123 protein-coding genes, 1 tRNA gene, 1 other RNA gene and 1 riboswitch (2 of these 126 only partly in view) are annotated in these 110,323 nt (G+C 55.6%); of the genes, 52 read left to right on the top strand and 73 right to left on the bottom strand.

The genetic code is table 11. From position 1 onward, the window contains the following. From dppA to F3I21_RS18990, 6 genes are all read right to left on the bottom strand, one after another. On the bottom strand, positions 1–573 hold the 5' portion of the coding sequence (gene dppA / locus F3I21_RS18965; protein ID WP_150059531.1) for a dipeptide ABC transporter periplasmic-binding protein DppA. Its footprint begins 1,038 nt before the window's first position; 573 of the gene's 1,611 nt are visible here — the first part of the coding sequence; its start codon is at positions 571–573; its stop codon lies beyond the left edge, outside the window. 937 nt (positions 574–1,510) lie between these two features. Next, positions 1,511–1,640, bottom strand: a non-coding RNA gene (locus F3I21_RS18970) — RtT sRNA. A gap of 35 nt (positions 1,641–1,675) precedes the next feature. Next, a tRNA-Pro gene (locus F3I21_RS18975) sits at positions 1,676–1,752 on the bottom strand. A 124-nt stretch (positions 1,753–1,876) separates the two neighbouring features. Beyond that, positions 1,877–3,571 carry a kdo(2)-lipid A phosphoethanolamine 7''-transferase gene (gene eptB, locus F3I21_RS18980; RefSeq protein WP_150059532.1) on the bottom strand — a complete coding sequence of 565 codons (1,695 nt, stop codon included), beginning with the start codon at positions 3,569–3,571 and terminating at the stop codon, positions 1,877–1,879. Positions 3,572–3,841: 270 nt separating this feature from the next. Further along, the gene (locus tag F3I21_RS18985; protein ID WP_021507024.1) at positions 3,842–4,270 is read right to left on the bottom strand and encodes an organic hydroperoxide resistance protein; all 429 of its coding nucleotides are present in this window, start codon (positions 4,268–4,270) and stop codon (positions 3,842–3,844) included. Positions 4,271–4,366: 96 nt separating this feature from the next. Continuing rightward, positions 4,367–4,831, bottom strand: coding sequence for a MarR family winged helix-turn-helix transcriptional regulator (locus F3I21_RS18990; protein ID WP_058758075.1), 465 nt, complete (start codon positions 4,829–4,831; stop codon positions 4,367–4,369). Between the two features lie 60 nt (positions 4,832–4,891). Here F3I21_RS18990 and F3I21_RS18995 point away from each other — a divergent pair, with 60 nt between their 5' ends. Continuing rightward, positions 4,892–5,485, top strand: coding sequence for an HD domain-containing protein (locus F3I21_RS18995; protein ID WP_021507025.1), 594 nt, complete (start codon positions 4,892–4,894; stop codon positions 5,483–5,485). A 46-nt stretch (positions 5,486–5,531) separates the two neighbouring features. On the opposite strand, the gene F3I21_RS19000 is transcribed toward F3I21_RS18995, so the two are convergent. The 7 genes from F3I21_RS19000 to F3I21_RS19030 form a co-directional block, all read right to left on the bottom strand. Further along, on the bottom strand, positions 5,532–5,828 hold the full coding sequence (locus tag F3I21_RS19000) for an HTH-type transcriptional regulator (protein WP_021507026.1): 297 nt from the start codon (positions 5,826–5,828) through the stop codon (positions 5,532–5,534). Positions 5,829–6,093: 265 nt separating this feature from the next. After that, on the bottom strand, positions 6,094–9,693 hold the full coding sequence (uca, locus tag F3I21_RS19005; protein ID WP_150059533.1) for an urea carboxylase: 3,600 nt from the start codon (positions 9,691–9,693) through the stop codon (positions 6,094–6,096). 80 nt (positions 9,694–9,773) lie between these two features. Further along, positions 9,774–10,409, bottom strand: coding sequence for an urea amidolyase associated protein UAAP2 (locus tag F3I21_RS19010; RefSeq protein WP_021507029.1), 636 nt, complete (start codon positions 10,407–10,409; stop codon positions 9,774–9,776). Beyond that, on the bottom strand, positions 10,409–11,116 hold the full coding sequence (locus F3I21_RS19015; RefSeq protein ID WP_150059534.1) for an urea amidolyase associated protein UAAP1: 708 nt from the start codon (positions 11,114–11,116) through the stop codon (positions 10,409–10,411). The genes F3I21_RS19010 and F3I21_RS19015 overlap by 1 nt, the downstream gene beginning before the upstream one ends. Positions 11,117–11,127: 11 nt before the next feature. Next, positions 11,128–11,889, bottom strand: coding sequence for an ABC transporter ATP-binding protein (locus tag F3I21_RS19020; protein ID WP_058758072.1), 762 nt, complete (start codon positions 11,887–11,889; stop codon positions 11,128–11,130). 10 nt (positions 11,890–11,899) lie between these two features. Beyond that, positions 11,900–12,712: an ABC transporter permease gene (locus F3I21_RS19025; RefSeq protein ID WP_150059535.1), complete on the bottom strand. Its 813-nt coding sequence runs from the start codon at positions 12,710–12,712 to the stop codon at positions 11,900–11,902. A 14-nt stretch (positions 12,713–12,726) separates the two neighbouring features. Further along, the gene (locus F3I21_RS19030) at positions 12,727–13,785 is read right to left on the bottom strand and encodes a putative urea ABC transporter substrate-binding protein (RefSeq protein ID WP_150059536.1); all 1,059 of its coding nucleotides are present in this window, start codon (positions 13,783–13,785) and stop codon (positions 12,727–12,729) included. Positions 13,786–13,848: 63 nt separating this feature from the next. Beyond that, a riboswitch (guanidine-I (ykkC/yxkD leader) is annotated at positions 13,849–13,943 on the bottom strand. 270 nt (positions 13,944–14,213) lie between these two features. Between F3I21_RS19030 and F3I21_RS19035 the strand changes: the two genes are divergently transcribed. The 5 genes from F3I21_RS19035 (at position 14,214) to rraA (ending at position 19,800) form a co-directional block, all read left to right on the top strand. Then, positions 14,214–14,930 (top strand): DUF3053 domain-containing protein, encoded by a 717-nt coding sequence (locus tag F3I21_RS19035; RefSeq protein ID WP_010616539.1) that lies wholly within the window; start codon positions 14,214–14,216, stop codon positions 14,928–14,930. Positions 14,931–15,362: 432 nt separating this feature from the next. After that, positions 15,363–17,297, top strand: a complete 1,935-nt coding sequence (locus F3I21_RS19040) for a PTS mannitol transporter subunit IICBA (protein ID WP_058771034.1) — start codon at positions 15,363–15,365, stop codon at positions 17,295–17,297. 94 nt (positions 17,298–17,391) lie between these two features. Next, the gene (mtlD, locus tag F3I21_RS19045; RefSeq protein WP_058758068.1) at positions 17,392–18,540 is read left to right on the top strand and encodes a mannitol-1-phosphate 5-dehydrogenase; all 1,149 of its coding nucleotides are present in this window, start codon (positions 17,392–17,394) and stop codon (positions 18,538–18,540) included. Positions 18,541–18,600: 60 nt separating this feature from the next. Further along, entirely contained in the window at positions 18,601–19,149 is a 549-nt protein-coding gene (mtlR, locus tag F3I21_RS19050) for a mannitol operon repressor MtlR (RefSeq protein WP_193717991.1), read from the top strand. Positions 19,150–19,314: 165 nt separating this feature from the next. Then, positions 19,315–19,800 carry a ribonuclease E activity regulator RraA gene (rraA, locus tag F3I21_RS19055; RefSeq protein ID WP_021507037.1) on the top strand — a complete coding sequence of 162 codons (486 nt, stop codon included), beginning with the start codon at positions 19,315–19,317 and terminating at the stop codon, positions 19,798–19,800. A gap of 51 nt (positions 19,801–19,851) precedes the next feature. On the opposite strand, the gene zapB is transcribed toward rraA, so the two are convergent. After that, the gene (zapB, locus tag F3I21_RS19060; protein ID WP_021507038.1) at positions 19,852–20,091 is read right to left on the bottom strand and encodes a cell division protein ZapB; all 240 of its coding nucleotides are present in this window, start codon (positions 20,089–20,091) and stop codon (positions 19,852–19,854) included. A gap of 416 nt (positions 20,092–20,507) precedes the next feature. On the opposite strand from zapB, the gene F3I21_RS19065 reads away from it, so the two are divergent. The 3 genes from F3I21_RS19065 (at position 20,508) to glpX (ending at position 24,003) form a co-directional block, all read left to right on the top strand. After that, entirely contained in the window at positions 20,508–21,356 is an 849-nt protein-coding gene (locus tag F3I21_RS19065; protein ID WP_021507039.1) for an MIP/aquaporin family protein, read from the top strand. 29 nt (positions 21,357–21,385) lie between these two features. After that, positions 21,386–22,897 carry a glycerol kinase GlpK gene (gene glpK, locus F3I21_RS19070; protein WP_021507040.1) on the top strand — a complete coding sequence of 504 codons (1,512 nt, stop codon included), beginning with the start codon at positions 21,386–21,388 and terminating at the stop codon, positions 22,895–22,897. A 95-nt stretch (positions 22,898–22,992) separates the two neighbouring features. Then, positions 22,993–24,003, top strand: a complete 1,011-nt coding sequence (gene glpX, locus F3I21_RS19075; RefSeq protein ID WP_150059537.1) for a class II fructose-bisphosphatase — start codon at positions 22,993–22,995, stop codon at positions 24,001–24,003. On the opposite strand, the gene emrD is transcribed toward glpX, so the two are convergent. Further along, positions 23,993–25,186: a multidrug efflux MFS transporter EmrD gene (emrD, locus tag F3I21_RS19080; RefSeq protein WP_304622892.1), complete on the bottom strand. Its 1,194-nt coding sequence runs from the start codon at positions 25,184–25,186 to the stop codon at positions 23,993–23,995. The two genes, glpX and emrD, sit on opposite strands and share 11 nt — an antisense overlap. A gap of 291 nt (positions 25,187–25,477) precedes the next feature. Here emrD and fpr point away from each other — a divergent pair, with 291 nt between their 5' ends. The 3 genes from fpr (at position 25,478) to tpiA (ending at position 27,809) form a co-directional block, all read left to right on the top strand. Continuing rightward, positions 25,478–26,224, top strand: a complete 747-nt coding sequence (gene fpr, locus F3I21_RS19085) for a ferredoxin--NADP(+) reductase (protein ID WP_150059539.1) — start codon at positions 25,478–25,480, stop codon at positions 26,222–26,224. A 105-nt stretch (positions 26,225–26,329) separates the two neighbouring features. Beyond that, positions 26,330–26,920, top strand: a complete 591-nt coding sequence (locus tag F3I21_RS19090; RefSeq protein ID WP_058775487.1) for a YiiQ family protein — start codon at positions 26,330–26,332, stop codon at positions 26,918–26,920. A gap of 121 nt (positions 26,921–27,041) precedes the next feature. Beyond that, entirely contained in the window at positions 27,042–27,809 is a 768-nt protein-coding gene (gene tpiA, locus F3I21_RS19095) for a triose-phosphate isomerase (RefSeq protein ID WP_031279624.1), read from the top strand. Between the two features lie 67 nt (positions 27,810–27,876). Here the strand turns inward: tpiA and F3I21_RS19100 are convergent, their stop codons facing one another. The 7 genes from F3I21_RS19100 to F3I21_RS19130 all read right to left on the bottom strand — a co-directional run bounded on the left by F3I21_RS19100 (position 27,877) and on the right by F3I21_RS19130 (position 34,059). Beyond that, positions 27,877–28,632, bottom strand: a complete 756-nt coding sequence (locus F3I21_RS19100; RefSeq protein WP_021507045.1) for a CDP-diacylglycerol diphosphatase — start codon at positions 28,630–28,632, stop codon at positions 27,877–27,879. Positions 28,633–28,759: 127 nt separating this feature from the next. After that, a complete protein-coding gene (locus F3I21_RS19105; RefSeq protein WP_021507046.1) occupies positions 28,760–29,749 on the bottom strand; it encodes a sulfate ABC transporter substrate-binding protein in 990 nt (329 codons plus the stop codon). A 147-nt stretch (positions 29,750–29,896) separates the two neighbouring features. Beyond that, positions 29,897–30,859, bottom strand: a complete 963-nt coding sequence (gene pfkA / locus F3I21_RS19110; RefSeq protein WP_021507047.1) for a 6-phosphofructokinase — start codon at positions 30,857–30,859, stop codon at positions 29,897–29,899. A gap of 207 nt (positions 30,860–31,066) precedes the next feature. Beyond that, positions 31,067–31,969, bottom strand: a complete 903-nt coding sequence (fieF, locus tag F3I21_RS19115) for a CDF family cation-efflux transporter FieF (RefSeq protein ID WP_058775485.1) — start codon at positions 31,967–31,969, stop codon at positions 31,067–31,069. A 277-nt stretch (positions 31,970–32,246) separates the two neighbouring features. Then, the gene (locus F3I21_RS19120) at positions 32,247–32,549 is read right to left on the bottom strand and encodes a TM2 domain-containing protein (protein WP_150059540.1); all 303 of its coding nucleotides are present in this window, start codon (positions 32,547–32,549) and stop codon (positions 32,247–32,249) included. Between the two features lie 101 nt (positions 32,550–32,650). Then, positions 32,651–32,893: an ogr/Delta-like zinc finger family protein gene (locus F3I21_RS19125; RefSeq protein ID WP_150059541.1), complete on the bottom strand. Its 243-nt coding sequence runs from the start codon at positions 32,891–32,893 to the stop codon at positions 32,651–32,653. A 59-nt stretch (positions 32,894–32,952) separates the two neighbouring features. After that, positions 32,953–34,059 (bottom strand): phage late control D family protein, encoded by a 1,107-nt coding sequence (locus F3I21_RS19130; protein WP_150059542.1) that lies wholly within the window; start codon positions 34,057–34,059, stop codon positions 32,953–32,955. Positions 34,060–34,205: 146 nt separating this feature from the next. Between F3I21_RS19130 and F3I21_RS19135 the strand changes: the two genes are divergently transcribed. The 6 genes from F3I21_RS19135 to F3I21_RS19160 all read left to right on the top strand — a co-directional run bounded on the left by F3I21_RS19135 (position 34,206) and on the right by F3I21_RS19160 (position 39,948). After that, the gene (locus F3I21_RS19135) at positions 34,206–35,396 is read left to right on the top strand and encodes a phage tail sheath subtilisin-like domain-containing protein (RefSeq protein ID WP_150059543.1); all 1,191 of its coding nucleotides are present in this window, start codon (positions 34,206–34,208) and stop codon (positions 35,394–35,396) included. A gap of 11 nt (positions 35,397–35,407) precedes the next feature. Further along, on the top strand, positions 35,408–35,920 hold the full coding sequence (locus tag F3I21_RS19140; protein ID WP_058758060.1) for a phage major tail tube protein: 513 nt from the start codon (positions 35,408–35,410) through the stop codon (positions 35,918–35,920). 59 nt (positions 35,921–35,979) lie between these two features. Next, positions 35,980–36,279 (top strand): phage tail assembly protein, encoded by a 300-nt coding sequence (locus F3I21_RS19145; RefSeq protein WP_150059544.1) that lies wholly within the window; start codon positions 35,980–35,982, stop codon positions 36,277–36,279. Positions 36,280–36,362: 83 nt separating this feature from the next. Next, positions 36,363–36,428, top strand: coding sequence for a GpE family phage tail protein (locus tag F3I21_RS23635; RefSeq protein WP_370515561.1), 66 nt, complete (start codon positions 36,363–36,365; stop codon positions 36,426–36,428). Between the two features lie 362 nt (positions 36,429–36,790). Further along, on the top strand, positions 36,791–39,502 hold the full coding sequence (locus F3I21_RS19155; protein ID WP_223815721.1) for a phage tail tape measure protein: 2,712 nt from the start codon (positions 36,791–36,793) through the stop codon (positions 39,500–39,502). An 8-nt stretch (positions 39,503–39,510) separates the two neighbouring features. Next, positions 39,511–39,948: a phage tail protein gene (locus tag F3I21_RS19160; RefSeq protein ID WP_150059546.1), complete on the top strand. Its 438-nt coding sequence runs from the start codon at positions 39,511–39,513 to the stop codon at positions 39,946–39,948. 111 nt (positions 39,949–40,059) lie between these two features. Here F3I21_RS19160 and F3I21_RS19165 read toward each other — a convergent pair whose 3' ends face one another. The 19 genes from F3I21_RS19165 to F3I21_RS19250 all read right to left on the bottom strand — a co-directional run bounded on the left by F3I21_RS19165 (position 40,060) and on the right by F3I21_RS19250 (position 51,449). Then, on the bottom strand, positions 40,060–40,374 hold the full coding sequence (locus F3I21_RS19165; RefSeq protein WP_150059547.1) for a DUF1493 family protein: 315 nt from the start codon (positions 40,372–40,374) through the stop codon (positions 40,060–40,062). A gap of 13 nt (positions 40,375–40,387) precedes the next feature. After that, the gene (locus tag F3I21_RS19170) at positions 40,388–40,825 is read right to left on the bottom strand and encodes an STM2901 family protein (RefSeq protein WP_150059548.1); all 438 of its coding nucleotides are present in this window, start codon (positions 40,823–40,825) and stop codon (positions 40,388–40,390) included. 237 nt (positions 40,826–41,062) lie between these two features. Then, on the bottom strand, positions 41,063–41,455 hold the full coding sequence (locus F3I21_RS19175) for a tail fiber assembly protein (RefSeq protein WP_150059549.1): 393 nt from the start codon (positions 41,453–41,455) through the stop codon (positions 41,063–41,065). Next, positions 41,455–42,687: a phage tail protein gene (locus F3I21_RS19180; protein WP_150059550.1), complete on the bottom strand. Its 1,233-nt coding sequence runs from the start codon at positions 42,685–42,687 to the stop codon at positions 41,455–41,457. The genes F3I21_RS19175 and F3I21_RS19180 overlap by 1 nt, the downstream gene beginning before the upstream one ends. Next, positions 42,684–43,298, bottom strand: coding sequence for a phage tail protein I (locus F3I21_RS19185; protein WP_150059551.1), 615 nt, complete (start codon positions 43,296–43,298; stop codon positions 42,684–42,686). The genes F3I21_RS19180 and F3I21_RS19185 overlap by 4 nt, the downstream gene beginning before the upstream one ends. Continuing rightward, positions 43,295–44,212, bottom strand: a complete 918-nt coding sequence (locus F3I21_RS19190) for a baseplate J/gp47 family protein (RefSeq protein WP_150059552.1) — start codon at positions 44,210–44,212, stop codon at positions 43,295–43,297. Before F3I21_RS19190 ends, F3I21_RS19185 begins: the two co-directional genes overlap by 4 nt. Then, the gene (locus F3I21_RS19195; RefSeq protein WP_223815722.1) at positions 44,209–44,565 is read right to left on the bottom strand and encodes a GPW/gp25 family protein; all 357 of its coding nucleotides are present in this window, start codon (positions 44,563–44,565) and stop codon (positions 44,209–44,211) included. Before F3I21_RS19195 ends, F3I21_RS19190 begins: the two co-directional genes overlap by 4 nt. After that, positions 44,562–45,125, bottom strand: a complete 564-nt coding sequence (locus F3I21_RS19200) for a phage baseplate assembly protein V (RefSeq protein ID WP_223815723.1) — start codon at positions 45,123–45,125, stop codon at positions 44,562–44,564. The genes F3I21_RS19195 and F3I21_RS19200 overlap by 4 nt, the downstream gene beginning before the upstream one ends. Continuing rightward, the gene (locus F3I21_RS19205; protein ID WP_058759391.1) at positions 45,122–45,763 is read right to left on the bottom strand and encodes a phage virion morphogenesis protein; all 642 of its coding nucleotides are present in this window, start codon (positions 45,761–45,763) and stop codon (positions 45,122–45,124) included. The genes F3I21_RS19200 and F3I21_RS19205 overlap by 4 nt, the downstream gene beginning before the upstream one ends. Further along, a complete protein-coding gene (locus tag F3I21_RS19210) occupies positions 45,756–46,232 on the bottom strand; it encodes a phage tail protein (RefSeq protein WP_058759392.1) in 477 nt (158 codons plus the stop codon). The genes F3I21_RS19205 and F3I21_RS19210 overlap by 8 nt, the downstream gene beginning before the upstream one ends. Next, complete coding sequence (locus F3I21_RS23265) at positions 46,219–46,377, bottom strand: hypothetical protein (RefSeq protein ID WP_190286110.1); 159 nt, start codon at positions 46,375–46,377, stop codon at positions 46,219–46,221. Before F3I21_RS23265 ends, F3I21_RS19210 begins: the two co-directional genes overlap by 14 nt. Beyond that, entirely contained in the window at positions 46,370–46,738 is a 369-nt protein-coding gene (locus F3I21_RS19215; RefSeq protein ID WP_150059553.1) for a hypothetical protein, read from the bottom strand. The genes F3I21_RS23265 and F3I21_RS19215 overlap by 8 nt, the downstream gene beginning before the upstream one ends. 32 nt (positions 46,739–46,770) lie before the next feature. Continuing rightward, positions 46,771–47,322 carry a lysozyme gene (locus tag F3I21_RS19220; protein WP_058759394.1) on the bottom strand — a complete coding sequence of 184 codons (552 nt, stop codon included), beginning with the start codon at positions 47,320–47,322 and terminating at the stop codon, positions 46,771–46,773. Continuing rightward, positions 47,319–47,600 carry an HP1 family phage holin gene (locus F3I21_RS19225; protein ID WP_190286111.1) on the bottom strand — a complete coding sequence of 94 codons (282 nt, stop codon included), beginning with the start codon at positions 47,598–47,600 and terminating at the stop codon, positions 47,319–47,321. Before F3I21_RS19225 ends, F3I21_RS19220 begins: the two co-directional genes overlap by 4 nt. A gap of 2 nt (positions 47,601–47,602) precedes the next feature. Continuing rightward, positions 47,603–47,806 carry a tail protein X gene (locus F3I21_RS19230; protein ID WP_058759396.1) on the bottom strand — a complete coding sequence of 68 codons (204 nt, stop codon included), beginning with the start codon at positions 47,804–47,806 and terminating at the stop codon, positions 47,603–47,605. Continuing rightward, a complete protein-coding gene (locus F3I21_RS19235) occupies positions 47,806–48,300 on the bottom strand; it encodes a head completion/stabilization protein (RefSeq protein ID WP_150059554.1) in 495 nt (164 codons plus the stop codon). The genes F3I21_RS19230 and F3I21_RS19235 overlap by 1 nt, the downstream gene beginning before the upstream one ends. 98 nt (positions 48,301–48,398) lie before the next feature. After that, complete coding sequence (gene gpM, locus F3I21_RS19240; protein ID WP_150059555.1) at positions 48,399–49,472, bottom strand: phage terminase small subunit; 1,074 nt, start codon at positions 49,470–49,472, stop codon at positions 48,399–48,401. Positions 49,473–49,516: 44 nt separating this feature from the next. Then, a complete protein-coding gene (locus F3I21_RS19245; RefSeq protein WP_150059556.1) occupies positions 49,517–50,566 on the bottom strand; it encodes a phage major capsid protein, P2 family in 1,050 nt (349 codons plus the stop codon). 46 nt (positions 50,567–50,612) lie between these two features. After that, positions 50,613–51,449 carry a GPO family capsid scaffolding protein gene (locus tag F3I21_RS19250; RefSeq protein ID WP_150059557.1) on the bottom strand — a complete coding sequence of 279 codons (837 nt, stop codon included), beginning with the start codon at positions 51,447–51,449 and terminating at the stop codon, positions 50,613–50,615. Positions 51,450–51,597: 148 nt separating this feature from the next. Between F3I21_RS19250 and F3I21_RS19255 the strand changes: the two genes are divergently transcribed. Together F3I21_RS19255 and F3I21_RS19260 are read left to right on the top strand one after the other, a co-directional pair. Then, complete coding sequence (locus F3I21_RS19255) at positions 51,598–53,310, top strand: terminase large subunit domain-containing protein (RefSeq protein WP_150059558.1); 1,713 nt, start codon at positions 51,598–51,600, stop codon at positions 53,308–53,310. 2 nt (positions 53,311–53,312) lie between these two features. Beyond that, positions 53,313–54,377: a phage portal protein gene (locus F3I21_RS19260; RefSeq protein WP_150059559.1), complete on the top strand. Its 1,065-nt coding sequence runs from the start codon at positions 53,313–53,315 to the stop codon at positions 54,375–54,377. A gap of 430 nt (positions 54,378–54,807) precedes the next feature. Here the strand turns inward: F3I21_RS19260 and F3I21_RS19265 are convergent, their stop codons facing one another. The 9 genes from F3I21_RS19265 to F3I21_RS19300 form a co-directional block, all read right to left on the bottom strand. Continuing rightward, on the bottom strand, positions 54,808–55,143 hold the full coding sequence (locus tag F3I21_RS19265) for a hypothetical protein (protein WP_150059560.1): 336 nt from the start codon (positions 55,141–55,143) through the stop codon (positions 54,808–54,810). Positions 55,144–55,397: 254 nt separating this feature from the next. Further along, positions 55,398–57,599, bottom strand: a complete 2,202-nt coding sequence (locus F3I21_RS19270) for a S8 family peptidase (protein ID WP_150059561.1) — start codon at positions 57,597–57,599, stop codon at positions 55,398–55,400. Then, complete coding sequence (locus tag F3I21_RS19275) at positions 57,599–58,681, bottom strand: AAA family ATPase (RefSeq protein ID WP_150059562.1); 1,083 nt, start codon at positions 58,679–58,681, stop codon at positions 57,599–57,601. The genes F3I21_RS19270 and F3I21_RS19275 overlap by 1 nt, the downstream gene beginning before the upstream one ends. A gap of 145 nt (positions 58,682–58,826) precedes the next feature. Further along, positions 58,827–61,184 carry a replication endonuclease gene (locus F3I21_RS19280; RefSeq protein ID WP_150059563.1) on the bottom strand — a complete coding sequence of 786 codons (2,358 nt, stop codon included), beginning with the start codon at positions 61,182–61,184 and terminating at the stop codon, positions 58,827–58,829. Further along, positions 61,181–61,354 (bottom strand): hypothetical protein, encoded by a 174-nt coding sequence (locus F3I21_RS23270; protein WP_190286112.1) that lies wholly within the window; start codon positions 61,352–61,354, stop codon positions 61,181–61,183. Before F3I21_RS23270 ends, F3I21_RS19280 begins: the two co-directional genes overlap by 4 nt. Continuing rightward, the gene (locus tag F3I21_RS19285; protein WP_150059564.1) at positions 61,351–62,169 is read right to left on the bottom strand and encodes a Dam family site-specific DNA-(adenine-N6)-methyltransferase; all 819 of its coding nucleotides are present in this window, start codon (positions 62,167–62,169) and stop codon (positions 61,351–61,353) included. The genes F3I21_RS23270 and F3I21_RS19285 overlap by 4 nt, the downstream gene beginning before the upstream one ends. After that, the gene (locus F3I21_RS19290; protein WP_072209993.1) at positions 62,162–62,398 is read right to left on the bottom strand and encodes a TraR/DksA C4-type zinc finger protein; all 237 of its coding nucleotides are present in this window, start codon (positions 62,396–62,398) and stop codon (positions 62,162–62,164) included. The genes F3I21_RS19285 and F3I21_RS19290 overlap by 8 nt, the downstream gene beginning before the upstream one ends. Further along, positions 62,398–62,625 carry a DUF2732 family protein gene (locus F3I21_RS19295; protein WP_150059565.1) on the bottom strand — a complete coding sequence of 76 codons (228 nt, stop codon included), beginning with the start codon at positions 62,623–62,625 and terminating at the stop codon, positions 62,398–62,400. The genes F3I21_RS19290 and F3I21_RS19295 overlap by 1 nt, the downstream gene beginning before the upstream one ends. A gap of 75 nt (positions 62,626–62,700) precedes the next feature. Then, positions 62,701–63,183: a hypothetical protein gene (locus tag F3I21_RS19300; protein ID WP_150059566.1), complete on the bottom strand. Its 483-nt coding sequence runs from the start codon at positions 63,181–63,183 to the stop codon at positions 62,701–62,703. Between the two features lie 161 nt (positions 63,184–63,344). Here F3I21_RS19300 and F3I21_RS19305 point away from each other — a divergent pair, with 161 nt between their 5' ends. Continuing rightward, positions 63,345–63,620: a hypothetical protein gene (locus tag F3I21_RS19305; RefSeq protein ID WP_150059567.1), complete on the top strand. Its 276-nt coding sequence runs from the start codon at positions 63,345–63,347 to the stop codon at positions 63,618–63,620. Between the two features lie 530 nt (positions 63,621–64,150). Here the strand turns inward: F3I21_RS19305 and F3I21_RS19310 are convergent. The 3 genes from F3I21_RS19310 to F3I21_RS19320 all read right to left on the bottom strand — a co-directional run bounded on the left by F3I21_RS19310 (position 64,151) and on the right by F3I21_RS19320 (position 65,086). Further along, on the bottom strand, positions 64,151–64,411 hold the full coding sequence (locus F3I21_RS19310) for a hypothetical protein (protein WP_150059568.1): 261 nt from the start codon (positions 64,409–64,411) through the stop codon (positions 64,151–64,153). 120 nt (positions 64,412–64,531) lie between these two features. Then, entirely contained in the window at positions 64,532–64,807 is a 276-nt protein-coding gene (locus F3I21_RS19315; RefSeq protein ID WP_190286113.1) for a hypothetical protein, read from the bottom strand. Continuing rightward, positions 64,808–65,086 (bottom strand): Cox family DNA-binding protein, encoded by a 279-nt coding sequence (locus F3I21_RS19320; RefSeq protein ID WP_081315799.1) that lies wholly within the window; start codon positions 65,084–65,086, stop codon positions 64,808–64,810. 133 nt (positions 65,087–65,219) lie between these two features. Here F3I21_RS19320 and F3I21_RS19325 point away from each other — a divergent pair, with 133 nt between their 5' ends. The 3 genes from F3I21_RS19325 to F3I21_RS19335 all read left to right on the top strand — a co-directional run bounded on the left by F3I21_RS19325 (position 65,220) and on the right by F3I21_RS19335 (position 67,014). Further along, a complete protein-coding gene (locus tag F3I21_RS19325) occupies positions 65,220–65,519 on the top strand; it encodes a helix-turn-helix transcriptional regulator (RefSeq protein ID WP_058759409.1) in 300 nt (99 codons plus the stop codon). Between the two features lie 27 nt (positions 65,520–65,546). Further along, complete coding sequence (locus tag F3I21_RS19330; protein ID WP_058759410.1) at positions 65,547–65,816, top strand: helix-turn-helix transcriptional regulator; 270 nt, start codon at positions 65,547–65,549, stop codon at positions 65,814–65,816. Between the two features lie 106 nt (positions 65,817–65,922). After that, positions 65,923–67,014 (top strand): tyrosine-type recombinase/integrase, encoded by a 1,092-nt coding sequence (locus F3I21_RS19335; protein ID WP_081315801.1) that lies wholly within the window; start codon positions 65,923–65,925, stop codon positions 67,012–67,014. Between the two features lie 162 nt (positions 67,015–67,176). Here F3I21_RS19335 and cpxP read toward each other — a convergent pair whose 3' ends face one another. Continuing rightward, complete coding sequence (cpxP, locus tag F3I21_RS19340) at positions 67,177–67,689, bottom strand: cell-envelope stress modulator CpxP (protein ID WP_021507049.1); 513 nt, start codon at positions 67,687–67,689, stop codon at positions 67,177–67,179. A gap of 150 nt (positions 67,690–67,839) precedes the next feature. On the opposite strand from cpxP, the gene cpxR reads away from it, so the two are divergent. Genes cpxR through trmL form a run of 3 tightly spaced genes read left to right on the top strand, consistent with a single transcriptional unit; the run spans position 67,840 to position 70,420 of the window. Beyond that, a complete protein-coding gene (gene cpxR, locus F3I21_RS19345; RefSeq protein WP_007885339.1) occupies positions 67,840–68,538 on the top strand; it encodes an envelope stress response regulator transcription factor CpxR in 699 nt (232 codons plus the stop codon). Next, positions 68,535–69,911 (top strand): envelope stress sensor histidine kinase CpxA, encoded by a 1,377-nt coding sequence (cpxA, locus tag F3I21_RS19350; protein ID WP_031279625.1) that lies wholly within the window; start codon positions 68,535–68,537, stop codon positions 69,909–69,911. Before cpxR ends, cpxA begins: the two co-directional genes overlap by 4 nt. Before the next feature lie 35 nt (positions 69,912–69,946). Beyond that, positions 69,947–70,420, top strand: a complete 474-nt coding sequence (gene trmL, locus F3I21_RS19355; protein ID WP_021507051.1) for a tRNA (uridine(34)/cytosine(34)/5-carboxymethylaminomethyluridine(34)-2'-O)-methyltransferase TrmL — start codon at positions 69,947–69,949, stop codon at positions 70,418–70,420. On the opposite strand, the gene cysE is transcribed toward trmL, so the two are convergent. The 5 genes from cysE to F3I21_RS19380 form a co-directional block, all read right to left on the bottom strand. After that, a complete protein-coding gene (gene cysE, locus F3I21_RS19360; protein ID WP_021507052.1) occupies positions 70,417–71,232 on the bottom strand; it encodes a serine O-acetyltransferase in 816 nt (271 codons plus the stop codon). The two genes, trmL and cysE, sit on opposite strands and share 4 nt — an antisense overlap. A 68-nt stretch (positions 71,233–71,300) precedes the next feature. Then, positions 71,301–72,320, bottom strand: coding sequence for an NAD(P)H-dependent glycerol-3-phosphate dehydrogenase (gpsA, locus tag F3I21_RS19365; protein ID WP_059010949.1), 1,020 nt, complete (start codon positions 72,318–72,320; stop codon positions 71,301–71,303). Then, a complete protein-coding gene (secB, locus tag F3I21_RS19370; RefSeq protein WP_021507054.1) occupies positions 72,320–72,784 on the bottom strand; it encodes a protein-export chaperone SecB in 465 nt (154 codons plus the stop codon). Before secB ends, gpsA begins: the two co-directional genes overlap by 1 nt. 40 nt (positions 72,785–72,824) lie before the next feature. Then, positions 72,825–73,079 carry a glutaredoxin 3 gene (gene grxC / locus F3I21_RS19375; RefSeq protein WP_010616518.1) on the bottom strand — a complete coding sequence of 85 codons (255 nt, stop codon included), beginning with the start codon at positions 73,077–73,079 and terminating at the stop codon, positions 72,825–72,827. A gap of 19 nt (positions 73,080–73,098) precedes the next feature. Continuing rightward, entirely contained in the window at positions 73,099–73,530 is a 432-nt protein-coding gene (locus F3I21_RS19380) for a rhodanese-like domain-containing protein (RefSeq protein ID WP_058759412.1), read from the bottom strand. A 249-nt stretch (positions 73,531–73,779) separates the two neighbouring features. Between F3I21_RS19380 and envC the strand changes: the two genes are divergently transcribed. The 4 genes from envC (at position 73,780) to F3I21_RS19400 (ending at position 78,191) form a co-directional block, all read left to right on the top strand. Continuing rightward, positions 73,780–75,081: a murein hydrolase activator EnvC gene (gene envC / locus F3I21_RS19385; protein WP_150059569.1), complete on the top strand. Its 1,302-nt coding sequence runs from the start codon at positions 73,780–73,782 to the stop codon at positions 75,079–75,081. Positions 75,082–75,084: 3 nt separating this feature from the next. Beyond that, positions 75,085–75,990, top strand: coding sequence for a divergent polysaccharide deacetylase family protein (locus tag F3I21_RS19390; protein ID WP_150059599.1), 906 nt, complete (start codon positions 75,085–75,087; stop codon positions 75,988–75,990). Positions 75,991–76,057: 67 nt separating this feature from the next. Further along, the gene (locus F3I21_RS19395) at positions 76,058–77,287 is read left to right on the top strand and encodes a glycosyltransferase (RefSeq protein ID WP_150059570.1); all 1,230 of its coding nucleotides are present in this window, start codon (positions 76,058–76,060) and stop codon (positions 77,285–77,287) included. Then, the gene (locus tag F3I21_RS19400) at positions 77,280–78,191 is read left to right on the top strand and encodes a hypothetical protein (RefSeq protein WP_058775481.1); all 912 of its coding nucleotides are present in this window, start codon (positions 77,280–77,282) and stop codon (positions 78,189–78,191) included. Before F3I21_RS19395 ends, F3I21_RS19400 begins: the two co-directional genes overlap by 8 nt. Positions 78,192–78,221: 30 nt before the next feature. Here the strand turns inward: F3I21_RS19400 and tdh are convergent, their stop codons facing one another. Beyond that, positions 78,222–79,250, bottom strand: coding sequence for an L-threonine 3-dehydrogenase (gene tdh, locus F3I21_RS19405; RefSeq protein WP_150059571.1), 1,029 nt, complete (start codon positions 79,248–79,250; stop codon positions 78,222–78,224). Next, positions 79,247–80,458 (bottom strand): glycine C-acetyltransferase, encoded by a 1,212-nt coding sequence (locus F3I21_RS19410; RefSeq protein ID WP_058771026.1) that lies wholly within the window; start codon positions 80,456–80,458, stop codon positions 79,247–79,249. The genes tdh and F3I21_RS19410 overlap by 4 nt, the downstream gene beginning before the upstream one ends. A gap of 231 nt (positions 80,459–80,689) precedes the next feature. On the opposite strand from F3I21_RS19410, the gene rfaD reads away from it, so the two are divergent. From rfaD to rfaC, 3 genes are read left to right on the top strand one after another with little or no spacing between them, the layout of a single operon-like run. Then, entirely contained in the window at positions 80,690–81,622 is a 933-nt protein-coding gene (gene rfaD, locus F3I21_RS19415; RefSeq protein WP_021507062.1) for an ADP-glyceromanno-heptose 6-epimerase, read from the top strand. 17 nt (positions 81,623–81,639) lie between these two features. Continuing rightward, the gene (gene rfaF, locus F3I21_RS19420) at positions 81,640–82,683 is read left to right on the top strand and encodes an ADP-heptose--LPS heptosyltransferase RfaF (RefSeq protein ID WP_058781669.1); all 1,044 of its coding nucleotides are present in this window, start codon (positions 81,640–81,642) and stop codon (positions 82,681–82,683) included. A gap of 2 nt (positions 82,684–82,685) precedes the next feature. Continuing rightward, a complete protein-coding gene (rfaC, locus tag F3I21_RS19425; RefSeq protein WP_150059572.1) occupies positions 82,686–83,657 on the top strand; it encodes a lipopolysaccharide heptosyltransferase RfaC in 972 nt (323 codons plus the stop codon). 14 nt (positions 83,658–83,671) lie between these two features. Here rfaC and F3I21_RS19430 read toward each other — a convergent pair whose 3' ends face one another. Next, entirely contained in the window at positions 83,672–84,637 is a 966-nt protein-coding gene (locus tag F3I21_RS19430; RefSeq protein ID WP_150059573.1) for a polysaccharide deacetylase family protein, read from the bottom strand. A 314-nt stretch (positions 84,638–84,951) separates the two neighbouring features. Between F3I21_RS19430 and F3I21_RS19435 the strand changes: the two genes are divergently transcribed. The 8 genes from F3I21_RS19435 (at position 84,952) to coaD (ending at position 93,121) form a co-directional block, all read left to right on the top strand. Next, positions 84,952–86,076: a glycosyltransferase gene (locus F3I21_RS19435; RefSeq protein WP_150059600.1), complete on the top strand. Its 1,125-nt coding sequence runs from the start codon at positions 84,952–84,954 to the stop codon at positions 86,074–86,076. 43 nt (positions 86,077–86,119) lie between these two features. Continuing rightward, entirely contained in the window at positions 86,120–87,241 is a 1,122-nt protein-coding gene (locus tag F3I21_RS19440; RefSeq protein ID WP_141497152.1) for a glycosyltransferase family 9 protein, read from the top strand. Continuing rightward, positions 87,222–88,223, top strand: a complete 1,002-nt coding sequence (locus F3I21_RS19445) for a glycosyltransferase (RefSeq protein ID WP_150059574.1) — start codon at positions 87,222–87,224, stop codon at positions 88,221–88,223. Before F3I21_RS19440 ends, F3I21_RS19445 begins: the two co-directional genes overlap by 20 nt. A gap of 73 nt (positions 88,224–88,296) precedes the next feature. Beyond that, positions 88,297–89,373: a putative lipopolysaccharide heptosyltransferase III gene (gene rfaQ / locus F3I21_RS19450; protein WP_150059575.1), complete on the top strand. Its 1,077-nt coding sequence runs from the start codon at positions 88,297–88,299 to the stop codon at positions 89,371–89,373. Continuing rightward, positions 89,366–90,499 carry a glycosyltransferase family 4 protein gene (locus tag F3I21_RS19455; RefSeq protein ID WP_150059576.1) on the top strand — a complete coding sequence of 378 codons (1,134 nt, stop codon included), beginning with the start codon at positions 89,366–89,368 and terminating at the stop codon, positions 90,497–90,499. The genes rfaQ and F3I21_RS19455 overlap by 8 nt, the downstream gene beginning before the upstream one ends. 85 nt (positions 90,500–90,584) lie before the next feature. Next, on the top strand, positions 90,585–91,859 hold the full coding sequence (gene waaA, locus F3I21_RS19460; protein ID WP_021507071.1) for a lipid IV(A) 3-deoxy-D-manno-octulosonic acid transferase: 1,275 nt from the start codon (positions 90,585–90,587) through the stop codon (positions 91,857–91,859). Positions 91,860–91,862: 3 nt separating this feature from the next. Then, positions 91,863–92,639, top strand: a complete 777-nt coding sequence (locus F3I21_RS19465) for a glycosyltransferase family 2 protein (protein WP_010616498.1) — start codon at positions 91,863–91,865, stop codon at positions 92,637–92,639. Continuing rightward, entirely contained in the window at positions 92,636–93,121 is a 486-nt protein-coding gene (gene coaD / locus F3I21_RS19470) for a pantetheine-phosphate adenylyltransferase (protein WP_150059577.1), read from the top strand. The genes F3I21_RS19465 and coaD overlap by 4 nt, the downstream gene beginning before the upstream one ends. Here coaD and mutM read toward each other — a convergent pair whose 3' ends face one another. The 4 genes from mutM to radC form a co-directional block, all read right to left on the bottom strand. After that, entirely contained in the window at positions 93,122–93,931 is an 810-nt protein-coding gene (gene mutM, locus F3I21_RS19475; protein WP_150059578.1) for a bifunctional DNA-formamidopyrimidine glycosylase/DNA-(apurinic or apyrimidinic site) lyase, read from the bottom strand. It abuts the gene before it with no gap. Between the two features lie 70 nt (positions 93,932–94,001). After that, complete coding sequence (gene rpmG / locus F3I21_RS19480; protein WP_001051798.1) at positions 94,002–94,169, bottom strand: 50S ribosomal protein L33; 168 nt, start codon at positions 94,167–94,169, stop codon at positions 94,002–94,004. 11 nt (positions 94,170–94,180) lie between these two features. Beyond that, on the bottom strand, positions 94,181–94,417 hold the full coding sequence (rpmB, locus tag F3I21_RS19485) for a 50S ribosomal protein L28 (protein WP_010616494.1): 237 nt from the start codon (positions 94,415–94,417) through the stop codon (positions 94,181–94,183). A 243-nt stretch (positions 94,418–94,660) separates the two neighbouring features. Continuing rightward, entirely contained in the window at positions 94,661–95,317 is a 657-nt protein-coding gene (gene radC / locus F3I21_RS19490) for a DNA repair protein RadC (RefSeq protein ID WP_150059579.1), read from the bottom strand. Between the two features lie 190 nt (positions 95,318–95,507). On the opposite strand from radC, the gene coaBC reads away from it, so the two are divergent. The 3 genes from coaBC to slmA all read left to right on the top strand — a co-directional run bounded on the left by coaBC (position 95,508) and on the right by slmA (position 97,876). Further along, positions 95,508–96,737 carry a bifunctional phosphopantothenoylcysteine decarboxylase/phosphopantothenate--cysteine ligase CoaBC gene (coaBC, locus tag F3I21_RS19495; RefSeq protein ID WP_150059580.1) on the top strand — a complete coding sequence of 410 codons (1,230 nt, stop codon included), beginning with the start codon at positions 95,508–95,510 and terminating at the stop codon, positions 96,735–96,737. Beyond that, positions 96,706–97,164 (top strand): dUTP diphosphatase, encoded by a 459-nt coding sequence (gene dut, locus F3I21_RS19500; RefSeq protein WP_031279631.1) that lies wholly within the window; start codon positions 96,706–96,708, stop codon positions 97,162–97,164. Before coaBC ends, dut begins: the two co-directional genes overlap by 32 nt. A 115-nt stretch (positions 97,165–97,279) precedes the next feature. Continuing rightward, positions 97,280–97,876 carry a nucleoid occlusion factor SlmA gene (slmA, locus tag F3I21_RS19505; protein ID WP_150059581.1) on the top strand — a complete coding sequence of 199 codons (597 nt, stop codon included), beginning with the start codon at positions 97,280–97,282 and terminating at the stop codon, positions 97,874–97,876. A 107-nt stretch (positions 97,877–97,983) separates the two neighbouring features. On the opposite strand, the gene pyrE is transcribed toward slmA, so the two are convergent. The 6 genes from pyrE to F3I21_RS19535 form a co-directional block, all read right to left on the bottom strand. Continuing rightward, entirely contained in the window at positions 97,984–98,625 is a 642-nt protein-coding gene (gene pyrE, locus F3I21_RS19510) for an orotate phosphoribosyltransferase (RefSeq protein WP_150059582.1), read from the bottom strand. Positions 98,626–98,674: 49 nt separating this feature from the next. After that, complete coding sequence (gene rph, locus F3I21_RS19515; RefSeq protein ID WP_021507082.1) at positions 98,675–99,391, bottom strand: ribonuclease PH; 717 nt, start codon at positions 99,389–99,391, stop codon at positions 98,675–98,677. Between the two features lie 85 nt (positions 99,392–99,476). Continuing rightward, on the bottom strand, positions 99,477–99,881 hold the full coding sequence (locus F3I21_RS19520; RefSeq protein ID WP_150059583.1) for a DUF3574 domain-containing protein: 405 nt from the start codon (positions 99,879–99,881) through the stop codon (positions 99,477–99,479). 7 nt (positions 99,882–99,888) lie between these two features. Further along, positions 99,889–101,661, bottom strand: coding sequence for a PglL family O-oligosaccharyltransferase (locus tag F3I21_RS19525; RefSeq protein ID WP_190286114.1), 1,773 nt, complete (start codon positions 101,659–101,661; stop codon positions 99,889–99,891). A gap of 281 nt (positions 101,662–101,942) precedes the next feature. Continuing rightward, positions 101,943–102,452 carry a hypothetical protein gene (locus F3I21_RS19530; protein ID WP_150059585.1) on the bottom strand — a complete coding sequence of 170 codons (510 nt, stop codon included), beginning with the start codon at positions 102,450–102,452 and terminating at the stop codon, positions 101,943–101,945. Further along, positions 102,419–103,243, bottom strand: a complete 825-nt coding sequence (locus F3I21_RS19535; RefSeq protein ID WP_150059586.1) for a transcriptional regulator — start codon at positions 103,241–103,243, stop codon at positions 102,419–102,421. The genes F3I21_RS19530 and F3I21_RS19535 overlap by 34 nt, the downstream gene beginning before the upstream one ends. Before the next feature lie 262 nt (positions 103,244–103,505). Here F3I21_RS19535 and F3I21_RS19540 point away from each other — a divergent pair, with 262 nt between their 5' ends. From F3I21_RS19540 to F3I21_RS19565, 6 genes are all read left to right on the top strand, one after another. Further along, the gene (locus tag F3I21_RS19540; protein WP_021507096.1) at positions 103,506–104,369 is read left to right on the top strand and encodes a YicC/YloC family endoribonuclease; all 864 of its coding nucleotides are present in this window, start codon (positions 103,506–103,508) and stop codon (positions 104,367–104,369) included. A 607-nt stretch (positions 104,370–104,976) separates the two neighbouring features. Further along, positions 104,977–105,900: a kdo(2)-lipid IV(A) palmitoleoyltransferase gene (gene lpxP, locus F3I21_RS19545; RefSeq protein WP_104189276.1), complete on the top strand. Its 924-nt coding sequence runs from the start codon at positions 104,977–104,979 to the stop codon at positions 105,898–105,900. A gap of 53 nt (positions 105,901–105,953) precedes the next feature. Beyond that, complete coding sequence (locus F3I21_RS19550) at positions 105,954–107,096, top strand: alanine racemase (protein ID WP_190286115.1); 1,143 nt, start codon at positions 105,954–105,956, stop codon at positions 107,094–107,096. A gap of 121 nt (positions 107,097–107,217) precedes the next feature. Further along, positions 107,218–107,613 (top strand): hypothetical protein, encoded by a 396-nt coding sequence (locus F3I21_RS19555; protein WP_021507099.1) that lies wholly within the window; start codon positions 107,218–107,220, stop codon positions 107,611–107,613. Between the two features lie 436 nt (positions 107,614–108,049). Continuing rightward, positions 108,050–108,316, top strand: coding sequence for a hypothetical protein (locus tag F3I21_RS19560; RefSeq protein ID WP_150059588.1), 267 nt, complete (start codon positions 108,050–108,052; stop codon positions 108,314–108,316). A gap of 74 nt (positions 108,317–108,390) precedes the next feature. Beyond that, positions 108,391–109,035 carry an oligosaccharide flippase family protein gene (locus F3I21_RS19565; RefSeq protein WP_021507100.1) on the top strand — a complete coding sequence of 215 codons (645 nt, stop codon included), beginning with the start codon at positions 108,391–108,393 and terminating at the stop codon, positions 109,033–109,035. A gap of 79 nt (positions 109,036–109,114) precedes the next feature. On the opposite strand, the gene F3I21_RS19570 is transcribed toward F3I21_RS19565, so the two are convergent. Continuing rightward, positions 109,115–109,804 (bottom strand): LuxR C-terminal-related transcriptional regulator, encoded by a 690-nt coding sequence (locus F3I21_RS19570; RefSeq protein ID WP_150059589.1) that lies wholly within the window; start codon positions 109,802–109,804, stop codon positions 109,115–109,117. Between the two features lie 288 nt (positions 109,805–110,092). Between F3I21_RS19570 and F3I21_RS19575 the strand changes: the two genes are divergently transcribed. Beyond that, on the top strand, positions 110,093–110,323 hold the 5' portion of the coding sequence (locus F3I21_RS19575) for a trimeric intracellular cation channel family protein (RefSeq protein ID WP_031279636.1). Its footprint extends 387 nt past the window's final position; only the first 231 of its 618 coding nucleotides appear in the window; the start codon lies at positions 110,093–110,095; the stop codon falls past the right edge of the window.

Consider the following 110,323-nt stretch of genomic DNA (forward strand, 5'->3'; position numbering starts at 1 on the left):
GGCGTACTCTTTCGACAGGATTGACGCGAAGTCCATGCCAAGGTCGGCGAGGAACGGCGCTTCCGGACGGGTCAGCGTGAAGCGTACGGTGTAGTCATCCACTTTTTCGATTTTGGCGATCAGCTTCGGCATGTCCATGCCTTCGAAGTATTCGTAGCTGCCGCCGGAGACACCGTGGTACTTGTTGTTTTTATCGAGCTGGCGCTCGAAGGAGAACACGACGTCATCAGCGTTGAAGGTGCGGGTCGGCTTGAAGTCTTTGGTGGTTTGCCACTTCACGCCCTGACGCAGATGGAAGGTATAGGTTTTACCATCTTCGCTGACGTCCCATTTTTCTGCCAGGCCCGGCTGCAGCTCAGTGGTACCGGTTTTGAACTCAACCAGACGGTTGTAGATCGGTACTGAGCTGGCATCGTAAGTGGTGCCGGATGTGAACAGCTGCGGGTTGAAGCCTTCCGGCGAACCTTCTGAACAGTAAACGAGGGTTTTCGCCTGAACGCCCGCGGCCACGGTCATAGCAATCAGGCTAAGACCGACCTTCAGCATCCTGGATTTGGCCAGGGAGTTGATCATGTTTTGCTCCATTGTGATGTGATGTTGTGTGCGTCGCCCGACCTCTGATTTTTTTATGCGGTTCGGGCAGGTCAGTTATGTAATGACCAAAATGCGAGCGGTTATTGTTGTAGCGCTGACGCCGTGGAACCTGCCAGCGCTGGCCGTCTCTGCATCTTATTGACGCATCAATTTGTCAACAGTTGCAATGAACGTCAATACAACGTGGGGTTATTTACACAGAGTGTGAGTAAGTGCAAGCAACGATAAAAAACAGTGTTTGTACGCTAAGCCAAAATTTAAAAAGGTGATAAAGCGCGCAATGCCGTGTGATTCTCTGGCAATAGCGCCTGATGACAGTGATTATCACCGTTAAAAAACGTCTTAAAGTTGTCGGTAAATGTTGAATATCTGAACGATTCCCCGTGCGTTATGACGTTCAGGCAGCGAAATATGCTGGCGTAATGGCATAAGAAATCAGCAAAAAGCAAAAGCCGGTCATAAGCAGAATGTGTCGCGAATTAAGAGAGGTGCTTTGATGCAGCAAGGGATGAAGAGCGGTGTTGAAGGATAATACGGTTTATCCCGGTGATGATTAATGGAACGCGTAAATTGATGGCTTTGCTTGATCGCTGCCGGGATGTGAGTCTGGTTCAGGGAAGGTCATCCGGTCGCCATGAATGGCGCCCCTACAGGATTATGCACTTTTGTAGGGTGCGTATTCATACGCACCAGGAAGATGTGCACGGCAGCCAGTAAACCTTCAGCCATCACCGAAGCCGGATAAAGGGTGGAGGGCGGGGCCGTGGAGTAAAGCGTCACACGCCATGGATGGCGTGTGCCGAGCGATCAGGGACAAGAGAGCGTCTTTACGGAGCGGTCCCGTATTTCACCCTGAGAGTGCAAATACGACAGACGAAAAAAAACCTGCTTTTTGCAAAGCAGGTTTCTTGAATGATGGTCGGCGAGAGAGGATTACGCTTCTCTGCGAGAAGCGCCCTGCGGGCCGTTGCTGACGCAACGTTGTCTCGCTGCGCTCGGCTCAAACCTCCTTCGGAGGTTCTCATCCTCTTTTGCTACGAACGAAAAAAGCCCGCTTTTTGCAAAGCGGGCTTTTCGAATATGGTCGGCGAGAGAGGATTCGAACCTCCGACCCACTGGTCCCAAACCAGTTGCGCTACCAAGCTGCGCTACTCGCCGATGGGGGCGAATATTACTGCCGTGACTTTAGAGCGTCAATCCCTTTTCCCGAAAATCCGCCTGATTGCCTGGAAAGCAAGCAGTGCCTTAAACACCTGCCTGCTCAATAAGATCCAGGCACGAATTACAGCGCTTTCGCACTGCTGGCAGTGGCAGGTGCCTGGCACCAGTTATTCGCTGCTTTAATACCGCCATCCGGCGAGGTATAACCCAGACACCCTAAAATGGTGTCAAACAGCTCAACATGACGATGGGTTTTGCCGACGCGCTGCTGCGCCTGTAACCGCTCAAAGTTGCTGCGGTTAGTCGGGTCCTGCAAATACTTATCGGACGCCCAGACAATCATCGGCACGCGGAACTGCTCCGGCGGCGCCATCTCGCGCGGCGTACCGTGCAGGTGCATATTTTCGCTGATCGACTCACCGTGGTCCGCGGCATAAAACACAATCGCCTTCTTATCACGCAGCTGATCCAGCACACTGTCCAGCATAGTATCAACATACAGAATCGAGTTGTCGTAGGCATTGATCAGCTGGGCTTTGCTGCACTTATCGTCCACGCCAATACATTCAGGCTGATAACGGGCAAACTCGCGCGGATAACGCTGCGAATAGAGATAGTGCGAACCTTTCGTGTGCAACACCACCAGATGCTTGCCTTTCGGGAAGCGCTGCAGCGAAGCCTGCAGCTCCGGCACCAGCAGCATATCGTCCACCGCTTTGCCCTGATTGCGCTTCTCAGAACCAATCTGCTCGCGGAACGAGAAGTTATTCACATCGGCGTTGTCGTAGAACCACACTTCGCTCTGCATGGCGAACAGCTCGGAGGTGAAGCCCAGCTCTTTCATCACCGCAAAAATGTTCTGCTCTTTCAGCGTACGGCCAGGGTTATCCATGGTGCCGCCCTCGCGCACAAACATGCAGCGCAGCGACAGCTTGGTGGCGGTATCACAGGATTCACCGCGGAATGCCACCAGATTCTTCTCTTTCGACAGCTTCGGCGTGGTATCGCGGTTATAGCCCAGCATGCCCATGTGATCCCAGCGCGTGGTCTCGCCAATCACAAACACTACATAGGTATCGTCAATGCCAGGCGGCGCTACATAGGTAAACTTCTTCGCCGGATCGAGCAACTCCTGGCTGTCCAGCTTCTCATCCACCTTGGTCCAGGCGAACAGGCCCAGCGCCGCAATCCAGTTCGAAGGCAGATAAGAGTGCGCCACTACGCCGCCATAGCTTGGCAGGTCGATATTGGTGATCTCTTCATTGGCTTTTTGCAGCTTGTCGAAGTAGCGAATCGGCAACCACACCAGCGCCACGCTCAGCAGCAGGATCACTGTAGGTTTCAGGCGCTGACCAGGGGTTTTCAGCTGTTCAATCAGTGTCAGGCTCAGGTTATTGCGCCAGATCAGCAGCAGCGGCAGTGCGCTCACCAGCACCATCCACAGCACAAAGTGCAGCCCGATAACCTCTTTAGAGAGATCGACATCGGTGGTCATGACCGACGCCACGATGCCGTAACCGATCACCACGTTAAAGAACGCCATGTAATAGGCGGCGGCCACCGAAATCACCACCAGCAGGCTGGCGATCACGCGATAAAACCATTTGCCACCCAGCGACAGCAGTCGCATCAGGAAGAAGGTCAGCAGTACGGCAGCGGTCACTTCCGCCGCGGCGGATAACCAGTTGGTGACGGTGGATTTCGTTAAGAAGCCGTCAAAACGGCGATAAAAGATTGGCAAATTCAATAAGATGCCAAGATAGAGCGCCAGCAAAAGCGACAACTTTTGCTGCGTTAAACTTTTAATGTAATTCATATAAATTTCTGTTCCCGACCTGGTGTCGATGCTTCAACCGTAAATGTGACTGTGCAAAGAGCGTAAGGTTCGCTTGCGTAGCAGAAAAGCGTGACCTGGCGAGTAGGATCGGGACGAATCTGAACCCAAATAATTACGATGATGCACGGAGCGCAGCAGTAGAACATTTAACCAATGGTAAGACCAGAAAATTCTTTAGTTCGATGGGATGCGGGATGGTGTTCGTGAAAAAAAAAGGCTCCCGCAGGAGCCTTTTATGCAGGCATCAACTTAGTTGATGATATTCAGTGTCACGTCGATGTTGCCGCGCGTCGCGTTTGAGTACGGACAAACAATGTGTGCCGCATCAACCAGCTTCTGCGCTTCCGCCGCATCCATCTCTGGCAGATGGATATTCAGTTTTGCTTCAATGCCAAAACCGGTGGGGATAGGGCCAATCCCTACTTCGCCCTCAATCCACGCGTCTTTTGGCATGGCGATTTTGTCGCGGCCGGCGACAAATTTCATCGCGCCGAGGAAGCAGGCAGAGTAGCCGGCAGCAAACAGCTGCTCCGGGTTCGTCACCTCGCCGCCCGCGCCGCCCATCTCTTTTGGCACGCCCAGCTTCACGTCCAGCACGTTATCAGACGAGGTGGCGCGGCCATCGCGGCCACCGGTTGCTTTGGCTTTGGCGGTGTAAATCACTTTTTCTAAAGACATCATAACCTCACTATTCGCTATATAATCGCGTGCTATTTATAAGGCACAGGGGAAAACTTCACTCTCAGGATGCCGCCGCAGCGACATCCCTGATGCTCAGGTGGCGCGATTCAGGTTGCCGCGCAGATCGTCCAGCTGCTGTTTCAGCGCCGCTATGGTGTCGGTATCGCAGGCGGTCGCGCACTGTACCGCTTCCGGAATGCTGGCGGCTTTTTCCTGCAGCGCGCGTCCCTGGTCGGTCAGCGTAACCACGACCTGGCGCTCATCCTGACGCGAACGCTGACGGCGCAGCAAACCGGCGCTCTCCAGTCGTTTCAGCAGTGGCGTCAGGGTGGCCGAATCGAGAAACAGCTTTTCACCAATCTCCGATACCGTCAGATCATCCTGATGCCACAGCACCAGCATCACCAGATATTGCGGATAGGTGATCTCCAGCGCCGCCAGCAGCTGGCGATAGACTTTATGCATCGCCAGGTTCGCCGAATAGAGCGCGAAACACAGATGCTGATCAAGCTGGAGTGGCGCAGGCTTCACTTTTTTGTCATCTTGATTACTGTTCATGCGACTCAATATAGATAGCGCGCTAGATAATTGCAAGCAACTTTTTCCTGGAGTGTGAAGATGCGTGATTCACTGGAAGAGCAGGCGCGCCGTTATGCCACGCAGGCACATGCCGATGCGGGCCAGCGTCGTAAATACACCGACGAACCCTATATTGTGCATCCGGCTGCCGTCGCGGAGCTGGTGCGCAGCGTCAGCGATGACGAAGCGATGATCGCTGCCGCCTGGCTGCACGACACGGTGGAGGACACCGCCAGTACTTTACAGGATATTGAAGAACACTTTGGTGCGCGCGTTGCACATCTGGTGGACATGCTCACCGACAGCGCCCAGCCGCAGGCGAAAAATCGTACCGCCCGTAAGCTGGCACACTTTCGCCACACTGCCGAAGCCTCGCCCGAGGCGCAAACCATCAAGCTGGCCGATATCATCGATAACACCCGTGCCATCGTGCAGTTCGATCCCAACTTTGCCCGGGTTTACCTGGTCGAGAAACAGATTCAGATTCAGCTGTTACAGCAGGGCGATCGGCGTTTGTGGCAGCAGGCGAATCACATCATTGAACAGGGCATCGCGCAGCTGGCAAAACCGCCGTACAGCGTGCCGGAGAGCTGGTTTGTCAAACAGGCGGCGAAATACGGTGGCTTAAGCTGAAAAAAACCCGCCGTGCAGGCGGGTCACAGAGAACCGATAGTCGGCGTTATTCCAGCAGCTGTCGGCCCAGATACGGATTGGCCTGCAGCAGTTTCATCAGTTTGCGAGCCGTGGCGGATGGGCGCGTACGTTGCGCTTCCCAGCTTTTTACTGACGAGACGCTCACCCCCATCACGCGGGCGAATTCATCCACCTGCATGCCGGTCATCTCGCGTAAACGCTGCGGTTCGGGAACGGAAACGGTATTGAGTGCAATTTCTGATACGGGAGTCTGTGCATCACGTGTCAAAACAATTTGCTCAAGACTGCTGAGTAATTCGACCATTGGATCTTTTATTTCCATAGAGAACTCCTTAAAACTCACTATGAAGCACGTGAAAGTAGAGAGGTAAGCGCCACCAGGCGCTGAAACCGGCCTTATCAGGCTGTATCCCGAAACAGTTTTCCCTTATCAGGGCGAAAATAGTGTTTTAATGAAACCGTTACGGGACACAGCCTGTTGCACACTGCGAAAAGATGTCAGGGCAATGCAACATTGAACCGGGTCTCTAAGTATGGGTCAGATCCCCGGTTTTGCTGCCTGTTTCCTGATTATTTTTTCTTCTTTCTTATACTGCAAACGGATCGATCACCATAAGTAACTGACCCGCCTGCACTTGCTGCCCGGCCTGGCGTTGCAGGCTGTGGATTTTGCCACTGACCGGCGCCACGATCGGGATTTCCATCTTCATGGATTCGAGAATGCCTACCGTGGCACCCGCGGTCACATCACTGCCTTCCGCCACCAGCCATTGCCACACGCTGCCCGCCACCTGGCTCTCCACGCTGTGACAGCCCGCCGGCACCACCACTTCCTCGCTGCTCTGCGCCTGCAGCTGGCTGTCGAAGGTGAACTGGCCATCGGCGCGCCAGCGTGCCAGCTCGGCGTCAAACGCCTGCTGACGCTGCTGCTGGAACGCGTCGATCTCCGTCGCCTGGGCAGTCAGCAGCGCCTGATAGTCGGCGAGGCGAAATTCCCCGGCTTCCACGCGCAGCGGATAATCGCCCCACGGGAAACGTTCGCGGATTTGCAGCAGTTCGTCGGCACTGACCGGATAAAAACGGATTTGGTCGAAGAAACGCAGCAACCACGGCTGGGTAAAGGCGCTGGTGCGGCGATCGCGGTTCCACATCTGCAGCGTACGTCCGACGAACTGATAGCCGCCCGGCCCTTCCATGCCATAAACACACAGATACGCGCCGCCGATGCCCACCGAGTTTTCCGCCGTCCAGGTGCGCGCCGGGTTGTATTTGGTGGTCACCAGTCGGTGACGCGGATCGAGTGGCGTTGCCACCGGCGCGCCGAGATAGACATCGCCCAGCCCCATCACCAGATACGAGGCGCTGAACACAATCTGTTTCACCGCCTCCACGCTATCGAGCCCGTTGATGCGCCGGATAAACTCAATGTTGCTCGGGCACCAGGGCGCATTCGAACGCACCGACTGGCTATAGCGTGTTACGGCTTCACGGCAGGCGGCATCATCCCAGCTGAGCGGCAGCCACACGGTGCGCGACGGCACAGCCGCGTCGGCGAGGTCGCCCAGCAGATTATCAGCGTGCAAAATTTGCGCCAACAGCTCACTTCTTGCGCACTGCTGCGCATCATAATGCACCTGTAACGAGCGGATGCCGGGCGTCAGCTCCAGCTGACCCGCCAGCGGATGCGCCTCCAGCCACTGCATCAGGGCGTGAACGCGGAAACGCAGCGCAATGTCCAGTGTCAGCGCGCCATACTCCACCAGCAGAAAACGGTCGCCTGCGGCGCGCACGCACAGTGCAGGCCGCCCGGCGGTTGCTGCATGCTGGTGCAATATTGGATCGATCAACGGCAGCGCTGGCACCACGCGCACCGCATCCGGTTGCAGATGCGCGATCTCACGACGCTGCGCCTGCGCCAGACGATCGGCATCAGCAAGGGCGATCGGCACAAAGCGCAGTCGATCGCCCGCTTTGAGCTGACCCAGCTTCCACAGATCGGCGTCGATCACCGTCGCCGGACAGACAAAGCCGCCCAGCGAAGGGCCGTCCGGACCAAGGATCACCGGCATATCACCGGTAAAATCTACCGTGCCAAAGGCATAGGCGTTGTCGTGAATATTGGACGGATGCATGCCCGCCTCGCCGCCGTCGCTGCGTGCCCAGTCAGGTTTCGGGCCGATCAGCCGAATCCCGGTGCGGCTGGAGTTGTAGTGCACCTGCCACTCAGCAGCGAAAAATTCGTCGATATCGTCATCGGTAAAGAAGGCAGGTGCGCCGTGCGGACCATAAATAACGCGCAGCTGCCATTCACCGTTAAGCGGCGGCAGCAGCGTCTCAGGCAGGCGCGCCGCCGCAGCCTGACGCGGCGCGGCCAGCTGCAGCACGTCGCCGGCGCGCAGCGCCCGCCCGGCGTGACCGCCAAACTTACCCAGCGTAAAGGTACTGCGGCTGCCCAGATAGCGCGGTGTATCCAGCCCGCCCGCCAGCAGCAGATAGCTGCGGCAGCCGTCGCGCACGTCGCCCAGCGTCAGGGTTTGCCCGGCCTGCGCATGCAGCACCTGATGCATCGCCAGCGGCTGACTGTCGAGGGTGGCCGCCAGCGGCGCGCCGCTCAGTACAAAGCTGCATGCCTGATTAAAGCGCAGCGTCGGACCGCGCAGCGTGATTTCCAGCCCGGCCGCCTGTGCCTCGTTACCCAGCAGGCGGTTGCCGAGCTGGAAGGCGCGGCTGTCGAACGGCCCGGAAGGCGGTACGCCGACGTGCCAGTAGCCGACGCGGCCCGGCGCATCCTGCACCGTGGTGAGGGTGCCGCCGCTGAGGATATCCAGCGTTGGCGGCTGCCACGCCACGCTGCCGAGCGTGGCGGTAATGATGCGCCCCTGCTGCACGTCCGGCAGCGTACAGAGCTGACGCAGCCAGCGCAGGTTGGTCTCGATGCCATACAGCTCACTCTGCGCCAGCGCCGCGATCATGCCGTCGAGCGCGCGCTGGCGATCGGCCGCGTGCACGAGGATCTTCGCCAGCATCGGATCGTAAAACGGTGAAACTTCCATGCCGCTCTCTACGCTGCTGTCGATGCGCAGCGTAGCGTGATCGAGCGCCGTCGGGAACTGCACGTGGCTGAGCAGTCCGGCGCTTGGCTGAAACTGCTTCGCCGGATCCTCAGCGTACAGCCGTACCTGAATAGCATGGCCCTGCGCCTCCGGTTGCAGCGTCGCCAGCGGCGGCAGACGCTGCTGCGCCAGTTCGACCATCCAGCGCACCAGATCCACGCCGTACACCAGTTCAGTGACGCCATGCTCGACCTGCAGGCGGGTATTCACCTCCAGGAACCAGAATTGCTGGCTGGCCTCATCGTAGACATACTCCACCGTGCCGGCGCTGCGATAGTTAACCGCGCGCGCCAGCCGTACGGCGGTGGCCTGCAACTGCGCGCGCACCGCATCGCTCAGCCGCGGCGCGGGCGTCTCCTCCAGCACCTTCTGATTACGGCGCTGCGCCGAGCAGTCGCGTTCGCCCAGCGCAATCACGTCGCCCCGACCATCGCCAAAAATCTGTACCTCGATATGCCGCGCCCGGGCGATAAATTTCTCTAAGAAGACGCCATCGTCGGCGAAGTTGTTACCTGCCAGCCGCTTCACGCGGGTAAAGGCTTCCTCCAGCTCGTCCGCGCTGTTGCAGCGCTGCATCCCAATGCCGCCACCGCCGGCGGTACTTTTCAGCATCACCGGATAGCCAATCTGTTGCGCGGCGGCCTGTGCCTGCTGCAGGGAAGTCAGCAGGCCGCTGCCCGGCAGCAGTGGCACCGCGTTCTGCTCAGCCAGTTCGCGCGCGCGATGTTTCAGGCCAAACGCCCGCATCTGCGCCGCATCCGGCCCGAGAAAATGCAGGCCCGCCGCTTCGCAGCGCGTGACAAACTCCGGTTTTTCACTGAGAAAGCCATAGCCCGGATGCAGCGCCTGCGCGCCGCTCTGCGCGGCAATCGCCAGCAGTTTGTCCTGGTTGAGATAGGTGTCGCGCACCTGGCCCTCGCCCAGCGACCAGGCTTCATCGGCCAGCCGCACGTGGCGCGCATGGCGATCGGCTTCGGCATAGACGGCAATCGCCCGGATATTCATGGCCTGCAGGGTACGGATGATACGCACGGCAATCGCGCCACGGTTGGCAATCAATACGCGATCAATCATGACTGAATACTCTTATTGCGGCAGGTCGTCCTGCACCAGCTGTGACGGCGTAAAACGGGTCGTCCCGTTGCGTCAGAGAATCACCACACGCTGACAGCAATCGGCGTCGGGTTGTAACCGTTACAGGGATTGTTGAGCTGCGGACAGTTGGAGATCAGCACCAGAATGTTCATCTGCGCCACCATCTCAACATACTTACCCGGCGCGGAGATGCCATCGGCAAACGTCAGGCCGCCGTCGTGGGTCACCGGCACATTCATGAAGAAGTTAATGTTGTGCGTGATATCGCGGCGCGTCAGGCCAGACTCCGGATGCGCGGCGACCGCCAGCATCCAGCTGTCACGGCAGGAGTGCATGTGGCGCTTTTCGAGGTCATAACGCACCGTATTACTCTCGCACGAGCAGGCGCCGCCGAGCGTATCGTGACGGCCACAGGTATCGGCGGTGATGGTCAGCATCGGCCGATCAAGATTAGAACGCAGCACGCTGCCGGCCGTGAGAAACACGTTGTGCTGGCCGCGCAGCGTCTCGCTCATGCTGTAGCGCTCGGCGGTATCGTCGGCGTTGAAAAACAGCGTATCCGCCGCCTGATTGCCTTCCAGATCGGTAATGCGCAGCGTTTCTCCAGCGGCAATGCGCTGCAGCCAGTAATCACCGGCGTCGATCTGCTGCTGCAGACGCGCCTGCGCCGGGTTTCGTTCACTCTCTTTGATCATCACACTTCTCCCTGCAGTTGATAGAGGGCGTTATTGCGCAGGCCGCGCTGGTTTTCCGCGCGCTGCAGACAGATTTCCGGCAGCGGCGCGCGCTGCGCATCCAGCGTCAGCTGCAGCGGCTGACGCGGATAATCGCTTGCCGGGCTGAGCGGGTGCGGACAGGTGTGCAGCAGCACCAGCGTGTCCATGGCGAAACGCAGCCGAACCTGCGCGCCGGCTTGGCCCTGGCGCTCCAGCGTTAAACGCCCGCGGTCATCGGCGCGTACCTGCGCAAACAGATTGAGGCAGGCCGCCATGTCGCGCTGGCCAAGGCCATATTTCGCCAGCTCGACCAGGAAGCTGTCGTAGCCGTTTTGATGGCGCAGGTTGCGCGCCTGCTGATAGTCGCTGATCCCATAGCGCGCGGCCGTTTGTGCCGCGTTCAGCGTGCCGCACACGCTCTCGTGCCAGCCGAAACTGTCGTGTTCAATGCCGCAGAAAATGCGCCCCATGTCCGAGTAGAGACAGTGGCCGGCGGTGAGCCGGAAAGTGTGCTGGCATTTGAGCGTATCCGGCGCGTTGTAGCGCTCCAGCAGGTTTTCCGGGTTATAAAACAGCAGGCTGGCGCTGGCGCCGCCCTCCACATCAGTCAGCGTCAGCGCGCTGCCGCTGCGCATGACAAAAGACCAGTGCGCCCCGGCGGGCAGCAGGGTTTGGTATGGCTGCATCGTGCTCTCCTTTAAGCCACCTGCGTTGCGGACAGCACTTCAGCGGCGGGCTGAGTGCGATCCAGCGGCAGGTCGTAAGTGATAGTGGCGCCCCAGGCTTGCGGCGCGTGCGGATCGTGGCGCAGTTTGTCGAACACCAGCAGGCGTGACGCGAGGCTGAAGCCCTCTTTCAGATCGTGGGTGATCATGAAAATGGTCAGCTGATGCTGCTGCCACAGCTGGGTAATCAGCTGATGCATCTCGCTGCGAATACCGGGATCGAGCGCGCCGAAAGGTTCATCCAGCAGCAGAATGCGCGGCTGTTTCATCAGCGCCTGCGCCAGGGCCAGACGTTGCTGCATGCCGCCCGACAGCTGATGCGGATATTTGCTCTGCGCCTGTTCCAGTCCGACCTGCGCCAGCATTGCCTGCGCGCGCTGGCGAATCGCCTGACGTTTGCGTCCCCAGACGCGTCCCAGCCAGCGTGCGCTGCTGAACTCGTCAGCCAGCATCACGTTGCCGAGCACCGTCAGATGCGGAAACACCGAGTAGCGCTGAAACACCACGCCGCGATGGGCATCCGGCTCGTCGGGAATCGGTGCGCCATCCAGCAGCAGCTCGCCTTTGGTCGGCGCTTCGGTGCCGAGCAGCATATTCAGAAACGTGGTTTTGCCGCAGCCGGACGCGCCGACAATCGCCACGAACTCGCCGCGCTCGACCTGCATATTCAGCCGCTCCAGCACCACCTGATCGCCGTAGTGTTTTTCCAGATTTTTCAGTTGCAGTAAGGGCATCGCGCGTTCCTTATTTGGCGTGATACCACGGCCAGCAGCGTCGGCTGACGAGCCGCAGCAGCAGGTCGAGGGCAAAGGCCAGCAGGGTAATCCATGCCACGTACGGCAGAATCACATCCATGGCCAGATAGCGGCGCATCAGGAAGATGCGATAACCGAGACCTTCCGTGGCCGCAATCGCTTCGGCAGCAATCAGGAACAGCCACGCCGAACAGAGCGACAGCCGCACCGCATCGCACAGGCGCGGCATCAGCTGCGGCAGAATCACTCGCCACAGAATCTGCGCGCTATGCGCACCCAGCGTCTGCGCCTTGACCAGCTGCTCCTGCGGGATTTTCTGCACCTGCAGTTGCAGATCGCGGGCGATCAGCGGCGTGATGCCGATAACGATCAGCACCACTTTGGAGACTTCGCCAAGGCCAAAGCAGATAAACAGAATGGGCAGAATTGCCAGCGGCGGCACCAGCGCAAACAGCGTCACCAGCGGCGCCAGCACCGCGCGCACCACCGGCAGCGCGCCGGTGAACAGGCCGATTGCCAGCGCCAGCAGCGCGCTGATAACAACGCCGCTCAGCAAACGCAGCAGGCTGGCGGCGGTATCGCTCCACAGCAGATACTCGCCGGTGCGCGGGCTGGGCTGAAACGCCATCCGGCTGATGGCCTCGCCCATGGCGTTGAATCCCGGCAGCAGTTTGTCTGCCGCGTTCAGGCTGAGGCGCGCATCCGACGCGAACAGATAGACCAGCAGCACCGCCAGCAGCGGCAGAATGCCAAGCAGCAGGCGGCCGAGCGGCAGCGGTTGGTAGTTGATCAATTTACGCATCGGCAGCGTCTCGCTTACAGCTGACCGGCAGCGGCCAGTTTGGTGAAGGTGTCGGTAAAGCGCAGTTTGATGTTGCCGGCATCGCCCCAGTTACCGGCCGGGGTAGCGACCCCTACCGCATCGGCCCCCGGCGCGCCTTCGCCCAGCAGACCGTGTTTAAAGGAGAATTCGGCCACCAGCTGCATCGTGGCTTTTAACTGCGGGCTATCGACAAAATCCAGCGTGGTTTTGGCATCGCTGAACAGGTGTGTCGCGGCAAGCTGCTGATCAAAACCGGCCAGATCGGTACCGGATGCCTGCGCCATCTGCGTGCGCGCCGCTTTGGCACTGTCGCTCTGTCCGGCCATGCTGTGCAGCGTCTCGTACCAGGCGCCGGTCAGCGCTTTGCCGAGCTGAGGATAATTGTTGAGCGTGGCGGTGTTGACCACCAGCAGGTCGAGGATTTCGCCCGGGATCTGCGCTGAGGAGAACACCAGATGGCTGTCCGGCTGCTTCTCTGCTTCCGCCAGCAGCGGATTCCACGTGACGATGGCGTTAACGTCAGCAGTACCAAATGCCGCCACCAGATCGGCATCGGCGGTATTAACCACCCTGACGTCTTTCTCGCTCATGCCGGATTTCTCCAGCGCGCGCGCCAGCAGATAGTGTGAGACCGAGAGTTCGACGAGGTTGATGGGTTTGCCTTTCAGCGCGCTGACGCTGTCCGCGCCTTTAAGCAGAATGCCGTCGTTACCGTTGGAGTAGTCGCCGACAATCAGCGCGGTGCTGTCGACGCCGCCAGTGGCCGGAATGGTCAGCGCATCCATGTTGGTCATGGTGCAGCCGTCAAAGCCACCTGCGGTGTACTGATTAACCGACTCGATATAGTCGTTAACCTGCACAAACTGAATATCAATGCCGTACTTATCGGCCCACTTTTTCACGATGCCGCTTTGCTGGGCGTAATCCCACGGCATCCAGCCAGCGTAGATGGACCAGCAAAGCTTAAAGGAAGGTTTAGCGGCGGCCAGCGACGGAACGCTGAACAGGGCGACGCTGCAAATCAGCAGCAGGCGCAGACAGGCTTTAATCATGATGATTCCTCTGGCGTTAACGGACGAAAATCAGGCAGGAGGCGGCGAGCAACGTTCTCGCTTTCCTCCCGGGCTTTTTTCCCGCCGTGTAACCGTCAGAGGACGGTCGGTCACTCTCGGACCAGCATCTCGCGATCGGAACCCTAGTGACCCATTGCAAATTGTGTGGCGACGTCGGTTGCCCGCGATCGCTCCTGCATCTGCCAGAAAGCAGGCAATATCAATGCCAGGTTGCTATCAGCCTGAATTACATATGTTATTGCACAGCGCTGCGCTCGCAGGCAGGCTGCGCTGCACAGTTGTGCAGCAGGCACGCACCAGCGTGAAGCACTGCAGACCAGCCGTTGTACAGCCGGGGCCATTGCACTATTCTTTAGGACCTTTCCCAGCGAATCGAATTTAGCCATCGTCACAACAGGAGTTGAATTATGGCGTCAGGAATTTCCCGCATCTGGATGCGTAGCGGCATGCTGCTGACCGGCGTGCTACTTGTGCTGCAGCTTACCGCCTGCGGCGATAAAGAGGGCGATCAGCGCAAAGCCTTTACTGATTTTCTGCAAAACACCGTGATGCGCAGCGGTGAACATCTGCCCAGCCTGAGCGAAAACCAGAAGCAAACCTTCGGTAACTACGCCAGTGATTACGCCATCCTGTATGGCTTCTCGCAGCAGGTGAATCAGGCGGTGGATCAGGGCATGCGCCCGGTGGTTGATGAGCTGGCGGCCATCCGCGTGCCGCAGGATTATCTGACACGCCGCGACAGCCTGCGCCAGGCGAGCGGCAATCTGAGCGTGCTGACGCAGCAGATTCAGAGCGCCAAGATGCAGGCCGACAGCAGCAAAGCCACGCTGAAGCAGCCGGACGATCTGAAGAAAGTGTACGACAGCGTGTACGCCAAAGTGGTGACGCAGCCAGCCAGCACGCTGATCCCGCTGCTGCCGCAGCTGCAGGCGCTGAGCCAGTCGGCAGTTCAGGCCGGCGATTATCTGCAGTCGCAGGGCGCACGCGTCAGCTTCAATGACGGCGGCGTTCAGTTCCCGACGCAGGAGCAGGCCACGCAGTACAACACGCTGATGAGCAATCTCGCCAGCAACACGCAGGCGCTGACCCAGGCACAAAATGCCGTACAGGGCGGTTTGCAGTAAGCCGTTCAGCGGGCAGTTCTCCACTGCCCGCTTTTCAGATTTTCGTCACTTCCTTACATCGCCTTTTTCTGTCAGCACAGAGTGTGATCTGGCGCATTTTCAACCAAAAATAGTTTGTGATCTCAATCACATTTGTGAAACAAACCGGCCCAGGTGAAAGGTGATTTTTGTCACATTTCTACCGCTGTTGCGCGCATTTTTTCGCCGGCGTTGCTTTCTTACAGGGTATTTTTGTGATCAAAGTCACCTTTAATCCCCCTGCCCACCCCAACTTAGCGTGATATGTATCACACTTTTTCCTGACGCTACGCAGTGTAATCAACTAGTGCTAGAGTCCGCGTGCATACAGTAATGCCACGGCCCCCGCCGTAACGTCTTAACAAAAACAAACGCGCTCTCTTATTGCAGCGCGTCTCAATAAGGGGTGGGTTTATGTCCTCATCAGTCAAGGTCAAGGTTCAGAGCTTTGGTCGCTTTCTGAGTAATATGGTGATGCCAAACATCGGTGCGTTTATCGCCTGGGGTATCATCACAGCACTGTTCATTCCAACCGGATGGATTCCTAACGAAACGCTGGCCAAGCTGGTCGGCCCGATGATTACCTACCTGCTGCCGTTGCTCATCGGCTTCACCGGTGGTCGTCTGGTGGGTGGCGATCGCGGCGGCGTGGTCGGTGCCATCACCACCATGGGCGTGATCGTCGGTGCCGATATGCCGATGTTCCTTGGCTCGATGATTGCCGGTCCGCTGGGCGGCTGGGCGATCAAGTCGTTTGACCGCGCGGTTGACGGCAAAATCAAAAGCGGCTTCGAGATGCTGGTCAACAACTTCTCGGCCGGTATTATCGGTATGCTGCTGGCGCTGCTGGCCTTCCTCGCTATCGGTCCGCTGGTAGAAGGTCTGTCGCACATTCTCGCCGCCGGCGTAAACCTGATGGTGCAGAACAACCTGCTGCCGCTGACCTCAATCTTTGTTGAACCGGCGAAAATCCTGTTCCTCAATAACGCCATCAACCATGGTATCTTCTCGCCGCTGGGTATCCAGCAGGCCAGCGAAGCGGGCAAATCGATCTTCTTCCTGATTGAAGCGAACCCGGGTCCGGGTATGGGCGTGCTGGTTGCTTATATGATCTTTGGCCGCGGCAGCGCCAAGCAGTCGGCGGGCGGTGCAGCGATCATCCACTTCCTTGGCGGTATCCACGAAATCTACTTCCCGTACGTGCTGATGGCGCCGCGCCTGCTGCTGGCAGTAATCCTCGGCGGTATGACCGGTGTGTTCACCCTGACGCTGCTGAACGGCGGTCTGGTATCACCGGCCTCACCAGGTTCGATTCTGGCCGTGCTGGCGATGACGCCAAAAGGCGCTTACTTCGCTAACATCGCGGCTATCGTTGCGGCTTTCGCCGTCTCCTTCGTGGTCTCCTCGATTCTGCTGAAAACCAGCAAAGTAAAAGAAGAAGACGACATTGAAGCAGCGACCCAGCGCATGAAAGACATGAAAGCGCAGTCAAAAGGCCAGGCCGTTGCCGGTTCACCGGTGGTTGCCGATGCCAGCAGCGTTGACGTCAGCCACGTGCGCAAAATCATCGTCGCCTGTGATGCCGGTATGGGCTCCAGCGCCATGGGCGCAGGCGTGCTGCGCAAGAAGGTGCAGGATGCGGGCCTGAGCAATATCTCTGTGACCAACAGCGCGATTAACTCGCTGCCGGGCGATGTTGATCTGGTGATTACTCACCGCGATCTGACCGAACGTGCGATGCGTCAGGCGCCACAGGCGCAGCACATCTCGCTGAACAACTTCCTCGACAGCGCGCTGTACACCAACCTGACTGAGCGTCTGGTGGCGGCGAACCGCAGCGAAGCCCACCGTGAAACAGTGCAGACCGCGCTGGCAGACAGCTATGACGACGGCAGCGCGCACCTGTTCAAACTGGGCGCTGATAACGTGTTCCTCGGCCTGAGCGCCAGCAATAAAGAGCAGGCGATTCGCTTCGCAGGCGAGCAGCTGGTGAAAGGCGGTTACGTGCAGCCGGAATACGTTGAAGCGATGCTGGCTCGCGAGCAGCTGACGCCAACCTACCTCGGTGAATCCATCGCTGTGCCGCACGGCACCGTCGAAGCCAAAGACCGCGTGCTGAAAACCGGCGTGGTATTCTGTCAGTATCCGGCCGGCGTGCAGTTTGGCGATGAGCCGGACGAAGTCGCGCGACTGGTGATTGGTATTGCCGCACGCAATAACGAACACATTCAGGTGATCACCAGCCTGACCAATGCGCTCGACGACGATAGCGTAATTGAGAAGCTGGCGAACACCACCAGCGTGCAGGATGTGCTGGATCTGCTGTCTGGCAGCACTGCCAACGCGTAATTCGCGGTTTTAACTTCCCTGGGGCGGGCAAGCCCGTCCCCACTTTCCGGGGCGGACATGCCCGCCCCTTCGTCATTTGATATGGGTCAAATTTATGAAAGCGTTACATTTTGGAGCAGGTAACATCGGCCGTGGATTTATCGGTAAGCTGCTGGCGGATGCCGGTATCGAACTGGTGTTTGCTGATGTGAATCAGGTGGTGCTTGATGCCCTTAACGCCCGTCATGAGTATCCGGTTCACGTGGTGGGCGAGCAGGCGCAGGTTGAAATCGTTACCGGCGTCAGCGCGGTGAACAGCACCAGCGACGACATCGTCACGCTGATCGCTGAGGTTGATATCGTTACCACGGCGGTTGGTCCGCAGATCCTTGAGCGCATCGCGGGCAGCGTGGCGCAGGGTCTGGCCAAACGCAGTGACAACGGTAATGTCCGTCCGCTGAATATCATCGCCTGTGAAAACATGGTGCGCGGCACCAGCCAGCTGAAGCAGCACGTACTGAAGGCGCTGCCGCAGCAGTATCATGCGTGGGTTGAAGAGCATGTTGGCTTTGTTGATTCGGCAGTTGACCGCATTGTGCCGCCATCTGAAGCCGGCAGCACCGATCCGCTGGAAGTTACCGTAGAAACCTTCAGCGAGTGGATCGTCGACAAAACCCAGTTTAAAGGCGCGCTGCCGGACATTCCTGGCATGGAGCTGACTGATAACCTGATGGCGTTCGTCGAGCGCAAGCTGTTTACCCTCAACACCGGCCACGCCATTACCGCTTATCTCGGTAAGCTCGCCGGTCACGCCACCATTCGCGAAGCCATTCTCGACCAGAAAGTACGTGCCGTGGTGCAGGGCGCGATGCAGGAGAGCGGCGCGGTGCTGATCAAGCGTTATGGTTTTGATGCGGAGAAACATGCCGCGTATATCCAGAAAATCCTCACGCGTTTCGAAAACCCGTACCTGAAAGATGACGTCGAGCGCGTCGGCCGTCAGCCGCTGCGTAAGCTGAGTGCCGGCGATCGCCTGATCAAGCCAACGCTGGGCACGCTGGAGTATCAGCTGCCGCACGCCAGCCTGGTGCAGGGCATTGCCGCCGCGATGCACTATCGCAGCGAAGCCGATCCGCAGGCGCAGGAGCTGGCGTCACTGATCGCGCAGAAAGGCCCACAGGCGGCGCTGGCGGAGATTTCTGGCCTTGATGCCAATAGCGAAGTAGTGAGCTCAGTGGTGAGCGCTTACCACGCTATGGCATAATGCGCGCCCTTTAGTGGTCAATTCGGGCACGGCAGCCGCGTGCCCGTCGACGGTAGCTGAATGATGCAGGCAATAATGGAAGAGAAGCAGGCTTTTGAAAACCGGGTGCTTGAGCGGCTGAACGCCGGTCGTTCGGTGAGAAGCTTCCTGATCGCCGCTGTCGAACTGCTGGCGGAAGCAGTCAATCTGCTGGTGCTGCAGGTCTTTCGCAAAGACGACTACGCGGTGAAATATGCGGTGGAACCGCTGCTGCTGGGCGACGGCCCGCTGGGCGAGCTGTCGGTACGCCTGAAGCTTATCTACGGCCTGGGGGTGATCAATCGCCACGAATACGAAGACTGCGAGCTGCTGCTGGCGCTGCGTGAGGAGCTGAATCACGACACCAGCGACTACCGCTTTACCGACGATGAAATACTCGGCCCGTTCGGCGAACTGCACTGCGTGCTGGCCTGGCCGCCGCAACCCGATTTCACCCGCGACGACGCCGCGCTGCGCGCCATGCAGCAGCAGCGCTACCTGCAGATGGTGCGATCCACCATGGTGCTGTCGCTGACCGAGCTGATTTCCCGTATCTCACACAAGCAGGCCTTCAAGAAGCCCGCCGTGTAACGCTTCCCCTGCGGCGCTGTTGCCACGCGCCGCTGTTCTCTCCGCCGCAGACAAATTATTACGCAGGATATTGATGCAGCGCTTTTTTTGGCGGTTGATGATTTTGCCAACAATCGTCAGATAGCGATATACTTACCGCTCCTGTGGCAAACAGACGACATCCTTATGAAATACGATACATCTGAACTCTGCGACATCTACCATGAAGAAGTGAACGTTGTTGAACCGCTTTTTTCGAACTTTGGTGGGCGCACCTCATTCGGTGGTCAAATTACCACAGTGAAATGTTTCGAAGACAACGGCCTGCTGTATGACCTGCTCGAAGAGAACGGTCGCGGTCGCGTGCTGCTGGTCGATGGCGGCGGCTCAGTGCGGCGCGCGCTGGTTGATGCTCAGTTAGCAAGACTGGCGGCGCAAAACGAGTGGGAAGGCATCGTGGTGTACGGCTCGGTTCGCCAGGTCGATGAACTGGAAGAGCTGGAGATCGGCATTCAGGCGATTGCGGCCATTCCGGCTGGCGCCGCAGGCGAAGGCATCGGTGAGAGCGACGTGCGGGTTAACTTCGGCGGCGTCACCTTCTTCTCCGGCGATCATCTCTACGCCGACAACACCGGCATGATCCTGTCTGAAGACGCACTCGACATCGAGTAAGCGACAAACAAAAACGGGTGCCGCGGCACCCGTTGGTTTAAGCGCTGAGGCTTAAACTTCTTCCATTTTTCCCAGCAGTGCACGCAGGCGCTCCTGCCATACATGCTGCTCTTCTTTCAGATGCTGATTTTCACGCGCCAGCGCTTCGTGATTGCCGGATGCCTGGCTCATTTCATTTTTCAGGTTATTGTTCTGCTCTTTCAGCTCTTCAATTTCCATCTGCAGCAGGGTGATGGTATCAATCGCCTGCTGTACTTTCGCTTCCAGTTTCTCGAATACTTCAAATGACATCTTTCTGACCTCTCCTAAATCGTGCAAGGCGTTGATAGACCGGGCGTGCCTTAAAATAGTGCGTCCAGCCACGATGTCCCGATTGTATGTAGCCACACCCGGCAAGTCCAGCAGCACAAGGCCTGCGAGGGAAGTCTGTAACACTTTTCAGTTTATACCTGGAAAACGCGCAACTTCGCGCATTTTGCGCGCGGTCACACGCGCAGGGTGCAGCGCAGCGGGGGTTTTTGGCCCTAAACACAGGCAAAAGACGCGAAAACGCGCATTTTTATGACACGGCACACAAAATTCGATTTCGCTATTTCTCGTTTATGCTCGTTAACGATAAATTCACATCAACCCTACATTAGAGCTGGGCGACTCAAGGATTGAGAACAAAAACTGATAAAATTTAACCTCGCTTCAGGAATTCCATTATGAGTCAGACAACGAACACACTCAAAGGTCAGTGCATCGCCGAGTTTCTCGGTACCGGTTTGATCATCTTTTTTGGTGCCGGCTGTGTGGCGGCGCTGAAGCTGGCCGGTGCCGCATTCGGCCAGTGGGAAATTTGTATCATCTGGGGTCTTGCTGTCTCCATGGCGGTTTATCTGAGCGCAGGCGTATCCGGCGCTCACCTCAATCCGGCAGTCACGGTTGCCCTGTGCCTGTTCGCCAACTTCGAAGGCCGCAAAGTTTTACCTTATATTGTGTCGCAAATCGCTGGCGCGTTCTGTGCGGCGGCGCTGGTCTACGGTCTTTACTACAATCTGTTCTTTGATTACGAAGCCAGCCACCAGATGGTACGCGGCAGCGTGCAAAGCCTCGATCTGGCCGGTATCTTCTCCACCTATCCGAACCCGCACATCACCGTGGCGCAGGCGTTCCTGGTAGAAATGGTGATTACTGCCGTGCTGATGGCGGTGATCATGGCGCTGACCGACGATGGCAACGGCGTACCGCGTGGCCCGCTGGCGCCGCTGCTGATTGGTCTGCTGGTGGCGGTGATTGGCGGTTCCATGGGTCCGCTGACCGGCTTCGCCCTGAACCCGGCGCGTGACTTCGGTCCGAAGCTGTTCGCCTTCTTCGCGGGCTGGGGTAACGTGGCGTTCACCGGTGGTAAAGATATTCCTTACTTCCTGGTGCCAATTTTTGGCCCGCTGGTCGGTGCCTGCCTCGGAGCCTTCGGTTACCGTGCGCTGATTGGCCGTCACCTGCCGGGCAACCTTGCAGAAACCAGTAAAACAGAAAAACCGGTCGCGCGCGCTGAGCAGCGTAAAGCGTAAGTTTCATCGTTAATCATCAGGAAACCATAATGACTACGACTGATAAAAAATATATTGTCGCGCTCGATCAGGGCACAACCAGCTCACGTGCCGTGGTGCTCGATCATGACGCCAACATCGTCGCCGTCTCACAGCGCGAATTCACCCAGATCTACCCGAAAGCCGGCTGGGTTGAACACGATCCGATGGACATCTGGGCCTCGCAGAGCTCCACGCTGGTGGAAGTGCTGGCGCACGCTGATATCCGTTCTGACCAGATCGCCGCCATCGGTATCACCAACCAGCGTGAAACCGCGATTGTCTGGGACAAAGAGACCGGCAAACCAATTTACAACGCCATCGTCTGGCAGGATCCACGTACCGCCGACTACTGTAACAAGCTGAAGAAAGAGGGTCTGGAAGAGTACATCCAGCACACCACCGGCCTGGTGATTAACCCGTACTTCTCCGGCACCAAGGTGAAGTGGATTCTCGACCATGTGGAAGGCGCGCGCGAGCGGGCAAAACGCGGCGAACTGCTGTTCGGCACCGTCGACACCTGGCTGGTGTGGAAAATGACCCAGGGCCGCGTGCACATCACCGATCACACCAACGCATCGCGTACCATGATGTACAACATCCACAAGCTGGAGTGGGATGCGCGCATGCTGGAGATTCTGGATATTCCGCGTGAAATGCTGCCGGAAGTGAAAGGATCGTCCGAAATCTACGGCCAGACTAACATTGGTGGTAAGGGCGGTACGCGTATTCCTATCGCCGGTATCGCCGGTGACCAGCAGGCTGCGCTGTATGGTCAGCTGTGTGTGCAGCCTGGTATGGCGAAAAACACCTACGGCACCGGCTGCTTTATGCTGATGAACACCGGTACCGAAGCGGTTACCTCAACTCACGGTCTGCTGACCACCATCGCCTGCGGTCCACGCGGCGAGGTGAACTACGCGCTGGAAGGTGCCGTGTTCATCGGTGGTGCGTCCATTCAGTGGCTGCGCGATGAGATGAAGCTGATCAGCGATGCGGGCGACTCCGAATACTTCGCGATGAAAGTCAAAGACACCAACGGTGTGTACATGGTGCCGGCCTTTACCGGTCTTGGCGCACCGTACTGGGACCCGTATGCGCGCGGCGCAATCTTCGGTCTGACCCGTGGTGCCAACGCCAACCACATCATTCGCGCCACGCTGGAGTCCATCGCTTACCAGACGCGTGATGTGCTGGAAGCAATGCAGAACGATGCCGATACCCGCCTGCAGTCGCTGCGCGTGGATGGCGGTGCGGTGGCCAACAACTTCCTGATGCAGTTCCAGTCCGATATTCTCGGGACGCGCGTGGAGCGTCCGGAAGTGCGCGAAGTGACCGCGCTGGGTGCAGCGTACCTTGCCGGTCTGGCGGTCGGCTTCTGGAACGATCTGGAAGAAGTTCGTGCTAAAGCCGTGGTGGAACGCGAATTCCGTCCAAGCATTGAAACCACCGAACGCAACGTACGCTATGCCGGCTGGAAAAAAGCCGTGGCACGCGCCCAGGCGTGGGAAGAAGAAGAGTAACACTGTGCTGACCCGCGGCGCCCTGCCGCGGGTTTTTCCCGTCCCCCTGCCCCGCTGTGCTACACTGCCCGCCTGTTTTTTGTCAGGTGCAGACCATGAAACGAGAACTCGCGATTGAATTTTCCCGTGTGACCGAAGCCGCTGCGTTAGCGGGCTATCACTGGTTAGGACGCGGCGACAAGAATGCCGCTGACGGCGCCGCCGTCAACGCTATGCGCATTATGCTCAACACCATCAACATCGACGGCCAGATCGTGATTGGCGAAGGCGAAATCGACGAAGCACCGATGCTGTACATTGGTGAAAAAGTCGGTACCGGCCACGGCGATGCGGTGGACATTGCAGTTGATCCTATCGAAGGCACGCGCATGACTGCGATGGGCCAGGCCAACGCGCTGGCGGTGCTGGCGGTGGGCGATAAAGGCAGCTTCCTGCACGCACCTGATATGTATATGGAAAAGCTGATTGTCGGTCCGGGCGCGCGCGGCGTTATCGATCTCAACCTGCCGCTCGCCACCAATCTGCAGGCGATTGCGCAGGCGCTCAATAAACCGCTCAGCCAGCTGACGGTGTCGATTCTCGCCAAACCGCGTCACGATGCGGTCATCGCGCAGCTGCAGCAGCTGGGCGTGCGCGTGTTTGCTTTTCCGGACGGCGACGTGGCGGCCTCGATTCTTACCTGCATGCCGGACAGCGAAGTGGACGTACTGTATGGCATCGGCGGCGCGCCGGAAGGCGTGGTGTCAGCGGCGGTGATCCGCGCCATGGATGGCGACATGCAGGCGCGCCTGCTGGCTCGTCATCAGGTCAAAGGGGATTCGGCCGAAAACCGCCGTCTGGGTGAGCAGGAGCTGGCGCGCTGTGCCGAAATGGGTATCAACGCCGGGGAAGTGCTGACGCTGCAACAGATGGCGCGTAACGATAACGTGATTTTCGCGGCGACCGGCATCACCACGGGCGATCTGCTAAAGGGCATCACGCGCCAGGGCAATATCGCCACCAGCGAAACGCTGCTGGTGCGCGGTAAATCGCGCACCATTCGCCGCATTCAGTCGATCCACTATCTGGACCGCAAAGACGCGGCGCTGCACCCTTTTATCCTGTAACCGTCTGTTTGCCGCTCTCCGGATGACGCGAGAGCGGCCACCAGCACAGCAGCATCACCAGCGACGTCACAAACATCAGCATACCGAGGCTCGACTGATCGTGCTGCGGCAGCAGCGCTGAGAGCCACGCCACCACACCGGAACCCAGATTCTGCAGGCCGCCAATCAGCGCACCGGCACTGCCGGCCAGCCACGCGTAGGGCTCCATCGCGCCAGAAGTTGCCAGCGGAAACAGCATGCCTGCGCCGAAGAAGAACAGCGCGGCCGGCACCAGCAGCGTCCAGATATTCATCACGCCAAACCAAGCCGGCAGCCACATCAGCAGGCCCGCCAGCAGGCAGCTGTTCACGCCGTACCACATCAGCGTATGCCAGGATTTCTGCTCGCGGCCGGCAAACCAGGCACCGAAAAAGGCCGCCGGAATCGGCAGGATAAACAAAATACTCACCGTCAGCCCGTCGAGCCCCAGCACGCCCGCCATCAGTACGCCACAGCTGGCTTCAAATACCGCAATGCCTGCCAGCGCGCCGATCAGCAGTAGCAGATAACGCACAAAGTTGCCGTCGCTGAGCAGCGTGATGTAACGGCGCAGAAACGGTGTCGCGGGCGCATCCACCGGACGGGTCTCCGGGAGCCAGCGGACCATTGCCGCCGTTACGCCAACACACAGCAGCAGCAGGAAAGCAAAGCAGGCGTGCCAGCCAAACAGATGGGTCAGCAGCGCACCGATTACCGGCGCCAGCAGCGGGCTGACCAGAATGCCCATGTTGAGCAGGCTGTTGGCCTGGCGCAGCGCAATGCCGGAGTAAAGATCGCGCGGCATGGTGCGCGCCATCACGCCAGCCACGCCGGTACCCAGTCCCTGCACCGCACTGCCCAGTACCAGCACACTCAGCGACGGCGCAAACAGGGCGATCAGCGCGCCCGCCGCGAAAATCGTCATGCCCGCGAGGATCACCGGACGCCGGCCAATGCTGTCCGACAGCGGGCCGTAGATCAGCTGCGATCCGCCGTAGGTCATCAGATAGGCCGCCATCACCTGCTGCATGGCGCCGCTGCGCACGTTAAGCGCCTCTGCCATGTTCGCCATCGCGGGCACATAGATGGTCTGCGCCATCTGTCCCACCGCCACCAGCACAATCAGCATGAACAGCAGGAAGCGGTTTTGCGTATTACTCATCATCATGGAACAAAATGTCTGCCTGAGAAACAAAGTAATGACAGCACTAAACAGGGCTGCCGGAGAGTTATGGCGGCAAAAATATCAGGAATTGCGCACAAAGCGAGAGGCGGGCGTAAAGCGATAGCTCAGGCACCGTCAAGCTTCTGTACCAGGCTGTAACGTGGCCGCTACAGTTGCTGATGTGTGCGGACGATTTGTCGCAGAGAGCCCTTTATCCGCTGCGGGGCTGGAAATCTGGTGCCGGGCTGACGAAGATAGAAAGAGACCAATTATCAATCATCAGGAGCGAACATGGCAGAGTGGGTCAATGCAGAAGTTAAAGAAGTAAAAAACTGGACCGATGCACTGTTCAGCCTGCGCGTCACGGCGCCCATCGACTCTTTTACCGCCGGCCAGTTTGCCAAGCTGGCGCTGGAAGTCGACGGCGAGCGCGTGCAGCGCGCCTACTCCTACGTTAATGCGCCGCAGGATCCGCTGCTGGAGTTCTATCTGGTAACGGTGCCGGAAGGAAAGCTCAGCCCGCGTTTGCAGGCGCTGCAGCCCGGCGATCAGGTGATGGTGACCAAAGAGGCGGCCGGTTTCTTTGTGCTGGATGAGATCCCCGACTGCCAGACGCTGTGGATGCTGGCGACCGGCACGGCGATCGGCCCGTATCTGTCGATTTTGCAACAGGGCGAAGGGCTGGAGCGCTTCGACAACATTGTGCTGGTACACGCTGCGCGCTATGCCGCCGACCTGAGTTTTCTGCCGCTGATGCAGCAGCTACAGCAGCGTTATCAGGGCAAACTGCACATTCAGACGGTGGTCAGCCGCGAGCAGATGCCCGGTTCACTGCATGGCCGCGTACCGCAGCTGATTGAGAGCGGAGAACTGGAAAACGCCGTGGGCCTGCCAATGCACGCCGACACCAGCCACGTGATGTTATGCGGTAACCCGCAGATGGTGCGCGATACCCAGCAATTGCTGAAAGAGACCCGCGATATGCGCAAGCATTTCAAGCGTAAACCGGGCCACATGACCAGCGAGCATTACTGGTAATCGCGCCGGCAGCAAAATGTCAGATTTTTCCCGGCGCGGGTTTTGACTTTCAGCGGTAAAAACCGTTCTAATCGTGGGCTAAGTGAATGATTTAGGGCCGAAGCAATGAAGAATCTGCCAGTCGCGCTGCTGCTCAGCGTCGCACTGACATTTCCCGCCTGGGCGGAGGACGCGCCCGCGCAGGATCGCAACGATCACCTGCCTGCGGCGCCGTATCTGCTGGCGGGTGCGCCCACCTTTGATATGACCATCGCGCAGTTCCGCGAAAAGTACAACGCCGCCAATCCTGACCTGCCGCTGCAGGAGTATCGCGCCATCGATAACCGCGATGACAAGAGCCACCTGACACGTGCCGCCAGCAAAATCAGCGAAACGCTGTATGCCTCTACCGCGCTGGAACAGGGCACCGGCAAGATTAAAACGCTGCAGATTACCTGGCTGCCGGTGCCTGGCCCGGATATGAAAGCGGCACAGACACGCGCCATGGATTACATGACTGCGCTACTGCGCTTTTTTGTGCCCGGTTTGTCAGCGGATGAGGGACACAAGAAGCTCGACGGCCTGCTCAGCGCCGGCAAGGGCGCACGCTATTTTTCCCGCACTGAAGGTGCGCTGCGCTTTGTGGTTGCAGACAACGGCGACAAAGGGCTGACCTTCGCCGTTGAGCCCATCAAACTGGCGCTCGCTAGCCCCTGATCTCCCCGGCAAAAATGACGAAAAGCAAAGCCAGCGCCCCATTTGATCTCTATACTGTCTGGCAGACATCGCTGCCCCGATGGCAGCGCTATTTCATGAATCGCGTTATGCGGAGGAAAGAATGCGACATCCACTGGTTATGGGTAACTGGAAACTGAATGGCAGCAAGCACATGGCGGGCGAGCTGATTGAAGGCCTGCGCAAAGAGCTGTCAGGTGTTGAAGGCTGCGGTGTGGCGATTGCTCCGCCAGCGATCTATCTGGATCAGGCCAAACACGCCATTTCCGGCAGCCACATTGCGCTGGGTGCGCAGAACGTGGACGTGAACCTGTCTGGCGCTTTCACCGGTGAAACCTCTGCCGAGATGCTGAAAGACATCGGCGCGAAATACATCATCATCGGCCACTCTGAGCGCCGCACCTACCATAAAGAGAGCGACGAGTTCATCGCGAAGAAATTCGCCGTGCTGAAGGCCGCAGGCCTGGTACCAGTGCTGTGCATCGGTGAGACCGAAGCCGAGAACGAAGCCGGCAAAACTGAAGAAGTGTGCGCACGTCAGATCGACGCCGTGCTGGAAACCCAGGGTGCAGCGGCCTTCGAAGGCGCGGTTATCGCCTATGAGCCAGTCTGGGCTATCGGTACCGGCAAATCAGCGACTCCTGCGCAGGCGCAGGCAGTGCACAAATTCATTCGTGATCACATCGCGAAGAAAGATGCCGCTATCGCTGAACAGGTAATCATTCAGTACGGCGGTTCGGTTAACGACAAAAACGCCGCAGAACTGTTCACCCAGCCGGACATCGACGGCGCGCTGGTGGGCGGTGCGTCGCTGAAGGCAGATGCTTTCGCGGTGATCGTCAAAGCCGCTGCGGCAGCCAAAAACGCGTAAGTTTCTCACGCAGAAAAAGGCGGCTGATGAGCCGCCTTTTTTATTGCCTGATCGGTCGCGATGCCACTCACTCCAGCAAACGGCACTGATGATCCTGCAGTTCTTCCGCCGAACCGCGATTCAGCTTGAGCCAGTTGCGCTCCAGCGCCAGCAGCGCCAGGCGTCCATCCGGCAGCTGGGCCAGCGCCAGCCCGTATTTTCCCATCTCACCGCGCGCATGCGGCACCTCCTCTGCAAGCCGGATAAACACGCTCTGCTGCGCCAGTTCGGCGGTGCTCAGCGTGCGAATCAGCCAGGTATGCCGCAGCAGCGTTGCCGTCTGCCACTGCGCATTCAGCTTCGGTGCCAGCGTATCCAGCTGCTGACGCACATCCGGTCGCAGGCAGGAGATATGAATGTGCAGCTGATTCTGCGTACGACCATACTGCGCGTTGATGGCCAGCGACAGCACGCGGTCGTCGACAGGCGCACCGCGCTTCTGCGCCAGCAGGCGGCGCTGCTGCCAGGCGGCAGCAAACAGGTTCGGCGTAGTGGGTTCGAGAAGGATTGGGCTCTCCATGCCGGTGATTTTTGCTATCGGCATCAGCAGATATTGCAGCGGGCCATTCAGATCTTTGAGCGTAACGTAACCCTGCGCCAGATTGACCTGCTGACAGGGGGCAGGATTACCGCGTTGCGTCATGTCCGGTACGCACTTTTCGCTGACAATCTGCCACAGCGCGTCGGCGTTTTTATGCAAATGCAGCGCACCGGCGATCAGCCCGGCAATCAGAAGGATGAACGCGATAATCAGCAACGTAACACTACGGCGGCGCGCCTGCATGGCCAGATCCTCTGTGATGAGCTGTCAGCATCCTCACCTGTCGCCAGCGGAAAGTCACGGCTTTTTCCGCGCCGTAAAGCAAAACGGCCAGCGCAGGGCTGACCGTTTCGTCATGATGAAAACGCGGTTACGGTTTCATGACCTGATCGTAGCTGCCGCCGTCGGCAAAGTGTGCTTTCTGCGCTTTGCTCCAGCCGCCAAACTTGTCATCGATGGTGAACAGCTTAACCGGCGCGAAGCTGCTGGCAAACTTCTTCGCCACCTCAGGATCGCGCGGGCGATAGAAGTTTTGCGCCGCGATGGTCTGGCCTTCCGGTGAGTAGAGATATTTCAGATACTCTTCCGCCACCTTACGCGTGCCCTGTTCATCCACCACTTTATCGACCACGGAGACCGTCGGTTCGGCGAGGATCGATTCGCTCGGCGTAACGATTTCAAACTTGTCTTTGCCCAGCTTATCAACGGCCAGATAGGCTTCGTTTTCCCATGCAATCAGCACATCACCGATACCGCGCTCAACGAAGGTATTGGTCGCGCCACGTGCACCGGAATCCTGCACTTCAACGTTTTTGAACAGCGCCCGGACGTAAGCCAGCGCTTTGGCCTGGTCACCGTGGTTCTGGTCCAGCGCCCAGCCCCAGGCCGCCAGATAGTTCCAGCGTGCGCCGCCGGAGGTTTTCGGGTTTGGCGTGATCACGGAAACGCCTGGCTTAATCAGATCCGGCCAGTCATGAATGCCTTTAGGATTGCCTTTGCGCACCAGGAACACGATGGTGGAAGTATAAGGTGCCGAGTTATCCGGCAGACGCTTGATCCAGTTTTTATCGATACGACCACGGTCAGCAATAGCATCCACGTCGGACTGCAGCGCCAGCGTCACCACATCCGCGCGGATGCCATTGATCACGGACGTCGCCTGCTTACCCGAACCGCCGTGCGACTGGCGGATCACCACGTTATCGCCGGTCTCCTGCTTGTAGTGCGCGCTAAACGCTTTGTTGTACTGCTCGTACAGCTCACGGGTTGGATCGTAAGAGACATTTAACAGCTGAATATCCTTTGCCAGAACACTGGTTGAAGCCAGTAACAGGGTGACACCAATACTCCACTTGTTCATTGCTTGCTCTCCCGAGGTCGTTATAGAACAAGACTGACACAAAGCAATCCATGGATTAAAGAATTAAAAATAAGCTGTTATAACTATGGAGAATATAGCAAGGCATAAAAAAGGGCGCGAAAGCGATCGCGCCCGATTTATCGTTGATTAGTAGAGTTTTTTCGCGGTATCCAGCCAGTCGCGCTTGAACGGACGCTTCATGTTTTCGATAGCGTCGATGATGTCATGATGCACCATCTTCTCGTTCTGAATACCCACGCAGCGACCACCGTAGCCCTGCAGCAGCAGCTCAATTGAATAAGCGCCCATACGTGATGCCAGGATGCGGTCGTAAGCGCATGGCGCACCGCCGCGCTGGATGTGGCCGAGCACGGTGGCACGGGTTTCACGCTTGGTTTCCGCTTCAATAAAGTGCGCCAGATCGTCGATGTCACAGATGTGTTCGGTGATCGCCACGATGGCGTGTTTTTTACCTTTCGCAATGCCAGCCTGGATTTCTGCCACCAGCTCTTCGCGCGTGTAAGGGATTTCAGGCAGCACGATGAACTCACAACCACCGGCGATGGCCGCCGCTAAGGTCAGGTCACCGCAGTAGCGGCCCATCACTTCTACGATGGAGATACGCTGATGCGAAGAAGAGGTGTCGCGCAGACGGTCAATCGCTTCAACCACGGTTTCCAGCGCGGTGAAATAACCGATGGTGTAATCGGTACCGGCGACGTCGTTATCGATGGTGCCCGGCAGGCCAATGCACGGGAAACCCATTTCGGTCAGGCGTTTGGCACCCATGTAAGAACCGTCACCGCCAATCACCACCAGCGCATCAATGCCGCGCTTTTTCATGTTCTCGATCGCGACCTGACGTACTTCTTCGTTGCGGAACTCCGGGAAACGCGCCGAGCCGAGGAAGGTGCCGCCGCGGTTAATCATGTCCGACACGCTGTAGCGGTCGAGGTTGATCATGCGGTCTTCGTATAAACCCAGATAGCCGTCATAAATACCAAAAACTTCAAGGCCTTCACTCAGCGCGGAACGGACAACTCCGCGAATGGCTGCGTTCATGCCTGGGGCGTCGCCGCCGCTGGTCAGTACTCCGATTTTTTTGATCATGACAACCTCTGGATTGTTCAAAACTAAGGATTATTCCTGCCTGTCGACCGGTGTGGACCAGCTCGCGATCGCACGGCTTAATAGTTGCAGATAGTATATCAAAGGCTTGATGCTGAATTGATTCAGGTCAGACAAGTTTTCGCTAATTTTTTACAGAGTTGTTAGCGTTACGTCATTTTTTTTACGCAATACTATGTTTTATAACGGCTAAAACTGAAAAAAACCCTGCTGATTTTGCGGCACAACAGAACAGGGGTCCTGATGAATAATCACATCTGAGCCGGGAAATTTTTGCCGTAATGCCTGCTCAATTTGATCGGCCACCTGATGCGCCTGCACCAGCGGGAGATGATCGTCCATCTCCAGATGAAGCTGAATAAACCGCGTCGGGCCAGACTGCCGCGTACGTAACGCATGGGCACCGCGCACGCCGGGCCAGTGGCTTACCAGCGCGATAATCGCCTGTTTTTCCTGCTCCGGCAGCGCACGATCCAGCAGCGACTGCACCGCTTCATAGCCCATGCGCAGCGCGTTATAGAGGATATATACGCCGATGCCGAGCGCAAACAGCGCATCCGCACGCTTAAAACCATAACTGCTTAAGCCCAGCGCAACCAGAATGGCACCGTTCATCACCACATCCGACTGATAATGCAGCATGTCCGCGCGAATCGCCTGGCTGCGGGTACGCCGCACCACCCAGCGCTGAAAAGCGACCAGCACCAGCGTGGAGCTGAGGGCGATCAGCGTCACGACTACGCCAACCAGCGGCGCGCGCAGCGTTTCCGGCGTGGCCAGATGCTGTAGCCCGGTAAGAAACAGAAACAGCGCCGATCCGGAGATAAACATGCTTTGCGCCAGTGCCGCCAGCGATTCCGCTTTACCATGACCAAAGGTGTGATCGTCATCGGCAGGCTGCAATGAATAGCGCACCACCAGCAGATTGGTCAGTGACGCGGCGATATCGACCAGCGAATCCACCAGCGCCGCCAGCACGCTGACCGAACCGGTGTACCACCAGGCGAAAATTTTCACGATTAGCAATAGCGTTGCCAGCGTGGTCGCCGCCAGCGCCGCGCGGTTTACCAGTTTTGCGTAGGAAGGTTCCATGCCTTGCCTCGTCAGGCGCTGCAGCACGCCATGCAGTGGAAAATGGCTCAAGTTTATCACCGTCCCGTGCAGACTGCGTGACAGGATAGCGAAACGGATGCAGTTTGCCCGCGAATTCAGGGCAAAAAAAACCCCGCCATCATGGCGGGGAAGACAGGGATGGTGTTCATTTAATGATTTTATTTAATTGAAATAAAAGGATTTATTTCAAGCAGTGTCCACCTATTGACCACATCGTAAAAAACCCCGCTTATCTAGCGGGGTTTGCTTTAACTCGTTAGCCATACTTTCTGGCGAAATCTTCGTCAGAAGAGCACAGGTACAGAATGAATTCGACAAAGGCAATAATTGCTGGAATAAACGTCCAGCAGAAAATGAGATAAAGCAGCCCCTGCCCAACACGACCTAAATAAAATTTATGAACCCCAAACCCTCCAAGGAAGAATGCCAGCAGCGCTGCTGCAATACGGCTCTTATTTCCCTGTGCTTGGGTTGATTGAGTTGCACCGCAGTGTGGGCAAGCCTTTGCAGACTCATGAATTTCCTTACCGCAACCACGGCAAAAAACCATTCCAGACATAATCACTCCATAATTAATTTGTTTTAAGTCATCCGATTATCGGCAGACCTATGCCAAACCTTTACTCAAAAAAACGCCCCTTTTAAGGGGCTGGGTTTACTTCAAAGAGTCAAACTCAACTGGTTTTCACCGTAGTTAGACCGAGGAAAAGCACCTGCCGGAATCACATGAGCCCTGGCGGAAGGCGTCACATTGTTCAGGTAATTTTCTACTGTCTCCAGAGTAGTGAATGACTGCCCGCACAGCATGTTCGTGCACTGGTGATAGCTGCGACGAGTTTCTTTGCTGAGCATCAGGCTGGTACGGGTTCTTGCGGCGGCGTTACACTTTGGGCAGGTGAACATAAGACCTCACCACTTCTGATTAAACTCGCCGATAGTTTAAGAGATGTCTGATTTATAATCTATTCATCATCAGTATTTTCTTCCGCATCCCAGTCCGTGATGCGCACTTCAAGTTCCAGCCCGGTGATGAATCCGTTTTCATCAATCGTGTTATTCACTCGTCTGATCACCCAGTCCGCTGCATCAATGGTTGGCTTGAAGCCTGACACGTTAGCATGCAGCTCAGGAAATAAATCAGCCCTGCCGCGTGCCAGGGTGATGGTAAATTCCGCAGCCCCGCGCTGTAGCTCACTCCATTTTGCCGCCGCCGCTCGCCTTGCCGCCCGTTCAGTTTTAAACGTCTGCCGCATTACAAATACGTTGCCTTCAGCGCCCTCAACGTAATCACCCTCTTTTTTGCTTGAGGCCGGCGCGGTTTCAACCTTCTTCTTACGCCGGCGCTTGACCGTGGTGGGCTTTTTCCTGCCAAAATTAAGATCCAGCCAGTATGCCTGCACCCCGGTATAAGCATCGCGGTCTGCCACCCGGAACGAATGGCTGTCGCCGCTGGCGCGCGTAATGGTCACCGCCGGCAGCACCCGACCGCTTGCCGATACCCCCCTGCCCGGCACGATAAACAGCAGGCAGCCATTTTTTACGGTTGTGACCGCACCCAGCATGCGCGCCATGCGCGTCAGAAAACTGATGTCAGATTCACTGGTCTGGTCTGCATGATCGATGCCGATATCCTTCAGCGACACACTGACTGCCGGTTTGAGCCTGTAACGTCCGGCAATTGCTGATACTACGTCACCCACAGTAACGTTATGCCAGCTGTACTCGCGCTTTACGTTGAAATCATCCCGGAAATCAGCACTGCGCCCCGTAATAACCAGCCTGTCAGGCGGCCCCTGATGGGTTATCTCATCCACGACAAAGAGCCCTTTACTGACTAGCGCCTCGCCCTGCCAGCCGAAAGCTACGCTGATTTCCGCTCCGCGAGCCGGCATAGATACCAGTCCGTCTGAATCATCAATCGTCAGTTCAACACGGTCAGCCTCAAAGCCGCGATTGTCCGTGTGCGTCAGCGACATCAGGCGCGCATCAAGACTGGCAGACGTGTTTCCGTCAATTGTCAGCCGGAATGCCGGGCGAGGCGTTAAATCGTTATCAAGAATGTTCAGCATAATTTCCCCCTGTCGCATCCTCCCGCGTGCGCGAGAGTTACGCCAGCCGGCAGCCGTTGTAAGCCGCCTGTGACAACCGCCTGCGCGTGAACTGAAGAGGGTAACTGGTGATGATGGGTCACTCATCAACGAGAGGCAAAATAACCATGAGCGACACTTATCACCACGGCGTGAGGACGAAGGAGACGACCGATCTCAGCACGCTTATTCGCGATATCGACACATCAACTATTGGTGTGGTCTGTATCGCGGACGATGCCGATTCCGCAACATTCCCGTTAAATACGCCGGTGCTGATAACCCGCGTCAACAGCGTGCTGGGAAAAGCCGGCAAAAAAGGCACCCTTTACACCACGCTAAAAGCCATTTCAGACCAGGCCAGCCCAAAGGTAATCGTTATCCGCGTACCGGATGCATCAACCTATGTTCCTGCCGATGGAGAGAACAAACCGACGCAGGAACAGCTAATCATCGGCGGAGTGAACGCCGAAGGTCGCTACACCGGTCTGTTTGCGCTGCTTTCAGCACCGGCAAGCGTGAGTGAAACACCGCGCGTGCTGGCCGTTCCGGGACTGGATTCAGAAGCCGTCGCAGCCCAGCTTGGCGTTATTGCCGAAAAGCTTCGCGCCTTCGCTTATGTGAGTGCTTACGGTTGTAAAACCATCGCTGAGGCTAAAACCTACCGCGAGACTTTTGCACAGCGTGAACTGATGGTTATCTGGCCGGAATTTATCGCCTACAGCTCTGCCACGGCCAAAAATGAAACCATCCCGGCCACCGCTTATGCCGTGGGCCTGCGTGCAAAAATCGACGCCGATCAGGGCTGGCATAAAACACTGTCTAACGTGGTGGTCAATAACGTGCTGGGTATTTCCGCAGACGTTTACTGGTCACTTCAGGGCACCGATACCGATGCCGACGAGCTCAACAGTAAGGGGATTACCACGCTGATTAAGCGCGACGGCTTCCGCTTCTGGGGCTCACGTACCTGCGATGCGGAAATTTATACCTTTGAAAGCTACACCCGCACCGCGCAGATTCTGGCGGACATGATCGCGGAGGCGCATTTCAGCTATATCGATAAGCCGCTGACGCCGACTCTGGTTAAAGACATTGTGGATGGCATCAATCAGAAAGGTTCTGCACTGGTAACGGCCGGTCGCCTGCTCGGCTTCAGCTGCTGGTATGACAAAAACGACAACGGCACATCCGATCTGCGCGATGGCAAGGCAACCATCCGCTACAAATACACGCCGGTCCCGCCGCTGGAGCAGCTGGGACTGATTCAGGAATTTACTGACGAATACTTTGCCGTATTTGATCAGCTCTCTGCGTAACGGGGGAACGTATGTCATTACCTAAGAAATTATTTTTGTTTAACACCTTCCTGAACGGCGCAAGTTTTCTGGGCCAGGCGGAAGAGATCACAACTCCCAAGCTGACGCGCAAAACCGAAGATTATCAGGGCGCGGGCATGGTAGGCGCAGCAGCGGTACACATGGGCTTTGAAGCCGGCGCGCTGGACATGGAAATGACCATGGGCGGCCTGTCCGTGGAAATGCTCAAAACCTACGGTGCGAACATCGACGGTACGCAGCTGCGCTTTGCTGGCTCTTACTCTGACGACGCCACCGGCGAGGCTATTGCCTGCGAGATTCAGACGCGCGGACGTATCACCGAAATGGACTGGGGGACAGCCAAACAGGGGGACAATACTCAGCACAAATACACGCTGAAAAATACCTACTGCAAGATCACTGTTGATGGGAATGAGCTGTTTGAAATCGACCTGCTCAACATGATCTGGAAAGTTGATGGCGTGGATATTCTGGAGAAACACCGCGCCAATATCGGGCTGTAACCACCTCTTTCTGAACTTAACTCACCGGCGGCCGCCGCCGGTTATATGGGAAAACTGAAATGCGTAAACCTGTCATCCTGGTAAAACCGGTCATTCGTAAAAACAGCGAAGTTAAAGAGGTCACTGTAACCGAAGCCATGCAGCAGACCGGCTCACTGCGCGGGCTGAAGCTGTATGACGTAATGACCAGCGACGTTGATTCGCTGATTAAGCTGCTGCCGCGCGTTACCAGCCCGGCGCTCACTGAAGTGGAAGTGTCACAGCTCGATGTGCGTGATTTCGCGGAACTGTCCAAATTGGTTGCTGATTTTTTGGCTCCGTCCTCCGAGACCAGCACGACGGAAGCGGAAGGCGCGTAATCCCGTGTCCGGCGGTACTGACCGATGAACTGATCGCAGATATCGCCGTTATCTTTCACTGGCAGCCGTCCGCGTTTGATGCCATGCCGGTGAATGAATTGCTGGACTGGCATTCCCGCGCGGTAGCCCGTAGCGGAAGCGAAGAATGACAGATCGCAATCTCAATATCCGCGTCGCTTTTGACGCGGTAAACAAGCTCACCAGCCCCGCCAGCGCCGCACAGAAAAGCGCTGCGGCGCTGGCCTCTCAAATCCGTGACACACAATCCTCCCTCAAAGGCATGGAGCGCAATGCGTCGAGTTTCGACCGCCTCGCGCGCGCTGCCAGCAAAACCACTCAGCAATTAGGGGAAGCCAAAGCCAGAGCCAAAGAGCTGCGTGACAGCTTTGGCCCGGCCAAGCAGCGCACCGATGAGCAGACCGCGGCGCTTAAACAGCAGTCAGAAACTATCCGACAGCTCACACGCGCGCAAAATGAAGAGCTGGCCAAGCTTGGCGCGCTTAGTTCCTCCATGCTGCGTCACGGCATCGTACTGAAAACAGGTGCCAGCGCCACGGAGCAGATTAGCCGGCGCACCGATGAATACAACCGCCAGCTTTCCGAACAACAGCGCCGTCTGGCGGCCGTCAGCCGCGCCCAGGCTAATTACGACCGTGCAAAAGAGCGCCGCGACAGCCTGACCGGCGGCGGCATGAAAGCTATCGCCGCCGGCGCCGTGACCGTAGCCCCTGTAGCCAAGTCACTGATCAGCTATGCCAGCATGGAAGATGCCATGAAGGATGTAGCCAAGCAGGTTAACGATCTCCGGGACGCCAACGGCAAGCGCACAGCAGTATATTACGACCTGCAAAAATCCATTAAAGCGGCGAGTGAGACGCTGCCGCTGGAAAACGGAGCGCAGGACTACGCCGCACTCGTTGCCGGCGGCGCACGCATGGGCGTTTCTAACGGTGACGATCCGTGGGCGAAGCAGAAAGCTGACCTGATGAGCTTTGCGAATACCGCCGCCATGGCCGCCACTTCCTTTGACCTGCCGGCGGGCGAACTGGCAGAAAGTCTCGGCAAAATAGCCGGCCTGTACAAGGTTCCTACGCAGAATATTGAGCAGCTGGGCGATGCCCTGAATTACCTGGACGATAACGCGAAATCAAAGGGCGCTGACATTATCGACGTGCTTCAGCGTGTAGGCGGGGTTGCTGATAAGCTGGATTACCGGAAGGCTGCCGCGCTGGGTTCGACCTTCCTGACGCTCGGCGCAGCTCCGGAAATCGCCGCCAGCGCCACAAATGCGATGGTGCGCGAACTCTCTATAGCGACAACGCAAAGCAACAATTTTTTTGACGGCCTGAATACTATCGGCCTCAGCGCTGAAAAAATTCAGAAAGCTATGCCAATAGACGCAATGGGGACGATCATTACTGTTCTGGAAGCCGCCAAGAAGCTCAGCCCGGATAAACAAACGTCAGTACTCACGCAGATTTTTGGCAAAGAATTTGGTGACGACGCAGCCAAATTAGCCAATAACCTGCCCGAGCTCTACCGCCAGTTACAACTGGTGAACGGCGAAGCCTCGAAGGGCTCCATGCGCCGTGAGTCCGATATCAATAAAGACTCTGTTTCTGCTCAATATCTGATTGCCAAAGCTGCAATGAATAACAGCTTCAGCAGCCTGGGCGAAACGCTGCGCGGCCCGGCGCTGAGCGTTATTAATTATGTCACCCGTATCACGCAGAGTTTCCGCGCCTGGGCTGAGGCAAACCCGGCTGTAGTGGCGGCGCTGATGAAGGTAGCGGCAATCATCGGCGTTACGCTTGCCACGCTTGGCGCGCTGGCGCTGACCGTAGGTTCGGTACTCGTACCGATGGCAGCCCTTCGTCTCAGCCTGACGCTGCTGAGCGGCGCGGGAGGCTTCTCCGGACTGATGAACGTGGCGGGCAAAGCGTTTGGCTTTATCACTGGCGGCTTCTCCGGACTGGCAAACGTGGCGCGTGGCGCTATGTCGCTTGTCAGTGGTGGATTCAGCGGTATTGCTACGGTTGTGCGTGCAGCACTGGGCGCACTGGCGGGCGACTTTACCGGGTTTGCCGCCATTGCGCGCGGCGCTATCAGCGTCATGAACGGCGGTTTCAGCCTCCTGCTGAGCCCTGTCGGTTTAATTGCAGCGGCTATCGTAGCCGCAGGCCTGCTTATCTGGAAATTCTGGGGCCCGATCAAAGCCTTTTTCAGTGGGTTCTTTGATGGCCTGCTGTCCGGACTTGCGCCGGTTCGCGCTGCGTTCGCGGGTCTGATGCCGGTTTTTGACGGGATCGGCAACGCTGTGGGCGGCGTGTGGAACTGGTTTAAAAGCCTGTTCGAACCGGTGAACACTTCCGCTGAAACCCTAAAAAAATGCACCGAGGCCGGCCAGACGTTCGGCGTGGTTGTTGGCACAGCCGTGTCCGGCGTGCTCGGCGTTATCCTCAAAGTGGCCGAGGGTATCGGCTGGCTGCTGAAAAAGCTGGGTGCCATACCGGAAGCGGCGAATGCGGCCAAAGAAGTAGCCGGCGCAATGGATGCCGCTGTACCGGCCAAACCCAAAGCCCCGGTGATGTACGTCTGGGATGATAAACAGAAAAAAATGGTCGCACAGGCATGGAATCCCGTGCCGGCATCGACCGTTGCAGCGGCAGTGCAGAATGCACCGCCCAAGCCGCCGGCGACCTCACCTGCTTCCCCTGCATCCGCAGCGTCCGGCTATGACGCCTTAAAAGGCACCAACGCGCCGAAGAAGAAAAAATCCGCCGGCGACAGCGCCAGTGAGGTCAGCGCAGCCGCACGCGATCCCAACAAGCTGGGCGAAATCGTCTTTAAAGATCACCCGCCGGTCATGCCGGTTGTAGGTGACTGGCGTGAACCTGCCGTAAATGCCTCCGCATCGAGCACGGCCGGAATTACCCAGCGAGTGGGCGACATGGTGCGAAGCATCGCGACATGGCCAACACGGGCGCTTTCGGCCGCGATGCCGGTTCCGATCACTCCTGCAGGACGGTCAAAAGCGGACGGTTTGACTTCGGCAGCTATCAGCGCGGCGGCCGGCGGCGATGTCATCAACCTGACAGTTAATTTTTATGAATCCGCAAAAATGGATGAAAAGAGCCTGGCATCCGCTGTGCGCCGGGAGCTTGACGGCCTGCTGCGTGAACGTGATAACCGCCGCCGCTCACAGCTGCGCGACAGAGAATAGGTGAAATTATGATGATGATTTATGGCATGTTCGTTTTCATGCGCCAGACAGCGCCTTATCAGTCGCTGGAGCAGCAGACGGACTTCCGCCACGTTAAGAATGACCGGGTTGGAAAATCCGCAAAATGGCAGTATATCGGCGCGGGAGAGGATACGATTACGCTTACCGGCACGCTATACCCTGAAATAACCGGCGGCGATGTTTCACTGAGCGCGCTGCGCACTATGGCTTACGGCGGCAAGGCATGGCCGTTAATTGAGGGCACCGGCACGATTTACGGCATGTTTGCCATTACCAGCATCCGCGAAAACCGTACCGAATTTATGCAGGACGGCAAAGCGCAAAAAATTGAGTTCACGCTCACGCTGAAAAAACAAAGCGAGGACATTCGCGAAGGGCTGGGGAGCATCACGGCCGGCGACGTGCTTAGCATGATTAACGTGTGATGAGGAGGCCCGCTGTCTGCGGGCTTTTTTACGCCGCGCTACGCTATCTGTAAGCTCTCGTTGCCGCGTTCTCTGTATCCCTCGGATATCCTGAAATAAGAGAGAAAGCCGTCAGGGATATAGCCAGCGCCCCGCTTCAGCAGAAGTTATGAGCATCTTAACGGTGAGTTCAGCAGGCGCATGATGCTCAGTGCGTAAATGCCTCGGTAATAAGGCATTAGGGAGAAATCGAAAACCTTCATTAGGGAAATAACGGTTAAACTCAAAGCCGGTCATATCGATTTTCAGACTTTCTGCATATTCATTAATAAAGTCGCTGGCTTCTTCCGGTAATACGCTCATTTTTCCGGTACTTAGCGAAGCATCATCGGGCATGTTCCAGAAGTATTTTTCAACCAGAGTGCGAACCTGTTTAGCTTTATCCATGACGGATTTATCCCTATTCCCCGGTAATCAGCCTGTAACGCCTGACTACGGCATGAGCAATCATCGAAAGGTCATACATGGTTATGACCGCGCCTATCCACGGCACCCAGCGACCTATATACGCACCCATACTGGTTGTGTAAGCCCACTCACCACGCCACATTTTCGACCAGGTGATTGTGCGATGAGGATTTTTGAAAAGCTGACGAATAAGCATCCGGCTTGCCAGGGATAGAGGACTGGTTCCGCTCGTTGCCCTGCGCGCATCCAGCTTGCCGCTGACAGGCACAAATGGCACGCTGGCGATCATGGAAGCGACAGCAACAATATCCGTAATGCCGGTGAATTTCTTCCTGAACTCATCCAGAATGAGCCAGAATAAAAGCTCATCTTTATCAACGCTCATTCCATCAAAAAAATACTTCCCGTCCAGCTGCTCCGTCGTATCCATATCGTTTCCCTGACATCAATGATGAAATAAGCCTAAAGATAAGATTTCATAATGTCCAGACTGGGGGTGAATTACCGGGCTGGCTGTCAAGTTATCTCATACCTCGTAAAGCCTGACCCGTGGCATAGATGAAATACGTGCGGGAAGTGCAGACGGTGAAAGTGGAGGAAGCGCCGGCCATCTCATGGCCGCAGAAACTTCATTAACAAACAAGCCCGCTATTGTGCGGGCTTTATCTCAAGCGGGCTTTTGAGGCCAGTCAATATCAGGGGCTTTCGTGGTATCAATCCGGTTCAGCATGACGCGATATTCTTTCCACTCATTGAGGCGGGCGATTTCCTCCTGCGTTGCTTTGCCGATATCTACCGCATCCTGCAACGGCGCCATTAACCGGCTGGCTTCCTCCATTTCAGCAGCCTGCCGGCTTGCCGCAAGATAAACGGGATCTTCGGCCTCAATCACTGGCGCTGTGAACACGCCATCGCGATAGCGGTAATTTACGTCCGGCTGCGTCTCAAGCGCGCTGATATCAACCCAAACCAGCGAAGGGTGATAGAGCTTTTCCGGCTTAACATCCAGCGACACGATCTCCGCGACACGCTGTTCTTCAATGCGGGCATATGTTTTCATCAGCTGTATTCCTCAAGATAAATCACACCATGACAGCCAAAATTACCGACAAACGGGTTTGAACGAACTGTTCCGCCACCGCCAGAGCCGTAACCTGCCTGACGGAGCGTGTTCGTTGATTCCGCTGAGCGCATGCCACCTCCCCAGTAGCTGATGCCACCATCTCCTGACCCGCCTCGATAAACGTTCGTGGTGTCAGAAATAAGGCCAGGCGCATCACTGCCGTCACCGCCCTGAATATTCAGATCCCCGCCAACTGCCAGCCCGCCCCGGCCCCCATCGCCGCCCGTTGCTGGTGAAGACCCATTTCCGGCAGTCAGAGTGCCATTAAAAGTGCTGCTTGTTGGTGACACGGTGTCATCTCCACCCCGACCCACTACCCCCGCATACGTTTTCGTGTCATCGACATTGAGCCAGGCGATCACGGTCCCTCCAGCCCCGCCACCTGCACCACGCGATGTAAAGTTTGACCCCCACCCGAGAAAGCCGTATCCACGCGCGCCACCGCCCGTGAGGATAATCTTGATGCGCTTTGTGCCCTGAGTGGGCTTGTAGGAGATATTGCCCGGCGTGGTGAATAATTTCCGGTCAATAAACCTGCCGGAAAACTTTTCTGTTAAACCGAGGTTTTTAAGAACATCAGGCAGTAACCCCGCATCGGCCATTTCTTTCAGCGCGTTGCTGATCAGAGGGTACTGCGTGTGCGGGTTTGCATCTTTGACGTGCTTTTCCATCAATCCGTCAGCATAAGCCTTCACCTCAATGACGGCATTATCAACATATTGCCGGGTCGCCAGCACAACGGACGGGTCTACCTTGAGCGTTACCGCATCCGTGCTGCTGACGATGATCATCATGCGTAGGCGCTGCGTGCGGCCGCTGCCCTCCTGCAACTGCGGCTTGTAGGTCTCGGCCGTGTTGCAAACCGCAATCAGCGTGCCGTCAGCGTCAAACAGCCCCATTTCCCTGATCCAGAACCCGCCTTCTGTTTCCGGGATCACCTGCTCAGCAATAATCTGGCTGCTGTTGTTTTCGTCCACGGTCAGCGAGTTAAGCGCCGCGCGGCGGACCTCGTTGACCAGCTTTGTCTGGCTGGCGTTCGGGGTTGGCAGCGTGCCGCCGCCGTCGCCGACGGCCATCTGCGTAATGCTCAGCTTGGTGCCGAGCGAAACGGCGTTGGCAATCTTCGCCGCGCCGAGGTTGGTCACAATTGCATAAAATTTCTGTGTCATGGTCCTACTTCCAGCAGGTCGATTACGTGAACCGCCGCGCCGGCATATGCCGGGCCGCTGACGGAGATAATGTCAGGGGTGTAGGGATAAACTGCGAGGTCATCACCGTCATACGCTGACGCACCGAGATAGGTCTTCCCGCTGCTTTGCAGATTTATTGACATCCCCAGCAGATGCCGGCTGCATGGCTTCGCGTCGCTGATAAGCCTTTCCAGCTCCTGATACGTTTCTTCAGTGATGCCCTGTTCCTGCACGCCAATATCAAGCCGGAACGTACCGGGCGCTTCATTTGTCTGCCACCACTCAATGACGCGGATCAGGAAGCCGAACGGCTCCACCACGCGCCGGATCGCGCTGATGGTTCCTTTACGGCGATGGATGTAAAACGCATCCTTCACCACCTGCCGCTTAACCGCCTCCGTCCAGCTCTCATCCCAGCGATCAACCGAACGCGACCACGCAAGATAGGGCAGCAGCGAAACCGGGCAGGTGTCCGGGTTCCAGATATCACGCAGCGGTACGGCCAGCGCACTCAGACCGCTGCGCGCTTCAGCCAGGCGGATTTCTGTCTCAGTAGCGGAAGGCGGAAGCAGGCTGTTTTTTACGGTCATGCCAGCACCTCATCATTCGCTATCTCAACGGATACCGCCGTGCAGTAACCAGCCTGCGTGCGGTCAAAAATCAGATCCGCGGCCGGCTCCTGAAGCTCTACCCAATCGACACCCGCTACACGCAGCACGGCGCTGTACGAATCACGGCGCACGCTTCGCCCGAGCTTGCGCTGTTCGGTAATGTACGCAGCCATAGCCTTATTCGCGGCCTCAAGGCAGGGCGCGCCGGCTACGTTATCAAAGAGGTGCAGCTTCGCTTTGACCTGGTACTGACTGATAACGGCCGCCTGCACAGACAGGCGATCGGCAACGGGGCGAATGGCTTCACCGTTTAGCGCAACATTCACTGCACTCAGTAAATCGTCAGGCGGTGTGCCGTCACCCGCGCGCGCCAGCACAGTCAGGACAACTACGGCGGGGCTGGGGCTTGTCGCTGACACGTCCAGCACGCGGCCATCCACGCTGCGCGCATGTGCCTCATAAGCGGCAGTTGGCCCGGCAACCGAAAGGCCTTCAAACGCCGCCGGCACGCGCAGCCGCAGATCACTGTCATCCTCCATCACTGCATCAGTAGGGGGCACGGATAAGGTATCTGCCGCCGTAATGGTCAGGCGCGTCACGTTGTTGTTGGCCGCCAGATTGTCCAGATCCGTACCGGTTGAAAACGCCACCATGCCCGCTACTGCCGCCTCGTTGATGCGCTGGCACAGCAGGATTTCGCGATAGCATCCTTCCTGGAGCAACTTGAGCGCCGGCTCAGATTCCAGCTCCAGCGTGCGTGCGATGGTCGCCTGCCGCGCTTCAGGAAATAGCGAAACGTAATACGCTTTTCGCTCAGCCAGCAGCGCTTCAAAGTCCGGCACCTCAACGACCTGCGGCACCGGCAGCTGTGATAAGTCGATGACTCCGCTCATTGCCCTTCCTTCAGCGTGATATCAGTTGAAATGGTTGATGAAGTATCGGTACGGCGTGATTTAACGTTCATCTGCACTGCGCCCTGAGCCGTGGTTTTAACGACCACAGAAACCGGCGTCAGGCGAGGTTCCCAGCGCCAGAGCGCGATGCACGCCGCTGACATCAGCCTGAGCCGCGTCACCGCGTTATCCGGCTGGTCAATAAGCGTGAAGATTTCCGAACCGTATTCGCGGCGCATCACCCTGGAGCCCACCGGCGTCAGCAGAATGTCACTTACCGACTGATGCAGATGCGCTTCATCGTCGAGCGCTGAGCCGTCTTCACTGCTCATGCCCTGCCAGTCTGTGCTCACTGCGGACCTCCTGACGTATCGCTGCCGGCCTTAACGCCACCGTGTTTATGGGTATGAACCACAACGCCGTTTGAACTCATGTCACCGCCGCCCTGCACCACTTCGCCGTTAATGACGGTTTCACCCGCGTTGATAACGAGGCGGCCAACATTGAGCGTCAGCGTGCCGCTCATATCAATCAGGCCCGCTTTCATTGCCAGCAGACTCAGTAATCCCTGAGCCGGGTCATAGCTCTTTCTGGCCCCGTCCGGATAGCGCGTCACCTCCGTTTTGCTGGCATTGTCCGGCGGCAGCGCGTAATCGCTGTAAAGGCTGAAGGCGATCACCGCATTTTCCAGCGCCCCTCCGGGCGCGAGTATCACAACCTGCTCCCCTACAGACGGAGCCCACCACGTTACGGCTTCGCCGGCGCGATCAGCGCCCCACCGGATCCAGTCCGTCTGTAGCCCGCCCGTCTGTACGCGCGCCACGGTCATAACTAAATCCACCTCGATGACGGTCCCGATGCGGATGATGTTCATCAGCAGCCGGCTTAATTCAGCCAGGGTTAACTCATTCACCTGGCCCCCTTAAGCGCATCGGTAATGGCATCGGCCACCGCATCCAGATCCGACGCCGTCAGCCCCAGCAGCTGACGCTGCGGATAGCGGGCGGTGGCGTTGTGCGAAACCCTGTCGCTCATGCCTTCCTGATGCACGCGTGCAATCGCTGCAGCACGGCCGGAAAAGCCCACAACCGCCGCATCCGGATACGCACTCGCCTTCATAAAACGCGCCTGTCGCAGCCGGCGGAACATAGGATCAGGCCTGGTTTTGGTTTTCTCGCTGCGGCGCAGGTCAACGCTGAGATAGCGCTCAATGTCCTCCCGCAAAAATGAGCGGATTGCGCCGCGCTCTTCATCAAAACCGGTGATCATACGGTCGCCATATCGCCCCCGGCTGTGCCGCCAGTTGCGCAGGCTGCGGGTTTCACCTTTCCACAGAAAACGGATGCCGCCCTGCGTGCCGATTTTCTTTTTCCGGCGTGCTTTATAGGCCGAACCGTCCGGGTTTTTCTGCCGGCCGATACGCTTCTGCTGATTGCGGCGAATGTCGCCAGCGATCCGGCGGGCCATGCTGCGGCGTGTGGTTGGTCTGGTAACACCGAGCACGTCCCGGATAATGGCGTCCAGCTCGTGAAACATCAGTACATCAGCCATTTAACCCGCCCTCCGTCTCATCAATCGCCACCAGTGACCACGGATCGCCCTGCGGGAACATGTCTCCGTTAACAGGCTCATCACGGTGTTTCACCTGCGCCCGGCCATCTGCCCCGAAGGTGACAATCACCATTTCGCTCGCTTTGATGGTGTAAAGCACATCGGCTGTATCGTTGTTCAGGATTTCAGCCTCAAACCTGATGCCTTCGCGACGCCGTTCCGGATTCAGCAATAACTCGGGCTGATGCCGGCGAGCCCAAGCCAGAATTGGGACGGTCAGACTGTCGAGATCATAGGGGTAATCCATCGCCAGCACGTTTAGCTCAAAGTCATAACGGTATGACGCTGAGGCTGCGCCGCCGGCGCTGACTTTGCCACTGGTCGCATAAACTTCCAGCCGGTCAGGGTTGTCTTTAAACCACGGCTGAAACGCCACGATCATTGCCCTGAGCAGATCAGCCTTTAACATATGACGCCCCCGCCCTGATGCCGTCTGCCTTCAGCAGCGCGGCTTTGTCCTTATTCGCGCTGTCGAGAGCGTCCAGCAGCGCATCGTTCCATTCCAGCGACTCACCCCACGACAGACGCGGGCCGGTCATGCGAGGTTCAGGCACTGCCGTCGCCTGCAAGAGCTCCGCCGGCAGGCGCGGACACTGCGCGGGCACGTAAACGATCTGCTTTTTCGAACAGCCGGCGCTGAGCATCATCAGGCACAGGCTCAGCAGCGCAACGGTCACCCGCCACAGATGCGCGCAGCGCAGCACGGTCACGCTCTCCCTGCTGACGATCAGATTCTTTTTCATGAGCCCGCTCCGCTGAAATCTGGTTAAAAATGGTCAGTGTGCGCTGCACGTTACTGATCACGGCGGCAGCGCTGTCGATATCTTTTTTCGCCTGGCTGAGGTCTGCTTTAACCTTCTGGTTTTCCAGAAAACCCCAGCCCGCCGCCGCGCTGGCCAGCACGGTCAGGATCAACAGAATCACGGCCAGGTTTATCCTGAACTGACTCATAAACCCTCCGGTGTAAGACAAAGCTTCGCCTCTGCATCCCTGCGTTTCACCAGCCCCGCGAGTTTCACGCCGCCGGCGTTGACAAAGTCCCGCAACCGCCCGCACATCGCATCCCACTGACGGGCCTGCGCTTTGCGCCACAACGTGGTTTTAAGCCGCTGACCGCTTACCCTGTCCGTGTACCAGATAAGATTGAGGCAGCCCATGTTGAATGCTGCTGAGGTCATGGCATCAAACTGGTTCTGATTCATCTGACGGCCGTTAAAATTGCGGTTTATGCAGCGTTCCGCCGTTTTAATGTCCTCCACCCACATCTGAGCAATCTCATCATCGCTGTAGAGATGGCGCGGATTAATCGCCGTAGTCGAACCAATACCCGCCGTCAGCTTGTCTGCCGGGCAGACATACGGATCGCGGCGGCAGGACTCGGCGTTACCAATCAGCGCCAGTCCGGTTTGACTGGTGCGGATTTCGCCGGCGTAATTCACGCCGATCAGTCCGATGATCACCGTTACGGCGCAGGTCACAGCTTTACGTTTCACGCTCATGCGGTTTTTCGCCTCGTTTCCTGCATCGCTATTTCCTGCATCGCACAGGCCACTTCCGGCAAATCGTGCTGTGTGGCACGCTCCGCCATCTCTTTAAAAATGGCTGTTCGCTTCTGCTCCTCTGCTTCAATACGCTGCTTATGACGGCGGTTCAGCAGATAAGTAAGGATGCCCAGCACCACACCAATCAGCGTTGCCCACTGCGTCAGAGACAGCAGCCCCAGCGACGTGAGAAACGCCGATGGAAGATAGGAGAGAAACGACACAAGCCTGTCCATGGTCAGTCCCATAGCTGCACGGTCTCCGCCTGTGGTGCCGGATCGATATCCGGCAGAAAAATTAACTGCCCGGCAGAGAGAAAAAGCCCGGTTTCGCACAGCCCCGGATTGGCTTTCAGCACCGCTTCAGTAACATCCCGCGTGCGGCCGTAATAGCGCTGACAAATCAAATCCAGCGTATCGCCCTGTAGCGCCTTTACTTTCATCAGACCAGCTCCGCCAGCCCGCGCCCGCTGCCCTGAATGTCGCGAATTGCCCAATTCGCATCGCGCCAGAGCGTGTCAATCTGAGAGGTCAACGCCGCCGCGTGCTTCTCTCCCTGCCCTGTTGTATCCACATCGCGATAACCTTCAGTCAGCAGCGCTTTGGTCGTGCAATACACGGCGCGCTGATAGCAGTAAACCAGCGCTGACTGGCCGTCGATATCGTCCGCCGGCACGCTCTCAAGCGCGGTGAAGCCGCCCGCTTCCTGCCCTGCTTTCCAGTCAGCCAGCTGACGCGTGACGCTGCGAACCGCTTCGCGGGCGTTGTGCTGAAGCCTCTCCGTTGTCACCAGTCCGTTGAGACGCATCGACTGGCGCAGATTCGCCAGGCTGATTTCAGGCCAGAATGCGCCGGCCTTCACCGTCACCCCACCGTCATTGATATCCGGCGCGTCACTCTCAGGCGGATTGATGTCTTTACGGGCTACAAAGCTCATTGCTTTTCTCTCATGGTTCGGGCGGTGGACGGCTGCAATGATGCAGCATTGCTGATCATCTCAGTCGTGCCGCCCGGTGCGCGGGGGCACATTCGTTACTACGGCTTTGAGGTTTTAGCCGCGCCGGTTCTGGATTTTGCCGCGCCGGCCGTTTTCTTAGCCGCAGCCGCGCCGGTTTTTGCTTTGCCAGTGGCGGTTTTAGCTCCTGCAGGACGGCCACGTCTGACCTTATTTGCCGGCAGCGGCTTCGCTGCATCATCCACAGCTGACACGGTTCCTTCTGCCCCGCCGGAATCGGCCACTGACGGCACAGGGATGTCACTGACACCCGTATCGGTCATGGTCAGTTCTGCCGCTGTGTTACCCGATTCTGAGCTGAGCACTACCGGACCATCAGCCAACGGCAGATCTTCACTCCCAATCACCGTCATAGCAGTTACCGCTGAGCGCGGGATTTCAGCGCCGCTTTCACCACCACCGCCGGGCTCTTCAGTGGATTGAGGCTTATTCGCTGTGGCTTTTTTCACTAAGCGCTCAAGAATGTCGATGTCGCGCTTAACGCCAATGTCGCTGAATTCCGCAATGGCTTTGCGCAGATATTCCAGCGCCTCAAACAACGTTTCGGGGTTGGTGCGCAGGGTGTAGCCGATGCACTTCCACAGCTTCGCGCGCACCGGTTCCGGCACATCTTCATTCGCCGTAAGGCCATCCAGCGCCTTCAGCAAATCGACACTGACGGGCACATCAGACAGGCTGGCTTTAAAGTGGGCCAGCACCGGATCACAAACCTCATCTATCAGCACCACTGCCGCTGAACGCTGGAAGTTGTCGCCCATCGAGAGGTGATGACGGATTACGTACTCACCAATGCGCAGCGCCTCCGCCACGTTGCCGGCATCGATATTCCACAGCATGACCGTGGTCAGCACCTCATCAGCCTGACCGCTGTCAGATGCCAGCACACCATCTACCCAGCCCTGATAGTTGGGCAGGGCTTCGGCTTTGGAGTCCGCCTTAAGTTTGTTGTTCTGAATGCCCTTAAAACGGTTTTTATCGATGCGCAGGCGGTGAAGCATCTGCTCATAGGCCGTCAGGTCTGCCAGCGTATTTGCGGCAGTGCCGCGGTTCTGCGCCATAACCGATTCAAAATGGCGGCGTGCAGGTGTCAGCATGGTTCCCCCAGTCCGCCGGGCTTAACCCGGCGGCTCAGCGTGAATTACTCGCCACCTGCGGCAGCTTCTGCCCAGGTGATGTTTTCGATCAGGCAGCCGTAGCCGTAATCTTCGATCACGTAGGCATCGTTAGATGACTCGTAAGTCGAAATACGGTTGTACTCAGGCTCTTCCTTCAACATCCGGCGCTGCTTACCCTCCTGCCAGTAAATCGACAGGTTACGCAGCGAGGTCACGAGCATGGCGTGTTCAGGGAAGAACGGCGCAATGAGCGTTGGCAGGTTGTTAATCGACTTGCGCGACACAATCAGCTGACCGGCCAGCGCTTCGCTGTTCGGATTGTTGTCGCTGATGCCGTTAATCAGGGGGTACTCACGCGCCGTAACGATATTGCGGCCAGTAACGACAACCAGATCAGGCGCGGTTTTGTACCACTCATCGAGCAGTGAGCCTGTGGCGTCATAAACCAGCGCATCAAGGTTGCTGTAGTCACCCTTAGCAATGATTTTGTTAGACTCATCACGGCTGGTCAGGGTGACGCCAGACATTACACGCTGCGGCGCATTAGCGCGGTATTTCTGAAGCCAGCCGATGTTCACATCCTGCAACAGCGGATTAGCCGTCAGGTCTGATTTATCCGCATGGCTCGTACCGTTGAAGCCGACCATGATGCGATCCAGCGCACGGCGGTTGACCAGCTGATTGGTAATGCGCTTTTGAAAGTCAGGGAACTTGGCCCACATATCCAGCTGCGCATAGGAAATGAAGGTGTCAAAGTTGGTCTGCTCGCAGCGGTATTTATCGCTGTCCAGAGCGTGAACTGAGCGCGGGTCACGGCGCGTGGTGCTGCCGGCATTAGTACTGGCAACCGGGCCACCCACGCCTAAGCCCAGCTTTTCGCCTTCCTGCTCGGAAACAGGGTAAATACCAATTTGTTTCAGGAAGTCACTGGACTGCTGCACCTTATCTTCAAGCGTCTGCGATACGCTTGGCGCAATCGCAAAATGTTTGTCAACATGATGAGGCAACACGCCGTTAAGCTCAGCCTGACGCTGGCTGTAACCATCCCACAGCTTGCGGGTTTCTAATTTCATCTCACTATTCCTTAATCGGTTTTTTTCGGTTTACCTGGCTGCCGGATTAGCAGTCAGCAAGCTGCGATGCATCCACGCCGTTACCGCCTGAAGACGGGGGACGCTGGCTGAAACTGCCATCCTGTGACGCCAGCTGCGCTTTCAGATCGGCCAGTTCACTGGTGAGCTTTTCAAGGTCCGCTGCCTTTGCCATGCCGTTCTGCTGCTGGCTCAGCTCTTCAACGCGGTCAAGCAGCTTCCCCTGAGATTCGGCGACCAGCTCCACTGCCTGGCGGATCTCGCCCGTTTCGGCAGAAAAGCGCCGCTCACCGCCGGTGATGAGGTCTTTAATTTTGCTGAAGAACTTTTTGCCGTTTTCCTGCTGTGGCACATCCGCTTCATACTCAATCGCGGTTTCAATCGCTTCCGTGAAAAAGCAATCAGCGCTGGTCTTGCGGGACGCGAGCGGATTAACGGCCGCTTGCGCAGAGAACTGAAGCATTTCAGTACCGAGACTGGCCGGGCTGTCCGTGAAGGCCAGCCCCATCAGGTAGGCTTTGCCGGTATCAGCAAACTTCGGATTGAACTCAATGCTGCTGTAAACCTTCTGACGGGACTTATTCAGCGTCACCAGATCGTCAGTGGCATCAATAACGGAATACAGGCCCAGCTTGCCGGCTAGCGGCCCCTCTTTGATTTCTTCAGCGGTAACGGCCTCAACGTCTCCATACATGCGGAATGTGCTGTCAGGGCTGAGGCTCTTCAGGTGTTCAAGATTGATGCGCGCGCCGTAAACCTGCGGGTTATAGGTGTCCGCGATTTCCTGAATGTGCTGACGTTCCAGCACGCGGCCATCACAGGTTGCACCCTCCACGGCTACGCGGAATTTTTTTGACTTCGGCATTCTGTTTGCTCCGGTTGACTAAGGCTCTTTCACCCTGTGCCCTTATCTTCCGCAACCCGGTAAAGCCGCGCCACACAAGGCAATTGTGAGGCGTCAGCGACAATCACCAGCGATATTCGACCTCGCGCGGGCGCGATAGCCTGTACCCATGAAAACAGCATCCGATCCCCGCACAGAAGCCAAAGCCCTTTACTGGCAGGCATACAGCATCCCCCAAATCGCGCAGCGGCTTGGGGTGAAGGCGAACACGCTCTATTCATGGCGCCGCCGCGATGAATGGGATAAATCCACGCCAATTCAGCGCGCGCTGGAGCGCACCGACGTACGCTATCTGCGTCTGATTGAAAAAGAGGATTTAAGCGCGCACGACTTCAAGACAATTGACCTGCTTGGCCGGCAGCTGGCGCGCCTTGCGCGGGATGAAAGGAAGGAGCAGGACAAGGAACAGAAGAAAAAGACGCCCAAGAACCATTTCACGGCTGAGCAGATTACTGAGCTGCGCACTCTGGTACTGGAATCGCTGTTTGAGCATCAGAAACGCTGGTACAAACAGCGCAATCTGCGTAACCGCTTTATCCTGAAAAGCCGCCAGATAGGCGCAAGCTGGTACTTTGCCCGTGAAGCGTTGTTGCGTGCGCTGGAAACAGGCACTAACCAGATATTCCTGTCTGCATCGCGTGCGCAGGCGTTTCAGTTCAAGAAATTCATTATTTTCCTGGCGCGTAGCATCGGCGTAGAGCTGAAAGGCGGCGATGCGATCATTCTGTCGAACGGCGCAACGCTTTATTTTCTCGGCACCTCAGCCGCAACCGCGCAGTCTTATACCGGTGACCTGTACTTTGATGAGGCGTTCTGGGTCGCCAACTTCCTGAATCTGCGTAAAGTCGCCGCCGGTATGGCAACGCAGGTTGGCCTGCGCCGCACTTACTTTTCTACCCCGTCCGGAGAAGAGCACGAAGCCTATAAATTCTGGAATGGTGACCTGTACAACAAGGGCAAGCCAAAGAGCAAACAGGCTCAGATTGACCTGTCACACAAGGCGCTGAAGAACGGCGTGCTGTGCGGTGACAACATCTGGCGGCAGATTGTTACCGTGCAGGACGTTATCGATCAGGGCTTCCCGCTCATTGACCTGGAAGAGATCCGCAGCGAAAACAGCGATGAAGATTTCGACAACCTTTACATGTGTAAATTCGTTGTCGCCGGCGAACGTGCGTTTAACTACAACGCCCTGATTGGCTGCGGCGTGGATGGTTACAGCGGTATCTGGCCTGACTGGAACCCTTACGCCCCGCGACCACTCGCCAGCCGCCCGGTCTGGATTGGCTACGATCCCAACGGCAGCAGTGACAAAGGTGACAGCGCCGGGCTTGTCGTGCTTTCCCCGCCGCTGGTTCCCGGCGGCAAATTCCGCGTAATTGAACGTCACCAGCTGCGCGGGATGGAGTTTGAAGAGCAGGCGAAATTCATTGAGCGCCTCACGCGCATGTACAACGTGCAGCACATCGATATAGACGGCACCGGCATTGGCGCGGCGGTACATCAGCTTGTGCTGAAGTTCTTCCCCGCTGCGCAGATGCACCTGTATACCCCGGCTGTTAAACGCCAGCTGGTACTCAAAGCGCAGATGGTTATCCGCGCCGGCCGCTTTGAATATGACGCCGGCATGATGGATATCGTCAGCAGCTTCATGACCATCCGCAAATTCGTCACGCAGAGCGGCCAGACTTCTTACGCATCAGACCGTACGCGCGGCAGCAGTCATGGCGATTTAGCCTGGGCAACGATGCACGCACTTCAGAATGAACCGCTGGGCAATGATGCCGGCAGCGGCACAGACAGCTTTGTTGAGGAATTTTGACCATGAGCCGCAGGAATAAAAAGACGTTAAGCACAACCACCACGCCAGCAAACAGCCAGCCTGCCGCTGAGATGGCCGAACCGATCGAGGCGCTGGAATCGTTCAGCTTTGGCGAACCCACATCGATCATGGATAAGCGCGACCTTCAGGATTGTATGGAGTGCGCCAGCAATGGGCGCTGGTATGAACCGCCGATTAGCCCTTACGGACTTGCCCGTCTGCTGGCCGGCGCGGTTCACCATGAGTCGCCGCTGGTCTTTAAACGCAATGTAATTATGTCGTGCTTTAAGCCGCACCCGCTGCTTTCACGTCAGGACGCGAGCGCTTTCGTAATGGATTATCTGGTGTTCGGCGATGCCTATCTTGAGCGGCGTGATAATCGACTGGGCCAGCCGCTGAAACTTAAGCATTCGCTGGCGAAATACACCCGGCGCGGTGTGGATCTCGACCAGTACTGGTTTGTGACCCACTACCAGGAGGATTACGCTTTTGAACCAGGGAAGGTGTTCCACCTGCGAAACGCCAGCATTCACCAGGAGATTTACGGCGCACCGGAGTATATGTCCGCGCTTCAGTCCATCATGCTAAACGGCGAGGCCACGCTATTCCGACGCAATTACTACATCAACGGCAGTCACGCCGGCGTGATTGTGTATCTCACCGATCCCGTGGCAAACACGGCAGACGTGGAAAAGCTGAAGCGCTCACTTAAAGACGCGCGCGGCGGTGGCGCGTTTAAAAACCTGTTTGTCTATGCCGCCGGCGGTAAAAAGGACGGCTTACAAATCCTGCCGTTCAGCCAGATAGCGGCGAAGGATGAATTCACAGGGATCAAAGACGCTACGCGTGATGACATGCTGGCCATCCACCGCGTACCGCCTCAGCTGATGGGCGTCATGCCCAACAACACCAGCGGGCTCGGCGATATCGTAAAAGCGGCCAGGGTGTTTGCAATCAACGAACTCTACCCGATCATGGAATCGCTGAAGGCGGTTAATGACTGGCTGGGCATTGAGGTGTTTCAGTTCAACCCTTACGCCCTGGCTGAAGAAAAAGCCGGCGACTGACGCCAGCCCCCACCAACCCCGATCACACCTCATCTCACCAGAGCTCCTCAGCGCCACGCTGCGAGGCTCTCTGCATTTACCCGCCAACACCAAGCCACAGCGCTGAACGCGTTACAGCGCTTCATTTTTGACGGTGATTTTCGCGATATAAAAGGGGTATGCCTACCCCCCTTAAGAGCGCGACTGCTCCCCCGCCTCGCCCGCGCATAAAAATAGTGCCTTTTTTTGCACTTTTGCGGTCAACCGGAAACCGCGCCAGTACTGGTTAGAACAGTAACAGAAGGGGCTGCGAAAGTTGTGCAAATTAATCTACTTTGTTGCAGTGATTGTACGGCAAATTTTTCTGTCCCCGTGTGCCAGTAAAAATTCACAATTAACAGACGCAAAAAAGCCCCAATTAGCGGGGCGTTGTTCATTGCAAATGTTGGGCTTAGTGAAGTATACGTCTGTCAGACAGCGCAGGAGCATCAGCGGCAGGGAAGCAAATAGAGTTTTCTTTCTCCAAAGAATCAGAATCATGAACCATCGCATGTTTTTTTTCGATACAGATTAAAACGGTTCCTGGCTCATCAATACAATCGCACACCTGCTCGATAACGACTGTGTACACGTCGCGGACGACGCCTTTAAAAATACAGCTGATGCGCAGGTGATCACCAATATCCGGCTTCATGAAACCGTCGAAGGTGAGAAACATTTCCGTTATCAGACCCATGCGTATACGTCCGAATGTGTCAGGGCCGTAATTCGTATCGTAGATTTTCATGGCGGTTATCGCTAAGGGGCGGGTTGAACTCTCTGACGGTATATCGGTGAAAACGCGTCCTTTCAACTTATGTCAGCAACTGACAATATCAATTAGGAATTATCTGTAAAGGATAGAGCCACCCGAGGGCTTTGCAACATCCGTGATCTTCCGCTTCCTCCCCCGACAGACTCGTTACACTCGCTAATCGGCGCTGCGGGAGCGGTTATAAATGAACCATATTAAAAAAAAGGCCGCATAAGCGGCCCTTGAATTTAAGAGTCCAGCTCAATTTGAGTACGTAATTGAATAGGATTGAGAATAGAATATCTTTGCCGAATAATGTTATACATATCAAAATCTTTTACCTTCACACTTATTACCATGGCATATTGCATGTCCGGTGCAGATACATTTTTGACATGACGTGATGAATCACGAGCGTGATACCTGATATCGAAAAGCGGGTCACTAAGTAGAGTATCGGCGCTGAATTTTTTACTTCTGTGAAGACATGTTTCCCATTTATGTCCTTCACTGCGACACTCTCTTTCAGTTTTATACTGGCTTTTTTGCCCGAAAAAGTCGTCGGTATCTTCATCACCTAAACCGTATCGGGGACGAAAAGACACCTGCATTCCAGCTCTTGTATAATTGACTGAATGCTCAGGATCAACAGGGGTTTGAATGCATAAAGTTGCTGTAAGCTCAAATGCCTCATTAAAAGGCACATCTGGGAAAGGTATTGGAGCTCTTAAATATTTATTCTTAGCTAACGAACCGTAATAAATTACTGTAGCGGTATCATCAGCACAATCAATCAGAACATTTGGATCTTCACTGAACCGCCCCCAACCAATATGTTCTCGTGAACATTTTTTGGATGCTTCGGCATGATGAACAAGCAATGCTTTTAGTGCGATAGTGTTCAACGGAGTTCCAGATAATGCAGCAACCCCAGCAGCGGTTCTGAGCGCTAAAGGAGAAGCATAGCTAGTTCCCTGAACACCAACGATTGCACCAAGCAGGGGATTAAAAGTGTATAGAGGTTCTTCGTCGCTTCCTCCGAAGATAATCCCGTCTGGCTTAACAAAACCAGGGCTTCGCCCCGGACCTATACAACTATAAGGAGCTCTACTCCATTTTTTACCACTGCGATCCGCCGCACCGATTGCTAGAGCATTTACCATATCTGATGGAGGCTGAATTCTGGCTGCATCTCCATCCTCATGTCCATCATTACCCACGGCTACTGTTAGTAATATTCCATGCTTTGCGCAGATCTGGTCTAAAACCGCCGTCCATACATGAACTTCATCATCACCTATTGGTAAATGCGGACCAATACTCAAGTTGGCAAACTTATAGTCACCGCTATCCAATACGGATTGGATCTTTTTCAATACATCAAATAAATCCCAGTCACCGTTTTCACCCGAAGTAGGTGAAAGAACTCTGTAGTGATCTACATCCATAAAGGGTCTGTTGAAAGCAGGTGCTTTCTCATCTACACGCCCAAAGAGAAAAGTAGATGTCACTTCATTACCATGCTGTAACAAATAACCACTTGTTTCTTTAGTATCAGGGTAAACATATTCAGTGACCCAATCATTTAAATCTGCCGTACCAAGCCCACCGTCAAAAACCGCAATGCGCTCTGAATCTAAAATAGACTTTCCAGCAGGTAGTTCTGGAGTTTCAATCGTAGAAATCTTTCTCACTATATTGGGTTGTGTACAACGTAGTGCTGGCATAGGGCGGACCACACGAATAAGTGAAAAGCCCAAAGCGTTACGCATGTCCTCAAGCCGAGCGTGAGCAACAATAAACGTTAAACCACCAACTTGAATTTTACTTTTGTAATCTACATTAACCCTAAATCTTGCCGCGTAATTAACGTACAATTTTACGATATCATCGTCTTCAGGACCAGCATGCAGAACAACCTCAAATTTCAGCAGATCTCCGTTTACTTGAGTGAAGTTTCTCGCCTTATCGGTATCATTCAAGAAGCTCACGCTTTCGATTTCGATCAATTCTTTTTGAACTCCTTTAGGAGCTGAAGAAGAATTGAGTATCTCCTTAAAATTAACTATCGCATCATCATTGCCACTAATAAACAGTTGGGCTGTGACAAGGCTTTTATTCATATCACATTGTCTAGCCGCCTTTCGAGGGCGAATTACAACTTGACGGCTCCCTACATCTCTTAATCCAGTAGCCCTGAGTAAACCCTCGGGGAAATAACTTTTCCCCAAGAAAGCAGGATGGAGGGTTAAGTTAAAAACACTTTCCCCTCTTGGCTTAGCATCATCATCCAATTTTTTCATTCGAGAGATTAATGCATCTATTTCAGGATTGAGATGCTCTCTTACCTCATCGATAGTATATGGATAACGCTTACCACTTCTTCCTGGAGGTAATGGCTCATTTGATGTTAATACATTTCCATTTCCTAACAACAGGTTCCTTTCCATTATTTAATCCCCCATCTTTGTAATTTACTCGCCACCGTAGGATGTGAAACCCCAACTAACTCAGCTATCTTTCTATTAGAGACGCCATCAAAGTGGTGCTTGATAATATTTAAATCCACATCGCTAAAATCACTTGAAGAAACCCTTTCCATAACAACTGATTCTATTAGTGAACTTTCAAATGGCACCTTATTTAAAACTTCATTTTTCTTAGAAAAGTTAAGGATCCTATTGATTATTGCAAAAGATAAACCATCTAATAGTGGGGAAAGCTTTTTTGATAAACTCGGCTCAATACCATTCTTAACTAAGTATTTATCAATTAAATCAATTGAAGGAGAGTTAAACTTCAGTATATGCTCAAAGCGCCGCCATACAGCGGGGTCAAGAATATCAGGGTGATTCGTAGCAGCTACTAATAAAGAAGTTGCAGGCCACTCATCTATTGTTTGCAGTAATACTGTAACCAAGCGTTTTAATTCGCCAACATCTCTATCGTCATCACGTCTTTTAGCAACTGCATCAAACTCATCAAGTAAAAGCACGCAAGGTTTTTCTTTAGCATAATCCATGACAGATTTAATGTTATTGCCTGTTTTACCTAACAAAGAGCTCATCACCGACGAAAGGTCTAATGTCAAAAGGGGGAGATTAAGCTTAGCCGCAAGCCAATGAGCCGACATTGTTTTACCAACGCCCGGAGGACCCGATAGTAAAACAGTTTTAACAGGTTCAAGACCAGCCTCAAATAATGAAGTGGCGTTTATGCGCTCGTTGACGATAGATTCTAATTTCGTTGAAATTTCAGAGCTCCATATCGGTTCCTCTGAAATTGCATCAACCGGAGTTTCCTGTAAAAGGTTACGCCTTGAATCACCGTCTACAGGTAATGGCGCTTTGTTTGATGCTCCACGCAAAACTGTGCCTTCTGCCACCAGAGATGCCAGCTTAGAAGCTAAAGCATCATCATTTTTGCGGATGGAGTTGATCATCTTTCTGCAAAGGAGAGTAAATGCATTTGCATTGCCTTTAATGCCTTGCTCGATGAGTTTGAAAAGTTCATCCTCTCTCACATTTACCATAATTTCCCCTAAAAAACATATACTTAATTTAAGTGGTAATCATTTTACTGATCAATTTATAAAAATCTTACCACTAAGAATCCATTTTTTCAAAGGATATCCCAAATTTTACTGTATGAATAATCAGCCCTGATCACATTCAGCATCATACGGACCAAGCATCTTTCAAGCGCTCTATCAGAACCTTGGCACGCTGACTTGCAGGAGGCAGCGTACCTTTAAACTCACCAGCTAAAACCGTCCACCATTTGCCGTCCAGGCACATTCGCTGCCCGCTGATCATCAATTTTGCCTGGCTGAAACTAATTTCCAGCCCCAGCCAGCGGGCATCCTCAACCACTTTTTGCACTAGTGCTTCAGCCTGAACGGGAGAGACCTGCTCGCTTCGCCGCTCTTTTATAGCTTCTTTCTGGTGCCGGACCTCTGAAATCAGCTTCCGGTTCAGCTCGCGCCGCTCTTTGCGGCTCAGTTTTTCGAAGTTAAGCGCAACGACATCACTTTCCGGTGCCTGAACAGCTACGAAATGGCCAGAACGGTCATTAATAACCGTCCTCAATACCGGTGGTTTTTCATCCTGTAGCGGCTCCCGCGTACAGTTATTGACAGAACTCCGAGGGGCGGCGATGCCGCCTGAAACGTCAAAGGCCTCATCCGTGCTGGCTTTCAGCTTGGGCACGATTTTGTATTCAACGGTGCGGGTATAAATGATGTCGCGAGGCGAGAAAGGCGAATAAACCCCGGAAATACGGCTGACATCATCACCGTAGTCATTACCGTTTTCGGTGATCTCATAATTCAGTCGCACGCGGAGGTCTTTGCGCTGCACCAGCGGCCCACCCTGAGCCGCGACATACCCGGCCCAGTCGCCGGCATCAGCAGCCTGATGAACAGGTGATATTTCGGGGTGCAGCACCAGCTCTCGATCACGCAACCGGCGCAGCTCTCTGTAAACAGTAACCGGCGCGCCACCTATCGGCTGGAACTGACGGATGCGCCAGCGTGAAGACCAGGCGCTTACGCGCTTCGCAACATCCTTTAAATCTTCGCCAGTTTCGTCATCCTTCTCACCATCAAGTGCATAGCCATCGATGTTTTTGGAGATGTATTTAGCGATATATCCCGTTGCTGAGCCGAATTGCTCATCAATGGGCACCACTTTAAAGCGCGCCTCTTCAGCGCCTTTCTCGTCACCATCAATCTCAAGCGCATACTCCCGGAAAATGGCGCGGGCCTGCTCTATGCGGTCTGGCTGGAAGAACAGCAATAAGTGCCAGTGAGGCGTAGCATCGTGATGGGGCTCCGTTACACGGAAACCAAAGGCACGTATACCTTTACGCGCCCAGGCTGAGCGCACCTTAGACCAGACGTTGCAAAGATAGCGCTGCGTCTCGCGCGGGTTTGCCGCCTGATATTTGTTATTTCTCTTACCGCTTACCTGCATAGCGTGATATTTGGACGGTGCAGTCAGCGTGTAAAAGTCACCGATCAACCCCTGCGCCTTTGCCAAATCCTCAAAGCCGCGCATTCTGACCATGAGTTCAGCGCGGCGGATTGCAGGATTAGCAATACTGCCGTCCACTTTCTCGGCCAGCGATGAACGCTCTCCGGTGTCCTGGTCTTCAAGCTCCATGGCGTTGAGGAATTCGCGGTTAGCCCTCTTCTGAGCAACCCACTCATTCAGGGCTGGATCACTGCAATACGGAGCGGCTTTTTTATGCACATAACCTGCCGCTATCATCAGATGCTCACGCCACTGATCGTGCATTTTTCGAAGGCGCCGCAGCCACCATGAAGGTGATTCAATACGCGCGGCCGCGCACAACGCCTCTTCTGCTGTCAGCTCTTCAGCGCAATATTTTTGCCATCCCGGTGCGGTCATGTTGAGGTGGGTAATCAGCCAGGCGGCACGGCCGTAACCGGACAGAATGGAAAATCCGGTGTCACCGTGCTTTTCCATCTGAAGGTTGGCTTCTTGCATAAGTTCATTGGTCAGCTTATCTGCCAGCCGGTATGAAAGTTTCTTCAGCTCACGCTTACCCGCCCACGGGATGCGGTGAAAATCGTCCCGAAACTCCATCAGTACGGCCGGCATGCTGCTGTCTGGCAGATATTGATTATTCACGCTATCAACGCGAGGAAGAACAAAGCGGCCAAATGATGCCTTCAGCCAGTGAGCCGCTTTTTTCTTACCCTGTTGCTCTTCAATTTCAGTCAGCTTTTGTGCATAGAATCGACGTATGTATTGCGGCAGAGATTGCAGGCGACGACGCAGCAGCCGCTCTTCCTGATCACGAGCTCGGCGCTGCCCGAAGAGATCAAAAAACTCAACTGATCGTGATTCGCCATCGTGGCGATAGCGGATTAAACCGGGTGCGTGGTCCACCACGTAGTCAGCGGAATCTCTGGCGGCATTCCATGCATAAGCCCCGGCAGGCTCAGGTGCTTTGCCGGGGAATGGGGGCGGAGGTGATGGGGCGATTCTGCCGCGTGTTGTCTCTGTCATATCGCGATGACATCACCCGGCTTGACGGTACGCGCCTGCTCTTCGGTATCTTTGAAAAGTTCAGTTTTGGTCAGACTGCCATACGCATTAGCTTCAACCTCAACCAACCAGAAATGACGATACGGCCGGATATCGATTATGCGTGTGATTACTGCGTCAACAAGGTTCATGCCGCCACCTCACTAACAGCAACCACACGGCTTACGGCAACAATCTCGCTGGCTTTTTTACCTTTACCAGCAGCAACGCCGATGCTGCGCGCAACGCTGATAACGTGGCGATCAAACCCCGCGTAGAGCTCCTGAACCAGCGGGGTATCGCTGTTTGAGGCAACCACTGATATGCCTGCCGATATTAACGAGCTAAGCAACTGCGCCAACTGCCGCTGCTTGTCATCGTTGAAAGCGTCGGTGTGATATTGGGTAAATGCGCCGGCATACGGAGGATCGCAATAGACCACGTCACCTGCCTGAACCTGAGCCAGCGTTTCAGCAAAGTCCGCGCAGATAAACGTTGCGCGCTGGGCTTTAGCTGCGAATGCACGGATTTCATCAACCGGCAGATGCGGCTTAGCCTGCTTTTCATAAGGCGTATTGAAATCACCCCTGCGGTTGTAGCGGCACAGCCCCCGATAACCGTGGCGGTTTAAATAGAGAAAATAGGCGGCGCGATAAAGCAGCGGCAGGCTGGCTTCATGATTAAATTCATTGCGAATGCGGCGATAATCCTCTTCGCTACCGTTCTGAGCGAAGATCCCGGCAACCAGTGCAGTGAATGGCTTTTCAAACTCTTTCACCTGCTGATAGAGGTTGATGAGATCAGGATTTATATCAGCGATAAGATATGCCGGGTAATCGGTATTCATCATCACGGCACAAGAGCCGGCGAACGGCTCTACCAGTCGCGCCCCGGCGGGTAAATACTGGTTTAGCTGAGCCATTACTTTTGCTTTGCTGCCAGCCCATTTCAGGATTGTTTTATTCATGGCAGCCGCCCCGCATTCCTGTGACTTTCGCGCGTCGCTCTATTAGCTCCTGACATGTTGCACACGTTGATACGCCAACCAGTGCACGGCGACGCGCTTCAGGTATTGGCTCATCACATTCTTCACAAAATGAACTGCTGGCTGCGGCCGCTTTTGGCCGTGCTGCAGTAATCTGATGCGCCAGCATTTCGGCGGCGCGGTCCTGGGCGATATCTATGATATCTGGCATCACAAACCCCCTATGGCCTGCGCTTCATACTTCGCGGCTTCTTTCATCAGAAGTTCAGAAGTTGCAGCGGGGCTGAGCTGGTTCTTAAGGATGTGAATCGCCAGTGCGTTGAGGCGGATGGAAACGGAGTAGGCTTTATCCTGCTGCCCCTCCTGAATGGCTTTGGTAAGCATGGAGATCATGACGTTTTCACAGCTCGTCACTTTCGCCCGCGGTATTGATTGCATGTAGTCACCCTTTTTTAGGTTGCACGAAGCCCGGCGAGTAATTCGCCTGATTTAAAAAATCAGTGGTTATTTATTTCAGAAGCCGTTAGCGCGCTGTAATTCGTCCGATATTTCCGTTACATCGCTAACTGAAGAAGTTGGCACTTCTTTTAGTGATTCTTCATCACTGTTTTGCGCTTTACGCTTCTCCGCCTCTTCCTCAGCAATTCTCGCCGCGGCTTCCTCACCGGGGCGGCTATATGGGATTCGGTCTGATAATTCTTTAAGCGCCTTCATTCCCGAAATAAGCGTCAATTTTTCCTGCGCTGAAAACTGACAATATTCATACTCAATTTGCTCCTGACCGAGCCTCGCCATTTTCCCCGGCCAGCTATCGGCCTTTACATTTCCCAGCACAAAAATGGCTTTGCGCTCAGCTGCGGAAAATTTATTGAAAGCGCACGCTATGGCCGTGCCTCCCCGCTGCTCGATCATCTTCTTGTGAAACCGCTGAAGATAGGGTGCAGCTATCGCGGCATAAGGGTTTGCCGCCCTTTTTCCTCCCGCGATAACCTTCATAGACCACCTCACAGAGACTTATTAGGCGCACCGCTCGTAAGCGATGCCTCGGATAAGCACCGGCTTTTTAACCATGGCCGGCTCATGGCGTGTTATCTTCGTTTCGCTCGCTTTAATGCCTGACCGCACGGCGAACTAACGAATCAACACAAGGAATACAAATGGATCAGAACATTAAAAAACTATTCGACTACATCTCCGCTGTTAATGATGCGGGTGAATCATGCAGACATGATGTTTATGCCCTGTCCGTTTTTAGTGTCGCTGTCTTTTCAGTGCTCGAACCTGCGCAAAAAGTGAAAATAATCGATTCCCTACATGCTCAGCTTAATTCTTATCGCCAAGGCTCTAAGGAATATCAGGATGCTGAAGCAAAAACGCAGTCAGCCTTGCTAAACATTCTTCGTGCACTTGGCGCTGAACCAAAATCGCAGTAATTTTTTTATTAACCCTTCTACCTAATTCTGATTTAGCCATGCCATGAGCATGGCTTTTCCCTCTGATTCTCTGATTTAAAATAACTCGGTTCATAAATTCCTCTTATCAGCCGCAACACTCGTAAATGATGCCCCTGATAAGCCCGGCATATCGCGCCAACCCTACTCTGCTATACCAGTCCACTTGAAATTCACGGATTTTTTGTAACAATCATATCCGCCTACTACCTTAGAAGTATTAAAACAAAAACCTGACCTTAACTGGTCCCTATAACCAGGGAAAACATATGCCTACATATACAGCAGTATCAGAGCACTTCACTGAACTCATACGCACTCTTATTGATAGAGATGACCCGATTTCTGACCCAGTATCCCAGGAGGAGTTACTGGACATGTACCTCACAATTGGCGCTCTTCTTAAATGGAAGTTTGGTAGCGGCTACTCTGTGATTCATGCAGAATTTGGTTCCCTACCCAAGCAATAACAACAAAAAAGCAGTGGCTAAACCCGGCTTCGTGCCGGGTTTTCAGTTCACTGACGGGGACGGATATTCCCCACGGTTGCACTGCGCAACAACGCTTTCCAGTTCATCAGCGGACTCAGCATCACCTGATGCGTTCGCCACAGTCACCAGACCTTCAAGCCCAATGCTCAGGCGAAATGCATAATCGGCCAGAGAGTTTTCACGCACCTGCGGTGCCACGGCTGTTGCCGCTTTCAGTACCATCACTTTGCTGTGATAGGCATTCAGCAGATTATTTTTTAACACCTGGTATTCATGACGCATTTTTATTGGCTCCCTGTTTGCTTGCCTTGTACTGCTTCGCCCGCTGTCGCCGGCAAATGCCCTGAATGATCAGCTGCACTGACTCAATCAGTCCCCACGCCAGCAGCGTCAAATAACACGCTAATTGCCATTCTTCGGCACTGAACAATCTGTCACCTCGCATTTCATCAACGTGACACCGAGGCGCTCACACCACACTTCATGATCACGATGCAGGCCATCAATGGTGCGTATTGCTTCGGCCTGAGCGAACTCCTGCCCGTAATACATGCCGTCTTTGGTCACCTGATAGCGATGATTTTTATCGACTGCGCTGCGCGGCAAACGCTGGATTGTGAAACCGCGATACAGGCTGACGTGCTTGTTTACTTCAACTATCTGATGCGCCGCTGACATTTAAAGCCCCAGCCACAGCAACCAGGCATCGCGTTGTTCGGTCGGTCGGGAGTAATATGCGTCCCGCATAGCGCGATTAAATTCAGGTAGATACACCATTTTTTCACCAGCTCGGCCGGTAGGGTTTTCCGGGTTACGCCACTCGATCAGCGGCAGCTTATTGTTTTCAGCCATCGCTTTAATTGCGCTGGCCGGCTTACCAATCAGCTCACCAAATTTCTGGTACGTGACTGCATCAGCGAGGCTTTTGACCTCCAAACCATCACTCATCGTGCTCATGTGATAATCTCCTGTTTCAAGGCTCCAGCTGCTTCTAACTGCTTCCTACGGCTTCTAGTTGCGGCTGCTTTTTGTTTAACCATAGATACGGAGCTCCGTATCTTTTGATGGATTTAATACGGAGTTCCGTATCATGTCAAGCGACTACCAAAAAAAATTAAGACTTATCCGAAAGGCAGAAGGGCTAACTCAGGCGGCAATGGCAAAGGAGACAGGCATAAGCCTCAGTTCAATAAGAAATTATGAAACTGGAGGGCAAGAGATCGGCTTAACCATAATTGAGAGAGTTATTCAGCTGCCCCGATTCATGAAATACACCTTATGGCTTATGACAGATCAGACGGCTACAGAAGCTGGTCAAATAGCGCCCAATGGCCATGAAAATTTGACTAAAGGTGACGATAACCCTCCCGCGATAAAGCAAAGTAATTAATCAATTACATATGGGAGAAGTTATCAAATGCATGATTATGGAAGAAAACTTCGTGCGATTAGGAGTGCAGAAGGATTAACGCAACAGTCCTTTTCTGATTTAACTGGGTTTGGCATCAGCACAGTAAAAAACTACGAGTCCGGGCAAAAGCAAGCCGGCCTATCGGTTATTCAACGCGTGTTAGAGATCGAGACCTTCCAGAAATACACGCTTTGGCTAATGCTCAATAAAACAACTGAAGCTGCCGGCCAGATCTCGCCGGCTCTCTCACACAGTGGGCCAGAAAAAACAGATTAACGCCAATTAACAGGCAGGGATGGTTAGCGGTACATTCCGCCTGGCTGCTGAGCCATACCGGCCCGGCAAATGATGAAGTAACACCATCTATCAGGAGGGCTCAGCCATGAGCATAAAACCAACTGATGATGGTCAATGGATGGTGGACATCCGCCCTAACGGTAAAGCAGGAAAGCGATACCGGAAGAAATTTAGCAGAAAGTCTGACGCGAAAGCGTATGAGCTCTGGATATTAAGTAAGGCAAGCGAGCCTGATGAATGGGCCAAGCAACCCACAGATCGCCGCCGTATCTCCGAGCTGTTAGAAAATTGGTGGAAAGTTCATGGCGTCACGCTGAAGAACGGCAAAATTGAGCGGATGCACCTGCTTAAAACCATCGCGCAAATTGGTGATATGCCGGCAAACGCCCTTAGCAAAAAAAACCTGCTCCAGTTGCGAACGTCCAGACTTGCAGCGGGAATATCACCGGCCACTATTAACCGTGATGTTTATCGCCTTTCCGGCATGTTCTCTACGTTGATTAAGCTCGGGGAATACCGCCAGCCAAATCCGGTGCAGGAGCTGCCGCCATTAAAACAGGCGGATCCGGAAGTCATATTCCTGATGCCGGACCAGATCACTGCGCTGCTTAACGCTCTGGAAGGTGACGAAAGAAAAGTCGCGCTGGTTTGCCTGAGCACAGGCGCACGATGGAGTGAAGCGGCGGAACTGGATTCAATGCGGGTACGTATGGGACGAATCCACTTTTTCGCTACCAAGAACGGCAAAAACAGAGTGATCCCGATATCGTCAGAGTTGGAGAAGCTGATCAGCTCACGCAAAAGCGGGAAGTTGTTTAAAGTCGATTATGAGAGCTTCAGGGAGAAGCTGCGAACCGCAGTTCCAGAGTTGCCGCGTGGACAGGCGACACACGTTCTCAGGCACACTTTCGCGAGTCATTTTATGATGAACGGCGGAAACATCATCACCCTGCGTGACATTCTCGGGCATGCGAAAATTGAGCAGACAATGATTTATGCCCACTTCGCGCCAGACTTCCTCCTACACGCTGTAACGCTCAATCCACTAAGGGGAGGGCTGGAAGCTGTCGAGATAGGAAAAAGCAGCGAGAGTGGCGGAGAGCCAGTCAAAAATGATGGCGCTGAGGGTAATCAGGAAATCGTGTCCACCTTGTGTCCACCTGTGACCACAATGTGACCCTTTTCCAGTTGCTTATAACTGGTTCCTGTTGGTTGATAACTCAAACTAACTAACTGTTTTAGCTTGGTTTTGTTTGTAAGTTATTGATAAAAAAAACCCCGCCATCATGGCGGGGAAGACAGGGATGGTGTCTATGGCAAGGAAAACAGGGATACTATGTTACTGGTTACTGCTGGTACTACTCACTGCTTGCAGCGGTGATGATGGCTGCAATCCGGAGAGCCGACGCGCTTCATTCAGGCGCCGCTCAAAATTCTTCTGCAATGTCGCTTGCTGTGCAGGCGTTAGCAGGTGATACATCTGATTACGAACCCGGGCCATCTCGATTTGCAGTTCTACCTGCTCGCGGGCCTGTTTCTCTGCCTGCTGGCGGATAGCCGATTCGTTAAATTTGTCTGCAATGACAAGGTCATGCATAGTTTCTATGTCCTGAACGCTTAACACCGGGCGTTCATGGCGCGCTTGCTGCATCAGATCGCGCATCTGTTGCCGCTGTTGTTCAGTCAGCTCAATGCCATCGAACATGTGGCTTTGCGGATTTTGCGTCATACTGCCTGTCGTCAATCCGCCGTTATGATGCATCTCGTCAATCGTCGTCGTGTCTGCTGCTTCTGCGCTGGCGTGACTGAGAACCATCGCTGAGGCAAAGACGACGGCGGTTAAGTAGCGCATCGTTTACTCCCGGTTCGTTCCGTTTTGCGATTCAACGAGAGCTAGTGTACGGCGACAGCTGCAAACATCCGTCAGGGGGTGTAAAACTACGTAAAGCGTTGGATTGCCACTATAGGAACACGGTATTTTGCCTGCGGAGGGCAACAAAAAATGAATAAAATCCTGTTGGTTGATGACGACCGCGAATTGACTTCGCTGCTTAAAGAACTGCTTGAAATGGAAGGTTTTGAGGTGATTGTCGCCAGCGATGGCGAGCAGGCGCTCAATCTGCTGGACAACACCGTCGACCTGCTTTTGCTCGATGTGATGATGCCGAAGAAGAACGGTATCGACACGTTAAAAGAGCTACGCCAGCAACATCAAACCCCTGTCATCATGCTGACCGCCCGCGGTAGCGAGCTGGACCGCGTTCTGGGCCTGGAACTGGGCGCGGATGACTATCTGCCAAAGCCATTCAACGATCGCGAACTGGTGGCGCGTATCCGTGCGATTCTGCGCCGTTCCAACTGGAGCGAACAGCAGCAACAGCACGATAACAGCTCACCGACGCTGGAAGTGGATTGCCTGCGCCTGAATCCGGGCCGTCAGGAAGCCAGCTTCGACAGCGAAACGCTGGATCTCACCGGCACCGAGTTCACCCTGCTCTACTTACTGGCGCAGCATCTTGGCCAGGTGGTGTCACGCGAGCATCTCAGCCAGGAAGTGCTGGGCAAGCGCCTGACGCCGTTTGACCGCGCCATCGATATGCACATCTCTAACCTGCGTCGTAAGCTGCCGGAACGTCGTGATGGTCATCCGTGGTTCAAAACTCTGCGCGGACGCGGCTATCTGATGGTTTCGGCATCATGATTGGAAGTTTGACCACCCGCATCTTCGCCATCTTCTGGCTCACCCTGGCGCTGGTGTTGATGCTGGTACTGATGGTGCCAAAACTCGATTCGCGCCAGATGACCTCACTGATGGAGAGCGAACAGCGCCAGGGCACCATGATTGAGCAACACGTTGAGGCGGAGCTGTCACAGGATCCGCCCAACGACCTGATGTGGTGGCGCCGGCTGTTTCGCGCCATCGACAAATGGGCACCGCCCGGTCAGCGCCTGCTGCTGGTGACCAGCGAAGGACGAGTGATCGGTGCGCAGCACAATGAAATGCAGGTGATCCGCAACTTTATCGGCCAGTCCGATAATGCCGATCATCCGCAGAAGAAAAAGTATGGCCGCGTCGAGATGGTCGGCCCCTTCGCGGTGCGCGACGGCGAAGACAATTACCAGCTGTATCTGATCCGTCCCGCCACCAGTTCCCAGCTCGATTTCGTCAACCTGCTGTTTGACCGCCCTCTGCTGCTGCTCATCGTCACCATGTTAATCAGCTCACCGCTGCTGCTGTGGCTGGCGTGGAGCCTGGCGCGTCCGGCACGTAAGCTAAAACATGCCGCGGATGAAGTGGCGAGCGGAAATCTGCGTCAGCATCCGGAACTGGAATCGGGCCCGCAGGAATTTCTCGCAGCCGGATCCAGTTTCAACCAGATGGTGAGCGCGCTCGAACGCATGATGACGGCACAGCAGCGTCTGCTGTCGGATATCAGCCATGAATTACGCACGCCACTGACGCGTCTGCAGCTGGCAACTGCGCTACTGCGCCGGCGTCATGGCGAAGGCAAAGAGCTGGAGCGCATTGAGACCGAAGCGCAGCGTCTGGACGGCATGATCAACGACTTGCTGGTACTGTCGCGCACCCAGCACAAGAACGCGCTGGTGAGCGAAGCGATGAAGGCCAACCAGCTGTGGAACGGCGTGCTGGAAGATGCCAAATTCGAAGCGGAGCAGATGGGTAAAACCATGGACGTACCGTATCCGCCCGGTCCGTGGCCGCTGTACGGCAACCCACACGCGCTGGAAAGTGCGCTGGAGAACATTGTGCGTAACGCGCTGCGCTATTCGCACACGCACATCAGCGTTAGCTTTGCGGTGGATATTCAGGGCATTACCGTGCACGTGGACGACGACGGTCCTGGCGTCAGCCCGGAAGATCGCGAGCAGATTTTCCGTCCGTTCTACCGCACCGATGAAGCGCGTGACCGTGAATCCGGCGGCACCGGGCTCGGGCTGGCGATTGTCGAAACCGCCGTGCAACAGCACCGCGGCTGGGTGAAAGCCGATGATAGCCCGTTAGGCGGTCTGCGCCTGACGCTGTGGCTGCCGCTGTACTCCGCCCGGCAATAATTTGCTATGCTGCGGCCCTCGTTTCCGGGGGCCTTATGCTAAACATCGTCTTATTTGAACCTGAAATCCCGCCAAATACCGGCAACATCATCCGCCTGTGCGCCAATACCGGCTTTCAGCTGCACCTGATTGAGCCGTTAGGCTTCGCCTGGGATGATAAACGCCTGCGCCGCGCCGGACTGGATTACCATGAATATACCGCGCTGAAAAAGCACGCCAGCTACGCCGCTTTTCTGGCGGCGGAAGCGCCACAGCGCTTATTCGCGCTGACCACCAAAGGCACACCGGCGCACAGCGCCGTCAGCTATCAGCCGGGCGACTATCTGCTGTTTGGCCCGGAGAGCCGTGGCTTACCGCCAGAAATTCTTAATGCGTTACCGGCAGAACAGAAGATCCGCATTCCGATGCGCGCGGAGAGCCGCAGCATGAACCTGTCGAATGCGGTTTCAGTGGTGGTGTATGAGGCATGGCGCCAGCTGGATTATGCGGGCGCGCTGATCAAAGGCTAGATGCCGTCGCCGTACTCAAACCCGGCGCCGGTGAAGTGCTGATCCATATCCATTGACGGTTTGTCGCTGGCTGGTTTGCCGACAATGCGCGCCGGCACGCCGGCCGCCGTGGTATGGGGCGGCACCGGCTGCAAGACCACCGAACCGGCACCGATTTTGGCACCGCGCCCGACTTCAATATTGCCAAGGATTTTGGCCCCCGCGCCAATCATCACCCCTTCACGGATCTTCGGATGGCGATCGCCGCTGGTTTTACCGGTACCGCCCAGCGTGACCGACTGCAGAATGGAGACGTCATTTTCCACCACAGCCGTTTCACCAATCACGATGCCGGTGGCGTGATCCAGCATGATGCCACGCCCGATGCGCGCCGCCGGATGAATATCCACGGCGAATGAGACCGAGATTTCGTTTTGCAGATACACCGCCAGCGCGCGCCGTCCCTCTTTCCACAGCCAGTGGCCAATACGGTACGCCTGCAGCGCGTGGAAGCCCTTCAGATAGAGTAACGGCGTGGAATATTTGTCGACCGCCGGATCGCGCTGACGCACTGCCTGAATATCGTACGCGGCCGAGACAATCATCTCAGGATCCTGACGATAGGCTTCTTCAACAATTTCGCGTATGGCAATAGCGGGCATGATCGGGTTAGCGAGCTTGTTAGCCAGCATGTAGCTGAGCGCGCTGCCGAGATTTTCGTGCTTGAGCAAGGTCGCATGGTAAAAACTGGCCAGCATCGGTTCACAATCGGCCAGCGCTCTGGCTTCGGCTTTGATATGGTTCCAGACCAGTTCTAACTCTTCAGACGACATTGCTGTTTGCTCCCGATAAAAAAGCGCCCGATTAGGCGCTACAGGTGATAATGCTTAAGCGTCCTGCTTTAGCTTTGGCTGTTCTCGTCCTTCCTTGTACGACCAAGCAGGCTCAATGCTGCCTCTCGCGCCGATTTTTCGCAATATAATACCTGATAAATTTGCTCGGTTATTGGCATTTCCACGCCCACACGCGCAGCTAATGCTTTGACTTCTTTGGTATTTCTGTAGCCTTCTACAACTTGTCCGATAATGCGTTGCGCCTCATCCACGCTTTCGCCCTGCCCCAGCATCATGCCGAAACGGCGGTTGCGCGACTGATTATCGGTACAGGTCAGCACCAGATCGCCAAGACCCGCCATGCCCATAAAGGTCGTCGGATCGGCACCCAGCGCAGCACCGAGACGGCTCATCTCCGCCAGACCGCGGGTGATGAGTGCCGTACGCGCGTTGGCACCAAAGCCAATGCCGTCGGAGATCCCGGCACCAATCGCAATGACGTTTTTCACTGCGCCGCCCAGCTGCACGCCGATGAAGTCCGGATTGTTGTAAACGCGGAAGCTTTTGCCGCAGTGCAGCTTTTGCTGCAGATCGTCGGCAAACTGCGCGTCAGTGGCCGCCAACGCAATCGCCGTTGGCAAACCAGCCGCCAGCTCTTTGGCAAAGGTCGGGCCGGAAATCACCGCCAGCGGAATGCTGTCGCCGAGGATTTCGCGCGCCACATCCTGCAGCAGCCGTCCGGTCTCTTTTTCCAGTCCTTTGGTCGCCCAGACAATGCGTGAGTCGGCACGCAGCAGCGGTTTGAGCTGCATCAGCACATCGCCGAACACATGGCTTGGCACCACCACCAGCAGATCGCGGCTGGCGCTGACGACGCGGGCCAGATCGGCTTCAGGAACGAGATTATCGGGGAAAGGAACATCGGGCAGGAAAGCGGTATTGCATCGGTCAGCCTGCAGCTGCGCCACGCTTTGCGGATTGTGGCCCCACAGCAGCACCGGGTGGCCATTACGGGCCAGCGTAATGGCCAGTGCGGTGCCGTACGAGCCGGCACCGATGACGCTAATCGAAGCGTTGAGTGTAGTCATCAGGCATCCTGACGTGGCGCTTCGCCTTCACCCTGCTGCTGCAGATAATTCATGAACAGCGCATCAAAGTTGACCGGCGCCAGATTGAGCTGAGGGAAGGTACCGCGTGACACCAGGCTGGTGACACATTCACGCGCATACGGGAACAGAATGTTCGGGCAGTAAGCGCCGAGGCAATGTGCCATCTGCGTGCCTTCGATACCGCTGATGGTGAAGATACCGGCCTGCTGTACTTCGCACAGGAACGCGGTGTCTTCGCCCACGGTGGCGGTGACAGTAACGCGCAGCACGACTTCATACACTTCATCCGCCAGCTGAGAAGAGGCGGTGTCCAGATCCAGCTTCACTTCCGGTTCCCACTCTTTCTGGAAAACCTGAGGTGCGTTTGGCGCTTCAAATGAGACGTCTTTGGTGTAAACGCGTTGAATCTGGAACTGCATTTCGTTGCTGCTATGCTCTGACATGTTACTGAATCCTTTAAGTGAAAATTGTCGGTCGAAAATGTTATGCGCGGAGCAAGGGATCGAGTCCCTGACGCCCGTCCAGCGCGTAGAGATCGTCACAGCCGCCAATGTGCTGCGCGTCAATAAAGATCTGTGGCACCGTGGTGCGGCCGCTGCGTTTGATCATCTCTTCGCGCTTTACCGCGTCCCCATCAATGGGAATCTCCTGGTATGACACGCCTTTTTGATCCAGCAACGCCTTCGCCCGGTGGCAGTAAGGACAGGTCACTTTGGTGTAAATCTCAACATTAGCCATGCGGTGATACCTCAGGAAGTTATTTACCGCGAACCAGCGGCAGGTTTTCGCCACTCCAGCCGCTCACACCATCTTTCAGCACGGTCACTTTGTCAAAACCCGCTGCGCTAAGGGTGGCTGCCGGTTCTGCGGCGCTCTGGCCGGTGGCACATACCACAATTATGGGCTGCGACTTGTGCTTTTCCAGCTCGCCGAAGCTGCCTTTTTTAATATCGGCTGCGGCGATGTTAATAGCCCCTGAAATGTGTCCTTTGCGATAGTCGTCGCGTGAACGAACGTCTACCACCACCGCGTCCTCTTTGTTGATCAGGTGGGTTGCTTCACCACGGCTGATGGTTTTTACCTTAGAGAACATACCTTTAACGGTGGTTACAATCACCAGAATAAGTAAAGCGACCCATGCCAGACTAAGGATGGGGTGATTGCTTGCAAACTGCATAATTTCTTGCATGAGGGGTAACGACTCCAGACCGGGGCTAATAAGCTAAAACAAGGGTTCTGAGTATACCTGCGCCACTTCGCATGTACAGTCGCGAAGCGGGCAGAGTTACGATTTGTGCGTCATTTTCCAAAAAAAGTGTTCTAATCGCAAAATTGAGGCAATCTTTATCCCGGTAAGCTGTGGCCGACATCTTTCGTAAAGCAAAACCCGGCCGGGATAACTGGTAAGCGGCTGTTCATCGTGGAATAATTATCGACTATGAAGGGAAAAGCGACCGTTACACACACAAGGACCCGTTACAACGACCCGGCATCTCCGTTGTCATTTCGCTGGTCCGATATCTCCCTTAGCCTGCTTTGTGCGGGTGCGTTGCTGTTGCCCGTCGCCGCACATAGCGCCGATGACAGCAAAACGCAGCTAAAGTCCATTCAGCAGGACATCGCCGAAAAAGAGAAAAGCGTTAAAGCGCAGAAGCTGCAGCGCAGTAAGCTGCTCGATCAGCTGCAGAGTCAGGAAAAAGTGATTGCCCAGGCCAGTCGCCAGCTGCGTGAAACCCGCAACAGCCTGAGCGCGCTGAACGGCGAAATCGCCCAAACCACCGCCGCGATTGCCCGGCTGGAAAAGCAGCAGGCGCAGCAGGAAAAACTGCTGGCGCAGCAGCTGGATGCCGCGTTTCGTCAGGGCCAGCACAACGGCGTGCAACTGCTGCTCGGCGGTGAAGAAGCACAGCGTAGCGAACGCATTCTGGCCTATTTTGGCTACCTCAATGCCGCCCGGCAAAAAAACATCGACGAGCTTAAGCAGACTCAGCAGGAGCTGGCGCAGCAGCGTCAGGCGCTGCAGGGCAAGCAGGAGCAGCAAAAGTCGCTATTAGCGCAGCAGCAGACGCAACAGAACAAGCTGGAAACCGCCAGCGCCGCGCGTAAGAAAACACTGTCCGCACTGGAGAGCGCGCTGGAGAAAGATCAGGCCGATCTGGTCGAGATGCGCCAGAACGAAAGCCGCCTGCAGGACAAAATCGCCAAAGCCGAACGTGAGGCGCGCGAACGGGCGCAACGCGAAGCGCGCGAGGCGGAAAAAGTGCGCCAGCGTCAGGCCCAGGCAAAAGCCAAAGGCTCCAGCTATTCCCCTACACAAAGCGAGCGCGAGCTGATGGCGCGCACCGGCGGCCTTGGCCGGCCGGGCGGACATGCCATCTGGCCAGTGCGCGGTCGCATTGAACATCGCTTTGGTGAAGCAATGCAGGGCGAACTGCGCTGGAAAGGTCTGGTGATTGATGCCCCGGAAGGCACTGAAGTCAAAGCCATTGCTGATGGTCGCGTGCTGATGGCCGACTGGCTGCAAGGCTACGGCCTGGTTGTGGTCGTCGAACACGGTAAAGGCGATATGAGCCTTTATGGCTACAATCAGAGCGCGTTGGTGAGCGTCGGTGCGCAGGTGAAGGCAGGACAGCCTATCGCCCTCGTGGGCACCAGCGGCGGCCGCGGCACGCCCTCGCTCTACTTTGAAATTCGTCGTCAGGGACAGGCCGTCAATCCACTGCCGTGGTTAGGAAGATAAGTGTTGTTTCAGTCCCAAAAGCTTAGCGCCGCCCTGTGCGGGCTGTTTTTCACCTTTACCGCCCATGCGGGAAAACTGGCTATCGTCATTGACGACTTCGGCTACCGCCCGGCTGAAGAGAATAAAGTGCTGCAGATGCCCGCCGCGATTTCTGTGGCGGTGCTGCCCAACGCGCCTCATGCGCGTGATATGGCAACCAAAGCGCATCAGGGCGGTCATGAGGTGCTGATTCACCTGCCGATGGCGCCGCTGAGCAAGCAGCCGCTGGAGAAGGATACGTTAACGCCGGAGATGAGCAGCGAAGAGATCGCGCGCATCGTGCGTGACGCCAGCAACAAAGTGCCGTATGCGGTTGGCCTGAACAACCATATGGGCAGCAAAATGACCTCCAGCCTGCCCGGCATGCAGAAAGTGATGCAGGTGCTCAATCACTACAACTACTACTTCCTCGATAGCATGACCATTGGCAACAGCCAGTCGGTCCCGGCCGCACAGGGCACGCAGGTTAAGGTGCTGAAGCGGCGCGTATTCCTCGACGACAGCCAGAATGAAGCGGCGATTCGCACCCAGTTCACTCGCGCAGTGAAGCTGGCACAGCGTGATGGCTACGCTATCGCCATTGGCCATCCGCATCCCACCACGGTACGGGTGTTGCAGCAGATGTTGCCGACGCTACCGGGCGATATCACCCTGGTCCGCCCCAGCCAGTTGCTCAACGAACCGCTGCGCCAGGGCGCTACGCCGCCGGCCAGCACGCCGGAGAAACCGCGTACCCCGGTATTCCGTGCGCCTGGCGTGTGTAAGCCGGGCCAGCCGCTGCCAGCCGTACCGCAGAGTCGTGCGGTGGAGGTGGTGACAGAGAGCATTACCGGCAGTCCACTCATGCAGTCGCTTAAACAGCTATTCTGATTATCAGGCGCAGCGTGCTGCGCCTTATTTAACGCCACACCTTTTCCGCGCAAGGATATCGGAACAGATGACGTCAACCAGAAAGAAAATTCTGCTGCTGGATACCGGGCGCGAATGGGGCGGCGGCACCAACAGCATGCTGGAATTACTCAAGCGCATCGATCGCCAGCGTTTCGCTATCACCTGCTGTTTTTATCAGAATTATGCGCGTGGCAATCAGGAGACCATTGCCTCGGTATTAGACGCGATCGGCATTCCGGTGATATTTATTGCGCAGCGTCGCCAGCCGCTCTGGGCAAAAATCACCAAAGAGTTACTGCGTACCCTGCTGTTTTTTAACCGCGCGGTGAAAAAAAACGCCATCGACCGCATCGATCGCCAGTGGCGCATGCAGCCTAACGCCCGCCAAATCGCGACGATTTTACGCGACGGTGGCTATGATGCGCTGTACATGAATAATCAGCCCAGCACCAACGTTGAAGGCTATCTCGCCGCTGAACAGACTCACGTGGCGTTAATTCAGCACTGCCGCATTGATCCGTTACTCAATAATGCGCTGGTCAAGATGATTAATCGGCATTGTGATGCGGTGATTGCCGTGTCACAGGGCGTACACCGCACCCTGAGCAAAAGCGGTGTTGATGCGCAGCGCTGCTTTACCGTATCCAACGCTATCGATATTCATCAGCCGCTGCCGGTGCGTGAGGCGGTGCGTCAGCGCTTTGATTATCCCGCGGATACCTTTATTTTCGGCTCCATCGGTTCCCTGATTGCGCGTAAATCCAACCATCATATTTTGCAGGCGCTAGGTGCATTCAGCCGCGCGCATCCTGCCGCTAAATGGAAAATGGTGATCGTCGGTGCCGGCCCGGAGCAGCAGCACTTACAGCAGCTGGCACAAAAAGAGGGGATTGCCGCGCAGGTTATTTTTACCGGCTTTCAAAATAACGCGCTGGATTATCTGGCGGCATTCGATACGTTTATTCTCGCCTCAGCCAGTGAAGGCCTGCCGCGCGTGGTGCTGGAAGCGATGCTGGTGAATACGGCGGTGATAGGTTCGAATGTCGTCGGTACGTCGGAATTAATTCAACACAGCGAGACCGGTTTACTGTTTGACTATGGCAATACGCAACAGCTTAGCCAGCATCTTAGCGCGCTGTGGCAGGATACTGCACTGCGCCAGCGTTTAATCGCCGCCGCCGCCGCCCGGGTGCGCGAGCGCTATAGCATCGAACATTACGTGTCGGGCGTGGAAAACATTCTGGAAAACGTCATGGAGAGAAAAAAGCATGTTTGATTTTTTAAATAAACACCGTCGCTATATTCTCTCGCGCCACAACATTCCCGCCACGCAGGCGGATGCGCAGGGCACAATTGCCGTTAGTTCCGTAGTCATCCCCTGTACCGGCGCTGATTACATTGAAGAAGCGGTGCTCAGCGCTTATTTTGCCAGCCGCTGCGCCGACACCATCAGCGAAATTGTCATCGTCAGCGATCAGCCTTCCAGCGCTTTTCCGCCGCTGCCGGCACGCGTGCGCGTGGTGACGCTGGAGGTGCCGTTTCGTGAAGAAAACTACCGTTATAAACAGATCTACCGCAGCCGCCTGATTAAACTTCAGGCCCCCTTGCAGGCGACCGGTGAAGGTATATTGATGATCGATTCCGATCTCAATTTATTAAAAACGCCGGATATTGCGATGCGTGAGCATCATCTGTACAGCAGCTTCCGTCAGGGCAAGATGATCGCCAAACTGGCCGGCGCGCCAGAAGAACATATTCCGGCCTATTACCACCACACCGTTCGCCCTTATTTGCAGGATCACGTGAATGGCGCCTATCTGGCGGCCTCCCGTCGCACATGGCAGCGTATTTGTCCGTTGTGGCTGACGTTATTTAATGATACCTGGGAATTGATGAACGACGACCAGCCGCCAACCGATCAGCTACCGCTCGCTGCCCTGCTCGACCTGCTGGATCTCCGCACGGTCAATCTGGGCGAATGGGCTAACTGGCCGGTGTCGAAACGCATTGGTGGTCAGTCGGCCGTGATTCCACCGCAGGTGATTGGCGCGCATGGCGGCTTTCCCTTAAGTGAATGGCAAAAATATTTGCAGGATCCGCACCAGCCGCTGAGCTTTAAGGGCCAGGATTACACGCGTAAGGTGCGTTACCTGACCGATGCGGAAAAACAGCAATCCTGAGCGTCACCGGCCCGCAGGCCGGTGTGTCGTTTAATCCCAGCTCAGCACCACTTTGCCTGAACGCCCGGAGCGCATCTCGTCGAAGCCCTGCTGGAAGTCGTCGATGTGATAGCGATGCGTGATGATCGGCGTCAGATCGAGGCCGGACTGAATCAGCGCAGCCATTTTGTACCAGGTTTCAAACATCTCACGGCCGTAAATACCTTTGATAAACAGCCCTTTGAAGATGACCTGGTTCCAGTCTATCGACATCTCTCCCGGCGGAATGCCCAGCAGTGCAATGCATCCGCCGTGATTCATGGTCTCCAGCAGGGTACGAAACGCCGGCGGCGCGCCGGACATCTCCAGTCCGACATCAAAGCCTTCGGTCATCCCCAGTTCCGTCATCACCTCACGCAGATTCTGCTGCGCCACGTTGACCGCACGCGTCACGCCCATTTCACGCGCCAGCCCGAGGCGGTACTCATTGATGTCAGTGATCACCACGTTTCGCGCGCCGACGTGCTTACACACCGCTGCCGCCATAATGCCAATCGGTCCGGCACCGGAGATCAGCACGTCTTCACCTACCAAATCAAACGAGAGCGCGGTATGCACCGCGTTACCGAACGGATCGAAAATCGCCGCCAGCTCGTCGGAAATATTGTCGGGAATTTTGAACGCGTTAAACGCCGGGATCACCAGATATTCGGCGAAGCAGCCCTGACGATTGACCCCGACACCCACGGTATTACGGCATAAATGGGTACGGCCGGCGCGACAGTTGCGGCAGTGGCCACAGGTGATGTGACCTTCGCCCGATACGCGATCGCCAATGGCGAAACCCTTCACTTCCTGACCGATACCGACCACTTCGCCCACGTATTCGTGGCCGGTGATCATCGGCACCGGAATGGTTTTGCGCGACCAGTCGTCCCAGTTATAGATATGCACATCGGTGCCACAGATGGCGGTTTTGCGGATTTTAATCAGCAGATCGTTATGACCGGGCTCCGGCACCGGCGCGTCGTGCACCATCCAGATCCCCTCTTCCGCTTTCAGTTTAGCCAGTGCTTTCATCCGTTGGCTCCTGCAGTGATAACCCCTAACTGTTGTCCGATGCGCGTGAAGGCCGCCACCGCGTGCTCCAGCTGCGCCTGAGTGTGGCCGGCAGAAATCTGCGTGCGAATGCGCGCCTGGCCCTGCGGCACCACCGGATAGAAGAAGCCGGTAACGTAGATGCCCTCCTGCTGGAGCAGGCTGGCAAACTGCTGCGCCACTTTGGCATCGCCCAGCATTACCGGAATGATGGCGTGATCGGCACCGGCCAGCGTAAAGCCCGCGGCGGTCATTTTTTCCCGGAAGAAGCGGGCGTTTTCCCACAGCCGCTGCCGCAGGCCATCGCCTTCGTTCAGCAGATCCAGCACGCGCAGCGACGCGGCCACAATCGCCGGTGCCAGCGAGTTAGAGAACAGATAAGGGCGCGAGCGTTGACGCAGCCATTCAACCACCTCGCGTTTTGCCGCCACGTAACCGCCGGACGCACCACCCAGCGCTTTACCCAGCGTGCCGGTCAGAATATCCACGCGATCCATCACGCCGCAGTATTCATGCGTGCCGCGTCCGCTTGCGCCGACAAAGCCCACCGCGTGCGAGTCATCCACCATCACCAGCGCATTAAACTCATCGGCCAGGTCGCAAATGCCCTGCAGGTTAGCGATCACGCCATCCATGGAGAACACGCCGTCGGTGGCAATCAGCAGGTGGCGCGCGCCCTTGTCGCGGGCCTCCTGCAGGCGCGCGCGCAGCTCAGCCATATCATTGTTGGCGTAACGATAGCGCTGGGCTTTGCACAGGCGGATGCCGTCGATGATCGACGCATGGTTGAGCGCATCCGAGATAATCGCGTCTTCCGCGCCCAGCAGGGTCTCAAACAGCCCTCCGTTGGCGTCGAAGCATGAGGAGAACAGGATAGCCTCTTCCATGCCGAGGAACTCCGCCAGCCGGCGCTCCAGCAACTGATGGCTGTCCTGCGTGCCGCAGATAAAACGCACCGACGCCATGCCAAAACCATGCGTGTCCATGCCGTCTTTGGCGGCCTGAATCAGCGCCGGATGGTTCGCAAGGCCGAGATAGTTATTTGCGCAGAAGTTAATCACCGGCGGGCTATTGGCGACGTTGATTTCCGCCTGCTGCGCCGAGGTCAGGGTGCGCTCCTGTTTGAACAATCCGTCCTGCCGCGTTGTCTCAAGCTGTTGCCGGATTTGTGAATAGAACTGATCGGACATGATTCTGCTCCTCAGATAGCAAAATTTTGGCACATATTACTGATCGAAAAGCGAATGGACGACAATTCAGCCAGGGAAATCTCCGTTTTGCAGCATAGTTCACGCGGCGCGCAGGATTTGTGCAGCGCGATCGGCGTCATCTGGCTGTCCGCATCGGGCTGAAATGTTATGATGTTAGGTATTCGTGCGTGAAACCTCCTGTTTCACCCCAACTGTTTAAAGGCAAAGCATATGATTATCGTAACCGGCGGCGCGGGCATGATTGGCAGCAACATTGTGAAAGCGCTCAACGATCGCGGTCATACCGATATCCTGGTGGTGGATAATCTGAAAGATGGCACCAAATTCGTGAATCTCGCGGATCTGGACATCGCGGATTACATGGATAAAGAGGAGTTCCTCACCTACATCATGTCGGGTGAAGATCTGGGTCCGATTGAAGCGGTGTTCCATGAAGGTGCCTGTTCAGCCACCACCGAGTGGGACGGTAAGTACATGATGGATAACAACTATCAGTACTCAAAAGATCTGCTGCACTTCTGCCTCGAACGTGAAATCCCGTTCCTGTATGCCTCATCGGCCGCCACCTATGGCGGGCGTAACGAGAACTTCATTGAAGAGCGCCAGTACGAGCAGCCGCTCAACGTGTACGGCTACTCAAAAATGCTGTTCGACCACTATGTCCGCCAGATTCTGCCGGAAGCAGATTCGCCAGTGTGCGGCTTCCGCTATTTCAACGTGTACGGGCCGCGTGAAGGCCATAAAGGCAGCATGGCGAGCGTCGCGTTCCACCTCAATACGCAAATCAGCAACGGTGAAAATCCTAAGCTGTTCGAGGGCAGCGACAGCTTCCGTCGTGACTTCATCCACGTTGATGATGTAGTGGCAGTCAATCTGTGGTGCTGGGAAAACGGCGTTTCCGGCATCTATAACTGTGGTACCGGCCGCGCCGAATCTTTCCAGGAAGTGGCGGATGCGGTGCTGAAGTTCCACCAGCAAGGCCAGATCGAATACATCCCGTTCCCGGACAAACTGAAAGGGCGCTACCAGGCCTTTACGCAGGCGGATCTCAGCAAACTGCGCGCCGCGGGCTATGACAAACCGTTTAAAACCGTTGCGCAGGGCGTGGGCGAATACATGGCCTGGCTGAACCGTCACGCATAAGGAAACCGGCACCGGCGATGAAAATTCTGGTTATTGGCCCCTCCTGGGTCGGCGATATGATGATGTCGCAAAGTCTCTATCGCACGCTGAAACAGGCGCACCCTGAGGCGGTAATTGATGTGATGGCGCCGGCCTGGTGCCGGCCGCTGCTGTCACGCATGCCGGAAGTGAATCAGGCGCTGGCGATGCCGCTTGGCCACGGTGCGCTGGCGCTGGGTGAGCGCCGTCGCCTGGGCAAAGCGCTGCGGGCCAGCGGTTACGATCGCGCCTATGTGCTGCCAAACTCGTTTAAATCGGCGCTGGTGCCGTTTTTTGCCGGCATCAAACGCCGCATCGGCTGGCGCGGTGAAATGCGCTATGGCGTGCTGAATGACGTGCGTGTGCTGGACAAAGCCGCGTTTCCCTTAATGGTGGAGCGCTATGTGGCGCTGGGCTATGACCAGCCGGTTGCGGCGGCAGCACAGTTGCCGCAGCCGCTGTTGTGGCCGCAGCTGCGCGTCGACGACGATGAAAAACGCATGACCGCGGCGCAGTTTGCGCTGTCGGCCGATCGCCCGGCCATCGGCTTCTGCCCCGGTGCCGAATTTGGTCCCGCGAAGCGCTGGCCACACTATCACTATGCCGCGCTGGCGGAACAGCTGATTGCTGAAGGCTATCAGGTGCTGCTGTTCGGCTCGGCTAAAGATCGGGAAACCGGCGAGGCGATCCTGCAGGCGCTGCCGGACACGGCGCGCGCACACTGCCGCAATCTGGCGGGCGAAACGCAGCTGGAGCAGGCGGTGATTCTGATCGCCCACTGTGCTGCGGTCGTCAGCAATGATTCCGGACTGATGCACATTGCCGCCGCGCTCAACCGGCCGCTGGTGGCGCTGTATGGCCCGAGCAGCCCGGACTTCACGCCGCCGCTGTCCCATCAGGCGCGCATCATTCGCCTGATTACCGGCTACCACAAAGTGCGCAAAGGCGATGCCGCAGAAGGCTATCACCAGAGCCTGATTGATATTCAACCGGCACGCGTGCATCAGGAACTCAATGAGTTACTGCATCCGGTGCAGGAGTAACCATGCACGTTTTGATTGTTAAAACCTCGTCGATGGGTGATGTGCTGCACACGTTGCCGGCGCTGACCGACGCGATGCAGGCGATTCCCGGCATTCGCTTCGACTGGGTGGTGGAAGAGAATTTTGCGCAGATCCCCGGCTGGCATCCGGCCGTTGACAAAGTCCTGCCGGTGGCGATTCGTCGCTGGCGCAAACACTGGTTTGGCAGCCAGCAGCGCGAAGAGCGCGTGCAATTCAAACGCGAGCTGCAATCACGTCAGTACGACGTGGTGATTGATGCCCAGGGGCTGATTAAAAGCGCCGCGCTGGTGACGCGCCTCGCCAAAGGCATCAAACATGGTCAGGACAGCCGCAGCGCACGCGAACCGTTCGCCAGCTGGTGGTATGACAAGCGTCATGAGATTGGTAAGCAGCAGCACGCCGTGGAACGCACGCGCGAACTGTTCGCCAAAAGTCTGGGCTATGAAAAACCGGCCACGCAGGGCGACTATGCCATTGCCGGTCATTTTCTCGCGGCGCAACCGCAGGATAGCCAACCGTACCTGGTGTTTCTGCACGCCACAACGCGCGACAACAAACACTGGCCGGAAGATCACTGGCGCCAGCTCATCGCGCGGGTTCAGCCCACTGGCCTGCACGTCAGGCTGCCGTGGGGCGCCGAACACGAGCACCAGCGCGCGCAGCGGCTGGCAGCAGGGTTTGATCATGCAGAGGTGTTGCCGAAGCTGACGCTGGAGCAGGTGGCGCAGCAGCTGGCGGGCGCCCGTGCGGTGGTCTCGGTGGATACCGGTTTGAGCCATCTGACCGCCGCGCTGGATCGCCCCAACATCACCCTGTTCGGCCCGACTGACCCGGGTCTGATTGGTGGCTACGGCAGGAATCAGCATGCGTTACGGCCCGCTCAGGGCAGCAGCAGCATGGCAGACATTCAGCCTGACGACGTGATGGCCATGCTGGCTGAGATCGCGCTGTAACGCGATTGGGCGGCTTAGCGCTGCTGTTGCTTCAGCCGGGCAAACTCCGTGAGCGTCATGCCCTGCGTCCGGGTCGCCAGCCAGCTGAACAGGCCTTCCAGATCGTCATACAGGCGTTCAATATCAGCCTCCGTTTTAAACGTGGGGCTGCCATCTGGCATAAACTCGGATGAATGCAGCATGAACTCCACATAGTCGTTGCCCTGTGCGAGCGTCTGTTCTGCCACCTGTTTCATCTGGGCCAGATTCCCCCCCACCGGACGCAGCCAGTTCACTGAAGGTCCACGCTGCCTGCCGCGGATACCATTCCACACTTTTTTGAGCTGATTGGTGAACGCGCCATAGCGATACTGAATGCTCATTGGCAGTTCCAGCAGCGGGCTGTCGCCCGGCCTGGAAATATCCTGTTCATCGAGGAAATAAGCGCGATCGGGAAAATGGCTGTAATCCGTTCCGCCCTGTCCCTGCGGTGCACCCTGCGCATTACGCCAGCTCACGCGCGGCGTAACCGAGCAGTCAACCAGATAGCCCTGATCGATCAAGGCGCGGGCGTACACTTCATTAAATGCCCAGCGGCCGGCGCGGTGGCTGGTCATTTTACGCTGAAAAGCGTTCTCCAGCAGATCGGTCATATAGGCGACTTTATCGCGCAGGACGTTTTCCGGATATTCGATCAGATAAGGTTGATAACGCCACTCATCGTCGGTCAGCGCATATTCAGGTGGACTGTACCAGGCATGTAAATGCATACCGATTTCGCCCTGACCGCGCGCCAGCAGATCGCGCCCGAACTCGACATAAGCCGGGTCACTGGCCATCTCATAGTTGGTTAGCCAGGTCGGTTTAAAACCGTATTTCTCACACAGCGCCTGGAAGCGCGGTAAAAACCGGACGTTATGGGTAGTGACCTTGCCGCTGCGATTGCGCCACAGGTTATCCCCTTCGGTATCAAGGGTAATTAAAAAGGCAGGTTTTTCCATAACTTATCCGGTGAATTACAGTGTTATAATCGCTATGGTACGCAACGCTCCTGACGGGCGCAAACTTTTCCCATGCGGGTTCAGGGGGAAGTCGATAGCGGTATAAGATTAGTTAAACTAGAATAATTTAAACTCTTCACTGGCCTGAATTTTAGCAATTAACCGAGCGCACGTTCGTGTAAAATTACCTGGCCATAAAAATAATTAATTGAATTTTCTTATATTAAGTCCTGATAGCACCGGGAATGATAGCAGCTAAGTCTTTACAGCAGACTGGCATGTAGGGGTAAAAAATTTTGTCGAAACGCATTTTAATGGTGATTGATGGCCTGCCGGGCGGCGGTGCCGAAAAAGTCGTACTGACTCTGGCGGGGGGCTTCCTCAGTCAGGGACACCAGGTTTCGATCTTCTCATTGCGGAAGGTATGTGATTACCCTATTCCGGCTGGCGTGGATTACCAGGTGATTCTTGATCGCTGTAACCACCCGTGGCGCAAGCTGACAGAAACATGGCGCCGCGCGCGCCTGCTGGATCGTGCGGTGCGCGACAGTGAAGCGCGGCACGGCAAATTTGATCTGATCCTCTCTCATCTGCATAAAACTGACCGCATTGTCAGGCAAACGCCTGCGCTCGATGGAGACAGAACCTGGTTTTGTCTGCACGGCGTGTTTTCTGCTTCGTATCTGGCACGTAAAACCGGCTTCTCGCTGTGGCTGAAGCGTCTGAAAATCCGTCACGTTTATCAGGATCGCCAAATCGTCGGGGTTTCGCAGTACGTCATCGACGATATGGTGCAAAACATTGGCGTACAGCCCCGCCAGGCCAAAGTGATCGCTAATCCTTTCGATTTTGACAGCCTCGCCCGACTGGCCGCTGAACCCTGCCCGTTAGCCGGCACCGATTTCCTGGTGCATGTGGGACGCTTCCATGAAACCAAACGCCATGACCGCCTGCTCGAAGCCTATGCCCTGAGTGGCATCACCGCGCCGCTGGTTTTGCTGGGACAGGGAAGCGAAAAATTAACGCAAAAATTGCGTGAGCAGGCGCAGAATTCAGGCATTGCTGAGCGCGTGCGCTTCGAAGGTTTTCAGCGCAACCCGTATCCCTGGATACGGCACGCGCGCCTGCTGGTGGTCAGCTCCGACAGTGAAGGTTTTGGTAATGTGCTGGTCGAAGCCCTGAGCTGCGGCACCCCGGTGGTCAGTACGCGCTGTCCGGGCGGTCCTGTTTCGATCCTCACCGGCGAACTGTCACGCGGTCTGGCAGAGATGAATGCAACATCGCTGGCAGAAAAAATGCGAGAAATTTATACAACTCCCCCCAGGTTGCAACATCTGGACTTAAGCATTTATAGTTTGAGCGTTGTTTGCCAGCAATACCTGCAGCTTATTCAGGTGGCGGAGACGTCATTTTCAACCACGCAGCACGTTTCAGGTTAACAGGTCCCCCATGACGGTGTGACCGAATCATGGGGATGACTACTTGACGTACGTACTACTGTTTATTCTTTTTTCGCCGGTCAAATGGGTGATGAAGTTTGTTCATGGCCGCACCGGTAAAAATCTGGTGATACAGACCGCTAAAATTGGCGACTATATTAATATCACGCCGTTATTATCCCACCTGGGAAAAAGCGATGCCCTGCTGAGCTATAGTGTCGCCCCGCTGGCTGAACGTGACGCCACGCTGGAGCACATCTGGTATATCGAAGATCATCGCTCCGGTTTGATGAAAAAAATAAAACTGGTGTGGCAGCTGCTCAATCGCTACGACAATATTTATTTGCTGCATCCCACCAACCTCAATTTATTTATTGCCGCCTGCTGCAATGCCAGCAACAAACAATTTCTTTCCAGCTATCGTCGCAAAGGCTATCAGGGCCTGTTTTATTTAACGGCCAGCGGCGTGGTTCATCACGAGAAAAATACCTTAACGCTGGAAAATTACCTGAAACTGGCCGACCGCTCTTTTACCAAAGAGAGTTATCCCAAACATGCCACCCTGCCACTGTGGCAACCGGAAACGCTGCCAGCGGAAATTACGCAGGCGCCGGGCATCCGCATTGGTATTAGCGTAACGGCAGGAAATCAGGCCAAAACCATTCCGCCGTTAATCTGGTGTCGGCTTTTCGACCACCTGAGCGATCTCCCCTGCACTTTTTTTGCTTTCGGCGCACCGAATGAACAATCACGCGTTCAGGAGTTGTTTAAAGTTGCCGGTCAGCGAAACAATCTGGTGAGTCTGGTGGGTAAAATCCCGCTCGAGGCGCTGCCTGCCGCCATTAACGAGATGGATTTCTATATCGCCTCGGATTCCGGCAATGTGTATATTGCCGACGCGCAACAGGTACCGGTGATTTTAATTTATGGTCCCTGCTGCGTAGAGGAGCAAAGGCCGCTGGGTGACGTGCTCTTAATTGGCCCGAACCACATCGCGCCCTCTTCGTTTGTGTTCGCTGCGCAATACAAATTTGCCCATCCGGTTGAACAGCTGTTTGAGCTGGATGAACGCAAGCTAAATGATATCCATGATTTTATCCGCACCCGGCAGCAGCAGCGCCTGGCGCGACGGAACAACGAAGAACATGACAGCGCAGCCCGATAGCTCATCCCCGCTACTCAGTCTCATTATCCCGATGTTTAACGCTGGTGCTGACTTTACCGGCTGTATCAATGCATTGCTGGCGCAAACCCTGACGTCGCTGGAGATCATCATTGTTGACGATGGCTCCACCGACGGTTCCGGCGAGCGCGCCGACGCGCTGGCGCAGCAGTACCAGCATATTCAGGTGATTCATCAGCCGAACGGTGGCGTGTCGCGTGCGCGTAATGCCGGGCTGGCCGTGGCGCGGGGTAAATACGTCAGCTTTCCCGACGCCGACGACACCATGGACCCGGCGATGTACCAGACGCTGGTCGACATGGCGGAGCGCGATCGGCTGGACGCTGCGCAGTGCAACGCCGAGTGGTTTTTCAAGGCCAGCCAGACAATTAAGCCGATGATTCCGCGGGATCGTCTCACCAGCACCGATGTATTAAGCGGGCCGGAGTGGCTCAACAAGGCGCTGAAAACCCGGCGTTACCTGCACGTCGTGTGGCTCGGTATCTACCGCCGTGAGCTGATCGAACAGCTTAATCTGCAGTTTGAACCCGGTCTGCATCATCAGGACATCCCGTGGACCACCGAGTTCATGCTCAACGTTAAGCGCGTGCGCTACACCGATCGGGTGCTGTATCGCTACTACATGCACGATGCGTCGATCAGCAACCGCAAGCGCACCGGCCAGCACAACGTCGACTATCAGCGTCACTACCTGAAAATCGCGCGCATGCTGGAAGAGATCAACACGCGCTATCGTCACAAGGTGAAGATTTACCCGAGCTTCCACGCGCAGATTACCCGCGAAGCGCTCAGCGTGTGCCACGCTATCCGGCGCGAACCGGACGCCGCAGCGCGCCAGGCAATGATCGCCGATCTGTTTAGCAGCCAGACGCACAAACGCATGCTGCGCAATGCGCGCGGCGCGCGTCAGTGGTATCAGCTGCTGCTGTGGCTGAGCCGCATTTATCGCTGGCGCAATAAATAAGCGCCCGCCGCGGCTTTAACCCCTCCAGGGTTTGCCCTACAATCAGCTCACTGAATTTTGAGATGATTTGAGTATGGCAAGCCCGATTCCAGCCCACTTTGCACCGCAAAATATTTTGCTGATAAAGCTGCGTCATCATGGCGATATGCTGCTGACCACGCCTGCCATCAATGCGCTGCGCCAGCGCTATCCGCAGGCCAACATTGATGTGCTGCTGTATAAAGAGACGCGCCCGATGCTGGAAGCGCATCCGGCGATCCGTCAGCTGCATATCATCGATCGCAACTGGAAAAAGGAAGGCGGCTGGCAGAAGTTTCGCCATGAGGTCGCGCTGGTGCGGTCGGTGCGCGCCTGCCATTACGATGTGGTGATTAATCTGGCCGACCAGTGGCGCAGCGCCATTATTACCGGCCTGTCCGGTGCCCCGGTGCGCATTGGCTTTGCGTACCGCAAGCGCGACAACGCGTTCTGGCGCTGGTGCCATAACCAGCTGGTTTCCACCGACCGTCACCATCAGCTGCACACCGTGGAACAAAACATGACGGCGCTGCAGCCGCTCGGCATTCCCACCGCCGGGGCGACAGCCTCCATGCATTTCAGCACCGCCGACCAGCAAAAAGTGCAGGACGTCCTCGCTCAGCAGTCGATTACCGGACCGTTTGTGGTGGTGCAGCCCACCTCGCGCTGGGTTTTTAAGTGCTGGGAAGATGAAAAGGTGGCGCAGCTGATTGATGCGCTGGCCGCTGATGGTCGCAGCGTGGTGCTGACCGCCGCGCCCGATCAGAAAGAGCTGGCGATGATCGCTCATATCCAGTCGCTGTGCCGCACGCCGAACGTGGTGTCGCTGGCGGGCCAGCTCTCGCTGCCGCAGCTGGCGGCGCTGATCGACGCCGCACAGCTGTTTATTGGCGTCGATTCCGCACCGATGCACATGGCCGCGGCGCTGCAGACGCCGTGCCTGGCGCTGTTCGGCCCGACCAAGCTGCAGCACTGGCGCCCATGGGGCGATAATAACCGCGTTATCTGGGCGGGCGACTATGCGCCGCTGCCGTCACCGGATTCGATCAATACCAATACCGAGCAGCGCTATCTGTCTGCCATCCCGGTTGAGGATGTGCTTGCCGCCGCCAGGAGCCTTTTGCATGACTAAGTTACGGCTGGCGATTGTCCGGCAGAAATACCGGCCGGACGGCGGTGCCGAGCGCTTTATCTCACGTGCGCTGGAAGCGCTGGATGGCGAGCAGCTCGATCTCAACATTATTACCCGCAGCTGGCAGGGCACGCCGAACCCGGCCTGGCACCTGCACATCTGCAATCCGGCAAAGTTCGGCCGCATCTCGCGTGAACGCGGCTTTGCCCGCGCGGCGCGCGCCTGCTGGGAGCGGGAAAAGTTCGATATCGTACAGAGCCACGAGCGCATCGCCGGCTGCGATATTTTCCGCGCCGGCGACGGCGTGCATCGCGTATGGCTGGAGCAGCGCGCGCGCATTGTTTCGCCGTGGCAGCGGCTGAGCGCCAGCCTGAGCCCGTACCATCGCTATGTGCTGCAGGCGGAAGCGGAGATGTTCAACGCGCCCTCGCTGAAAGCGGTGATCTGTAATTCGCACATGGTGAAGCAGGATATTTTGCGCCATTTCGCGCTGGATGCCAGCAAAATCCACGTGATTCACAACGCCATTGATAGCCAGCGTTTTCAGCCTGCCAGCGATACGCTGCGTCACGCCGCGCGTCAGCGACTCAACCTGCCGCAGGCCGCCACGGTGATGATCTACGTCGGCTCCGGCTTCGAACGCAAAGGGCTAAAGGCCGCTATCGAAGCGGTCGCTAATAGCGATCGCTACCTGGTGGTGGTCGGTCAGGACAAACAGCTGGCGCGCTATCAGCAGCTGGCGAACCAGCTTAACTGTCTTGACCGCCTGCGCTTTGCGGGCGTGCAGCAGGACGTTCAGACGTTTTATCACGCTGCCGATGCGCTGCTGTTGCCAACGCTGTACGATCCGTTCCCCAATGTGGTGCTGGAGGCGATGGCCTGCGGGCTGGCAATCATTACCAGCACCGGCTGCGGCGGCGCAGAATTTATCACCAACGGTGAGGAAGGTTTCGTCTGCGATGCGTTGGATATCAAAGCGTTAAACGAAGCGGTAATGGCAACGCCTGCACTTTCGCACAATCCGGCGCTGGGCGAAGCCGCACGTCGCAAAATTGAACCTTATGGTCCGCAAAGACTGGCGCAGGCGCTGACTTCGCTTTATCAGCACGTCCTGCAAACCCGTTGACGAAGTGGTATGAGCAGGCGGTCAGTTTCTGTTAACATGCCGCCTTTACTGTGTTTTTTGACGCGAACTGGTCGTAACCTTAACTATGACGACTCTCTATACAGCCCTGCTTTATCTGATTCAGCCACTGATCTGGCTGCGCCTGTGGCTGCGCGGTCGAAAAGCACCGGCCTATCGCAAACGCTGGGCGGAGCGCTACGGCTACTGCAGCGGTAAAGTGGCGCCGCACGGCATCGTGCTGCACTCGGTTTCGGTCGGTGAAACGCTCGCCGCCGTACCGCTGGTGCGCGCGTTGCGTCATCGCTATCCGACGCTGCCCATTACCGTGACCACCATGACGCCCACCGGCTCCGAGCGCGCCCAATCGGCGTTTGGCAAAGACGTGCACCACGTCTATCTGCCGTACGATTTGCCCGGCTCAATCAACCGTTTCCTCGATACCGTCGACCCGCGGCTGGTGATTATCATGGAAACCGAGCTGTGGCCGAACATCATTCGCATTCTGCATCAGCGCCAGATTCCGCTGGTGATTGCCAATGCGCGCCTGTCTGAACGCTCCGCCAGAGGTTATAAAAAGCTCGGCGGTTTCATGCGTGACCTGCTGCAGCGCATTACGCTGATCGCCGCGCAGAACGTCGAAGATGGCGATCGTTTCCTCAGCCTCGGCCTGAAGCGCTCGCACCTGGCCGTGACCGGCAGTCTGAAGTTTGATATCTCCGTTACGCCGGAACTGGCAGCACGCGCGGTGACGCTGCGCCGCCAGTGGGCATCGCGCCGGCCGGTGTGGATCGCCACCAGCACGCACGAAGGCGAAGAGGCCATCGTGCTCGACGCCCATCGCCGCCTGCTGCAACAGTTCCCGGATCTGCTGCTGATTCTGGTGCCGCGCCATCCGGAACGCTTTAAAGATGCCTGCAACCTGACGCAAAAACGCGGCTTCAGCTTTACCCTGCGCAGCAGCGGCGAGATTCCTTCCAGCGCCACGCAGGTAGTGATTGGCGATACCATGGGCGAACTGATGCTGCTGTACGGCATCGCCGATCTGGCCTTTGTTGGCGGCAGCCTGGTGGAGCGCGGCGGCCACAATCCGCTCGAGCCCGCTGCGCATGCCATTCCGGTGCTGATGGGCCCGCACATCTGGAACTTCAAAGATATCTGCGCCCGTCTGCAACAGGCGGAAGGGCTGATCACCGTTACTGATGTGGTGTCGCTGGAAAAAGAAGTGGCGAACCTGCTGCAGGATGACGATTATCGCCGCTACTACGGCCGCCACGCGGTAGACGTGCTGCACCAGAATCAGGGCGCACTGCAGCGTCTGCTACAGTTACTCGAACCGCATCTGCCTCCACGAGCTCATTAACGCATGTCGCAACGCCAACGTCTCTCCGTGGTGATGATCGCCAAAAACGAAGCTGAACTCCTTCCGGAGGCGCTGGCTTCCGTCAGCTGGGCAGATGAAATCATTCTGCTGGATTCGGGCAGCAGCGATGCGACCATCGAGGTGGCACGCGCACACGGTGCGCAGGTCTATCAGGCGGACGGCTGGGCCGGCTTTGGTAAGCAGCGTCAGCGCGCCCAGGCCTTTGCCAGCGGCGATATGATTCTGATGCTGGATGCCGATGAACGGGTTACGCCAGAACTGCGCCGCGCCATTGAGCAGGTGCTGACACAGCCACCCAGCGATAAGGTTTATAGCCTCGGCCGCAGTAATCTGTTTCTCGGCCGCTTTATGCGCCACAGCGGCTGGTATCCCGACCGCGTGCTGCGCCTCTATCCGCGCCATCTGCGCTATAACGACAATCTGGTGCACGAATCGCTGGAGACGCAGGGCACGCCGGTGGTGGCGCTGCCGGGTGATTTGCAACACCTGACCTGCCGCGACCTGATCGCCTTCCAGCGCAAGCAGATGAACTATGCCGAAGCCTGGGCGCAGGAGCGCTTTCAGCGCGGCAAGCGCTGCAGTATTCTCTCTGTTTTCAGCCACACCGCGGGCGCGTTTATTAAGACGCTGCTGCTGCGCGCCGGTTTTCTCGATGGTAAACAGGGCTGGATTCTGGCGGTGGTCAACGCACAATACACCTTTAATAAATACTCGGCGCTCTGGGCGCTGCATCACACCTCAACACAGGGCCGCGTATGAGCACTAAAGCGATTTATCCCGGCACGTTTGACCCGATGACGCTGGGCCATCTGGATATCGTCACGCGCGCCGCGCAGATGTTTGATCGCATCGTGCTGGCGATTGCCGCCAGCCCGAGTAAGAAGCCGCTGTTTAGCCTTGATGAACGTGTCGATCTGGCGCGCCAGGTCACGTCCCATCTGCCAAATGTTGAGGTGGTTGGCTTTAGCGATTTGATGGCGAACTTTGCCCAGGCGCAGAACGCGAACGTGCTGGTGCGCGGTCTGCGTGCGGTATCGGACTTTGAGTATGAGCTGCAGCTGGCGCACATGAACCGTCATCTGCTGCCCACGCTGGAGAGCGTGTTTCTGATGCCGTCCGAAGGCTTCTCATTTGTCTCGTCGTCGCTGGTCAAGGAAGTGGCGCGCCATCAGGGTGACGTGCAGGCATTTCTGCCTGCCGTGGTGCATCAGGCGCTGCTGGCGAAGCTGGCGCAGCCGTAATCAGTGCTGGCAGCGTGGACACCAGAAGGTGCTGCGCTGACCGTGTTTACCGCTGAGGATCGGCGTACCGCAGGCGCGACAGGGCTCGCCGGCGCGGCCATATACCTGCAGCTGCTGCGCAAAATAGCCTGGCTTACCGTCGGTCTGCAGGAAATCACGCAGCGTGGTGCCGCCCTGCTCAATTGAACGCAGCAATACGGCTTTGATGGTGTTCGCCAGCAGTTCCGCTTCCGCTTCACTCAGGCTCATCGCCGGACGATCGGGTAAGATCCCGGCGGTAAACAGCGATTCGCTGGCATAGATGTTCCCCACGCCCACCACCACTTTGTTATCCATCAGCCACTGCTTGATCACCGTGCGTTTGCCGCGCGACTTTTCATACAGATACCCGCCGCTGAAGGCATCGCTCAGCGGTTCCGGACCAAGGTGCGCCAGCACGCTGCTGCCTTCCGGATCGGTAGTCCACAGCCAGGCGCCAAAACGCCGCGGATCGGTGTAGCGCAGCACTTTGCCATTGCTCATCACCAAATCGACGTGGTCGTGCTTCGCAGCCGGCATTTCGCCAGGCAGGACGCGCAGGCTGCCGGACATGCCAAGATGAATGATGATCCAGCCGTGCGGCAGCTCCAGCAGCAAATACTTGGCGCGGCGCTGTACGCTGAGCACCGGCTGGTCGCTCAGCGCGTGGATTTCATGGGAAACCGGCCAGCGCAGACGCGGATTGCGCACAATGGCATGCAGAATGGTTTCTCCCACCAGGTGAGGTTCTATACCGCGTCGGCTGGTTTCTACCTCAGGTAATTCAGGCATCTCATCTCCTCAACGTAGCGCAGAAACAAAAAACCCGGCCGGAGCCGGGTTTTTCGCAAGAACACCAAAATTACTTAATTTTGGCTTCTTTGTAGATCACATGCTGACGTACAACCGGATCGAACTTTTTCAGTTCCAGTTTCTCAGGTTTAGTACGTTTGTTCTTCGTGGTGGTATAGAAGTGACCTGTACCAGCAGAGGAAACCAGCTTGATCTTCTCACGAATACCTTTAGCCATGATTCAGTTCCTTAGTACTTCTCACCACGGGCGCGGATTTCGGCCAGAACCGTATCGATGCCCTTTTTATCAATAACACGCATACCTTTAGCAGATACACGCAGAGTAACGAAGCGCTTCTCGCTCTCAACCCAGAAACGGTGAGAGTGCAGGTTCGGCAGGAAACGGCGTTTCGTCGCGTTCATTGCGTGGGAACGGTTGTTACCGGTCACCGGACGCTTTCCAGTTACCTGGCAGACTCGTGACATTTCTATTCTCCAAAAATCAAATCAGCTCGAGCTTTAAAAACTAGGTTTTGGCCGCCTCGTCAGGCCTTAGCCCGCCCAGGCGAGTTCCATGTGAACCCGCTAAGCTGGCCCAAACGCCAAACCCGAGATTCTCAAAGGTGGCGTAGTATACGCCGCTAAGCCGAAGTGCTCAAGTCCCGAACAGATAAAGATCCCTCCGGATCGCGCAAAAACGCCGGATTTCTGCCCAGTTGACGCCGCGAATTACAACCAGCCGCGCTCGGCGAAAGAGGTAAACTCGCCGTGACCAATCACCAGATGATCTAATAAGCGGATATTCAGCAGCGCGCAGGCCTGCGCCACCTTGCTGGTAATCTCACGATCGGCACAGCTCGGTTCCGCCATGCCGGACGGATGATTGTGCGCCAGTATCACCGCCGCCGCGTTGAGCTTTAGCGCCTCACGCACGATTTCACGCGGATGCACTTCCACGCTGGCAATGGAGCCAGAAAACATCTTCTGCGCCTGCAAAACGCGGTGCTGGTTATCCAGAAACAGCGCCATAAAGATTTCACGCTCCTGATGTGCCAGCACGCTTTGCAGGTAGTGGCGCGTGACCTGCGGATTCTCCATCACATTTTCGCGCGCCAGCTGGCTGGCAAAAAAGCGCCGCCCCAGTTCCGCAATGGCATGCAGTTGCGTCATTTTGGCGCTGCCGACGCCCTTTATCTGCCCGAGCTCCTCTTTACTGGCGGTCATGATGCGATACAGCGAACCGAATTCATTCAGCATCAGCCGCGCCAGCCCCATCACGCTGTTGCCGCGCGTGCCGGTACGTAAAAAGATCGCCAGCAGTTCGGCATCGCTTAGCGCCTCGGCGCCCAGCAGCGTCAGTTTTTCCCGTGGTGCCAGTTCCGTCATCGTTCCGCCCTCCCTGCAATGCCGTCATTCTGCGCCGGTGCATTGCAGGCCACCAGCGGCGCGTGACAAATTCCAGAGCCGGCTCGCAAAGGGCGCAGGCAGTGAAAAGGCGGGTCGCCGATTTTGTGATAAAGTTGCCTGCATCTGTCGCGCCAGGCGCGGCACTCTGCGTTGAAGTGAGGCAAACAACATGATGGGATTAGCCGGAAAAAAAATTCTGCTGGGCGTCAGTGGCGGCATCGCGGCCTATAAAGCACCGGAACTGGTGCGCCGTCTGCGCGATCGCGGCGCGGATGTCCGCGTGATGATGACCGATGCAGCCAAAGCCTTTATTACGCCGCTCAGTCTGCAGGCGGTTTCCGGCTATCCGGTGTTTGATGACCTGCTCGACCCGGCGGCCGAAGCGGCAATGGGCCATATCGAACTGGCAAAATGGGCCGATTTGATTGTGCTTGCGCCCGCAACCGCCGATCTGATTGCGCGCATTACCGCCGGCATGGCAAACGACCTGGTCACCACCGCCTGCCTGGCCAGCGCGGCACCGGTCGCCATCGTGCCGGCCATGAACCAGCAGATGTACCGCGCGGCAGTCACGCAGGAGAATCTGCAGCGTCTGGCGCAGCGCGGCGTGCTGGTCTGGGGACCAGACAGCGGCAGCCAGGCGTGCGGTGATATCGGCCCGGGCCGTATGCTGGACCCGCTGGCCATCGTTGCGCATGCGCTGGAGTGGGCCGCGCCCGTCAACGATCTGCAACATCTCAACATTATGATCACCGCCGGTCCGACCCGAGAAGCGCTGGATCCGGTGCGCTATATCAGTAATCACAGCTCCGGCAAGATGGGCTATGCGGTTGCGGCGGCGGCGGCGAAGCGCGGCGCAAACGTGACGCTGGTTTCCGGTCCGGTGAACTTAGCCACGCCCGCCGGCGTGACGCGCATTGATGTCAACAGCGCACTGGAGATGGAAGCCGCGGTGATGGCGCAAATCAGCCAACAAGATATTTTCATTGCCAGCGCAGCCGTGGCAGACTACCGGGCGGCAAACATTGCCGCAGAGAAAATTAAAAAACAGGGTGGCGATGATAACGTCACGCTGCAGCTGGTGAAGAACCCGGATATTGTCGCAGGCGTCGCGGCGCTCAAAGTGCAGCGCCCTTTCGTGGTGGGATTTGCTGCCGAAACCCAGAATGTGGAAGAATACGCGCGGCAAAAACGGGTGCGGAAAAACCTGGACCTGATTTGCGCCAATGATGTGGCGCAGGCCGGGCAGGGCTTCAATAGCGACACCAATGCTCTTCACCTTTTTTGGCAGGAGGGAGAGAAAGTCTTACCGCTCCGTGATAAGACGCTCCTTGGCCAACAATTAATAGACGAGATTGTCAGCCGTTATGATGAAAAAAATCGACGTAAAAATACTTGATGCGCGCGTAGGCAAGGAATTCCCACTACCCACCTATGCGACCTCTGGCTCCGCGGGTCTCGATCTGCGCGCCTGCCTTGATGACGCACTGGAAATCGCACCGGGCATGACCACGCTGGTGCCGACCGGCCTGGCGATTCACATTGCCGATCCATCACTGGCTGCCGTCATCCTGCCGCGCTCCGGTCTCGGTCACAAACACGGCATCGTACTGGGTAACCTGGTGGGGCTGATTGACTCCGACTATCAGGGCCAGCTGATGGTTTCAGTGTGGAACCGTGGCCAGGATAGCTTCACGCTGCAGCCTGGCGATCGCCTGGCTCAGCTGGTGTTTGTACCGGTGGTGCAGGCCGAATTTAACCTGGTGGAAGATTTTGACGCCAGCGATCGCGGCGCAGGCGGTTTCGGTCACTCTGGCCGTCAGTAATACGCTCACTTTTCGCATAGCCATCTTTTTATTTCTTGTCGCCACAGGCCGCTTTATCTGTGGCAGATAAGGCAGTATTGCCTGTTTTTGGTGAATTTCAGGGGTGTTGAAGGTCATGGCAGAAAAAAAAGTCGCGAAACGGAATCGTCGCGAAGAGATTTTGCAGGCGCTGGCGCAAATGCTGGAGTCGGGCGATGGCAGTCAGCGTATCACCACCGCCAAGCTGGCCGCCAATGTCGGCGTTTCGGAAGCGGCGTTATATCGCCACTTTCCCAGCAAAACGCGCATGTTTGATAGCCTGATTGAGTTTATTGAAGACAGTCTGATTACCCGCATCAATCTGATCCTGAAAGATGAAAAAGAGACGATGGCGCGTCTGCGCCTGATCGTGCAATTGCTGCTGGGATTTGGTGAGCGTAATCCAGGGCTGACGCGCATCCTGACCGGCCACGCGCTGATGTTTGAACAGGATCGCCTGCAGGGGCGCATTAATCAGCTGTTTGAACGTATCGAGGTTCAGCTGCGCCAGGTGATGAAAGAGAAGAAGATGCGCGACGGTGAAGGTTTCCAGACCGATGAGACGCTGCTCGCCAGCCATCTGCTGGCGTTCTGCGAAGGTTTGCTGTCACGCTATGTACGCTCGGAGTTCCGCTATCGCCCGACCGCCGATTTCGACAGCCGCTGGCCGTTGATTGCCGCACAGCTGGTTTAATACGCACAGCTGGTTTAATGACCACACCAGATTTGTAGCGGCGCGATTCATCGCGCAATAAATTGCGCCGCTACGCTATCGTGCGGCGCTGACTACCGCCGCAAACCTTAAATACCGTACTCTTTGCGATACGCCTTCACCTTCGCCAGATGGTCGGCCATCTCTGGCTTCTCCGCCAGGTAATCAATCAGCTCGCTCAGCGTAATGATCGCGGTGACCTTGCACTGATAATCGCGCTCCACTTCCTGAATCGCGGACATCTCGCCACGGCCGCGCTCCTGGCGGTCGAGTGAGATCAGCACGCCGGCCAGCGTGGCGTTGTGGGCATTGATGATGTCCATCGATTCACGAATTGCCGTGCCGGCGGTGATCACATCATCAACCAGCATCACTTTGCCCTGCAGCGGACTGCCCACCAGTAAACCGCCTTCGCCGTGATCTTTGGCCTCTTTACGGTTAAAACAGTACGGCACATCGCGGTCATGATGATCGGCCAGCGCCACGGCAGTAGTGGTCGCAATCGGAATGCCTTTATAAGCCGGGCCAAACAGCAGGTCGAAATCGACGCCGCCATCCACCAGCGCCTGCGCATAGAAACGGCCCAGCAGCGCTAAATCGCGCCCGGTATTGAACAGACCGGCATTAAAGAAATAGGGACTTTTACGGCCGGACTTCAGGGTAAACTCACCAAACTTCAGCACCCCTTTGTTCAGGGCGAACTCAATAAACTGACGCTGCCAGGCTTTCATTTCTCACTCCTCAAATAAAGAAAAGGCGACTCTGTGGTCGCCTGTTACATCAATCAATTAACGCCGCTTTCTGCGCCTGAATCAGCTGCTCAATGCCGCCGCGCGCCAGCGCCAGCAGCTGCAACAATTCGTCATGGCTGAACGGCTCGCCTTCTGCGGTGCCCTGCACCTCAATCATGCGGCCATCTTCGGTCATCACCACATTCATATCCGTTTCAGCGGCGGAGTCTTCGACATACTCTAAATCGCACACCGCTTCACCGGCTACGATGCCGACCGAGATCGCCGCCACCATACCTTTCAGCGGGCTGGCTTTCAGTTTACCGGCTGCCACCAGCGCGTTCAGCGCATCCGCCAGCGCCACGCAGGCACCGGTGATCGCCGCGGTGCGCGTGCCGCCGTCGGCCTGAATCACGTCGCAGTCCAGCGTGATGGTGAATTCACCCAGCGCCTGCAGATCAACCGCCGCACGCAGCGAGCGGGCGATAAGGCGCTGGATTTCCAGCGTACGTCCGCCCTGCTTGCCTTTGGCGGCTTCACGCGCCATACGGCTGTGCGTCGAACGCGGCAGCATGCCATATTCTGCGGTTACCCAGCCCTGACCTTTGCCTTTGAGAAAACGCGGCACGCCCTCTTCAACGGTCGCGGTGCACAGGACTTTGGTTTCGCCGAACTCGACAAGAACCGAGCCTTCCGCATGTTTGGTAAAGTGACGAGTGAGGGTGACGGGACGCACTTCAGAAGTGCTACGGCCTGCTGGACGCATGGTTTCTCTCCGGCTTGCTTGGGTTTGGCTGCGCATTATACGGACTTCACAGGCGGCTGTCCTGCCCGCGTGCAGGCAGCGCGTGTTACAGCGCCGCGCACACCAGCGAGTCGATACGCGTTACCGGTTGTGTCGCAAAACGATGTTTAAACTTATCGCGCAGCGCGTTAATGCTTTCGGAGCTGGCCCGATCCGCCGGATGAAGCAATACCAGTACCTTGCGATTGCCCTGCGGGCCGCGGGCATCGAAAATCGTCAGCGGCGAGGGAAAGTGCGGCGTGATGTCGCGTTCAGCAAACTGCGACCAGGCCGCTGCGCCAGCGGAGGACGGCAGGTCAAACCACAGCGTGGTTTGCATCATCATCTCGCCGGCCCCGCACACGGCCACGGGCGCGGTGTGCGGCGGAATAACCTGCGGGGTGGGCGGAGAAGTCTGACATCCGCTTAACATCATGGCGAAGCCCAGCGGCCTCATCCATTTATTCAACATCTTAGCCTCAGAAGTTGCCTGTCTCATCTGTCACAGCATAGGCCGCCGATGACCATTCCGTCATCATTTTTGCTTTAAGCTGCAGCAGGCTTTCATCTGTTGGATAGAGAGTCAGCGCCTGACGCAGCAGCCTGCGCGAGCGCTGATAGTGACGCAGATGCCACTCAATCATCACCGCATTCCGGAACACGTTGAGATCGTTATGGCGCTCCAGCCACAGCGACGACTGCTGCACAAAGCGCGCCAGCAGGCGCTCATCCCGCGTCTGGTTGTAGCGCATCAGGCAATGCACCATTTCGCCGAACTCATAGCGCTCGCCCTGAATCCACGGATTCCACAGCTGATCGCGTGAAGGGTACGAGAGGAACTGACCGCGCTCCGCCTGGGTGAGCAGCGCGTTGGTCTGCAGGCCGCTGAAGAAAAAAACGGAAACGCCCAGAGTCAATATGGCCAGTGTCAGCCGCAACGAAAAATGTCTCCGCTTTTCTTTACAAGCGGAAAGAGTGGCATCGTCTTCTGATGAGCGCAGCGCCAGATGACCTAATAATAATAGCAACCATAAATGTGGCAAAGATTGATAGAGGGGAAACTCAAGCATGGTATGCAAAACGACAGGAAGGGTAAGACTCCACAAAAGCTGTCGCTCAACATTATTTCTCAGCTTCCACAATGGCAAAAACCATGAAATTAAAATGGCCATCAGTCCTGTAAAGGCCAACACCCCACCTTCAATCCAGTAATAAAGAATCTCGTTATGAGGATGAACAACATCGAAAGAATTTTTATAGGCGTGCGCATCCATGCGTATTCTGGCAAAGTCATGCTCGAATGAACCAAAACCCCAACCACTAAATGGCTTTGCCATAATCATTTCTACAGAATGTAACCACAGCTCAAAGCGTGCCACATTTGAGCCAGTATACTCTCTGGTTCCCAAAGATATTTGATAGCGCACAATGCTTGCAATGACAGCACCTAACACGATGACAAATATGATTTTTATCAGTTTGATACGAACCTGCGGCGAGCTGATTATTAAAATAATCGACAATGCTAGCAAAAAGCCTAACATACCTGTCCGTGACTGAGTGAGAAACAATGCCACGCTAATAACTAATGCGGAGATAGAAATTATTAATGGGAAATTTTTATCGTTTTTAATCCATAGCCAGACCGAACAAATAAGCCCGGTGGCGAGGAAACTTGCTAAAACGTTAACCTGCTGAAAAATACCGTAGGGCCTGATTGCTGAAGGTTCAAACTTGAACTCCAGCATAGAATGTAACAATGAGGGGAAAGTTATCTGAAGAATAGAAAGAACAGACTGTAAAACCGCGAATAAAACGATTCCGGTTAACAAAGTGATTTGTTGATTACGAAGCTGGGGAACCTGATTAAGCACCAGCCATAATATAAAAATAAAGCCGAGATTTAAAAAGCGAAAAACCCCAGAAATAAGCGCATGGTCACTTTCCTGCAAAAGAACGGCCAGAGCTATGCAAAATAACATGAATAACTGTGCATGCGTCATATTATTATCATCAAGTAGCGTCGCAAGGCGGAACTTTCGCGTTAACAAAATGCCCGTTACAAATAATGCCAGAAGCCCAGCCGTCATTAAGTTTAAAGGAAGATCATAGGATGATCCTCCATTGTTAGGTATGTAAATCAAGGTTGGAGCAAAAACCGCCAGGCAGGCTATTGACGCTACAGGAACATGGTTTGATGCAGCGCTAAAAATGTCATGGGTATATTTTTTTATATCGCTAAAAAAAGACATCAGACCAGCACCTCTACGCGCCTCAGATAAATACCAGGAGAGAAAGCAACAAAGCAACATCTTTACTCATTATCCGGACATCCTCCGGCATTAATAAATAACAGCTAAAATTTCGACTAAACAGACTATAACATCTGGGATATGTGAATTTTGTGAAAAAATCAAAAATTAATTGTCAAAGTCTGAATTTAATGTGATTGGTTCTGAATGGCCAACATTCAGGATTGCCTGTAAGTCAACGCATGCCTGAAAGATGGGGATAAATTTGTGAGATTCACCCATCATTTCATGCAGATGATTGTGGGATTGAAATTATTGCCCAGAACATACTTTTTATTCTGCAGTCGATATATCCATCCATAATTGATATGCCCTAACGACAAACCGGCGGAGGTATAGCGGGCAATACTTTCATCATCGGCACGATTACCAAGATTATAGGAAAGTGATGTCGTTTCACTACGCAAGACTGAACCTGTGAAACCGTATTTTAATTCGAATGAAACATCCACAGGTTCACGCGAAAGAAGCTTATGATCCAGTCCATAATAACTTATAATACCGTTGTAATTTCCTGTAGCATGTAAAAAACGATTCTGGACTTTCCAGACACCGCGTGACACAACGAGTCTCTCCGCTTCATGTGTAATAATTATGGAATCAGATTCACAATCAGGCAAATGTCTGTTGACGATTAACCATAGCGTTAAGGCCAATACAAACAATAGCGTTAACAGTCCGCCTAAAATAATGAACATCACTCTGCGACGTAGGACATAACTGAACGACATAGCGCATTCTCCTTTTCAATGGGACGCTGACAAATAAACCAGCTAAATCGATCAATCATCTTATCGCTATGGATATAAATATGATTTTCATTATCTTCAAGACTGATTAAGTGCAAAATCTCCTTTTTAATAACAGGCAAAGAATGTTCAATTTTATCCATATGAGCTTTCGTTAAATCCTGCTGAATATACCAATGAAGAGAGTTTTCCACCCGATACTCTTGATATCGAACATCAACCACCCCTTTAACATCGAAAATTTTAATCCCCATTAACGAAAAGATAAGGAGAACGATACCACTACTTATTACGCCGATAAAGGTAAACAAAACGTGTCTTATGGCGCTGTGGCTTCCTGGCTTTCTTCGTTTGAATAAATGCCAATAGCTTCTGGCCTTTACATTCGTAAGTTTATTAGCATCCAGAACGCCCAATGGTTTTTCATCATGAGGCTCAATGACAGGGATAAGTGATTTAACAATAATGTCATCATTTAGCCTGTAACCTTTCCTGTGCATCGTAACAAACAAATCACCTTCAATATTAAAATGTGAAAATTGTTTGCGTAATGTTGACAGAACCTGGCGCAGCGAATTATCCGTGACAAGTACCCCCTGATTTCCCCATCCTTCTCTCAACAGCGCTTCACGGCTAATAACATCTCCGGGATTATGCATGAATAATGACAAACAGCGCGATGCACTCGCGTTGAGTTGTAAAGTCACCTTTCCTTTATTTTCAAGCGTCCTGCTTTCCGGATTGAATAATATCTCATTATTAATCAGCCACATAATAACCTCAAAACAAATCGAACTGACTAAACACACTCAGTAACAGCGTAACAGGCGACACAAAAAACAATTATCTTAAATACATTATTCTTAATTATTAATCTATTCCTGCCTGGTGATAATTAATGAAGAGTAAATTAATCATTTATAAATTAAGTTTTTTTATTATTAATACAGCCCAAATATCCCCATGAATTTATCTACCATGCACAAGCCACCCTCGCTATAATTCGAAGAACATTTCCTGAATGAGTAGAAGCTTATGATCCGCAGTATGACCGCATACGCCCGCCGTGAAGCCAAAGGCAGCTGGGGCAGCGCCGCCTGGGAACTGCGTTCCGTCAACCAGCGTTACCTCGAAACCTACATCCGCCTGCCGGAGCAGTTTCGCAGCCTGGAGCCGGTGATTCGCGAACGCATCCGTAACCGCCTGACGCGCGGCAAAATCGAGTGCAACCTGCGCTTCGACGCCGATGCCAGCGCCCAGGGTGAGCTGCAACTGAATGAGTCGCTGGCTAAACAGCTGGTGCAGGCGGCGAACTGGGTGAAGATGCAGAGTGATGAAGGCGCAATTAACCCGCTGGATATTCTGCGCTGGCCGGGCGTGATGACCGCGCAGGAGCAGGATCTAGACGCCATTAATGCTGAACTGCTGGCGGCGCTGGATGGCGCGCTGGACGATTTCATCATTGCGCGTGAAAGTGAAGGCAACGCGCTGAAAGCGCTGATCGAACAGCGGCTGCAGGGCGTGACCGAGCAGGTCAGCAAAGTGCGTGCACAGATGCCAGAAGTGCTGAAATGGCAGCGCGAGCGTCTGGTGAGCAAGCTGGAAGAAGCTGAGGTTCAGCTGGAGAACAATCGCCTTGAGCAGGAACTGGTGATGATGGCCCAGCGTATTGATGTAGCCGAAGAGCTGGATCGCCTCGATGCGCACGTAAAAGAGACTTACAACATTCTGAAGAAGAAAGAAGCCGTCGGCCGTCGCCTCGACTTTATGATGCAGGAGTTCAACCGCGAGTCGAACACGCTGGCGTCGAAATCGATCAATGCGGACATCACCGCCTCGGCAATTGAGCTCAAGGTGCTGATCGAACAGATGCGCGAGCAGATTCAGAACATCGAGTAACGCTTATCTCTCTATAAAGCCCTACTTAGGGCTTTATCTTTCCTTGCTAACAGCAGCCATTACGCCGGTTTGTATAGCGCCTGGTGGCTGGATCGCATGGTTTTACAGCCTGCCCGCAGGTATGCAGCGCGATTTTGCTTCACACCGTAGCCATAGGGTAAGCCTGATTGAGCTATAGCGCTTCCACCCGGACACAATAGTGTCTGATCATGGCTTTTTTAGCGTCAAATGGACATTACTGTGTCTGAATCTGGCTTACAGTAGCTGCCAGCCGATGCAGTAGACCAATATTTAATTTTCGCAATGTAAGGATTATTGCCTGAATGATGAGCAACTGTGTCTGTTACTGACCGAAAATGACATATAAATCTGGCCAGCCAATCCACCAACCTATTGTTTTTACGCAGTTTAAACCCAATCCGATTTCATTCTCACGCCAGTTAGTGCACGATCTATCAATCATCTGAATCCTGAAGATTGCAGAGTTTACATATCTTATACGGCACTATTTGCTAAAGTGGCGGTCGTAATAACTACAGTTGTACCGCACCGGGAACCATGGACCGACTTCTTCGCGCGTTACATTCACTCCTGACATGAAGGCGCTATGAAGAAAACCGGGCAGTTCTGTTCCAAACTTTTGCATCCCCGCTACTGGTTTACCTGGTTCGGGCTGGCAGTGCTCTGGCTGCTGGTGCAGCTCCCCTATCCTTTATTAATCCGGCTGGGTGCGACAGCGGGCCGGCTATCACGCCACTTCCTGAAGCGGCGCGAACGCATCACGCGGCGTAACATCGAACTCTGCTTCCCGCATATTAATGAAGACGAGAAAGAGATGATGATTGCCGGCAATTTTGAGTCGCTGGGCATGGCACTGGCGGAAACCGGCATCGCCTGGTTCTGGTCCGATGCGCGCGTGCGACAGCTGTTTCAGGTGCACGGCATCGCCAATCTTCAGCTGGCGCAGAGCCAGCAGCGCGGCGTAATGGTAATTGGCGTGCACTTTATGTCGCTGGAGCTGGGTGGCCGTATCACCGGACTGTGCCAGCCGATGATGGCGATGTATCGCCCGCACAATAATCAGGCGATGGAGTGGGCGCAGACCAAAGGGCGCATGCGATCCAATAAAGCAATGATTGATCGACGCGATCTGCGCGGCATGGTTCAGGCGCTGAAACAGGGCGAAGCCGTCTGGTTCGCGCCGGATCAGGACTACGGCCCGAAAGGCAGCGTGTTTGCTCCGCTGTTCGCAGTCGAGAAAGCGGCCACCACCAATGGCACCTTTGTGCTGTCGCGGCTGGCGAAACCGGCGATGCTGACCATCGTGCTGATTCGTAATGCGCGCAAAGACGGCTATCAGCTGATCATTCAGCCGCAGCTGGAAAACTACCCGCATGATGATGAAGCGGCCGCCGCGGCGTACATGAATCGGGTGATTGAGAAAGAAATTCTGCGCGCGCCTGAGCAATATCTGTGGCTGCATCGCCGCTTTAAAACCCGTCCGCCAGGCGAAGCTTCACTTTACGTCTAACCGGCGCTCGTGAATGATAGTCCGCACCAAGACATAACCTGCGGACTATTATAATGGAACACTCTGAGACAGCAGGCTGGCTGCGACCGCTGCACGCCGACCGGCTTACGCCCTACCTGGAAGTTGATGCTGCGCGCCTGCAGCGTAACCTGCAACTGATGCAACAGAAAGCCGATGCCGCCGGCGTCGCGCTGCGTCCCCACATCAAAACCCATAAAAGCGTCTGGATCGCTGAACAGCAGCGCCAGCTGGGTGCGCGCGGCATTACTGTGTCGAAACCGAGCGAAGGCGTGGCTTTTGTGCACGGCGGGGCACGCGATGTACTGCTGGCTTATCCCGTAGTGCACGCCGCCGCGCTGACCGAACTGCTGCAGCTGGCGGCACAGCATCAGGCGCGCATTACCTGCATCGCAGACTGCGCGGCGGGCGTGAGCGCCATTGTCGCCGCCCATCAGCAGCAGCCGGACTGCGCGCTGGCGATCGCCATTAAAGTGGATGTGGGTTTGCATCGCGTTGGCGTCGATCCGCATAGCGATAGCGCGCTGACGCTGGCGCAGCAGATTGTCGCCAGCGGATTGCCCTTCGCCGGGCTGATCTCGCATGCGGGTCATGCGTACGCTGCGGGTCATGCCACGGCGATAGCTGAGGTGGCGCAGCAGGAGATCGCGCTGATGCGTGACCTGCAACGGCGACTGCTGGATGCCGGTTTTGCCCCTTGTCCCATCTCGGTTGGCTCCACGCCCACGGCGCTGGCGGCACCGGTAGCCGCCGGCAGCGATGAAATTCGTCCCGGCAATTATGCCCTGCTGGATCTCACTGCCTGGCGTCTGGGCTTGTGTGAGGCGGATGCGCTGGCGTTAACGGTCGTGACGCGCGTGGTGGCCGTTAATCCTTATTACGCCATCATTGATGCCGGCTCCAAAATGCTGAGCTCGGACAAAGGCCCGCACGGCACCAATGCCAGCGGTTTCGGCATCGCGGTGGACGAGCATGGCCATCAGTATGAAGTGCAGAAGTTGTCGGAAGAGCACGGCTTTTTAACCTATGGCGAACATGCGCCTGCGGTTGGTGCCCTGCTGCGCATCTTCCCTAATCACAGCTGCGCGGTGGTGGCGCAATCCGATCGCTTCGTGCTGCGTCAGGCCGACGGCAGCGCCGGACTGCATGACATTCAGGGGCGTGGCCGTTTTATCTGACAAAAAACGCTGTTGCAGCACACTTCCGTCACCGGGCCGTTTGCAGTCCGGTGCCCTTCAGTTAAGGTGACAGGCGATGTTTCAGGTTTAATTTGTCGTTTACCTGCCCCGCGGAGGCTCCATGCTGCCATCTCAGACAGTGACGCTCACCATTCCCCGTAACTGGTTAGATCTGTACGAAACCATCTGGAAACCCGAATGTTTTGCGAAGTGGGCCAGCGGCCTGAGCAGCAGCACGCTGACGCAGGAAGGCCAGTACTGGAAAGCGAAAGGCCCGGAAGGCACAGTGAAGATTCGTTTCACTCCCTATAACCCGTTTGGCGTGATGGATCACTGGATTGACACCGGCAGCGGTAAAGAGATTTATATGCCGATGCGGGTCATTGCCAACGAGCAGGGTGCCGAAGTCGTCATGGTGGTTTATCGCCAGCCGCTGATGTCTGACGAGAAGTTCGCCGGGGATGTTGCCTGGGTAAAACGCGATCTTGAGCGCCTCCTTCATCTGTTAACCCATTAGAATCAATGCATTATACCACCAGCCACCCTTTATCCTCCGCTGGACGCAATCGCTAAAAAGCGGCATTTTTTTCGCGCAGCGGTGTTTAACTGTTTCACCGCGCGCAAAGCGCATTTTCGCACCATTCACCAGTCTGGCTAAAGCGTCGTAACCGGGAAAATTCCTGGACGTGCCGGACTGGCGAGAGCTGAGTGCTTCTGATTTAACTCTGTTTTTTCCTGTACGCTGACTTGTTCAACTTTGCAGCGCCATAAAAGGTGGAAAAGGACTAATAAATTGTAAAGACCAGAACTTATATATTCACATCCATATTCTGAAACCATTTATTCCTGCAGTCGATTTATAGGAGTTTTCTTATGGTGTTAATTTAAATAAAACAAGGTATAACTCGTTCACACACAGCAGTACTTAATAATAAAAACAGCAGGGACATAACATGGATCGCTCAACCTATCCTTTGTTATCTGAAAAAGAATTTGTTGAGATTGCCAGACGGATACTGGCCGGGAAATATAATAATGCAAAAGGATTTTATAACGATCTCGCGGATTTCCTCCTGACCGGAGGAGATACCGCGCAGACGCCACAACAATTACGCGCCAGGGGCATCATTTTATTATCAGAGCATCACTTAATTAACAGCATCGCGACGTGGCCGGCACTGAAAGGTATCTCAGGACTGCGACATGAAGCGCTGCATTGATGTGATCTGTACTCTGGGCCGCCGCCCGGGTGAACCCTTAATTGCACTGGTACATGTACCATAATGAGCAGAGTATGGCGATACGCGAAAGAAATCTGGCCAGCGCCAAATGGTCAGTGTTGTCATCAATAAAAATCGTTGGCATTGGGGTATTACAGCTTTCACTGCTGGCGCAAATCCTGCAGGCAAATGAGCTCAATTTGCTCGCGATTGCCGTAGTGATCTTATTAGTGATTGATACACTAGCCGATCGCGGCTTCGGTAACGCACTTATTCGCTATCAAAGTTTAAATAACAGCGAACTCTCGACGCTTTACTGGGGTAATGTATTAAGCGGTCTATTTATTTTTGCCGCGCTGTTTATCGGCAGTGACATTTACAGCCGAGTAATGGGACAGCCGGAACTGGCAATTATGCTGGAGATGATTTCCGTCATCTTTATTATTATTCCGCAGGGGCAGCACTATCGCGCCATCCTGCAACGGGAAAAACAATTTACGCGCATTGCCTTTACGGAAACGTCTTCCGTGCTGGCAGGGCTGGCGGTCACGCTGTTTACCGTGTGGCTGACGCCGTCAGTGCTGTGCGCCATCTGGGGTTACCTGGCGATGGTTTCCATCAGAATGCTGATCTACTGCTACTACGGACGTCCCTGGTTCCAGCCGGAGTACCGTTTTAGCCTGAAAGCTTTCGCCGCAGTGCGAGCAAGAAACGGATAATAACAACAAGTCTGTATGGTGGGCTCTGGGCATCTGCAAGATGCGTTCGCGTGCTGGTTACCAGCACGCTTTTTTCTTTTTATGCTTCCAGTAACTCTTCCAGCGAATGATAAGCCAGCTCGCTCCGCTTGCCATTGCGGTGCAGGCGCAGCCATCCCACCAGCATGCGCAGCTCATCAATCACCATAAACAGATCGGCCATGTCGTTTTTGCTTTTCACCTGCAGGCGGGTTAGCGCATTCAGCTTGTGTGCATTCACCGTTTTATGGCTGATACCGAGCCGGTTACCAATCTGCTCCGTGTTGTAGCCCCACGCCATCATCAGCAGTACCCGCAGCTGCCGGTCCGGTAGCAGAATGTCAGCCCCCTCCTGCAACTGCGGTATCCCGCCAGCGATACAGGCCAGCAGGCAGCGACACAGCGCGGTGTGTGAGGACTTTAAATCGAGGACGCTGAGTCCGGGCAGATAACGACTGAGAGCGTGCATCATCGGCAACAGGCGTCGCGTCAGTACCAGCACCTGCATAGCCGGAAACTGCTGCTGCAGCGCATACAGCACTTTGAAGGTGCCACTCAGCGGCATATTTTCGTGAAAGATAAACACCAGCAAGCGGGGTCGCAGCTTTTCACACTGCGAGATGACGGTACTGAGCGACCAGAGCTCATGCACCCGGCAGCCTACCGGTAATGCCGTCAGCAGGCTTTCCAGCCCGAGTGCCGCCAGCTTATCGGAGGAGTAATAGAGGATGTCTTCGCTGTGTTTTTTCATGCCTGTCCAGAGTTGCTGCACGTCGCGCCCGTAAATGATGAGCCTGAATGAGCAGGCATTAATCAGGTACGACACATCATCGGCGAAACTTAAATCAGGGCCGATCCGCCGTCTCGCATCATTTTTATTGATGCGAAAACACCGGCTGATAACCGCGTTATCTCTGTAACAAGCCCATTAGCAGGCTCGCCATTAAGATGGCTAATCCGAAAACCTTTTTTTAGAAAATCTCAGTGGTCTACACTCTGGGAAATCTTTAGCCTTGCCGCCAGTTTACTGGAGTGCTCTATGTTATTAACCGTCCTGTACATCATTGGAATTACCGCCGAAGCAATGACCGGTGCGCTGGCGGCAGGCCGACGCAAAATGGACCTGTTCGGCGTCATTATTATTGCGTCGGTCACGGCGATTGGCGGCGGCTCGGTGCGCGATATCCTGCTGGGCCACTATCCGCTCGGCTGGGTGAAACACCCGGAATACATCATGATCGTCGCGGCGGCGGCCGTGGTCACCACCTTT

Origin of the sequence: Pantoea sp. B_9 (assembly GCF_008632015.1) — a bacterium.
Taxonomy (GTDB): Bacteria; Pseudomonadota; Gammaproteobacteria; order Enterobacterales; family Enterobacteriaceae; genus Pantoea; species Pantoea dispersa.

Bases quoted from the DNA above. Each gene is read 5' to 3' on its own strand.
- F3I21_RS19435 (WP_150059600.1), top strand. From the start codon at position 84,952: ATGGTGATTGATGGCCTGCCGGGCGGCGGTGCCGAAAAAGTCGTACTG.
- F3I21_RS19535 (WP_150059586.1), bottom strand. From the start codon at position 103,243: ATGTGGCTGATTAATAATGAGATATTATTCAATCCGGAAAGCAGGACG.
- F3I21_RS19530 (WP_150059585.1), bottom strand. From the start codon at position 102,452: ATGTCGTTCAGTTATGTCCTACGTCGCAGAGTGATGTTCATTATTTTA.
- rfaF (WP_058781669.1), top strand. From the start codon at position 81,640: ATGAAAATTCTGGTTATTGGCCCCTCCTGGGTCGGCGATATGATGATG.
- F3I21_RS19285 (WP_150059564.1), bottom strand. From the start codon at position 62,169: ATGAATAAAACAATCCTGAAATGGGCTGGCAGCAAAGCAAAAGTAATG.
- eptB (WP_150059532.1), bottom strand. From the start codon at position 3,571: ATGAATTACATTAAAAGTTTAACGCAGCAAAAGTTGTCGCTTTTGCTG.
- F3I21_RS19520 (WP_150059583.1), bottom strand. From the start codon at position 99,881: ATGTTGAATAAATGGATGAGGCCGCTGGGCTTCGCCATGATGTTAAGC.
- F3I21_RS19020 (WP_058758072.1), bottom strand. From the start codon at position 11,889: ATGCCCTTACTGCAACTGAAAAATCTGGAAAAACACTACGGCGATCAG.
- coaBC (WP_150059580.1), top strand. From the start codon at position 95,508: ATGATGGGATTAGCCGGAAAAAAAATTCTGCTGGGCGTCAGTGGCGGC.
- rfaC (WP_150059572.1), top strand. From the start codon at position 82,686: ATGCACGTTTTGATTGTTAAAACCTCGTCGATGGGTGATGTGCTGCAC.
- slmA (WP_150059581.1), top strand. From the start codon at position 97,280: ATGGCAGAAAAAAAAGTCGCGAAACGGAATCGTCGCGAAGAGATTTTG.
- cpxA (WP_031279625.1), top strand. From the start codon at position 68,535: ATGATTGGAAGTTTGACCACCCGCATCTTCGCCATCTTCTGGCTCACC.
- gpsA (WP_059010949.1), bottom strand. From the start codon at position 72,320: ATGACTACACTCAACGCTTCGATTAGCGTCATCGGTGCCGGCTCGTAC.
- F3I21_RS19125 (WP_150059541.1), bottom strand. From the start codon at position 32,893: ATGTTCACCTGCCCAAAGTGTAACGCCGCCGCAAGAACCCGTACCAGC.
- F3I21_RS19015 (WP_150059534.1), bottom strand. From the start codon at position 11,116: ATGCAGCCATACCAAACCCTGCTGCCCGCCGGGGCGCACTGGTCTTTT.
- F3I21_RS19135 (WP_150059543.1), top strand. From the start codon at position 34,206: ATGAGCGACACTTATCACCACGGCGTGAGGACGAAGGAGACGACCGAT.
- fpr (WP_150059539.1), top strand. From the start codon at position 25,478: ATGGCAGAGTGGGTCAATGCAGAAGTTAAAGAAGTAAAAAACTGGACC.
- F3I21_RS19315 (WP_190286113.1), bottom strand. From the start codon at position 64,807: ATGTCAGCGGCGCATCAGATAGTTGAAGTAAACAAGCACGTCAGCCTG.
- F3I21_RS19310 (WP_150059568.1), bottom strand. From the start codon at position 64,411: ATGCGTCATGAATACCAGGTGTTAAAAAATAATCTGCTGAATGCCTAT.
- F3I21_RS19260 (WP_150059559.1), top strand. From the start codon at position 53,313: ATGAGCCGCAGGAATAAAAAGACGTTAAGCACAACCACCACGCCAGCA.
- F3I21_RS19160 (WP_150059546.1), top strand. From the start codon at position 39,511: ATGATGATGATTTATGGCATGTTCGTTTTCATGCGCCAGACAGCGCCT.
- F3I21_RS19330 (WP_058759410.1), top strand. From the start codon at position 65,547: ATGCATGATTATGGAAGAAAACTTCGTGCGATTAGGAGTGCAGAAGGA.
- F3I21_RS19155 (WP_223815721.1), top strand. From the start codon at position 36,791: ATGCTGCGTCACGGCATCGTACTGAAAACAGGTGCCAGCGCCACGGAG.
- lpxP (WP_104189276.1), top strand. From the start codon at position 104,977: ATGAAGAAAACCGGGCAGTTCTGTTCCAAACTTTTGCATCCCCGCTAC.
- F3I21_RS19290 (WP_072209993.1), bottom strand. From the start codon at position 62,398: ATGCCAGATATCATAGATATCGCCCAGGACCGCGCCGCCGAAATGCTG.
- F3I21_RS19190 (WP_150059552.1), bottom strand. From the start codon at position 44,212: ATGAGCGGAGTCATCGACTTATCACAGCTGCCGGTGCCGCAGGTCGTT.
- F3I21_RS19550 (WP_190286115.1), top strand. From the start codon at position 105,954: ATGGAACACTCTGAGACAGCAGGCTGGCTGCGACCGCTGCACGCCGAC.
- envC (WP_150059569.1), top strand. From the start codon at position 73,780: ATGAAGGGAAAAGCGACCGTTACACACACAAGGACCCGTTACAACGAC.
- F3I21_RS19395 (WP_150059570.1), top strand. From the start codon at position 76,058: ATGACGTCAACCAGAAAGAAAATTCTGCTGCTGGATACCGGGCGCGAA.
- F3I21_RS19220 (WP_058759394.1), bottom strand. From the start codon at position 47,322: ATGAGCGTGAAACGTAAAGCTGTGACCTGCGCCGTAACGGTGATCATC.
- F3I21_RS19065 (WP_021507039.1), top strand. From the start codon at position 20,508: ATGAGTCAGACAACGAACACACTCAAAGGTCAGTGCATCGCCGAGTTT.
- F3I21_RS19205 (WP_058759391.1), bottom strand. From the start codon at position 45,763: ATGGCTGATGTACTGATGTTTCACGAGCTGGACGCCATTATCCGGGAC.
- F3I21_RS19455 (WP_150059576.1), top strand. From the start codon at position 89,366: ATGACTAAGTTACGGCTGGCGATTGTCCGGCAGAAATACCGGCCGGAC.
- F3I21_RS19445 (WP_150059574.1), top strand. From the start codon at position 87,222: ATGACAGCGCAGCCCGATAGCTCATCCCCGCTACTCAGTCTCATTATC.
- rpmB (WP_010616494.1), bottom strand. From the start codon at position 94,417: ATGTCACGAGTCTGCCAGGTAACTGGAAAGCGTCCGGTGACCGGTAAC.
- F3I21_RS19270 (WP_150059561.1), bottom strand. From the start codon at position 57,599: ATGGAAAGGAACCTGTTGTTAGGAAATGGAAATGTATTAACATCAAAT.
- F3I21_RS19175 (WP_150059549.1), bottom strand. From the start codon at position 41,455: ATGAAAACATATGCCCGCATTGAAGAACAGCGTGTCGCGGAGATCGTG.
- cpxP (WP_021507049.1), bottom strand. From the start codon at position 67,689: ATGCGCTACTTAACCGCCGTCGTCTTTGCCTCAGCGATGGTTCTCAGT.
- gpM (WP_150059555.1), bottom strand. From the start codon at position 49,472: ATGCTGACACCTGCACGCCGCCATTTTGAATCGGTTATGGCGCAGAAC.
- F3I21_RS19000 (WP_021507026.1), bottom strand. From the start codon at position 5,828: ATGGAAATAAAAGATCCAATGGTCGAATTACTCAGCAGTCTTGAGCAA.
- mtlD (WP_058758068.1), top strand. From the start codon at position 17,392: ATGAAAGCGTTACATTTTGGAGCAGGTAACATCGGCCGTGGATTTATC.
- F3I21_RS19410 (WP_058771026.1), bottom strand. From the start codon at position 80,458: ATGTCCGATCAGTTCTATTCACAAATCCGGCAACAGCTTGAGACAACG.
- coaD (WP_150059577.1), top strand. From the start codon at position 92,636: ATGAGCACTAAAGCGATTTATCCCGGCACGTTTGACCCGATGACGCTG.
- F3I21_RS19245 (WP_150059556.1), bottom strand. From the start codon at position 50,566: ATGAAATTAGAAACCCGCAAGCTGTGGGATGGTTACAGCCAGCGTCAG.
- F3I21_RS19225 (WP_190286111.1), bottom strand. From the start codon at position 47,600: ATGGACAGGCTTGTGTCGTTTCTCTCCTATCTTCCATCGGCGTTTCTC.
- rraA (WP_021507037.1), top strand. From the start codon at position 19,315: ATGAAATACGATACATCTGAACTCTGCGACATCTACCATGAAGAAGTG.
- dut (WP_031279631.1), top strand. From the start codon at position 96,706: ATGATGAAAAAAATCGACGTAAAAATACTTGATGCGCGCGTAGGCAAG.
- uca (WP_150059533.1), bottom strand. From the start codon at position 9,693: ATGATTGATCGCGTATTGATTGCCAACCGTGGCGCGATTGCCGTGCGT.
- F3I21_RS18990 (WP_058758075.1), bottom strand. From the start codon at position 4,831: ATGAACAGTAATCAAGATGACAAAAAAGTGAAGCCTGCGCCACTCCAG.
- F3I21_RS19255 (WP_150059558.1), top strand. From the start codon at position 51,598: ATGAAAACAGCATCCGATCCCCGCACAGAAGCCAAAGCCCTTTACTGG.
- F3I21_RS19305 (WP_150059567.1), top strand. From the start codon at position 63,345: ATGGATCAGAACATTAAAAAACTATTCGACTACATCTCCGCTGTTAAT.
- pfkA (WP_021507047.1), bottom strand. From the start codon at position 30,859: ATGATCAAAAAAATCGGAGTACTGACCAGCGGCGGCGACGCCCCAGGC.
- pyrE (WP_150059582.1), bottom strand. From the start codon at position 98,625: ATGAAAGCCTGGCAGCGTCAGTTTATTGAGTTCGCCCTGAACAAAGGG.
- mtlR (WP_193717991.1), top strand. From the start codon at position 18,601: ATGATGCAGGCAATAATGGAAGAGAAGCAGGCTTTTGAAAACCGGGTG.
- rfaD (WP_021507062.1), top strand. From the start codon at position 80,690: ATGATTATCGTAACCGGCGGCGCGGGCATGATTGGCAGCAACATTGTG.
- F3I21_RS19565 (WP_021507100.1), top strand. From the start codon at position 108,391: ATGGCGATACGCGAAAGAAATCTGGCCAGCGCCAAATGGTCAGTGTTG.
- rfaQ (WP_150059575.1), top strand. From the start codon at position 88,297: ATGGCAAGCCCGATTCCAGCCCACTTTGCACCGCAAAATATTTTGCTG.
- F3I21_RS19120 (WP_150059540.1), bottom strand. From the start codon at position 32,549: ATGTCTGGAATGGTTTTTTGCCGTGGTTGCGGTAAGGAAATTCATGAG.
- secB (WP_021507054.1), bottom strand. From the start codon at position 72,784: ATGTCAGAGCATAGCAGCAACGAAATGCAGTTCCAGATTCAACGCGTT.
- F3I21_RS19165 (WP_150059547.1), bottom strand. From the start codon at position 40,374: ATGGATAAAGCTAAACAGGTTCGCACTCTGGTTGAAAAATACTTCTGG.
- F3I21_RS19430 (WP_150059573.1), bottom strand. From the start codon at position 84,637: ATGGAAAAACCTGCCTTTTTAATTACCCTTGATACCGAAGGGGATAAC.
- F3I21_RS19265 (WP_150059560.1), bottom strand. From the start codon at position 55,143: ATGAAAATCTACGATACGAATTACGGCCCTGACACATTCGGACGTATA.
- grxC (WP_010616518.1), bottom strand. From the start codon at position 73,079: ATGGCTAATGTTGAGATTTACACCAAAGTGACCTGTCCTTACTGCCAC.
- F3I21_RS19325 (WP_058759409.1), top strand. From the start codon at position 65,220: ATGTCAAGCGACTACCAAAAAAAATTAAGACTTATCCGAAAGGCAGAA.
- F3I21_RS19180 (WP_150059550.1), bottom strand. From the start codon at position 42,687: ATGACACAGAAATTTTATGCAATTGTGACCAACCTCGGCGCGGCGAAG.
- F3I21_RS19100 (WP_021507045.1), bottom strand. From the start codon at position 28,632: ATGCAGGCGCGCCGCCGTAGTGTTACGTTGCTGATTATCGCGTTCATC.
- mutM (WP_150059578.1), bottom strand. From the start codon at position 93,931: ATGCCTGAATTACCTGAGGTAGAAACCAGCCGACGCGGTATAGAACCT.
- radC (WP_150059579.1), bottom strand. From the start codon at position 95,317: ATGACGGAACTGGCACCACGGGAAAAACTGACGCTGCTGGGCGCCGAG.
- zapB (WP_021507038.1), bottom strand. From the start codon at position 20,091: ATGTCATTTGAAGTATTCGAGAAACTGGAAGCGAAAGTACAGCAGGCG.
- F3I21_RS19210 (WP_058759392.1), bottom strand. From the start codon at position 46,232: ATGTTAAAGGCTGATCTGCTCAGGGCAATGATCGTGGCGTTTCAGCCG.
- F3I21_RS19280 (WP_150059563.1), bottom strand. From the start codon at position 61,184: ATGACAGAGACAACACGCGGCAGAATCGCCCCATCACCTCCGCCCCCA.
- F3I21_RS19275 (WP_150059562.1), bottom strand. From the start codon at position 58,681: ATGGTAAATGTGAGAGAGGATGAACTTTTCAAACTCATCGAGCAAGGC.
- F3I21_RS19035 (WP_010616539.1), top strand. From the start codon at position 14,214: ATGGCGTCAGGAATTTCCCGCATCTGGATGCGTAGCGGCATGCTGCTG.
- cpxR (WP_007885339.1), top strand. From the start codon at position 67,840: ATGAATAAAATCCTGTTGGTTGATGACGACCGCGAATTGACTTCGCTG.
- F3I21_RS19250 (WP_150059557.1), bottom strand. From the start codon at position 51,449: ATGCCGAAGTCAAAAAAATTCCGCGTAGCCGTGGAGGGTGCAACCTGT.
- F3I21_RS19335 (WP_081315801.1), top strand. From the start codon at position 65,923: ATGAGCATAAAACCAACTGATGATGGTCAATGGATGGTGGACATCCGC.
- cysE (WP_021507052.1), bottom strand. From the start codon at position 71,232: ATGTCGTCTGAAGAGTTAGAACTGGTCTGGAACCATATCAAAGCCGAA.
- emrD (WP_304622892.1), bottom strand. From the start codon at position 25,186: ATGATGAGTAATACGCAAAACCGCTTCCTGCTGTTCATGCTGATTGTG.
- F3I21_RS19185 (WP_150059551.1), bottom strand. From the start codon at position 43,298: ATGACCGTAAAAAACAGCCTGCTTCCGCCTTCCGCTACTGAGACAGAA.
- F3I21_RS19400 (WP_058775481.1), top strand. From the start codon at position 77,280: ATGTTTGATTTTTTAAATAAACACCGTCGCTATATTCTCTCGCGCCAC.
- F3I21_RS23270 (WP_190286112.1), bottom strand. From the start codon at position 61,354: ATGAACCTTGTTGACGCAGTAATCACACGCATAATCGATATCCGGCCG.
- F3I21_RS19090 (WP_058775487.1), top strand. From the start codon at position 26,330: ATGAAGAATCTGCCAGTCGCGCTGCTGCTCAGCGTCGCACTGACATTT.
- F3I21_RS19525 (WP_190286114.1), bottom strand. From the start codon at position 101,661: ATGTCTTTTTTTAGCGATATAAAAAAATATACCCATGACATTTTTAGC.
- F3I21_RS19140 (WP_058758060.1), top strand. From the start codon at position 35,408: ATGTCATTACCTAAGAAATTATTTTTGTTTAACACCTTCCTGAACGGC.
- F3I21_RS19040 (WP_058771034.1), top strand. From the start codon at position 15,363: ATGTCCTCATCAGTCAAGGTCAAGGTTCAGAGCTTTGGTCGCTTTCTG.
- F3I21_RS19105 (WP_021507046.1), bottom strand. From the start codon at position 29,749: ATGAACAAGTGGAGTATTGGTGTCACCCTGTTACTGGCTTCAACCAGT.
- glpK (WP_021507040.1), top strand. From the start codon at position 21,386: ATGACTACGACTGATAAAAAATATATTGTCGCGCTCGATCAGGGCACA.
- F3I21_RS19130 (WP_150059542.1), bottom strand. From the start codon at position 34,059: ATGCTGAACATTCTTGATAACGATTTAACGCCTCGCCCGGCATTCCGG.
- F3I21_RS18995 (WP_021507025.1), top strand. From the start codon at position 4,892: ATGCGTGATTCACTGGAAGAGCAGGCGCGCCGTTATGCCACGCAGGCA.
- F3I21_RS19230 (WP_058759396.1), bottom strand. From the start codon at position 47,806: ATGAAAGTAAAGGCGCTACAGGGCGATACGCTGGATTTGATTTGTCAG.
- tdh (WP_150059571.1), bottom strand. From the start codon at position 79,250: ATGAAAGCACTGGCTAAACTGAAAGCGGAAGAGGGGATCTGGATGGTG.
- F3I21_RS19025 (WP_150059535.1), bottom strand. From the start codon at position 12,712: ATGCGTAAATTGATCAACTACCAACCGCTGCCGCTCGGCCGCCTGCTG.
- F3I21_RS19560 (WP_150059588.1), top strand. From the start codon at position 108,050: ATGGATCGCTCAACCTATCCTTTGTTATCTGAAAAAGAATTTGTTGAG.
- waaA (WP_021507071.1), top strand. From the start codon at position 90,585: ATGACGACTCTCTATACAGCCCTGCTTTATCTGATTCAGCCACTGATC.
- F3I21_RS19465 (WP_010616498.1), top strand. From the start codon at position 91,863: ATGTCGCAACGCCAACGTCTCTCCGTGGTGATGATCGCCAAAAACGAA.
- fieF (WP_058775485.1), bottom strand. From the start codon at position 31,969: ATGGAACCTTCCTACGCAAAACTGGTAAACCGCGCGGCGCTGGCGGCG.
- trmL (WP_021507051.1), top strand. From the start codon at position 69,947: ATGCTAAACATCGTCTTATTTGAACCTGAAATCCCGCCAAATACCGGC.
- glpX (WP_150059537.1), top strand. From the start codon at position 22,993: ATGAAACGAGAACTCGCGATTGAATTTTCCCGTGTGACCGAAGCCGCT.
- F3I21_RS19235 (WP_150059554.1), bottom strand. From the start codon at position 48,300: ATGAGCTTTGTAGCCCGTAAAGACATCAATCCGCCTGAGAGTGACGCG.
- F3I21_RS19010 (WP_021507029.1), bottom strand. From the start codon at position 10,409: ATGATCAAAGAGAGTGAACGAAACCCGGCGCAGGCGCGTCTGCAGCAG.
- F3I21_RS19555 (WP_021507099.1), top strand. From the start codon at position 107,218: ATGCTGCCATCTCAGACAGTGACGCTCACCATTCCCCGTAACTGGTTA.
- tpiA (WP_031279624.1), top strand. From the start codon at position 27,042: ATGCGACATCCACTGGTTATGGGTAACTGGAAACTGAATGGCAGCAAG.
- F3I21_RS19570 (WP_150059589.1), bottom strand. From the start codon at position 109,804: ATGAAAAAACACAGCGAAGACATCCTCTATTACTCCTCCGATAAGCTG.
- F3I21_RS19145 (WP_150059544.1), top strand. From the start codon at position 35,980: ATGCGTAAACCTGTCATCCTGGTAAAACCGGTCATTCGTAAAAACAGC.
- F3I21_RS19295 (WP_150059565.1), bottom strand. From the start codon at position 62,625: ATGCAATCAATACCGCGGGCGAAAGTGACGAGCTGTGAAAACGTCATG.
- F3I21_RS18985 (WP_021507024.1), bottom strand. From the start codon at position 4,270: ATGTCTTTAGAAAAAGTGATTTACACCGCCAAAGCCAAAGCAACCGGT.
- rph (WP_021507082.1), bottom strand. From the start codon at position 99,391: ATGCGTCCAGCAGGCCGTAGCACTTCTGAAGTGCGTCCCGTCACCCTC.
- F3I21_RS19030 (WP_150059536.1), bottom strand. From the start codon at position 13,785: ATGATTAAAGCCTGTCTGCGCCTGCTGCTGATTTGCAGCGTCGCCCTG.
- F3I21_RS19170 (WP_150059548.1), bottom strand. From the start codon at position 40,825: ATGGATACGACGGAGCAGCTGGACGGGAAGTATTTTTTTGATGGAATG.
- F3I21_RS19320 (WP_081315799.1), bottom strand. From the start codon at position 65,086: ATGAGCACGATGAGTGATGGTTTGGAGGTCAAAAGCCTCGCTGATGCA.
- F3I21_RS19300 (WP_150059566.1), bottom strand. From the start codon at position 63,183: ATGAAGGTTATCGCGGGAGGAAAAAGGGCGGCAAACCCTTATGCCGCG.
- F3I21_RS19380 (WP_058759412.1), bottom strand. From the start codon at position 73,530: ATGCAAGAAATTATGCAGTTTGCAAGCAATCACCCCATCCTTAGTCTG.
- rpmG (WP_001051798.1), bottom strand. From the start codon at position 94,169: ATGGCTAAAGGTATTCGTGAGAAGATCAAGCTGGTTTCCTCTGCTGGT.
- F3I21_RS19540 (WP_021507096.1), top strand. From the start codon at position 103,506: ATGATCCGCAGTATGACCGCATACGCCCGCCGTGAAGCCAAAGGCAGC.